This window comes from Pseudomonas sp. NMI760_13, assembly GCF_021283245.1.
Lineage (GTDB): Bacteria > Pseudomonadota > Gammaproteobacteria > Pseudomonadales > Pseudomonadaceae > Aquipseudomonas > Aquipseudomonas peradeniyensis.
Genome location: NZ_JAJSRC010000001.1, coordinates 226,505 through 341,847, shown reverse-complemented (window position 1 = coordinate 341,847; position 115,343 = coordinate 226,505). Strand labels below are relative to the sequence as shown.

Sequence of the window (115,343 nt, the reverse complement as noted above, 5' to 3'; positions counted from 1 at the left end):
GCCGCGTGGCACAGGGTGCCGGCGGTGTCGACCATGTCGTCTACCAGGATGCAGGTGCGTCCTTCGACGTCGCCGATGATGTGCATAACCTCGGAGTGGTTAGCCTTTTCGCGGCGCTTGTCGATGATCCCGAGATCGACGCCCAGGGACTTGGCAACGGCGCGAGCACGCACCACACCACCGATGTCCGGGGAAACGATCATCAGGTTCTCGAAACGCTGGTCTTCGATGTCGTCGACCAGTACGGGCGAGCCGTAGATGTTGTCGACGGGGATATCGAAGAAACCCTGGATCTGGTCAGCGTGCAGGTCGACGGTGAGTACACGGTCGATACCCACGACAGTGAGCATGTCAGCGACGACTTTGGCGCTGATGGCTACACGTGCCGAACGCGGACGGCGGTCCTGGCGGGCGTATCCGAAGTAGGGAATCACGGCGGTGATTCGCGACGCTGAGGAGCGGCGGAAGGCATCTGCCATCACGACCAGTTCCATCAGATTGTCGTTGGTTGGAGCACAGGTGGGCTGAATGATGAAGACGTCCTTACCGCGGACATTTTCATTGATTTCAGCACTGATTTCGCCGTCGGAGAATTTACCGACAGAAACATCACCCAGTGGAATATGCAGCTGACGTACGACACGCCGAGCCAGATCGGGGTTGGCATTCCCCGTGAAGACCATCATCTTGGACACGCGCAGTACCTGAAGGCTGAGGGTAACCTGGATGAGTATAAGAAATGGCAGGGGCGGCTGGATTCGAACCAACGCATGGCAGGATCAAAACCTGCTGCCTTACCGCTTGGCGACGCCCCTGTATCTGTTGCTGCGAATTCTTATGAACTCGACTTCTTGATCAGAACTTGCAGCTTGCGATGCAACATCGAAACATTGCTTCCTTTCGCCACAAACCCTGTTTGGGTCTCTGAAAGAAGGGCCAGAACTCTATCAGCTTCGGCTTTGCTTGGGAAGGCCCCAAACACACAACTTCCAGTTCCGGTCATTCGGGCTTCGGTGAATTTACCTAGTGAAATCAGCGCATTGCGAACTTCAGGATACCGTTGCTCTACTACCGGTTGGCAGTCATTTCGACTGTTTCCCTCGGGAACGGGGCGCATCTTAAGGGGGAGGGAATCACGTGTCAACTCCGGATGCGAAAAAATTTCCGCTGTGCTGACAGACACTTGCGGCACCAGCACGACATACCAGGGTTCCTCGGGGTCGACCGGGGTCAGCTGCTCGCCGACACCCTGGGCGAAGGCCGCGTGGCCGCGGACGAACACCGGCACATCGGCGCCGAGCGACAGGCCCAGGCTTGCCAGGCGGTCTTGGTCCCAGTCCAGCTGCCACAGGTGAGCGAGCGCCAGCAGGGTGGTGGCCGCGTCCGAGCTGCCGCCGCCGATGCCGCCGCCCATGGGCAGCACCTTGTGCAGCCAGATGTCGGCGCCGAGCGGGGTGGCGGATTGTGCCTGCAGCAGGCGCGCGGCGCGGACGATCAGGTTGCTGTCGTGGGGCACGCCTTCAATTTCGGTCTGCAGGCGGATCTGGCCGTCCTCGCGCAGGGCGAAGCTCAGTTCGTCGCCGTGCTCGAGGAACTGGAACACGGTTTCCAGCTCGTGGTAGCCGTCGGCGCGGCGGCCGGTGATGTGCAGCCAGAGGTTGAGCTTGGCCGGGGCGGGCAGGGTCAGCTTGTGCATTGTCTCAGTGCCCCAGCTGGCGTGGCTGCCAGTCCTTGACCACCAGGGTCACGTCGATGTTCTCGCCGTGCAGCTTGAGGCGCTCGGGCAGCCAGTAGCCGTTCTGCTCCACGTAGCTCAGGTACTCGACCTGCCAGCCATCCTGGTGAAGGCTGGCCAGGCGGCTGTCGCCGTCGAGGGTCAGCTGGCTCTTGCTGTCCGGGGCGGGCAGGCCGCGCACCCACCAGACCAGGTGCGACACCGGCAGGCGCCAGCCCAGTTGTTCTTCCAGCAGTGCCTCGGGGTTGGCGGCCTCGTAGCGGCCCTGGTTGGCCACTTCCAGCACCACGCCGCCGGGGCGTCCGGTCAGGCGCGCCGCGCCACGACCCAGGGGGCCGGCCAGGCGGATGTCGTAGTAGTCCTGGCGTTGCAGCCAGAACAGGGTGCCGCTGCCGGAGTCGCGCGGGGCGCGGATGCCGACCTTGCCGTTGATCTGCCAGCCGTCGAGGCTGCCCAGCTGCTGTTTGTGCTCGCGCCACAGCTGCGGGTTACCTTGGCCTTGTACGGCTTCCTTGCTGCCGAAGCCGGCGCAGCCGGCGAGCAGGGCGATGAGGGTGAAGGTGATGCAATGACGCAGGAACATGGTTTACAGGCTCTCGGATCCGGTCAGGCGCAGCAGGGTCTTGCGCAGGATGGGGCTGTCGGCCTGGGCTTCGAAGCCCTTGGCCCAGACTTGGCGGGCTTCGCGGCGCTTGCCGTTGGCCCAGAGGACTTCGCCCAGGTGGGCGGCGACTTCATGGTCGGGGAAGCGTTCGAAGGCCAGGCGCAGCTGGCGCTCGGCTTCCTCGAGGTTGCCCATGCGATAGGCCACCCAGCCCAGGCTGTCGAGCACCGCCGGGTCGTCCGGAGTGAGCTGGTGGGCCTTGTCGATCAACGTCTTGGCTTCGCTGTAGCGGGTGGTGCGGTCGGCCAGGGTGTAGCCCAGGGCGTTGAGGGCCATGGCGTTTTCCGGCTCGCGGGCAAGGATCGCGCGCAGGTCTTTCTCCATCTGCGCCAGGTCGTTGCGCTTCTCGGCGAGCATGGCGCGGGTATAGAGCAGGTTGAGGTCGTCCGGGTAGCGCTTGATCGCCTGCGCCAGCACCTGACCGGCCTGGGCCTCCTTGCCGTTGTTGCCCAGGCTTTCGGCTTCGATCAGGTACAGCTGGATGGCGTAGTCCGGCTGCGCCTCGCGGGCTTCGGCGAGTATCCGCGAGGCTTCGGCGCTGCGGCCGTTGGCGATGAGGATATCGGCCTGGCGCAGTTGCGCCGGCAGGTAGTCCGGGCCGGGGCCGACCAGGGCGTATTCGCGCAGGGCGGCGGCCGGCTGGCTGCGCTCCTCGCGGATGCGGCCCAGGTTGAGGTGGGCGGCGTCGACGTTGGCGTCACGCTCGACCAGCTCCTGCAGGTAGCCTTCGGCTTCGTCCCAGTGTTTGGTTTCCAGGCACACCAGGGCCAGCGAGTAGCGGATCTCGTCGTCTTCGGGGTATTGCTGCAGCAGGCTTTCGAACTCGGCCTTGGCGTCGTCGATGCGGTCCTGCTCGACCAGGGTGCGGGCGTAGGTCAGGCGCAGGCGCTTGTCCTCGGGGTTGTCGCGGATCGCCCCACGCAGCAGTGGCAGGGCCTCCGGGCCACGGTCCATGGCTTGCAGCAGACGGGCGCGCAGCAGCACCGGGGCGATTTCGCCGTTCTTCGGCGGATGGGCCTCGAGCAGGTCGAGGGCCTGTTGCGGCTTGTCGTCCTGGTTCAGCAGCAGGGCCTTGCCGAACACCAGTTGGCCGTTGTCGGGGTATTTCACCAGCAGGCGGTCGAAGCTCTGCATCAGGCCGTCACGGGTGCTCTGGTCGGTCTCGGCGGCCGCCAGGGCGAGGAAATCGAAGTGGGTGTCGCCCTGGCCCTGCAGCACCTTTTCCATATAGGTCATGGAGTCGTCGTAGCGTCCAGCGCGGGCCAGCTGGATGGCCGCGGCGCGCTGGGCGTCGAGGTTCTGTGGGTCGTTGCGTGCCCAGATCAGCGCGGTGTCCAGGGCAGGCTCGTCGGCGCCGAGGTATTCGGCGATGCGATAGGCGCGCTCGGAGACGGCCGGATCCTGGGTCTTTTCGGCCTGGTCGACGTAGTTGGCCAGGGCGATGTCGAAGCGGTTGCGCTGGCCGGCCAGCTCAGCCACCAGCAGGCTGTACAGGGTGTCCTGCTTGAACGATCCGTACACCACGGGCTTTTCCGCGCTCTTGCCGGCGTCGACGGTGGGCGACTGGGCGTCCGTCTTCGGGGCCAGGCTCTGGCAGCCTTGAAGCAGGGCGAGGGCAAGCAGCAATGCGTAGGATTTGTTCATAGAGGCTTATTAAAGAGGCTAAACCGGCGGTCGGAGCATGATGACACAAGCGTGAGGGCAAACCCACCTGCGAAGGTCGTGGTGTGAAGCGGTGCTTCGGAGTATAGGGACAATGAGCCGGGGCGGTGGTTCGCAACCACTCACGGCATCCTGCCCTTGCCCTTGCCCTTGCCCTTGCCCTTGCCCTTGCCCTTGCCCTTGCCCTTGCCCTTGCCCTTGCCGTTGCCGTTGTTTTTGCTTTTGCTTCTAAGCGCGCGGTAGTTCAGGCAACACCAATTGCGACTTCAGGAGGCCGAACGCAGGTCTTGCGGAGGGAGGTGACGGGCATGGATGCCCGTCAAGCGCTGCGCCCCAGGATGGGGCGTTCAGCGCGGTCCTCCCGGGAGCAAGACCGGAGTGAGGGGACCCCGGAGCGAAGCGTAGGGGCCGGATGAACGGAGCGGGGCGGTTTTGCCTACTTTTGCCAAGACAAAAGTAGGCCGCCGTAAGGGCGGAAAGGTGACTATGCGTCGCCATCGCCAATGAATGAGCGTATAACTTTCAAAACCCACGCTCTGAAAGTCAAAGTCAAAGTCAAAATCGGTCGGCGCGGGTTTCTACAAGTGCAAGCGCATTCATTTACGATGTCGACGCATAGTCACCTTTTCGCCCTTACGGCGAGTCACTTTTTGTCAAACGCGACAAAAAGTAACCAAAAAACGCTGCGCTCCATTCATCCGGCCCTCCGCTGCGCTCCGGGTCCCCTCACTCCGGCCTTGCTCCCGGGAGGACCGCGCTGCAGGGCCCATCCTGGGCCCCAGCGCTTGACGGGCATCCATGCCCGTCACCTCCCTTCGCAAGACCTGCGTTCGGCCTCCTGAAGTCGCGAAGGTACGGGCGGCGCCTGGGCTGGCGCAGCTGTCGCTAGCTGGGTATGGCGCTAGACTCTCGATCGGCAACGGCAACGGCAACGGCAACGGCAACGGCAGGGAAGGGTGATGGTGCGGGGCGATAGGCACGCACCATCGCCACAATAGCGAACGGTGGTTGTTCTAAAACCTGCGAAGTAGGACAATTATCGGCTTCACGTCCCAACCAGCGACCTTGCATGGCCTTTCTTGCACTTGGTATCAACCATAAGACTGCCTCGGTAGACGTACGCGAGCGCGTGGCGTTTACGCCCGAGCAGCTGGTCGATGCCCTGCAGCAGCTCTGCCGACTGACCGCCAGCCGCGAGGCGGCGATCCTGTCCACCTGCAACCGCAGCGAGCTTTATATAGAGCAGGACCACCTTGCCGCCGACGCCGTGCTGCAATGGCTGGCCGACTACCACCAGCTGAGCCTCGACGAGCTGCGCGCCAGCGCCTATGTCCACGAGGAACACGACGCGGTCCGGCACATGATGCGCGTGGCCTCCGGCCTCGACTCGCTGGTGCTTGGCGAGCCGCAGATCCTCGGCCAGATGAAGTCGGCCTACGCCGTGGCCCGCGAGGCCGGCACCGTCGGGCCGTTGCTCGGGCGCCTGTTCCAGGCCACCTTCAGCGCCGCCAAGCAGGTGCGCACCGACACCGCCATCGGCGAGAACCCGGTGTCGGTGGCGTTCGCCGCGGTCAGCCTGGCCAGGCAGATCTTCTCCGACCTGGGCCGCAGCCAGGCGCTGCTGATCGGTGCCGGCGAGACCATCACCCTGGTCGCCCGCCACCTGCACGAGCAGGGCGTGCGCCGCATCGTCGTGGCCAACCGCACCCTCGAGCGTGCCAGCATCCTCGCCGAACAGTTCGGCGCCCATGCCGTGCTGCTCTCTGACATCCCGCAGGAACTGGCCAACAGCGACATCGTCATCAGCTCCACCGCCAGCCAACTGCCGATCCTCGGCAAGGGCGCGGTGGAGAGCGCGCTGAAGCAGCGCCGGCACAAGCCGATCTTCATGGTCGACATCGCCGTGCCGCGTGACATCGAGCCGCAGGTGGGCGAGCTGGACGACGTTTACCTCTATACCGTCGACGACCTGCATGACGTGGTCGCGGAAAACCTCAAGAGCCGCCAGGGCGCGGCCCAGGCCGCCGAAGAGCTGGTCTCGGCCGGCGCCGACGACTTCATGGTGCGCCTGCGCGAACTGGCGGCGGTGGATGTGCTCAAGGCCTACCGCCAGCAGAGCGAGCGCCTGCGCGACGAAGAACTGCAAAAGGCCCTGCGCCTGCTCGGCAACGGCGGCAACCCCGAGGATGTGCTCATGCAGCTGGCCCGGGGCCTGACCAACAAACTCTTGCACGCGCCCAGCGTGCAGCTGAAAAAGCTCTCCGCCGAAGGCCGCCTCGATGCGCTGGCCATGGCCCAGGAACTCTTCGCCCTCCACGAGGGCTCGACGGACAAATCCCCGCAATGAAAGCGTCGCTGCTGAACAAACTGGACACGCTCCAGGATCGCTTCGAGGAACTCACCGCGCTGCTTGGTGACGCCGAAGTCATTTCCGACCAGACGCGCTTTCGCGCCTACTCCCGCGAGTACGCCGAAGTCGAGCCGGTGATCGGCGCCTATAAAGACTGGCGCAAGGTCCAGGACGATCTCGAGGGCGCCCAGGCGCTGCTCAAGGATGCCGACCCCGACCTGCGCGAGATGGCCGTGGAGGAGGTGCGCGAGGCCAAGGAGCAGTTGGTGGGCCTGGAGTCGCAGCTGCAGCGCATGCTGTTGCCCAAGGATCCCAACGACGGGCGCAACGTGTTCCTGGAAATCCGCGCCGGCACCGGCGGTGACGAGGCGGCGATCTTCTCCGGCGACCTGTTCCGCATGTACTCGCGCTACGCCGAGAAACGCGGCTGGCGCCTGGAGATCCTCTCCGAGAACGAAGGCGAGCACGGCGGCTACAAGGAAATCATCGCCCGGGTCGAAGGCGACAGCGTGTACGGCAAGCTGAAGTTCGAGTCCGGCGCGCACCGTGTGCAGCGGGTCCCGGAAACCGAATCGCAAGGCCGTATCCACACCTCGGCCTGCACCGTGGCGGTATTGCCCGAGCCCGACGAGCAGGTGGCGATCGAGATCAACCCGGCCGACCTGCGCGTGGACACCTACCGCGCCTCCGGCGCCGGCGGCCAGCACGTCAACAAGACCGACTCGGCGATCCGCATCACCCACTTGCCCACCGGCATCGTGGTCGAGTGCCAGGAAGAGCGCTCGCAGCACAAGAACCGTGCCCGCGCCATGTCCTGGCTGTCGGCCAAGCTCAACGACATGCAGACCAGCGCCGCGCAGAACGCCATCGCCAGCGAGCGCAAACTGCTGGTGGGTTCAGGCGATCGCTCCGAGCGCATCCGCACCTACAACTATCCACAGGGCCGGGTCACCGACCACCGTATCAACCTCACCCTCTACTCCCTCGACGATATCCTCGCCGGCGGTGTGGACGCGGTGATCGAGCCGTTGCTGGCCGAATACCAGGCCGATCAGCTGGCCGCCCTGGGGGATTGAATGACCATCATCGCCAGCCTGCTGCGCAACGCGCAGTTGCCGGACTCGCCGACCGAACGGCTGGACGCCGAGCTGCTCCTGGCCGCGGCCCTGGGCAAGTCGCGCAGCTTCCTGCACACCTGGCCCGAGCGCATCGTCAGCAGCGAGGCGGCGCAGGTGTTCGCCAGCTACCTCGAACGGCGTCGCGCCGGTGAGCCGGTGGCCTATATCCTCGGCCAGCAGGGGTTCTGGAAGCTGGACCTGGAAGTCGCGCCACACACGCTGATTCCGCGTCCGGACACCGAGCTGCTGGTGGAAACCGCCCTTGAGCTCGTGCCACCCATGCCTGCCCGAGTACTCGATCTGGGCACCGGCACCGGGGCTATCGCCCTGGCCCTGGCCAGTGAGCGTCCGGGGTGGCAGGTCACGGCGGTGGACCGTATCGACGAGGCCGTGGCCTTGGCCGAGCGCAACCGCCAGCGCCTGGGCCTGGGCAATGTCCAGGTGCGCGCCAGCCATTGGTTCGACGCTCTCTCGGGTGACCAATTTGACCTGATCCTCAGCAACCCGCCCTATATTCGCGCCGCTGATCCGCACCTGGTGGCCGGTGACGTGCGCTTCGAACCCAGCAGTGCCCTGGTGGCCGGCGAAGACGGGCTGGACGACCTGCGGGTGATCGTCGCCCAGGCCCCGGCGCACCTGCTGCCCGGAGGTTGGCTGCTGCTCGAGCACGGCTATGACCAGGCGCCCGCCGTACGCGACCTGCTGGCGGCGGCCGGCTTCATCGACGTCGCCAGCCGCGTCGACCTGGGCGGCCACGAACGCATCAGCCTGGGGCGCCTGCCATGCTGAGCGACCAGGAGCTGTTGCGCTACAGCCGGCAGATCCTCCTGTCGCAGGTGGATATCGACGGCCAGTTGCGCCTGAAACACGGCAAGGCCCTGGTGATAGGCCTGGGCGGGCTGGGCTCGCCGGTGGCGCTGTACCTCGCCGCGGCGGGTGTCGGTGAGCTGCACCTGGCCGATTTCGACACCGTCGACCTGACCAACCTGCAACGCCAGGTGATCCACGACAGCGACAGCGTCGGCATGAGCAAGGTCGATTCGGCCATCAAGCGTCTGCGGGCGATCAACCCGGAAATCAGCCTGGTCGCCCATCGCCGGGCGCTGGATGAGGATTCGCTGGCCGCCGCGGTGGCGGCGGTCGATGTAGTGCTCGACTGCTCCGACAACTTCGGCACCCGCGAGGCGGTCAATGCCGCCTGTGTGGCTGCGGGCAAGCCGTTGGTCAGCGGTGCGGCGATCCGCCTCGAGGGCCAGTTGTCGGTGTTCGACACCCGCCGCGATACCAGCCCCTGCTACCACTGCCTGTATGGCCATGGCAGCGAGGCCGAGCTGACCTGCAGCGAGGCCGGTGTGATCGGTCCGCTGGTGGGGCTGGTCGGCAGCCTGCAGGCACTGGAAGCGCTGAAGTTGCTGGTCGGTTTCGGCGAGCCGCTGGTCGGCCGCCTGCTGCTGATCGACGCCCTGAGTACCCGCATGCGCGAGCTGCGGGTCAAGCGCGACCCCGCCTGCGCGGTGTGCGCGACTCGCCATGGCTGAGCGCTCGGCGCCGGTGGGCGTGATGGATTCCGGGGTCGGCGGGTTGTCGGTGCTGGCCGAGATCCAGCGCCTGCTGCCCAACGAGTCGCTGCTCTACCTGGCCGACAGTGGCCACGTGCCCTATGGCGAGAAGTCCCCGGACTACATTCGCCAGCGTCTGCGGCTGATCGCCAGGTTCTACCATGAGCAGGGCGCCAAGGCCTTGGTCCTGGCCTGTAACACGGCCACGGTGGCGGCGGTGGCCGACCTGCGCGAGCTCTATCCGGACTGGCCGCTGGTGGGCATGGAGCCTGCGGTCAAGCCGGCGGCCGCGGCAACCCGCTCCGGCGTGGTCGGTGTGCTGGCCACCACCGGTACCCTGCAGAGCGCCAAGTTCGCTGCCTTGCTTGACCGCTTCGCCAACGATGTGCGGGTGATTACTCAGCCGTGCCCTGGGCTGGTGGAGCGTATCGAGGCAGGGGATCTGGTCAGCGAGCAACTGCGCCAGTTGCTGTCGGGCTATGTAAAACCTTTGCTGGCGGCCGGTTGCGACACCCTGATCCTGGGCTGCACCCACTACCCGTTCCTGCGGCCCATGCTGGCCGAGATGGTGCCGGCGGATGTGGCGATCATCGACACCGGCGCTGCCGTGGCGCGCCAACTGCAACGCCTGCTGGACGCTCGCGGGCTGCTCAGTGACGGACCGGCGCGGGCGACGGCGTTCTGGAGCAGCGGCGAGCCGGACAACTTGCAGAATGTCCTGCCGCTATTGTGGAACCAGTCCGGCAGCGTGCAGCGCTTCCTGCCATGAAACGCAGGTTCAACTGCTTTTCGGCAGCGGCCACAGTTCGCCTGGGTTGAGCACCTCCAGTACCAGCTCGGGTTGGCGCTCATCCAGGCCCGCCAGCAACTCCTGCGCTGCGCTTTGCGCCGTCCAGGGCTCCGGAATGGCCTGTACCGAGGTCACCGGGGTCTTCAGCGACTGAGGCGCCACCACGGTCAGGTCGATGCCTAGTGTGCTCAGGGTGTTGCGTTGTTCGCTCAGCCATGTCGGCAGGCTGTTGCCGCCATTGAGCGGCTGGTTCGGTTCGAACAGCTGCAATGCCGAGTAGCGACTGAGAATGGCCATGACCTGCGGCCTCTGGCCCTTGGCCAACAACGGCAGCGCGGCGTTCAGGCACTGGTGCGTGGCCTGCAGGTTGCTGCTGACGATCTGCTCGAACAGGTCTGCATGCGCCATATTGTCCGGCAGATAGTCGCAGCTCCCGGCATTTACCAGCAGACAATCCAGCGCGCCCCAAGTGGCCTTAAGCCGCTGACCGGCATCCTGCAAGGGGCCGAAAAGCCGCAGCAAGCGTGTGCCGTGACGCTCCCCCAAGGTGTCGAGTTCCTGGCTATCCCTGCCACTGGCGGCCACCGTGTGCCCTTGTGCGAGCAACTGTTCCACCAAGGCCAGGCCGAGTCCGTGGCTGGCTCCTGTAATCCAGAAACGACGTGTCATGCTCTATGCCCCCTGATCCTGCCAGCTGGTCAAGCTTTTGAAGGCTTCCAATGCGCGTTGGCGACTACTATCGAGATCGACTATCGGGCCCGAGTAATTATTAGTAGCAAATAGGTCGGCGGATTTCACGGGGTAGTGAATTGATTTATCGTCCTTTCCTTCCAGTTCAGGCAACCACCGGCGGATGAACAATCCGTTCGGATCGAAGCGCTGCGACTGTGTGATGGGGTTGAAGATCCGAAAATAGGGCACGGCGTCGGTGCCGGTCGAGGCGCTCCATTGCCAGCCACCGTTGTTGGCGGCCAGATCACCGTCTATCAGGTGACGCATGAAATGCCGTTCGCCGTGCCGCCAGTCGATCAGCAGGTTCTTGCTGAGGAACATGGCGACGATCATGCGCAGGCGGTTGTGCATCCAGCCGGTGTGCAGCAACTGGCGCATGGCGGCATCGATGATGGGGAAGCCGGTGCGGCCGTCCTTCCAGGCCTGCAGGTCGGCGGGCGCGTCGCGCCAGGGCAGTGCTTCTGTATGCAGGCGGAAGGCGCGGTGCCGGGAGACCCGGGGGTAGCCCACCAGTGTGTGCTTGTAGAACTCGCGCCACAGCAGTTCGTTGACCCAGGTCTGCACGCCGACGCTGCCACTGTCGAACTCGCCCCGGTTGCTGGCCAGTGCCGCGTGCAGGCACTGGCGCGGCGAGACCACGCCAGCGGCGAGGTAGGGGGACAACTGGCTGGTGCCGGCCCTGGCAGGCAGGTCGCGCAGTTGTGCGTAGTCATCGATGGTTTCGTCGACGAAGCGCTGTAACCGCCGCCTGCCTTCATCCTCGCCTGCCGGCCAATGCTGGCGTAGGGCTTCGCCAGGGGGCTCGAAGCCTTCGATCTGCAGGGGGATGGCGTCGCTGCGGATCCCGAGGGCTTGCTGGCGTTTCACCGAATGGGCAAGGGGGGGCAGGCTGCGGTGCAGGTGCTCCAGGCAGACCCGCTTGAACTGGCCGAACACCTGGAAGTACTGGCCGGTGCGGGTCAGCACGCTGCCGGGCCTGAACAGCAGCTGGTCGAGGTGGCCGGTGGCGGTGATTCCGGCTTGCTGCAATGCGTCATGGGTTGCCTGGTCCCGCCGGGCCTCGTTGATGCCGTATTCGTCGTTCCAGTGCACGGCCTCGATGCCGTGCTGGCGACAGACCTCGAGCACGCACTCCGGGACACCCGCCCAGCTGTCTGTCGTGCGAACCAGCAACGGAATGTTCAGCGCCGCCAGCGACTGTTGCAGCAATCGCAGGTTGCGCAGCCAGAAATCGACCTTGCACGGCGCATCGTCGTGGGCCTGCCACTGGCCGGGGCTGGCGATCCAGAGGGCCACGGTCGGGCCACGCTGGCAGGCGGCCGCGAGGGCGGTATTGTCATCGATGCGCAGGTCGCTGCGCAGCCAGATCAATTGCATGGGTTGCAGGCTCAAGGTCGAGGTTGTTGAAGGCAGCGCAAGGCGGTAAGCGGGCTGTCGAACAAGTGCAGGTCAGGCAGCGACAGTGCATGCAGTTCCGTCTCATGCAGGCTGACGGTGCTACCACCCAGCAGTTTCAGTGTGTTGACGTCCTTCAATGCGCGGCCCAGCGCGGCGAGGTCGGGGCGACGGCCGAGGTGCAGCAGCAGCGCTCGTGGTTGCAGGTGCTCCACGGCCAGGCGCAGTTGACGGGGCTCGACCGACCACTCGAGGATCTCCAGTGGGTAGCCGTTGCTGCTCAGCAGCCAGGCGCAAAGCCAGAACTCGGCATCGAAGGGGGAATCATCGGAGCGGGCGAGCAGCACGCAGGGGCCGCCAAGCGAGTGGCTGTCGTGATAAACCCGCGCCCCCAGCTTGCTGCGCAGCCAGCCCTGAAGGAACACCTGTTCCAGTCGCGCGTCGAAATGCGTTTGCCAGCGTTGTTCGAGGGCTTCGAGCAGCGGCAGCAGCAGGCGTTCGCACACGGTTACGGCGGGGTAGAGGGCCATGACCTGGTTGATCAACTGGTCCAGCGGACGCTGGGCAAGGCGGGCGATGGCCGCGATCAACTGCTCGATCCGTGCGCCCCATTCGCCCTGGATCGGCGCCGTGGCGTGCGCGGCATTGTCCAGCAGCTCGCGCACCTGGCTCACCGCGGCGCCACGCTCCAGCCAGCGCAGCACGGCCTGGACCCGCTGCACCTGGTCCTGTGGATAAAGGCGATGGCCCTTGGGCGTGCGCTGTGGCTTGATCAGGCCGTACCGGCGCTCCCAGGCGCGCAGGGTGACCGGATTGACGCCGGTCAGGCGGGCCACTTCGCCGATGGGCAGCAATGGGTCAGATGGCATTGCGCAGTCCGAGGTCTTCCGGATGGGGTTGCAGGTAGGCCTGTTGCAGCAGATAAGGATCGGGATGGTGGCGCAGGTGGTGCTTGAGCAGGGTCAAGGGTACGACCAGGGGCACCACGCCTTGCTGGTATTGGCCGATGACCTGCTGCAGCTCGGCCTTGTCCGCCTGGCCCAGATCGTTGCGCAGATAGCCGCTCAGGTGCTGCAGTACGTTGCCATGGGTGCCGCGACTGGCGCAGCGGCGCAGTGCCTGCATCAACTGGCTGAAGTAGCGCGGGCCGAGCTGCGCCGGGTCGTCGTCGCGGCTCATGTTGCCGAGCAGGCGGCCAAGGCTGCGGTACGCCTGGGGATTGTGCGCCATCAGCAGGTACTTGTAGCGGGCATGGAAGCGGATCAGCGCACCGCGGCTCAGGCCCTGGCGCAGCAGTTGCCGCCAGTCGGCGTAGGCGTAGACGCGGGTAATGAAGTTTTCCCGCAGCACCGGGTCGTGCAGGCGGCCTTCCTCCTCGACCGGCAGGTCCGGGCGCCGCTCGCAGAATGCCGCGGCGTAGGCGCCCCGGCCACCCTGGCGGGCCGGGCGGCCGTCTTCCTGGTAGACCTTGACCCGTTCAAGGCCGCAGGACGGTGACTTCTGCATGAAGATGTAGCCGCAGATATCGTCGAGTTCGTCGGCCATTTGTTCGCCGTAGGCACGCAGCGGGCCGGCAAAATCAGTGGCGCTGTTGCGCGTGCCGGTGACGGCGGGGTGGTCCGGGTCCCCCACCAGGCGGATGGGTTCACGGGGCGTGCCCAAGCCGATGGCGACCTCGGGGCACAGCGGTACCCAGTCGAAATGCTTTTCGAGCAGTTCCAGACAGAGGCTGGAAGCTTTGTGGCCGGCGTTGTAGCGCACGTTGAGGCCGGTCAGGCAGGCGCTGATGGCCAAGCGTGGCTTGCCGCTGGGCGGTGAAGCGTTCATCGCGGTCTCCGGAATGACTTGTACAGGCTGCACGGTTTGTACAAGTCTATTCCAGCACAGATAAAAACTTATACAAGTAGAATTTTTTGTATAAGTTTTCCGTCGATTATTCCAGATGCTCCAGCAGCCGTCGGGCGGCTTCCTGGCCACTGAGCCAGGCCCCTTCGACCCGGCCGGACAGGCACCAGTCGCCACAGGCGTACAGGCCCAGGTCGGCATCGGCCAGCGTGCCCCATTCATGATTGACTGCAGGACGGGCGTAAAGCCAGCGGTGGGCCAGGGCGAAGGTCGGCGCGGGGACTATGCAGCCGACCAGTTCGGCAAACTCACCCCACAGCTGCTCGATCACTTGCTCCTTGGGCAGGTCGATATGCTGCTTGCTCCAGCTGGAGGTGGCATGCAGCACCCAGGTGTCGAGATGCTCGTCGCGGCCTGGTTTGCTCCGATTGCGGGCCAGCCAGTCGAGCGGATTGTCCTGCACGAAGCAGCCCTGCATGGGAGTGTCGAGCGGTGTCTGGAAGCCCAGGGCGATGGCCCAGGTCGGTTCCATCTGCACCCCGGCGGCGACCGCCGCGAGTTTGGGGGCGGCCGTCAACAGCGCGGTGGCCTGAGGCGCCGGCACGGCGATCACCACCTGGCTGAACGGTCCGTGGCTGCAGCCCTCGGTGTCCTGCAGGTGCCAGTACTGTTTGCCGCGAAACACCTCGGCGATGCGGCAGCCGAAGTTCACCGTGACATCCTTGAGCAGGCCGCGGGTGATGGCGCTCATGCGTGGTACGCCGACCCAGCGGATCTGTTCATCAGGGGAGGGGGTCAGTTCACCATCGCGGTAGTTGTACAGCTGCGGCTTCCACTGCTGCGCCCAGCCGTTCGCCACCCAGTGCTGGACCTGCTCGACGAAGCGCCGGTCGCGGGCGGTGAAGTACTGGGCACCGAGGTCCAGGGCGCCGGCGTCGCTGCGCTTGCTGGCCATGCGGCCACCGCTGCCGTGGCCCTTGTCGAACAGGTGGACGGTCTGCCCGGCTTTCTGCAGGGCCTGGGCGGCGGACAGGCCGGCGATTCCGGCACCGATGATGGCAATAGGTACTGTCATGATGGCCTCTTCGAACCTAGCTATACGCAGCCTACGCTGCCAGGCAAACCTGTACAATGCACAATGTTTGTATAAGGTTATTCCGCTCGATAGGCAGGTTGGCCTATGTTTATCCGAGAGCGTTCGGTCAAAAAAGTGCCTTGATCTTAAAAATAGACCACGGCCGCCAAGTGCGAGGACACAACCATGCATATATTGCTGACCGGCGGTACCGGTTTGATTGGCCAACACCTGTGCCAGTTGTGGCGCCAGCAAGGGCATCGCCTGACGGTCTGGAGCCGGCGCCCCGAACAGGTGGCGAAAATCTGCGGCAGCGGCGTTCGCGGTGTGGCCCGGCTGGAAGACATTGCCGATGACGACGACGTGGATGCGGTGGTCAACCTGGCCGGCGCACCGATCGCCGACCGGCCCTGGACCGCGGCGCGACGCAACCTGCTCTGGGCCAGCCGGGTGACCCTCACCGAGCAGTTGCTGGCCTGGCTGGAGCGCCGCGAGCGCCGCCCGCAGGTGTTGATTTCCGGCTCGGCGGTGGGTTGGTACGGCGATGGCGGCGAGCGAGAACTCACCGAGGCTTCGCCGCCGGTGAAGGAGGACTTCGCCAGCCAGTTGTGCATCGCCTGGGAGGAGACCGCCCAGCGCGCCCAGGTCCTGGGGATCCGCGTGGTGCTGGTGCGCACTGGCCTGGTGCTGGCTGCCGATGGCGGCTTTTTGTCGCGCCTGCGCCTGCCGTACAAGCTGGGCCTGGGCGGGCCGTTGGGCGATGGTCGGCAGTGGATGCCCTGGGTGCATATCGACGACCAAATCGGCCTGATTGATTTTCTCTTGCAGCACAACGAAGCCAGCGGTCCCTATAATGCCTGCGCGCCGGAGCCGGTGCGCAACCGCGAGTTCGCCAAGCGCCTGGGCCGCATCCTGCATCGTCCGGCGTTCATGCCGATGCCGGCGCTGTTGCTCAAGGCCGGGCTCGGCGAGTTGTCGACGCTGCTGCTCGGTGGCCAGCGCGCGCGCCCGGTGCGCCTGCTGGCGGCGGGCTACACGTTCCGTTTCAACGATCTGCAATCGGCCCTGGACAACCTGTCCAGCCGCCTCTGACATAGGACGCTGCATGACCGATCACGCCCTGCTGCTGGTCAACCTGGGTTCGCCGGCCTCCACCTCGGTGGCCGACGTGCGCCGTTACCTCAACCAGTTCCTCATGGACCCGTACGTGATCGATCTGCCCTGGCCGGTGCGGCGGTTGCTGGTGTCGCTGATCCTGATCAAGCGCCCCGAGCAGTCGGCCCATGCCTACGCCTCGATCTGGTGGGACGAGGGCTCGCCGCTGGTGGTGCTGACCCGCCGTCTGCAGCAGGCGATGACCGCCCATTGGCCCCATGGGCCGGTGGAGATCGCCATGCGCTACGGACAACCGGCGCTGCCGGAGGTCCTGGAGCGCCTGGCCGCGCAAGGTGTGCGCAAGGTAACGCTGGCGCCGCTTTATCCACAATTCGCCGACAGCACCGTGACCACGGTCGTGGAGTTGGCGAAGCAGACCATTGCCGAGCGCAAGCTGCCCTTGCAGACTCGCATTCTGCAGCCGTTCTACGACCACCCTGAGTACATCGATGCCCTGGTGGCCAGCGCCCGCCCGTACCTGGAACAGGATTACGATCACCTGCTGCTGAGCTTCCATGGTTTGCCCGAGCGGCACCTGAAAAAGCTCGACCCCACCGGCAACCACGACTTCCAGGCCGCCGACTGTTGCAAGGACGCCAGCGCCGAGATGCGTGCGGTGTGCTATCGCGGCCAGTGCCTGGCCACGGCCAGGGCATTCGCCGAGAAGATGGGCATCCCGGACGGCAAGTGGTCGGTGTCGTTCCAGTCGCGCCTGGGCCGGGCCAAGTGGATCGAGCCCTACACCGAGACGCGCCTGGACGAGCTGGGCAAGGCGGGGGTGAAGAAGCTGCTGGTGATGTGCCCGGCGTTCGTCGCCGATTGCATCGAGACGCTGGAGGAGATCGGCGATCGGGGCAAGGAGCAGTTCATCGAGGCGGGCGGGAAGGAGCTGGTGCTGGTGCCGTGCCTGAATGATCACCCGGAGTGGGTGAGGGTGTTGGCGGGGATGTGCGAGAAGGCTTGAGCGTGGGTTCGTGGTGCTTCGTGGGAGCGGGCTTGCCCCGCGATGGCGATGGCCTGGGCTGGCGCCATCGCGGGACAAGCCCGCTCCCACAAAGGTGCTTCTACCTAGTCATTCAAGGCAACTGATCATCCAGCTTCTTGTTCTTCCAGCCATCGTTGCCCGGCAGGATCAGGTTCAGGGCAATCGCCACCACGGCGCACAGGGCGATGCCCTTCAGGCCCCAGTCGTCCGGGCCGTCGCCGCTGCCGATCAGCACGCCGCCGATACCGAACACCAGGGTCACCGAAACGATCACCAGGTTGCGCGCCTCGGCCAGGTCGATCTTGTGGCGGATCATGGTGTTCATGCCCACCGCCGCGATCGAACCGAACAGCAGGCAGAGAATGCCGCCCATCACCGGTACCGGAATGCTCTGCAGCAGCGCGCCGAACTTGCCGATGAAGGCCAGGGTGATGGCGAATACCGCCGCCCAGGTCATGATCTTCGGGTTGTAGTTCTTGGTCAGCATCACCGCGCCGGTCACTTCGGCATAGGTGGTGTTGGGCGGGCCGCCGAACAGACCGGCTGCCGTGGTAGCCAGGCCGTCACCCAGCAGCGTGCGGTGCAGGCCGGGCTTTTTCAGGTAGTCGCGGCCGGTCACGCTGCCCACCGCAATCACCCCGCCGATGTGTTCGATCGCCGGGGCCAGGGCCACGGGCACGATGAACAGGATGGCCTGCCAGTTGAAGGCCGGTGCGGTGAAGTTCGGCAGTTCCAGCCAAGGGGCTGCGGCGATCTTGGCGGTGTCGACCACGCCAAAGGCGAACGACAGGGCGAAACCCACCAGCACGCCGGCGATGATCGGCACCAGGCGGAAGATGCCCTTGCCGAACACGGCGACGATCAGCGTAGTCAGCAGTGCCGGCATGGAGATCAGCATGGCGGTCTTGTACGGCATCAGCGCAGCGCCGTCACCACCCTTGCCCATGGCCATGTTGGCGGCGATCGGCGCCATGGCCAGGCCGATGGAGATGATCACAGGGCCGATTACCACCGGCGGCAGCATGCGGTCGATGAAGCCGGTGCCCTTGATCTTCACCATCAGGCCCATGAAGGTGTACACGAAGCCTGCGGCCATCACGCCGCCCATGGTCTCGGCCAGGCCGAACTGGCCCTTGGCGAGGATGATCGGGGTGATGAAGGCGAAGCTCGAAGCCAGGAATACCGGGACCTGACGGCCCGTGACCAGCTGGAACAGCAGGGTGCCGATGCCGGCGGTGAACAGCGCCACGTTCGGATCGAGGCCGGTGATCAGCGGCATCAGCACCAGCGCGCCAAATGCCACGAAGAGCATCTGCGCGCCCGAGACGACCTGGCGCCAGAGCGGGTCGTTGAAGCCGTCCTGCATGGTCAGGCGTCCTTCTGCTTGGTGCCGAAGATCTTGTCGCCGGCATCACCCAGGCCTGGGACGATGTAGCCGTGCTCGTTCAGGCGCTGGTCGATCGAGGCGGTGTAGATCTGCACGTCGGGGTGGGCTTTCTCCACCACGGCGATGCCTTCGGGCGCCGCGACCAGGACCATGGCGCGGATTTCCTTGCAGCCGGCCTTTTTCAGCAGGTCGATGGTGGCGACCATCGAGCCGCCGGTGGCCAGCATCGGGTCGATGATCAGGGCCAGGCGCTGGTTGATGTCCGGCGCGAGTTTCTCGAGGTAGGTGTGGGCCTCGAGGGTTTCCTCGTTGCGGGCCACGCCCACGGCACTCACCTTGGCCCCGGGGACCAGGCTGAGCACGCCGTCGAGCATGCCGATGCCGGCGCGCAGGATCGGCACGACGGTGATCTTCTTGCCGGCGATCTTCTCGACTTGCACCTTGCCGCACCAGCCGTCGATCTCGTAGGTTTCGAGCGGCAGATCCTGGGTGGCTTCATAGGTCAGCAGTGCACCGACTTCCTGGGCGAGTTCGCGAAAATTCTTGGTGCTGATATCGGCACGGCGCATCAGGCCGAGCTTGTGGCGGATCAGCGGATGGCGGATCTCACGAGTAGGCATAGGGGGAGGGCTCCGGGAGGCGGGCAAAAAAACCGCGCTAGATTAATCTATTCAGTCCTTGATGTCGTGCAGTCATTGTGCACGTTAGTCCATAAAGGCTTGATCTGGGACGAGCGGATGCGTACCTTTGCCCGCTTTTCCAAAACGCACCCCCTGGAGAGCGCCATGTCCGCCGATCTCGAGCATATCCGTCAAGTGATGCACGAGGCTGATTGCCTGTACAACGAAGCCGAGGTCGAGGCCGCCATCGCCGAGGTCGGCAAGCAGATCTGCCAGGACCTGCACGACAAGAACCCGGTGGTCTTCTGCGTGATGAACGGCGGCCTGATCTTCTCCGGCAAGCTGCTCACCCACCTGCAGTTCCCGCTGGAAGCCTCGTACCTGCATGCCACCCGCTACCGCAACACCACCAGCGGCGGCGAGCTGTTCTGGAAGGCCAAGCCGGAAGTGTCGTTCATCGACCGCGACGTGCTGATCGTCGACGACATCCTCGACGAGGGCCACACCCTCAGCGCGATCATCGAGTTCTGCAAGCACGCCGGCGCCCGCGCGGTGCACACCGCGGTGCTGATCGACAAGGACCACGACCGCAAGGCCAGCCCGGACCTGAAGGCCACCTACACCGGCCTGCCATGCATTGACCGCTACATCTTCGGCTACGGCATGGACTACAAGGGCTACTGGCGCAACGCCAACGGCATCTTCGCGGTCAAGGGGCTGTGATCATGCGCCAGCCCGGATTCCTCGATCAGTCGTTGTTCGCCGGGCTGGCAGAGCGGGCCACCGCCAGCCCGCGCGGTCGGCAGAACCACAACTTCCACGAGATGGAGGAGCCGTGTCATCGCATGGCCGTGGGGCTGCAGCCGCGGACCTACATCCAGCCACACCGTCATCTGAGCGACGACAAGGCCGAGACGCTGATCGTGCTCAAGGGGCGCCTGGGCCTGCTGATTTTCGACGACCAGGGCACGCTGACTGACAAGCGTGTGCTCGAGGCCGGTGGCGACTGCCTGGGGGTCGACCTGGTGCCGGGGGTCTTCCATGGCCTGGTGGTGCTGGAAGACGACAGCATCATGTTCGAGTGCAAGGCTGGGCCGTACCGTCCGGTGGGCGAGGGTGAGCTGGCCGAGTGGGCGCCACGCGACGGTGAAGCGGGCGTTGCCGAGTATCACGCCTGGATGCGCGCGCAGTTCGATTGAGCCTGCGCCCCCTTGTCGTGGGGGTGGTGGTTCGCCGCTGCGACTTGCCCCGCGACAGGGCCTGTGCGTAGAGTGCCTGCTCATGCCTAGGAGCCCCACATGCGTGCGATCGTCCCCCTCCTGCTGGCGGTGAGCCTGCCGCTTTCCGCTGCGCCGCTGCACAGCCAGTTCCTCCCGCCCGACGACCTGTCCCTGCGCCAGGAGGCTCCGGCCAGCCAGCAACTGCTGCAGGTCACCGACTACAGCGTAGTGGTGGGCACCCAGCGCCAGTCCGACCAGCAACCGATTCCGATCACCTCGTCCCTGCAGATGCGCCTGAAGGGCAAGCCGTTGAGCAAGGGCTCGACCATCACGCAGGTGCTGCTCAACTTCGACGGTGAGGGTGGCAAGAGCCTGAAAAAGCCGGCCTATGACGACAAGAGCCGGACCCTGACCCTCAACTACCCGATGGCCGACTACCGGGTGATCATGGACTTGCTGCGCAACGAAACCCTGTACGTGCAGTTCCTTACCTACGCCAATGGCCACATCTGGGCCGACCTGCACACCGGTACCGTACGTACGCGTTGAGGGCCGCAGGTTTCGAGGGGTAAACTGCCGGCCTTCGAAAATGTCCGTGATGGCCCAGTTGGAGTCGGCGATGCGTAAAGACAAGAAACAAGTGATTGGTGACGAGATCAGCGACGAGTACATCAAGACGTTCCTGCAGTTCGAGCCGGCCGATGGCCTGACCTCGCCGTCTCATCACAAGCTGATCAAGGGCTACCGCGGCCTGCGCGTCGATGATTTCGAGCGTTATGTGGGCTTCTTCGTCGCCGCCGGTTACGACCTCGATGGCAAGGATGAGCACGGCAAGACCTTCGTCGAGGCGATCGCCGACCAGCGCAATGCGCCGGAGTACATCGAGATCATCGATAACGCCCGGGGCTGATTTCGCGCGTTCGGCTTCCCCTGTAGGAGCGGCCTTGCCGAGGCGTCGGACCGGCCGGAAAGGGCTGCGAAGCAGCCCCAGATTTATGCCATACCTCAATATCGCCGGGGCCGCTTTGCGGCCCTTTCGCGGCCCAAGGCCGCTCCTACAGAGGAGAGGTGGGGGCAGTGAGGCAGGCACAAAAAAACGCCCCGAGGGGCGTTTTTTCGTTTCAGCCGGATCAGGCGTAGTGCTTGGCCGGGCTGCTTTCCGCCAGTTCCAGTGCCTCGTCGTTGTCGGCGCTGATCTTGTGGTACAGCGCGGCATCGGTGGCCAGGACCTTTTCGCGGGCCGGGAAGATCTCCTTGAGCTTGGCGGCCCAGGCGCCCTTGGCCTGCTCGGGGAAGCAGCGCTCGATCAGCTCGAGCATGATCGACACGGTCACCGAGGCGCCCGGCGAGGCGCCGAGCAGCGCGGCCAGGCTGCCGTCCTGGGCCGAGACCAGCTCGGTGCCGAACTGCAGGATGCCGCCTTTCTTCGGATCCTTCTTGATGATCTGCACGCGCTGACCGGCCACTTCCAGGCGCCAGTCCTCGGCTTTCGCCTCGGGGTAGAAGCGGCGCAGCGATTCCAGACGCTGTTCCATCGACTGCATCACTTCGCTGACCAGGTACTTGGTCAGGTCCATGTTGTCGCGGGCCACGGCAAACATCGGGCCGAGGTTGCCCGCGCGCACCGACAGCGGCAGGTCCAGGAGCGAGCCGTGCTTGAGGAACTTGGTGGTGAAGCCGGCGTAAGGGCCGAACAGCAGCGACGTCTTGCCATCGACCACGCGGGTGTCCAGGTGCGGTACCGACATCGGTGGGGCGCCGACCGCGGCCTGGCTGTAGACCTTGGCCTGGTGCTGCTTGACGATTTCCGGGTTGTCGCAGTGCAGCCACTGGCCGCTGACCGGGAAGCCGCCGAAGCCCTTGCTCTCCGGGATGCCGGACATCTGCAGCAACGGCAGGGCCGCGCCGCCGGCGCCGAGGAAGACGAAGCGGGCGTCGACCTCACGGCTGCCGCCGCTGTTGACGTCCTTGATGCTCACGGTCCAGCCGCTGCCTTTGCGACGCAGGCCGACGACCTTCTTGCTGTACTTGACCTGGGCGTCCGGGCTGTTGCCCAGTTGCTTGAGCAGCTTGTTGGTCAGGGCGCCGAAGTTGACATCGGTGCCCTTCATCACGCGGGTGGCGGCGATGCGCTGGTCGGCCGGACGGCCTGGCATCATCAGTGGCATCCACTCCTTCATCACCGCCTGGTCTTCGGTGTATTCCATCTCGGCGAAGGCGTGGTGCTGCTTGAGCAGCTCGAAACGCTTCTTGAGGAAGGCAATACCCTTGTCACCCTCGACGTAGCTCAGGTGCGGTACCGGGTTGATGAAGGCGCGCGGCGAGCCGAAGCCGCTCTTGCGGCTCAGGTAGGCCCAGAACTGGCGCGAGACCTCGAACTGGGTGTTGATGTGCACGGCCTTCTTGATGTCGATGCTGCCATCGGCGGCCTGCGGGGTGTAATTGAGCTCGCACAGGCCGGCATGGCCGGTACCGGCGTTGTTCCAGGGGTTGGAGCTCTCCGCGGCCCCGGAGTCCATCGCCTCGACGACCTCAAGCTTCAGGGTCGGGTCGAGCTCCTTGAGCAGTACGGCCAGGGTGGCACTCATGATGCCCGCGCCTACCAGTACCACATCAACCGATTCGTTCTGCGCCATTAACGCGTCTCCACAATCTACAGCACCTAATTGACAGCATAGGATCCGTGGGGTGGCCAGGATCGCCATGTCCGACTCTTCGCAGTTCTTGCAACTTCCGCGGATACCGCCAGTCAGTCTTGGGTGTTCGGCTATTGAACGCCCATTGCCACGGGTGCGGCAATTCGACTTATGGTCAAGTGCTCCGTCGTGCGTTATGGACCGGCCTCAGAGGCTCATCGGGGATGAGCGCTTTTGCCGTCTGTTCAGGGCTGTTCGGGACACATCTGCCGCTCTTGCACATGCCAGACTGTTCATTTGCTCGCCACACTCTCGTGAAGTTGTGAAAAACCGTTTTTTCACGCTCTTTTGGAGTCGTGAACCTCAAAAGTGGACTGCGCGATGGCAACCCGCAGGTTCATGCGAAGCAGAAGGCCGGAAACAGCAGGCACGACAGCCAATGCAAGACCTGAGTGGAAGGCTCTCTGTGGGCGAAGCGTCGAGGGTGCCGGGGTCAAGCGGCGAATGCGGGGCCCGATCAGGAGACGTCCTTATAATCGGGGGGAGATTATAACGATGTCGCGGGCGGAAAGGGCGTACTTGTTGGGTTTTTATTGCAGCGTTTGTCAGGCCGACAGGGTGCGTTGCTGCCAACGCTGCGTTGCACGGGCGCAAATCCGGGCGCTGGCCGGCAGCGGGCGGCCGAGCCAGGCCAGTTGCGCCTCGTTCACCTGCACCCAGGCGCCGTTGCCCGGTGGCGTGGCGCAGTGCTTGAAACCGAGGCAGATGCCGTCGCTGTCGAGACGGGCGTAGGTGGCGTGGCGCGGGCGGTGCAAGAGCAGGGTCCAGAGCGAGGCCATGGTGGTCAGTCCTGTGTGTGAGGGCTGGCGCCAGAGTAACCGGGGGGCATGAAACGATTGTGACAGAAGGGCAGTTGCAAGCTTCCAGCGGCAAGCTGCAAGGAAAAGCGTAGGTGCTTTTGCTTGCAGCTTGCCGCTGGAAGCTTGCCGCTAGGTATACTGTGGGCCTTTGCCGCTTTTTCTGGAGAAACGCGCATGTTGCAACGTCTGTTGGTCGGTTTGTTCGCGGTGGCCAGCCTGAGCCTGGCCGGTTGTGCCCACAGCCCGCAGCAACTCAGCCCGCAACCCAAGCTTACCCAGCAACTGGCCCCGGTCGGCCATGGCCAGCCGGTGGTGGTCAAGGTCGTCGACGGGCGCGCCTCGCAATCGCTCGGCACCCGTGGTGGCATGTACCCCGAGACCAGCACCATCACCGTCAATGGCAACGATGTCGTGCCCAAGCTGCAGGCCCAGGCCGAGGCGGCGGTGCGCCTGCTTGGTTTTACCCCGACGCCAAACGCCTACAACGCGCCGCAGCTGACCGTGACCCTGGCCGAGCTCAAGTACCAGTCGCCCAAGGACAAGATGTACGTGACCGAGGCGACCATCGGCGCCACCTTCCGTGCCGACGTGTCCAACGCCAACCGCCGCTACAGCGGCCGTTACGGTGCTTCGCTGGACCAGCGCTTCGGCATGGCGCCGAACCAGGAAACCAACACCAAGCTGGTGAGTGATGTGCTCAGCGATGCCCTGACCCGTCTGTTCAAGGACCCGACCGTCGGTCAGGTTCTGGGCGAGTAAGGTTTTTGCAGTGAAGAAAACCCGCAGCCTGTGATCAGGCTGCGGGTTTTTTGTTGTCTGTACTGGCCTGTCGCGGGGCAAGCCCGCTCCCACGCGTGCTGTGGGGCTTCAGTGGGAGAGCAGGCAGCGCGGTTCAGGCAGCCAGCACATTGAAGTCCAGCAGGCTGATCCCGGTGTACGGGTCGACCTCAGGCAGGTCCTGGTGGGCATGCCCACCCAGCGCGCAGTAAACCAGCCACTGGCGGTCCTGGACATTGATCGCGAAGCCATCGATCAGCGCCTGCTGCTCGTCGCTCTGGGCGACAAGGTAGAGGCGGTCCTGGTTTTCGGCGTGCAGCATGACAAGCTCCGGTTCGGTTGAAGGCCGACAGGGTGGCCTGCCTTGATGACGAGCGTGTGACAGATGAAATTAAATGACAGCTGGTCGCAAAGTGGCGGCAGTGAACCTGGGCTTGGGTAGAATGCCGGGCTTTGCCGCACGTGATACCGAGGTCGCGCAATGTCGTTGCAAGTGTTCTGGGGCTTCCTGGCCGCCCATCCGGCCAAGCTGATCAACCTGCTGGCCCTGCTCATTACCTGCCCTGGCGGGCTGCTGCTGCACAGCGCCCGGCGTCGCGAGGCGCTGAGCCGGGAAAGCCTGGCGGTGGATGAAGGCGTGGTGGATGCGCTGGAGCAGCGGATACCGCGCTATTACTACATCCTGGGCTTCTGCTGCCTGGCGATGGCCTTGCTGCTGTCCTGGTTCAGTACCTGGATCTGAAGGCGATACCTGCTCTGTGTAGGAGCGGGCTTGCCCCGCGAAGGCGTCATATCAGATCACATCATTGCTTGATCTGACGCCTTCGCGGGACAAGCCCGCTCCTACAGTTGCGTTGTCAGGCCGACGCGGGCTGACGCTTCACCTGATACTGATTACGCACCGGCGTCGCATACTGCTGCACCAGGTACGGCTGATGCTCGACCGGGCAGGCGTCCAGCCGGCGCTGCCATTCTTCCTTCGCCTTGGCCAACTCGTCGGCCGGGAACAGTTTCTCCGCGCTCGGCACCTCGAGCGTCGCGTCCTTCTCCGCCCACATCGCATAGGCCAGGTAGTGCACCGGGAATAGCCGGTAGCCGCCGAGGATCTGCCGGTCGATGGCCTGCGCCAGTTGTTTGGTGTCCTCGTGGTAATCGGTCACCGGTGGGGCGAAGTTGATGTGCACCCGCCCTTTGTAGCCGGTGATGCCCTGGGCGATGCTGTTGTCGTCCTCGCCCGGCGCCTTGGTGTAGCTGCCGGTGGTGGCGCGGATGTACAGCTCGCGGGCCTTGGCCTGGTCGCAGGGGTCGTACTCGTAGCTGATCGACACCGGGGTCAGGTTCAGGCTCTGGACCACCGCGCCGAACGGCTCGTCCTTGCGGCTCATGTGGAACATCTTGAGGATCGCCGAATCGGTACGGTCGTCACCGTCCTTGGCGCGGCCTTCGGCCTGGGCGATCCAGATCGACACGCAATCGTTGCGGATCGAGTGGTTGATGTAGGCCGAGAGCAACTGGTAGGCGGCCAGCTTCTCGCGGCGGCCGCTGATCGAGCGGTGCACGATGAAGCTCTTGTTCAGGCGCATCATGTCGCTGACGAACGGTTTTTGCAGCAGGTTGTCGCCGATGGCGATGCGCGGCGTCGGCAGGCCGGCGTGGTACACCGCGTAGTTGACGAAGGCCGGGTCCATCACGATATCGCGGTGGTTGGCCAGGAACAGGTAGGCGGTCCCCGACTTGAGCTGTTCGACGCCGGTATAGGTGACGCCGTCGGTGGCGCGGTCGATGGTGCGGTCGACGTAGTACTCGACCTTGTCCTGCAGCGTGGAGACGCAGCTCACGCCGGCGAATTCCTTGCGCAGGCGCCGGGCGATCAGCGGTTTGAGCAGCCAGCCGAAGGCGCCGGCCGCGCGCGGGAAGCGGAAGTGGGTGAGGATATCGAGGAATGCCGGGTCGCTGAGCAGGCGTGCCAGAACGGCAGGGACCTCAGCGTCGTCGTACGGTCGGATGGCATCGAATTCGCCCATCATGCTCTCTTGTTGGAAACGGCTAGGGTAATTAGGTAGGGGCGGGCTCCGAAAAACGGCTCGGACGCACACAGGCCCTGTAAACAGACCGGCAATTATACGCACAAGTCACTTCGGAGGCCGCGATGCTGGAAACTGCGATCTATGATTGCCCTTATTGTGGCGAAGAAGTCGAAACCACGGTGGACCTGTCCGGCGGCGACCAGGAGTACATCGAGGATTGCCAGGTGTGCTGCAAGCCGATCCGCTTCGTGCTGCAGGTGCATGGCGAGGAGTGGATGCTCGATGTCTACGGCGAGAACGACTGATGCAACGGATCTATGAGCCGGAAAGCCTGCTGGAGGCGCAGGTGCTGGTGGGCATGCTGGCCAGCGAGGGCATCGAGGTGCACCTGGTCGGGCGCGACCTGATGGGCGCCGCAGGCGAGTTACCGATGCACGGACTGCTGGGGCTGGCGGTGCCGGATGAGCAGGCAGGCTACGCACGGCAGTTGATCGATGCGTACAATGCCGCCCAGCCGCTTGCCGGCGACGAACCGGAGAGTTATCCCGGAACCCTGATCTGCTAGGTTTTGATTTCGCCCATGTGTGGACGCTACGCCCTGTTTCGCTGGTCCCAGAGCTTCGCCGGCCTGCCGGGCTTCCCCGCGGGCCAGCAGGCCCAATGGAACATCTCGCCCGGTGCCACGGTGCTGATCCAACGCCAGCTCGACGGCCAGCTGCAGCTGGCCGGTGCGCGCTGGGGGCTGACCCCGGCCTGGCTCACCGACCTGTCCCGCACCCCGGCCCAGGCCCGTGCCGAGACCCTCGCCGAGCAGCCGATGTTTCGCGAACCCTTGCGCCAGCGGCGCTGCCTGATGCCGGCCAACGGTTTCTACGAATGGCGAGGCACGGCGCGCAAGCGCCCGTACTGGGTGACGCCGGGGGAGGGCGCGTCGCTGTTCTTCGCCGCGCTGTGGGAGGTCTACCCGGTGCAGGAGCAGGCATGGCTGAGTTGCGCGGTAGTGACGCAAGCGGCGATGAACCAGCGTCGGCCGCTGATCCTGGACGAGGCCGAGCAGGCGCTGTGGCTGGATCCTGAAACACCGATGGCCAGATTGCACGAGTTGTTGGCCAAACCGCCGACGGCACTGCGTGAGCGGGCGTTGGCGAATTTCGTCAACGATCCGAAGCTCAATGGGCCGGAGTGCCTGACTCCCGCCTAGGTGGCGTGCGCTAACTCCCTGTAGGAGCGGCCTTGTGCCGCGAAAGGGCTGCAAAGCAGCCCCGGCGATCTTTGCGTCAACGCTGAAGCCCTGGGGCCGCTTCGCGGCCCTTTCGCGGCACAAGGCCGCTCCTACAAGGGCGCGCGTGCAGGCCTACACCCTGAACTGATTGATCAACCGCCGCTGCTGCTCGGCCAGCTTGGTCAGCTCGGCGCTGGCCTGGCTCGACTCGTCGGCGCCGCCGGCCACCTCGCCGGCTACCTGGCCGATGTTGATCACGTTGCGGTTGATGTCCTCGGCCACGGCGCTCTGCTCCTCGGCGGCGCTGGCGATCTGCGTGTTCATGTCGTTGATCACCGACACCGCCTGGGTGATGCTCGCCAGCGACTCGGCCGCGCGGCTGGCCTGCTGCACGCTGATGTCGGTCTTGCCCTGGCTGTCTTCCATCACCTTGACCACCTCGCGGGTGCCCAGCTGCAGTTGCTGGATCATCTGCTGGATTTCCTGGGTGGCCTGCTGGGTCTTCTGCGCCAGGTTGCGCACCTCGTCGGCGACCACCGCGAAACCGCGGCCCTGTTCGCCGGCCCGGGCCGCCTCGATGGCGGCGTTGAGCGCCAGCAGGTTGGTCTGTTCGGCAATGGCGCGGATGGTCACCAGGATGGCGTTGATGTTCTCGCTGTCGCGGGCCAGGTCCTGGACCACGGTCACGGCGCGACCGATCTCGGCGGCCAGCTCGCTGATCGAGTGCGACGTATCGCGGACGATGTCCAGGCCCTGGTTGGCGGCGCGGTCGGCTTCACTGGCGGCCTGGGCCGCTTGCGTGGCGTTGCGCGCCACATCCTGGGCGGTGGCGGTCATTTCGTGCACGGCGGTGGCCACCTGGTCGATCTCGGCCATCTGCTTGTGCACGCCCTGGTTGGTGCGGATGGCGATGTCGGCGGTGTGTTCCGAGGAGTCGCTGACTTTCTGCACCGAGCTGACCACCTGGCTGATCATCGCCTGCAACTTGGCCAGGAAGGTGTTGAAGCCCTTGGCGATGGCGCCCAGTTCGTCGGCCCGGTCGCTCTGCAGGCGCCGGGTCAGGTCGCCTTCGCCCTGGGCGATGTCGTCGAGCATGCTCACCATCTGCTTGAGCGGGCGGGCGATGCCCAGGGCCAGCAACCAGATCACCAGCAGGCCGAGAGCGGCGATGCCCAGGCCGACCACGGTCATGCCGGCGATATCGGTGCGGCGCTGTTCGGCCAGGTCCTGCTGCAGGCGGTTGACGTCGGCCATGACCGTGCTCAGCGGCAGCTCCAGCAGCAGGGTCCAGCGTGCGTCGGTGCCGGCGATCTTGAACGGCAGGTACAGCTCGATGCGGTCCTTGGCGGCGTCCACTTCATAGTGCAGCGCCTCGCCGCTCAGGTTCTTGAGGGTGTTGGCTTCGTCGCTGTCCAGCACGTCGCCGGCCTTTTCGCCGAACTTGGCCGGATCGCGGGTGTAGGCCACCAGGCGGCCGTTGCTGGAGACCAGCGCCAGTTCGCCGGCGCCGTCGTAGAGCTGGCGGTCGGCGGCATTGAGCAAGTCCTGGATGAAGTTCACCGACAGGTCGGCGCCGGCCATGCCCTGGAACTGGCCGTCGATCATGATCGGTTCGACGAACGAGGCGAGCATGACCATCTTGTCGCCCACCTTATAAGGCGCGGGATCGATCACGCAGGCCTTCTTCGACTCCTTGGGGCACAGGTAGTACTCGCTGGCGCGCACGCCGGTGGCGAGCACCGTGCGGTCGTCGACATCGGCCAGCTTGTCCTGGCCGAGGCTGCCGTCGCCATTGCGGAACCACCAGGGCAGGAAGCGCCCGCTGGCGCTGTCGATGCCCACCAGGTGGCTGCCGACGTAACGGCCATCGGCATGGTCGAGGGCGTTCGGCTCCCAGCCCAGGTAAGCGCCCAGCACGCTCGGGTTGACCTCCACGGTGCGCTTGAGCTGGTTGATCAGGTGTTCACGATCAATGCGCATCAGCGGCTGGCCATCGGCGCCCTGCATGCCGAGCATGGCGTTGCCGGTGGCCAGGCCGCGGGCGATCGCCAGGGGCGCTTCCAGGCCGCGCTGGATCTCGCTGACCTGGGTGCGGGCCAGGGCCGAGAGACGCTGTTCGATGACGGTCTCGAACTGCTGTTGCGTGCGCTGTTGCACCAGTGTTTGGGTCCGCTGCCCGGAATACACGGCGTACAGCACCAGGGCCGCGACAATGCTCAGCACGATGGCACCGGCCAGGGCGGCCACGGAAAACTGGATCGACTTGAACTTCATGGCAAAGCTCCGCGCGCAAGGAGGTCGTTACCGAGGGTTATCGGCGGGCTAATACCAAAGCATGAGGGGCTTGTCAGAAATCTTACCTGTGGCTCTGGCAGGCACGGGCGTCAGGGCCTAGGATACGCGGCACGTAAATAGGGAGTGTTTTCATGCGTAAGTCATTCGTTGTCAGCATGCTGACGGCCAGCGTCCTGCTCGGCGGCTGCCAGGCGGTCAATACCACCAGTGGCGGTGCCGTGGGCGTCCAGCGCCAGCAGTACATGTTCAGCATGCTCTCGACCGATGAGGTCAACCAGATGTACGCCCAGTCCTACCAGCAGACCCTCGGCGAGGCGTCGAGCAAGGGCGTGCTGGACAAGAGCAGCAATGATGCCAAGCGCGTACAGGCCATCGCCAAGCGCCTGATTGCCCAGGCACCACAGTTCCGGCCGGATGCCGCGCAGTGGAATTGGGAAGTCAACGTGATCAAGAGCGACGAGCTCAACGCCAACTGCGGTCCGGGCGGCAAGATCATCGTCTACACCGGCCTGATCGATCAGCTCAAGCTGACCGACGCCGAGATCGCCGCGGTGGTGGGCCACGAGATCGCCCACGCCCTGCGCGAGCACAGCCGTGAAGCGATGTCCAAGGCCTATGGCGTGGAAATGGCCCGCCAGGGTGCCGGCGCGATCTTCGGCCTGGGCCAGGACAGCATGGCCATGGCCGACACCGTGGTGAACTACGCCATGACCCTGCCCAACAGCCGGGCCAACGAGAACGAAGCCGACCTGATCGGCCTCGAGCTGTCGGCCCGCGCCGGCTACGACCCGAACGCCGCGATCACCTTGTGGAACAAGATGAGCAAGGCGTCCGAAGGCGCGCCGCCTGAGTTCATGAGCACCCACCCGGCGTCGAGCAGCCGGATCGCCTCGCTGCAGGCAGCGATTCCGAAGGTGATGCCGTTGTATCAAGCGGCCAAGAAGTAAAAGCAGCTTCAAGCGGCAAGTAAGGACGCATCTGCTCTTTCTTGCCGCTTGTAGCTTGCCACTTGTCGCTGCTTCACCCTATCCAGCCGCTGGTCTTCATCGCCGAATACACCGCGACGATGGCCAGCACGATGAACGCGGTCGCCGCCAGGCGACGGATCAGCGTCAGCGGCAGTTTCTCCGCCGCGAAGTTGCCCGCCAGGACCACCGGCACGTTGGCGATCAGCATGCCCAAGGTGGTGCCGATGATGACCATGATCAGGTGCGGATACTGGGCGGCCAGCATCACCGTGGCCACCTGGGTCTTGTCGCCGATCTCGGCGAGGAAGAACGCGATCAGCGTGGTGACGAACGGCCCGAAGCGGCGCGCGTTGCTGGTTTCGTCATCGTCCATCTTGTCCGGTACCAGGGTCCACAGCGCGGTGGCGGTGAAGCTTGCGGCAAGAATCCAGTGCAGCACCGACTCGCTGAAGAAACCGCTGACCCAGGCGCCCACGGCACCGGCGGCGGCATGGTTGGCCAGGGTCGCGGCGACGATCCCGGCAATGATCGGCCAAGGCTTGCGAAAGCGTGCGGCAAGGATGAGCGCAAGCAATTGCGTCTTGTCGCCGATTTCGGCGAGGGCAACGATGGCGGTGGGGACGAGTAACGATTCCAGCATCAGGATTCCTACGGGGGCGGGTCGACACGGCTATGACACGTACAGCCTTCCCGCCCCGGGTAAGGTGTGCGTGTCATAGGTCTTGTCAAACCCTGGACCTGTCTGCGCAGATCGTGGGTCGCACGCGCCATGGCCTGTGGGCCAAGTGTGTTGACGCGTGCCGGGCGAGCAGGGCGCTCGCGGGAGACTACTCCCCTAGGACGGAGCGGATTCTGCCTAGGCGAAACGCTTTCGGCAAGCCCTGTTTTTAGCCGCGGGTCGCTCGGTAGATGCGAAAGCCTTGTGCCTCGGCACGGATTTCACAGTTGCCCAGGGCGCCTTCGATCAACGGCTGGTAGCGCAGGAAGCTGTTGGCGACCAGCCGCATTTCGCCGCCTTTTCGCAGATGTTCGCCTGATTTTTTCAGCAGGTTTTCCGATGCCTGGTAGTCGGTGTGCACGCCGGTGTGGAATGGCGGATTGCTCAGGATCAGGTCAAGATCGGCCGGCGCGGCATCGATGCCGTCGCCGCTGATCACCTGGCCTTCCAGACCGTTGGCCGCCAGGGTCAGGCGGCTGGCCGCGACCGCGAAGGCATCGACATCGAGCAAGGTGACCCGGCTCTGCGGATAACGGCGCTTGATCGTGGCGCCGAGCACGCCGGCGCCGCAGCCGAAGTCCAGGACATGGCCGCCGGGCAGGCCGTCAAGGTGCTCCAGCAGTAGCGCGGTGCCCTTGTCCAGGCGCCCATGGCTGAACACCCCGGGCAGGCTGATGACTTGCAGCGGACCATCTTCCAGCGGCAGTTCGAAGCGTTCGGCCAGGCTTTCCAGCGGCTTGGCCTCAGGGGCGCTGTCCACGGTTACTTGCCACAACTGGCAGTGCCTGGCGCTGTCGAGCTTGCGCGGTTTGCCGAATGCCTGCAGAAGCTTGGCCGCGCCTTCGATGCCGCCGCGCTTTTCCCCCACCAGGTACAGCTCGCGACCGCCCAGGCGCGAGGCCAGGGCGTTGAGCAGGTAGGCGGCCAGCTCGCGGGACTTGGGCAGGAACAGCACGGCGGCGTCGAAGGCCACCTCGGGCACCTCGACGCCGTAGTGGCTGCGCCCGGCGAAACGGCTCTCGAGCAGCGCCTGGTCGCCGGCATGCCAGGTCCAGCCATGGGCGCCGGGCAGCTGGCCGAGCAGGCCATCGGCCTGGGCGCCGGCGATCAGCAGCGGGCCTTGGAACAGCTCTGCCTGGCGGAGCAACACTTCACTGCGCGGGTCCATGGACGACGCCTCCTGAAAAAGTGGCGCAGTGTACCAGAGGCGTCGGCGGATCAGCCGACCACTCGCCGCGGCTGGCTGGCGAAGTAGGCCTGGGCGTTCTCGGCCAGCTGCCCGACGATGCGCTGGCGTGACTCCACTGCGCCCCAGGCGCTGTGCGGGGTGATGATCAGGCGCGGGATGTCCGCCGCCAGCAGCGGATTGCCCTCGACCGGCGGTTCAACGCTCAGCACATCGGTGGCGGCGCCGCCCAGGTGACCGCGGCGCAGGGCGTCGGCCAGGGCCTGTTCGTCGATCAGCCCACCGCGGGCGGTGTTGACCACCAGCGCGCCCGGCTTGAGCAGGGCCAGTTCGTTGGCACCAATCATGTGCCGGGTCTGCTCGTTGAGCGGGCAGTGCAGGGTCAGGGCATCGACCTGCGGCAGCAGTTCGTCCAGCGGCAGGCGATCGGCCCGGGGTGGGCGGCCGGGAATCTGCCCGCTCAGCACGCGCATGCCGAACGCCTCGGCCAGGTGCGCCACCGCGCCACCCAACTCGCCTTGGCCGAGCAGGCCGAGGGTCTTGCCTTCCAGCTCGACGATGGGGAAGTCCAGCAGGCAGAACTGGCTGGCCTTGGCCCATTGTCCGGCCTTCACCGCCTGGTTGTAGTCGCACAGGCGCGTGGCCAGGGCCAGTAGCAGGGCCAGGGTGTGCTGGGCCACCGACGGCGTGCCGTAGCCCTGGCAGTTGCACACGGTGATGCCCTGGGCACGGGCGGCGGCCAGGTCGACATTGTTGGTGCCGGTGGCGGCTACCAGGATCAGCTTGAGGTCAGGGGCGGCGGCCAGTGTGGCGGCATCGAGCATCACCTTGTTGCTGATCACCGCCGTGGCGCCTTGCAGGCGTTCGGCGACCTGCCCTGGCGCGGTGGCGGCGTGCAGTTGCAGTTCATCGAACTGCGACTGCAGTGGCGAAAGGTCGAGGTCACCCAGGTCCAGTGACTGGTGATCGAGAAACACGGCGCGACGTGGGCTGGGCATGGAGGCTCCGGTGCAGGGCTGGATACATTCTTGGTGTTGGTTCGAAGCTGTGGGAGCGGGTTTACCCGCGAATGCGCAGGCGAGTCCACTAGCGCATTCGCAGGTAAAGCCGCTCCCACAGGGCACGCGATCCGTTCGGGGCAGTGTCTGGCCCGGCGTTGCTGTTCGTCAACGCCGACATCGCCACTCATACCTTGGCGCGGCAAATCATTCCTTCGGCTGATTTGACCGGTGCGTCACCGAACTACAGTGGATTCCTGAACCGTTCTGCCCGTATTGAAGAAAAGGGATACCCATGTTGCAGACACGCATCATCAAGCCCGCCGAGGGCGCCTACCAATACCCGTTGCTGATCAAGCGCCTGCTGATGTCCGGCAGCCGCTACGAGAAGACCCGCGAGATCGTCTACCGCGACCAGATCCGCCTCACTTACCCGCAGTTGAACGAGCGCATCGCCCGCCTGGCCAATGTGTTGACCGCGGCCGGTGTGAAGGCCGGTGACACCGTGGCGGTGATGGACTGGGACAGCCACCGTTACCTGGAGTGCATGTTCGCCATCCCGATGATCGGCGCCGTGGTACACACCATCAACGTGCGCCTGTCGCCCGAGCAGATCCTCTACACCATGAATCACGCCGAAGACCGCTTCGTGCTGGTCAACAGTGATTTCATCGGCCTCTACCAGGGCATCGCCGGGCAGCTGACCACGGTCGACAAGACCCTGCTGCTGACCGACGGCCCGGACAAGACCGCCGACCTGCCGAACCTGGTGGGCGAGTACGAGCAACTGCTGGCTGCCGCCAGCCCGCAGTACGACTTCCCCGACTTCGACGAGAACTCGGTGGCCACCACCTTCTACACCACCGGCACCACCGGCAATCCCAAGGGGGTGTATTTCACCCATCGCCAGCTGGTGCTGCACACCCTGGCCGAAACTTCGGTGCTGGGCAGCCTGGACAGCGTGAGGCTGCTGAGCAGCAACGACGTCTACATGCCGATCACGCCGATGTTCCATGTGCACGCCTGGGGCATCCCCTACGCGGCGACCATGATGGGTATCAAGCAGGTCTACCCGGGGCGCTACGAGCCGGACATGCTGATCAGGCTGTGGCGCGAGGAGAAGGTCACCTTTTCCCACTGCGTGCCGACCATCCTGCAGATGCTGCTCAACTGCCCGTCGGCGGCCGGCCAGGATTTCGGCGGCTGGAAGATCATCATCGGCGGCAGCGCGCTCAACCGCGCCTTGTACCAGGCGGCGCTGGCCCGGGGCATCCAGCTCACCGCCGCCTACGGCATGTCCGAGACCTGCCCGCTGATCAGTGCCGCGCACCTGAACGACGAGTTGCAGGCCGGCAGCGAGGATGAGCGCACCAGCTACCGGATCAAGGCCGGCGTGCCGGTGCCCCTGGTCGAGGCCGCCATCGTCGATGGCAATGGCAACTTCCTGCCCGCCGATGGCGAGACCCAGGGCGAACTGGTGCTGCGCGCGCCCTGGCTGACCATGGGCTACTTCCGCGAACCGGAAAAGGGCGAGGAGCTCTGGCAGGGCGGCTGGCTGCACACCGGCGATGTCGCGACGCTGGACGGCATGGGCTTCATCGACATCCGCGACCGCATCAAGGATGTGATCAAGACCGGTGGTGAATGGATCTCGTCGCTCGACCTCGAAGACCTGGTCAGCCGTCACCCGGCGGTGCGCGAGGTCGCGGTGGTCGGGGTGCCCGATCCGCAGTGGGGCGAGCGCCCGTTCGCATTGCTGGTGGTGCGCGAGGGGCAGAGCATCGATGCGCGCGCGCTCAAGGAACACCTCAAGCCTTTCGTCGAGCAGGGGCACATCAACAAGTGGGCGATTCCCAGCCAGATCGCCCTTGTTACTGAAATTCCCAAGACCAGCGTCGGCAAGCTCGACAAGAAGCGTATCCGCGTGGATATCAGCCAGTGGCAGGCCAGTAACAGCGCTTTCCTCTCCACCCTGTAACCCGGGCGCGGGTCGCGCTTTTTCCAGCGCGACCCCGCAGGCTAGACAGGATGGCGCCTTGTCAAACGGTAGAATTGAGCCATGCTTGAGCACTGCCAGCGCGCAGGCCGGCCGATCGGGGTGGGCCGCAAGCGGGACGCGCAAATCACACTTTAGAGGGATCAAGCACCTGTGACCGCTGGCTATAGTCGGGTCAGGGGATTTTCAGGAATGGGGGAGGGCGCCACGCGGCAACGCGCGGCGCCACGGGCAGGAGCCTGCTTCACCGGGCGCTCGAGCCGTTTCTGAAAGGACTCACTGCCATAACAAAAAAGTACATGGAGTAGCGTCGATGACATCTGCAAACCTGTTCTGGCGCCGGGCGAAACTGCCCCTGGCCGTCAGCCTCGCTTCCACGCTCGCAAGTCCTGCTTTCGCTGTCAGCTTCAACATCGGTGAAATCGAAGGCCAGTTCGACTCCTCGCTCTCCGTTGGCGCCAGCTGGTCGACTGCCAACCCCAACAAGAACCTCATCGGGGCCAACAACGGCGGCAGGGGGCTGTCGCAGACCTCCGACGATGGCCACCTGAACTTCAAGAAGGGCGAGACCTTCTCGAAGATCTTCAAGGGTATCCACGACCTGGAGCTCAAGTACGGCGACACCGGCGTGTTCGTCCGCGGCAAGTACTGGTATGACTTCGAGCTCAAGGATGAAAACCGCGAGTTCAAGGACATCAGCGACTCCAACCGCAAGGAGGGCGCCAAGTCCTCGGGCGCGGAGCTGCTCGACGCTTTCGTCTACCACAACTACAGCATCGCCGACCTGCCGGGCACCGTGCGCCTGGGCAAGCAGGTGGTGAGCTGGGGTGAAAGTACCTTCATCGGGGGGGGCATCAACGCCATCAACCCCATCGACGTCTCGGCGTTCCGCCGCCCGGGTGCGGAGATCAAGGAAGGCCTGATCCCGGTCAACATGTTCTACCTGTCGCAGAGCGTGACCGACAACCTGACCGCCGAAGGCTTCTACCAGATCGAGTGGGACCAGACCGTCGTCGACAACTGCGGCACCTTCTTCTCCCAGCCCGACGTAATCGCCGATGGTTGCAACAACAACCTGGCGGTGCTGGCCAAGCAATCGGCCGTGGCGGGACGCCTGGGGGCGCTCTCGGGGCCGACCATGCGTGCGCTGGCGGCACAGGGCGTTTCCTGGGGCTCGCCTGACGAAGGTGTGATCGTGCGTCGTGGTCCTGACCGTGATGCGCGGGACAGTGGCCAGTTCGGTGTTGCGCTGCGCTACATGTACGAGCCGCTGAATACCGAGTTCGGTGGCTACTTCATGAACTATCACAGCCGTGCGCCGATCTTCAGTGGTCGAGGCGCCGCTGCGCGCTTCTACAACCCGGCCAACCTGGCTGGCGCACTGATCGGCGCTGGGGTTCCAGCGGGCGCGGCGACCAACCCGGCGTTGCTCCAACAACTGATGCCGTTGTATGTCGCCGGTAACTCCAGCTACTACGTCGAATACCCCGAGGATATTCGCCTGTACGGCCTGAGCTTCTCCACCACCTTGCCTACCGGCACGGCCTGGAGCGGCGAGATCAGCTATCGCCCGAATGCGCCGGTGCAACTGAACACCACCGACATCCTGTATTCGGGCCTGACGCCACTCGATCCGAACGCATCGGTCCTGAAAGGCACGCCGAACACCGACCAGCCTGGCTATCGTCGCAAGGAAATCACCCAGCTGCAGACCACGTTCACCCACTTCTTCGACCAGGTCATGGGCGCCGAGCGTCTGACCATGGTCGGCGAGGTAGGCTGGACGCACGTCGGTGGCCTGGAAAGCACCTCGAAGATGCGCTACGGCCGCGACCCGGTCTACGGGCCAGGCCCGCTGCCCAGTGGCCGCTGCCAGAGCCTCAACGCCACCACGCTGGCAGGCGTCGAGCAGAACAACCTGTCGCGCTACTGCGAAAACGACGGCTTCACCACCTCCGACTCCTGGGGTTATCGCGTCCGCGCCATCTGGGACTACAACAACGTCTTCGCCGGTGTGAACCTGCGCCCGAGCGTGGCCTGGTCGCATGACGTCGACGGTTACTCCCCGGGCCCAGGCGGCAACTTCGAGGAAGGCCGCAAGGCGGTCAGCCTTGGCCTGGACGCCGAGTACCAGAACACCTACACGGCGAGCCTGTCGTACACCAACTTCTTCGATGGCAAGTACACCACCGTGGATGATCGCGACTTCGTCGCCCTCAGCTTCGGCGTGAACTTCTAAGAAACCTGATCCAGGACGACACACAATGAAAATGACCACACGTCTGCTGCAAGCCGGTGTACTGGGCATGTCCCTGCTGGCAACCAGCGTCATGGCTGCGGTTTCCGCCACCGAAGCGGCCAAGCTGGGTTCCACGCTGACCCCGATGGGCGCGGAGAAGGCCGGTAACGCCGATGGCTCGATCGGCCCGTGGGAACCGCTGTCCAAGAGCGCTGGCAGCGCCGACGCCAAGGGCTTCCTGTCCGACCCTTACGCCAGCGAAAAACCGCTGTTTACCATCACCGCGCAGAACGTCGACCAGTACAAGGACAAGCTCTCGCCTGGTCAGGTTGCCATGTTCAAGCGCTATCCGGACACTTACAAGATCCCAGTGTACAAGACCCACCGTGGTTCCACGGTACCGGACGATGTGTTCGCCGCGATCAAGGAAAACGCCACCAAGACCACCTTGGTCACGGGCGGCAACGGCCTGGAGAACTTCCGCACCGCCGTGCCGTTCCCTATTCCCAAGGACGGCCTGGAGGTGATCTGGAACCACATCACCCGCTACCGTGGCGGCAGCGTGACCCGCCTGGTCACCCAGGCCACCCCGCAGCAGAACGGCTCGTACAGCCTGGTGTACTTCCAGGACCAGTTCGTGTTCCGCGACAAGATGAATGACTACGATCCGGCCAACCCGGGCAACATCCTGTTCTACTTCAAGCAGAAAGTAACCGCGCCGTCGCGTCTGGCCGGGACCGTGCTGCTGGTCCACGAGACCCTCGACCAGGTCAAGGAACCGCGCAAGGCGTGGATCTACAACGCCGGCCAGCGCCGCGTGCGCCAGGCGCCGCAAGTGTCGTACGACGGCCCGGGTACCGCCGCCGACGGCCTGCGCACCTCCGACAACCTGGACATGTACAACGGCGCGCCGGACCGTTACGACTGGAAACTCGAAGGCAAGAAGGAGATGTACATCGCCTCCAACGCCTACAAGCTGGATGATCCGAAGCTCAAGTACAGCGACATCATCAAGGCCGGGCACATCAACCAGGACCTGTCGCGCTACGAGCTGCGCCGCGTCTGGCACGTGGTTGCGACCCTCAAGCCAGGCCAGCGTCACATCTATGCCAAGCGTGACTTCTACATCGACGAGGACACCTGGCAGGCCGCGGTGATCGACCAGTACGACGGTCGCAACCAGCTGTGGCGCATTTCCGAGGCCCACGCCCAGCCGTACTACAACGTGCAGGTGCCGTGGTACACCCTGGAGGCCATCTACGACCTGCAGTCGGGTCGCTACCTGGCCCTGGGCATGAAGAACGAAGAGAAGAGCGCCTACAACTTCGGCTTCAGCGCCAGCAAGGCCGAGTTCCAGCCGGCAGCCCTGCGTCAGGACGGTGTGCGTTGAGCTGACAGGCATCGCAACTCCGTTTGATCTCCCAGAACGCCCCGGCTTGCCGGGGCGTTTCTGTTCATGTGGGTGTGAGATCGGGCTACCTGTTTCTTTTTGTCGTAGTCTTTTTGCGGCAAAGCGGCTGCATCATCTTCAAATGCGCCGCGTTTGCCGCTAGTCTCGCAACAAGCCGTAACGCCCATCCCTTTCAAGGTTTTTGCGATTTTTGGGATATGGCCGCTCAGGTTCAAGAGTGCCGGGGCCGCTTTGCGACCCTTTCGCGGCACAAGGCCGCTCCTACAGACGACCGCGCTTCCCTGTAGGAGCGGCCTTGTGCCGCGAAGGACTGCAAAGCAGCCCCGGCAACTCCAAGCCGCGCGCCTATTACCAACACCTTGAAAGGGCTGAATCTAACGCCGCCCTAATTCCAATCAGAACGAGCCGGCCATGACAGACCTGTCCCGTACCCACGGAGTCGCCAGCCAGGCCCTGGGCCTGCTGGATGGGCGTTTCTTCCGGCCGCCGCTGCCGGAAACACACGTCCCCAGAGCACGCCTGTGCCAGCGCCTGCAAAGTGGCCTGGCGGGGCGCCTGTTGCTGGTGAACGCGCCGGCGGGTTTCGGCAAGAGTTCGCTGGCCGTCGAGTTCTGCCAGGCATTGCCCAGCCACTGGCGCAGCCTCTGGCTCGGGTTGAGCCAGCGCGATGCCGATCCGGGGCGCTTCCTCGAACGCTTGCTCGAAGGCTTGCAGCAATTCTGCCCGGCACTCGGCGGCCAGGCTCTGGGGCTTTTGAAGATGCGCCAGCGGCATCAACCCTTCGCCTTCGAAGAGTGGCTCGACGGCCTGCTTGATGAACTCGCGCTCTACCTGCAGCCGGACACGCCCTTGCTGCTGGTGCTGGACGACTACCACCTGGCCCAGGGGCCGGTGCTCGATCGTTGCCTGCAGTTCTTCCTCAACCATCTGCCGGCCGGGTTGGTCCTGCTGGTCACCAGCCGCCAGCGGCCCGATTGGCACTTGGCGCGCCTGCGCCTGTCACGGCAACTGGTCGAACTCAACGAGCAGGACCTGCGCCTGACCCCCGATGAAGCGTTGGCCGTGATCGGCCGCCAGCCCACCGGTTTGCGCGGCCAGGCCCTGGATAACCTGATCCAGCGCAGCGACGGTTGGGTGGCGGGGCTGCGTTTCTGGCAACTGGCGGCCAGCGAGTCCGGCGAGGACCACGCCTTGCCCCAGGCGCTGCATGGCGGCGAAGGACTGATCCGCGACTACCTGCTGGAGGAAGTCATCGACATCCTGCCGGCCCCCGTGCAGGCGTTTCTCTACGAGACTGCCTGCCAGGAGCGTTTCTGCGCCGAATTGTGCGACGCCCTGCGCGAGCGCCATGACAGCGGCGAGATCCTGAGCTACCTGCAGGCCCACCAGGTGTTCCTGGTGCCGCTCGACGAGCATGGGCTGTGGTTCCGCTATCACCACCTGTTCTCCGACCTGCTGCGCAGCCGGCAGGCCAGCGAGCCGCTGGCGGGGCTGCACCTGCGCGCCTGCCGCTGGTTCGAAGGGCAGGGTCTGCTGGACGAGGCGGTGGAGCAGGCCCTGCGCGCGGGCCATCTGGACGTGGCGGCGGACCTGGTACAGAGCCTGTCCGAGGAGCAACTGCTGGCGGAGCAGAATGTCGGCATGCTGCTGCGCTGGAAGATGGACCTGCCCGACAGCCTGTTGATCAGCACGCCCAGGCTGATCGTCCTGTACAGCTGGGCCCTGGGGTTGGCCTGCCAACTGGACGCCGCCGAGGAGCTGGCGGCCTACCTGAGCCGCTTCCTGCCCGCGCCGTCGGCCACCGCGCAGAAGTCGATGCTGGCCCAATGGTTGGCCCTGAGCGGGGTCATTGCCCGTGGCCGCGGCGATCGGGAGCGGACACTCGCTTACTGTGGCGAAGCGCTGCAGAGCCTGCCGAACAAACGCTACGGCCAGCGCCTGGTGTGCCTGTCGACCTTGTCGAACCTGGCCATCGCCGATGGCGATTTCTGGCGGGCGCGGGGCTGGAACCGCGAAGCACTCGAATTGGCGCAACGGGTCGGCAACCCGCTGTTCGAAGCCCTGGCCCATTACGATCGGGCGCGGGTACTGCACGCCCGCGGCGAGGTGCTGCGCGCCCTGGACGAAGTGCGCCAGGGATTGCAGCGGTTGCAGGGCCTTTCGGGGCAACGCCTGTATGCCGTGCGCGCGCGCCTGACCCTGTACGAGGGCTACTTGCTGGCGGCCCGCCTGCACTGTGCCCAGGGCCGTGCGCGCTTGCGCGCCGGGCTCAGCGAGGCGCGCAGCTGCCGCGACATCAGCGTCCTGATCGGGCATTGCGTGATCGCCTCGCTGGACGGTCGCGAAGGGCGTTTTGCCGAGGCGTTCTCGGAACTGGCCGAGGCGGAGCGGCTGATGCATATCTGGGACGTGCCGCCGATCTTCTACCTGGCCATGATTACCCTGGTGAAGTGCGAGCTCTGGTTGGCCCAGGGCCGAACGGACCTGGCCGAGTCCTGGCTGCTGCGCCTGGGGCAGACCTACGGTGGCGAGCAGCCTGCGGCCGCGCCGGAGTTCCACCCGCTGTTGCCGCTGCACATCGAATTGCAGCAGGCCTTGCTGGAACGGGTGCTGGCCCGCCCCGGTGATGCCGAAGCGCGGTTGCGCACGCTGGTCGAGCGGGGCCAGGCCAGCGGTGGCATGACGCTGGTGGTCAGCGCGCAGTGCCAATTGATCGCTCTGCTGCTGGCCGAGGGGCGTGACGCCGAAGCGGCCAGGTTGCTCGCACCTGCCCTGGAAGCGGCCCAGGGCGGTGCCCTGCAGGCCTTCCAACGCTTGATCGAAGAGCAGCCACACTGGCTGCGCGAGCAGTTGACGGGGCGTGTGGCCTGCCCGGCGCAGAGCGATCTGCTGGCCCATCTGCCGCAGGCCCTGGCTACCGGCGGCGGTGCCACCGAGGCCCTGAGCGGCCGCGAGTTTGCGGTCCTGGAACTGATCGCCCAGGGCTGCTCCAACCAGCAGATCAGCGAGCGCCTGTTCATCTCCCTGCACACGGTCAAGACCCACGCCAGCCATATCAACAGCAAGCTCGGTGTCGAGCGCCGCACCCAGGCGGTGGCCAGGGCCAAGTCCCTTGGCTTGCTGGTCTAGTGGCTTGGGGCGAGGTCGGCCGTTAAGATAATGGCTTTAGGCCATCATTCGGCGTTACCTTTCCGGGCTCATCTTTCCCGAACCGCTGCCGATACAGACCTCGGCGGTATGCATCGCCACGCGCCACTTCCCCACTTTTTTCAATACAGGTCGTGTTGATGCTGCAGTATGGGCAAAAAAGCTTTCTGATCGTCGACGACTTCACCGACTTCCGCACCTCGACCCGCTCGATGCTTCGCGAGCTGGGCGTGCGCGACGTCGACACCGCCGACAGTGGCGAACAGGCGCTGCGCATGTGCGGGCAGAAGCGCTATGACTTCATTCTCCAGGACTTTCACCTGGGGGACGGCAAGAAGAACGGCCAGCAGGTGCTCGAGGACATGATCCTCGACAAGCTGATCAGCCATGAATGCGTGTTCATCATGGTTACCGCCGAAAGCAGCCAGTCCATCGTGCTCAGTGCCATCGAACACGAGCCCGACGCTTACCTGACCAAACCCTTCAACCGGGTCGGCCTGGCCCAGCGCCTGGAGAAGCTGACCCAGCGCAAGACGCTGCTCAAGCCCATTCTCCAAGCCCTTGATCGCGGGCGCCCGGCCGAAGTGCTCGCCGCTTGCGCCGAGCTGTGCAAGAAGGACCCGCGCTTCGCCCCGCTGTGCCTGCGCTATCGCGCCGACGCCCTGCGCGACCTCAATCGCTTCGAGGAGCTGGAGAAGTTCCTCAAGAACATCCTCGCCAGCCGCCCACAGCCCTGGGTCTACGCCGCGCTCGGCAGCCTGTTGCACAAGCGCGGGCAGAATGCCCAGGCCCAGGGTGTCTACGAGCAGGCCCTCAAGGCCTTCCCGATCATGCCCAACCTTTACGATGGCATGGCCGAGGTGCTGGTGGCCCAGGGCGAGACCCGGCGTGCCCAGCACATGCTCGAGGAGGCGGTGCGTCTGTCGCCGCTCGCCGTGCGCCGCCAGGCCGCGCTGGGCAAGCTGGCGCTGGACAACGCCGACTTCGAGAGTGCCTCCAAGGCCTTTCGCCATGCGGTGAACCAGGGGCAGAGTTCGCGCTACAAGGACGCCGAGAGTAATCTGGGGCTGGTCCAGGCGTTGATGAACAAGAACAGCGGCAACGGTCTCGATGCCCGTACCCGGGTCGAGATCAACACCGTGCTCAGCGAGGTGGCCAAGGAAAACGTCGAGGACCAGGGCCTGCAGGTGCGCGCGCGCCTGATGAAGGCCGCCAGCCTGCAGCAGGCCGGCGACCCGGAAACCGCCGCCAAGCTCACCGAGCAGGCCATGCAGCGCCTGGAGAAGATGGATCAGTTCTTCTCCGTGGAGGCGGCGCTGACGGTGGCCAAGCAGTTGCAGCAACTTGGCCAGGATGCGGCGGGTACCTCGATTCTCAAGGGTTGCGTGGAAACCTACGGCGACGACCCCAAGGTCATGCAGAGCGTCGCCAAGCTCACCGACGACCCGCTGGTGCTGGGGGCGGTGACCGAAGCCGTGGACCTCAACCGCCAGGGCGTGCGCAGCTACCAGGGCGGCCAGCTCAACGAAGCGCTGGGCATGTTCCGCAAGGCGTTGTCGTTGCAGCCGAAGAACATCAGCATCGCCCTGAACACCGCCCAGGCACTGCTGCGCATCGGCGGCGAGACGCCACCGCCGGCGCTGATGCAGGAGTGTCGCGACTGCCTCACCAGCGTGGCCGGCATTCCCGCCAGCGACAGTCGCTATGACCGTTACCGCAAACTGCACATCCGGGTCTTCGGCGCATGAACCAGGACAACCAGGGGCTGGACTTCTCCACGGTGATCGCCTCCACCGTGCACGACCTGAAAAACTCTCTTTCGGCGCTCACCCACGCCCACAGCCAGTGGCTGGCGCGCCTGCCCGAAGAGTTGCGCGGCGGTATCGAGCAGGGCGTGGTGGAGCATGAACTCAGCCACCTGAACGGCATGCTCGTGCAGTTGCTGGGGCTGTACAAGCTGGGCGTCAACCAGTTGCCCATCTGCCCCGACTACCACGAACTGGACGACTTCATCGAGGCCCAGCTGGCGGCCCAGGAAGACGTGATCAAGCACCGCGACATCCTCGCCACCTGGCGTATCGAGACCGAAAGCCCGTTGGGTTTCTTCGACCGTGAGCTGGTCGCCTCGGTGGTGGCCAACGTGCTTACCAACGCCATCCGCTATGCTGGGCACGCCCTGCTGATCAGCATCGAGGAAGAGGGCGAGCAGTTGGTGATCAGTGTCAACGACGATGGCGCCGGTTATCCACAGCGCATGCTCGAGCGCCAGCACGACTACGTGCAGGGCATCGATTCGCAGAGCGGCAGTACCGGACTGGGGTTGTACTTCGCCGCGCGAATTGCCGCGCTGCATGAGCGCAACGGCGTGCGCGGGCGGATCGAGATCGCCAATGGCGGTACGCTGGGGGGCGGCTTGTTCCGCTTGTACCTGCCTTGAACCGCAGCACGGCGTTGGCCGCCGTGCCGCCTCAGGCGCGAAGGGGCCGCGAAATGGCCGGTGCAGCCATCACTCGGCTGCTGCGCCTTCGAGCAGTTCGGCCAGCGCATCCGGCTGGCTCTTGAACGCCCGGGCGAACACGTCGCGGTTCTTGGCCATGTAGATACCGGCTTCCTCGACTTGCTGTTCGCTCAGCGACGGTACGGCTTTGTGCAGTACCTCGGCCAGGCGTTCGGCCAGTTCGAGCATCTTGTCGTGACGGTCTGCTTCGGCCTTATCCATGAACAAGCGCTCCGGGTCGCGGCTGCTGCGGTACACCACTTCGACGGCCATTCATCACCTCTGTGCCTTTTTGCTGATGGGGTTACGGATAACTGTATTTTTATACAGTACATCGCCAGGCCATCGCCCTGCAACCGCAATGATGGCCCGGCAAACTGAAAATCAGCGTAGCCCACAGGTGCCCTGCGGCAATCGGCCGCCTTCCAAGACAGTGGCCGTGGCCCTTTAACTGCATGGCACAAGACCTTCAGCCGTATCTAGGAATCGAACATCGTGAACATCAAATGGGCAGAAAGACTGCGCAAGGGCCTGCACGGCTCCGCCGACTCGCTGGGCAACCTGTGCGTGGAAGCCTTCCACTACCTGGCGCTGTTCGGCATCGGCGCGATCACCGCCTATGCGGCGGTGGTGACCTTCCTGGACATGCTGGGCAAGGGCGGGGTCAGCGTCGATGACATCCTGCTGCTGTTCATCTACCTGGAGCTGGGGGCGATGGTGGGGATCTACTTCAAGACCAACCACATGCCGATTCGCTTCCTGCTCTACGTGGCGATCACTGCATTGACCCGCCTGCTGATCGGCGACGTCTCGCACCACAAGGCACCGGATGTCGGGCTGCTGTACGTGTGTGGCGGCATCCTGCTGCTGGCCTTCGCCATCCTGGTGGTGCGCTACGCCTCCTACCGCTACCCGTCGACCAAGGCGCTGGATGCCAGCGGCAAGGAAGTGGACGAGAGCAAGTAGCCCTCAGTTGGCAATGCCGGCGGCGGGAAAGCGCTGTTCGCCATGCCAGGTGCGGGTCAGGGCCGCCAGCACCTCAAGTGGGTTCTGCCCCAGCTCGATGGCCAGGCCCAGGCGGATGCTGTCGATGACCCGCTGCAGGCGCACCGGATCGTTGCGCTGGGCCTGGCTGATCAGGCGCCTGGCGACCACGCCGCTGTCGTCGGACAGGGTCAGCATGATGCTGCCGTCCAGGCGCTCGATGCTCAGGTTGACCCGGTATTCGGGGGCGAAGGCGGCGCTGATCTGGTCGAAAGGGTTGTTCATGGTCGGTCCTGCACTGAATGACTGCAGGGGTTGACCGGGGCAAGGGTGGGTTGGTTCAGGCCCGCTGATCGGCACGCAATGAAAACGCCCGGCGCAAGGCCGGGCGTTTTCATTGGACACATTCGAGTGTCAGGCGTCTGGATCGCTCTGTTCCAGGATAGCGCGCTTGCTGCGCAGCTTACCGTAGAAGTGCTCCAGGGCGTGGTTCAGCTTGCTGGCGGCGCCATCGACGGCATGTTCCAGCGAAGTGGCGGTGTGGGTCACGGAAATCGGCTGGTGGCCTTTGGGGCGAGCCTCCATCTGGCAGCGTTTGTCGTGCGGTCCGGGCTTGGCGCCGTTGTCGTCGCGCAAGTGGACTTCGATACGGGTGAGGTCGTCCTCGTAACGTTCGAGGCTGCTCTGCAGTGTGCTGCGGACCCACTCGTTCAAGCGGACGTTGCCTTGGATCTGGTTGCTGCTGTTGACCTGGATTTGCATGATTCAATCCTTATTCAGCTTGCTCGCGAGAGGCGTGCCTAGGCCACTGAGGGCGTTGGGTTTTCTGCGCCTCTTGACTCTAAAGTCAGGCAACCGCCGGACGAATTCAAGCCCTTTTGCAAAATAAATTTCCTGTTGCAAATCGGCCCGCTCGCAGCGATACCTGCCGATCACTGCAATCAATGATGCTGTGACACGCACCTGGTGGCCCCTAAGCTCGGGCGCATCCATCTCATCCCTCGGGAGCGCCGCATGTCCAGCAACCCTCTGTTCCAGCCTTTCACCCTCGGCTCCCTCGACTTGCCGACCCGCGTGGTCATGGCGCCGATGACCCGTACCTTCTGCCCCGGCGGCGTGCCCCACGACGGCGTGGTCGAGTACTACCGCCGCCGTGCCGCCGCCGGTGTCGGCCTGATCATCACCGAGGGCACCACGGTCGGGCACAAGGCCGCCAACGGCTACCCCAACGTGCCGCGTTTCCACGGTGAGGATGCCCTGGCCGGCTGGAAGCGCGTGGTCGAGGCCGTGCATGCCGAGGGCGGGCGCATCGTGCCGCAGCTGTGGCACGTGGGCAGTGTGCGCCGCCTGGGTACCGAGCCGGACGCCGCGGTTCCGGGCTATGGCCCGAGCGGCAAGGAAAAGGACGGCCAGGTGCTGGTCCACGGCATGAGCCGGGAGGATATCCGCGAGGTGATCGCCGCCTTCGCCCAGGCGGCGCACGATGCCCAGGCCATCGGCATGGACGGCGTGGAGATCCATGGCGCTCACGGCTACCTGATCGACCAGTTCTTCTGGGACGCCAGCAATCGTCGCGATGACGAGTACGGCGGTGACCTGGCCGGGCGCTCGCGTTTCGCCATCGAACTGATCCAGGCCGTGCGCGCGGCCGTCGGCCCGGACTTTCCGATCATCCTGCGTTTCTCGCAATGGAAGCAGCAGGACTACAGCGCGCGCCTGGTGCAAACCCCCGAGGCCCTGGCAGCGTTCCTCAAGCCCTTGTCCGAGGCCGGCGTGGATATCTTCCACTGCTCCACCCGGCGCTTCTGGGAGCCGGAATTCGAGGGCAGCGAGCTGAACCTCGCCGGCTGGACCCGCCAGCTCACCGGCAAGCCGACCATCACCGTGGGCAGTGTCGGCCTGGACGGCGAGTTCCTGCAGTTCATGGTGGCCACCGACAAGGTGGCCAAGCCCGCCAGCCTCGAAGGGCTGTTGCGCCGCTTGCAGGACCAGGAGTTCGACCTGGTGGCCGTGGGCCGCGCCCTGCTGGTGGATGCCGAGTGGGCGCGCAAAGTGCGGGACGGGCGTGAGGACGATGTGCTGCCGTTCAGCCGTGAGGCGCTGACGACCCTGGCTTGATCACCAGCGGCAGGGCCTGTTCGCGGGCAGCATGCGGCTCGCGGCAGGCGCCGTACAAGTAGCCCTCGAACTGCTCGACGATCGCCAGCCAGCCCTGGCGGCTGGCGTGTTGGCGGGCATTGAGGCGCACCCGGCGCAGGGTTTCGCCTTCCTCCAGCAACCAGCAGGCGGCGTCGATGAACGCCGCCTGGTCCCCCGGCATGGCCAGGGCGCCGCTGTGGCCGTGGCGGATATGCTGGGCGGCGGCGGCCTCGTCGTAGGCGACCACGGCCAGGCCCGAGGCGAGCGCCTCGAGCACGACGTTGCCGAAGGTTTCGGTCAGGCTCGGGAACAGGAACAGGTCGCCGCTCGCGTAGTGCTCGGCCAGCACCTCGCCGCGCTGTGCGCCACAGAACATGGCATTGGGCAGTTGCTGTTCGAGCTGGCCACGCATCGGGCCATCGCCGACGATCACCAGGCGCAGCCGCCGCTGCGGATAGGCCTTGCCCAGGGCCTCCATGCAAGGGCGCAGCAGGGCCAGGTTCTTCTCTGCGGCCAGGCGCCCGACATGCAGCACGGCAATGTCATCCACACCCAGCCCCCACTGCTCGCGCAGGGCCTGATTGCGCCGTGCCGGGTTGAACAGGCTGGCGTCGACCCCGCGGGCCATCAGGCCGAGCCGTTCGAAGCCGCGGCGCTCCAGCTCCAGGCGCTGGCTGGCGCTGGGCACCAGGGTGATGGCGGTGCGCCGGTGGAACCAGCGCAGGTAGTGGGTGAGCAGTCGTGACAGCAGGCCCAGGCCATATTGTCCCGAATACTGCGGGAAGTTGGTGTGAAAGCCGCTGACCACCGCCACGCCCAGTCGCCGGGCGGCGCGCAGGGCGCTCAGGCCCAACGGGCCTTCGGTGGCGATGTACAGCACATCCGGGCGTTGCCGGCGCCAGCGGCGCCACAGCTTGTGCATCGACACCTCGCCCCATTGCAGGCCAGGGTAGCCCGGCAATGGCCAACCCCGGCACAGCAGCAGGGTTTCGTCGTTGCCGGTCCCGTTGTCGGTGGCCTGGCGCGGGCGGATCAGCTCCACCTGGTGGCCGCGCAGGCGCAGCCCTTCGCTGAGGCGGCCAAGGGTGTTGGCCACGCCATTGATCTCGGGTGGGAAGGTTTCGCTGACCAGGGTGATACGCAGGGACGGTGTGCTCATGGGGAAAAGTCTGGGCCGCCCCCGTTGCGCCCATGTGACGTCTTTGTGACGTGCGTATGACGCCTGATTTCCGGCACTTGCACCCGTTTGAATATTTCCTTGCAACGCACTCAAGAACTCTTGTCACGCAGCCGATGCAGAGGCATTCGACTACAGGAATTCGCTCCGGGAGAGCGGCCATGTTCAACAGCAAACTGAAGAAAGAAATCCAGCAACTGCGCGAAGAGCTGATGTCCATCGAGCAGGTCAAGAACAGCCTCGACAGCGAGATGCTGGTGCTCCAGCTCGACCCCCAGGGGCGCATCGAGTCGGTAAACAACAACTTCGAGGCCGAGATGGGCTATCGCGCCGAGCAACTGATCGGGCGCAACATCGAAGAGATCGTGCCGGCGCATGTGAAGAAGCTCGATTTCTACCAGCGCATGAAGCACGCCATCACCCGTGGCGAGCACCTCAACGGCGCCTTCCGTCTGCTGCGCGGCAACGGTGACGAGGCCTGGCTGCGTTCGATCCTGCAACCGGTCAAGGACAGCCAGGGGCGTATCAAGTACTTCTCCCTGCACTCCAGCGACCTGACCCGCACCATCGAGACTTCCCGCGAGCACGAGAGCCTGATCAAGGCGCTGATGCGCTCCACCGCGGTGATCGAGTTCAACCTCGAAGGCCAGGTGCTGACCGCCAACGACCGTTTCCTGCAGACCATGGGCTACAGCCTGGAGCAGATCCGTGGCAAGTATCACCGGATTTTCTGCGAGCCGGAGGAGGCCAACTCGGCGGCCTACCAGGAGTTCTGGAACCGGCTGCGTCGCGGTGAGTTCGTCGCCGAGCGTTTCAAGCGCATCGATGCCCATGGCCGCGTGGTCTGGCTGGAGGCTTCGTACAACCCGATCATCGACGCCCATGACGTGCTGTACAAGGTGGTCAAGTTCGCCACCGTGATCACCGATCAGGTCAACCAGGAGCTGGCCGTGGCCCAGGCCGCCGACATCGCCTACACCACCTCGCTGGAGACCGACGACAGCGCGCGCAAGGCCACCGACGTGGTGACCCAGACCGTCGAGGTGATGCGCGGCCTGGAAGGTTCGATGCAGGACGCCGCCGATGGCATCCAGGCGCTGGACAAGCAGTCGAAGGTGATCGGCGCGATCATCAAGACCATCAGCGACATCGCCGGGCAGACCAACCTGCTGGCGCTCAACGCCGCCATCGAGGCCGCCCGCGCCGGCGAGCAGGGGCGTGGCTTTGCCGTGGTCGCCGACGAAGTGCGCCAGCTGGCCTCGCGCACCAGCAGCGCCACCGAGGAGATCGCCAAGGTGGTGCAGCAGAACGAACAGCTGGCCCAGGCCGCGGTGGACATCATCGACACCAGCAAGCGTCAGGCCGAGCAGGGCCTGGCCCTGGCCGCCGATACTGGCGGGGTGATCGTCGAGATCCAGGAAGGGGCGAAGAAGGTGGTGGATGCGGTGGGGCAGTTTTCCAGCCAGTTGAGCCACTGATTGGCTTCACACCGCCTGTGTAGGAGCGGCCTTGTGCCGCGAAAGGGCCGCAAAGCGGCCCCGGCGATCTCAGCTTGACGCATGAACCCTGGGGCGCTTCGCACCCTTTCGCGGCACAAGGCCGCTCCTACAGGATTGTGGGCGCTCAGGTGCGCTCACGCACCCAGAACAGCGTCGCCCCGGCCACCGCCGCCGGCATCATCAGCACGTTGACCCCCGGAATCATCAACGCGAGATAAGTGATCCCGCCAAAGCCCATCGACTGCCAGCGCTTCTGCCGCAGCCAGGCGAGCATGTCCTGCCAGCTCATCTTGTTGTTGTCCGCCGGGTAGTCGATGTACTGGATGGCCATCATCCAGATGCCGAACACCAACCACAGCGGCGCGGCGATCACGTTCGCCACCGGGATGAACGAGAGGATGAACAGGCCGATGGCCCGCGGCAGGAAATAGCCCAGCTTGCGCATCTCGCGGCTGAGGGTGCGTGGCACCATGGCTACCAGCTCGGCCCAGCTGAAGGGCGGGAAGTTGTCCTGGCCACGCACCACCACCTCGACCTTTTCCGCCAGGAAACCGTTGAACGGCGCGGCGATGATGTTGGCCAGCAGGGTGAAGGTGAAGAACACCATCAACAGCACCAGGGCGACGAACAGCGGCCACAGGATGTAGGTGAGGAAACTCAGCCAGTCGGGCAGGGTGGGCATCAGCGTATCGACCCACAGGCTGAACTGATGGCCGGCGAAGTAGATCAGGCCGCCGAACAGCAGCAGGTTGACCGCCAGGGGCAGCAGCACGAACAGGCGCAGGTTCGGGCTCAGGACCAGTTTCAGGCCCTCGCGCAGGTACTGGGGGCCGGACAGGACGGGGGCTTGCATCGGAATGCTCCGCTTGAGGAAAACGCGCTGACCTTACCGAGTTTGGCGCGCCGACGGAAGGAGCCGCACCTCTGGGAAACGGCGTGTAACAAAGCACTGGGACAATGGTTGTCGGATAGAGACTGTCTATAAGGTGGATTGTCGAAGGATATTTCCTTAATCTCTGCGGCCTCGCTACAGTGCGCTCAACTTTTTCGGTTTTGGACCAACGCGTTGTAGCCTTCCCCAAGTGCTGCGTGGGTCCCTTTTAATTCCAGCTGGCGCAACCGGCACCTAGATGCTGGACCCGTGCGGCCCGCTCGACAGGAGTTCGACATGTCTGAAGTACGTCATTCGCGCGTCATCATTCTCGGTTCCGGCCCTGCCGGTTACAGCGCCGCGGTATATGCCGCCCGCGCCAACCTCAAGCCGCTGCTGATCACCGGCATGCAGGCCGGCGGCCAGTTGACCACCACCACCGAAGTCGACAACTGGCCGGGCGACCCCCACGGCCTGACCGGCCCGGCCCTGATGCAGCGCATGCAGGAGCACGCCGAGCGCTTCGAGACCGAGATCGTCTTCGACCACATCAACGCCGTCGACCTGGCCAACAAGCCGTTCACCCTGCAGGGTGACAGCGGCACCTACACCTGCGACGCGCTGATCGTCGCCACCGGTGCCAGCGCCCGCTACCTGGGCCTGCCGTCGGAAGAGACCTTCATGGGCAAGGGCGTGTCGGCCTGCGCCACCTGCGACGGTTTCTTCTACCGCAACAAGCCGGTCGCCGTGGTCGGTGGCGGCAACACCGCAGTGGAAGAAGCACTGTATCTGGCCAACATCGCCAGCAAGGTGACCCTGGTCCACCGCCGCGACACCTTCCGCGCCGAGAAGATCCTGATCGACAAGCTGCACGCCCGTGTCGCCGAAGGCAAGATCGAGCTCAAGCTCAACGCCACCCTGGACGAAGTGCTGGGTGACAACATGGGCGTGACCGGTGCGCGCCTGAAGAACAACGACGGCAGCTTCGACGAAGTCAAGGTCGACGGCGTGTTCATCGCCATCGGTCACACCCCGAACACCTCGCTGTTCGAAGGCCAGCTGACCTTGAAGGACGGCTACCTGGTGGTCCACGGCGGCCGTGAAGGCAATGCCACCGCCACCAACGTCGAGGGCGTGTTCGCCGCCGGCGACGTGGCCGACCACGTCTACCGCCAGGCCATCACCTCGGCCGGCGCCGGCTGCATGGCGGCCCTGGACGTCGAGCGCTACCTGGACGGCCTGGCCAACGCCTGAGTCGGTACCACAGCATGAAAAAACCGGCCCTCTGGCCGGTTTTTTCATGTCTTGAATCTGCTGTGCCTTGACTGGCCTCTTCGCGGGTAAACCCGCTCCCACAGGGGGCACCGCATTTCTGTGGGCGCGGGTTTACCCGCGAAGAGGCCAGTCGATGCGCCAAGTCTCTTAAAGGCTCAGGCGCATCGACAGGTCCACCGCCTTCACATCCTTGGTCATCGCGCCGATGGAGATGTAGTCCACCCCCGTCTCGGCGATCACCCGCAGGGTGGTCTCGTTGACGCCGCCGCTGGCCTCCAGCTTGGCCTTGCCGGCGGTGATGCGCACCGCTTCGCGCATCTCGTCCAGGGTCAGCTCGTCGAGCATGACGATATCGGCCCCGGCCGCCAGCGCCTGGCGCAGTTCGTCCAGGCTTTCCACCTCGATCTCCACCGGCTTGCCCGGAGCGATGCGGTGCGCCGCCGCCACGGCCTCGGCCACGCCACCGCTGGCGGCGATATGGTTTTCCTTGATCAGGAAGGCGTCGTACAGGCCGATGCGATGGTTGTGGCAGCCGCCGCAGGTGACCGCGTACTTCTGCGCCAGGCGCAGGCCGGGCAGGGTCTTGCGGGTGTCGAGCAGACGCACCTGGGTGCCTTCCACCAGGTCGGCCAGGAAGCGCGCGCGGGTTGCCACACCCGAGAGCAATTGCAGGAAGTTCAATGCCGAGCGTTCGCCGCTGAGCAGCGAGCGCGCCGGGCCTTCGAGGTGGAACAGCACCTGGTTGGCCGTGGCCCGCTCACCGTCGGCCACCTGCCAGTGCACCGCCACCCGTGGGTCGAGCTGGCGGAATACCGTATCGACCCAGGCGGTGCCGGCGATCACGCAGTCCTCGCGGGTGATGATGGTCGCCTTGGCCAGGCGCTCGGCCGGGATCAGCTGGGCGGTGATGTCGCCGCTGCCGATGTCCTCGAGCAGCGCGCGGCGCACGTTGGCTTCGATTTCGGCAGTCAGGTCGGCGAGGCGTAGGTTCGGCATGGTCGGCTCCACAAGCTAGGTGCCGGCGATTATAGGGCAGGGGGGCTGCGTGTACAGCTGCCGGGCCGATGACCTTTGGTCAGGCGGTTTGAGCATTCTTGCGAACGCACTGTCAGTTGAGGCGTGCGAAAGGCGTGCTGGCAGCTATCAGTGTTTTCACTGATAATAGCGCCCAGTATTTGGCGTCATAGCTTTGACGATTCCCTTCCAGTCGAACAACGTAACATCCAGCAAGGAGTCCGGGATGCATGATGAAGGCAAGGTGGTGCCCCTGGCGGCTGCCATCGACCGGGGTGCGCGCGCGCCCTCGCCATGCCTTCCCGTGCTGCTCCTGCAGGTGCGCGACAAGGCTGCCCTGCAATTGCGCCAGGGCTTGCAGGCGCTGTTCGACAATGCCGACGACACCCTGTTCGAAATGGCCGACAAGGCCAGTGGTCGCCTCGATCAGAACCTCTACTTCGAAGCCATGCGCGACCTGCGCCTCAAGCGCAAGAGTATTGAACGAGGTTTCCTCGACACTTTCTACGAGGCCTTCGCCCGCATCGGCCAGGGCGACGGGCTCGAGTCCCTGATCAGGGCGCAGACGCAGGACAAGCCGTCGCTGGAGCGCTCGGTGGCCGTGCAGGCCATGGTCGATCGGGTGCTGTCCCGCGACGGCTTCCTGTTGGAGCAGTTGAACCTGCGCTTCTCCACGCTGCTGGAGTTGCCGCTGGCCAGCGCAGGCAATCCCCTGGGCCCCGGCAACCTGTGTGGCTATTTCCTGGACGCCGGGCGCAACCTGGGAGTCGGCGCCCGCGTCAAGATGGTGCTGCTCAAGCTGTTCGAGCGCTACGTGCTGCGTGACCTCGACCTGCTCTACGGCGAGGCCAGCCAGTTGCTCGCCAGCGCCGGTGTACTGCCGCAGCTGATGCCCGCCCCGCGGCGCCGCGCCGAGGACCGGCGCAGCATCGCCCGGCGCGTCCCGGCCAGCCCGGCGCTGGGCGGCTTGTCCGACTCCGCCGGCCAGGCTTTCTTCGCCTCGGTGCAGACGCTGCTGGCGCCGGTGCGCGGGCGTGTCGCGCCGCGGTTGCAGGCGGCCGGATCCGCGCAGCCGACCAGCACCGGCGACCTGCTGCGCCTGCTCACCCACCTGCAGCACTATGTGCCGGCCCCCGGCGAGCCGGATGACTTCAACCTCGGCCAGCAGCTGGAGCAGTTGTTGCTGCGGGTCAGCGTGCGCAGCGGTACGCGGCGGCGGATCGCCACCGACGACGAGGACACGATCAACCTGGTCGACCTGCTGTTCGCCTACATCCAGGGCGACGACAACCTGCCGGCCAGCCTGCGGGCGCTGATCGTCCGCCTGCATATCCCGGTGCTCAAGGTCGCGCTGATCGACAAGGGCATGTTCAGCCGCGCCAGCCACCCGGCGCGCCGCCTGCTCAACGAGATCGCCGCCGTGGCCATCGGCTGGGAGAGCGATGCCGAGGGGCTGCGCGACAGCTTGCACCTGCGGGTCGAGCGCATCGTCCAGCGCCTGCTCAATGACTTTTCCGACGACTGTGCAGTGTTCAACGAACTGCTCGATGAGTTTCTCGCCTTCAGCCAGGACGAGCGCCGGCGCAACGAACTCCTCGAACAGCGCACCCGCGACGCCGAGGAGGGGCGTGCCCGTGCCTTGCAGGCCCGCCAGCGGGTACAGCAGGAGTTGAACGACCGCCTGCATGGCCGGGTACTGCCGCAGGTGGTGGTGCAGATGCTGGTGCAGTCCTGGAGCCAGGTGCTGCTGCTGGCCTGGTTGAAGCAGGGCGAGGCCTCGCCGGCCTGGGCCGACGCCCTGGCGACGGTGGACGACCTGCTGGTCAGCATTGCCCCGTACCGTGAGCCGCAGCGCCTGCTGGAGCAGGTGCCGGGCCTGCTCAAGGCCTTGCGCGACGGCCTGGCGGGGGTGGCGCTGGACTCTGCTGCCACTCGTGATTTCTTCCTGCAACTGGAAAAACTGCACCTGCGTGCCTGCGGTGGCACGCCGGAGCCGGACGCCGCATTGGATGAAGTGTGGCTGGAGGAGGCTATCGTGCTGGCGGTCAGCGACGAGTCCGCCCTTGCCCCTGGCCTGCCGCTCGATGACCAGGAGCCGGCATTGCGCCAGGTGCAGCGCCTGCAGGTCGGCACCTGGGTCGAAGTGATGGACGACGACGAGCCGCTGCGTTGCAAGCTGGTGGCGCGCATCGACAGCAATGATCGCCTGGTCTTCACCAACCGCACCGGCATGAAGGTGCGCGAATGGAACCGCATGGGCCTGGCCCTGGCGCTGCGCCGTGGCGAGGTGCGCCTGCTGGACGACGGCCTGCTGTTCGAGCGGGCGCTGGAAGCAGTGCTGGAGCAGTTGCGCGGGCAGCAGGCCCAACAGAGCTGAATTTCCCTACACAATCATTTACATGCAAGCACCGGCCGGCCACGGCATACTGGGCACCTGTCTCGGGCGTCATTTCAGGATCTGCACCATGCAATTGGACCGTGCGACCGGCTGGTTCAGCGGCGTCAGCCACTGCCCCTCGCCGAACTTCAACGCCCGCCCCGAGGGCGAGGCCATCGCGCTGCTGGTCATCCACAACATCAGCCTGCCACCGGCCTGCTTCGGCACCGGCAAGGTGCAGCAGTTCTTCCAGAATCGCCTGGATCCGAATGAGCACCCCTATTTTGCCAGCATCAACCACCTGACCGTCTCGGCGCACCTGTTCGTCGAGCGCGATGGCGCGGCGACCCAGTTCGTTTCGTTGCTCGACCGCGCCTGGCATGCCGGCGTGTCGCGCTTCGGCGAGCGCGAGGGCTGCAACGATTTTTCCATCGGCATCGAACTGGAGGGCACCGACGAACTGCCCTACACCGATGCCCAGTACGCCACCCTGGAGCGCCTGACTCGCGAGATCCGCGCGGCATGGCCTGTGATCGACGCCCAGCGCATCTGTGGCCACAGCGACATCGCCCCGCAGCGCAAGACCGATCCGGGCCCGGCCTTCGACTGGCCGCGCTACCGGGCCGCGCTGCAACGCAACGAGGACAAGGCATGAGTTTTCTGGTGTTGGTGCTGGCGCTGTGGGTCGAGAAGTTCTCGGCCCTGCGTCAGCGGTTGCAGCGCGACGGCTTCTACCTGGGCGAGCTGGTGCGCCTGGAGCGCAGCGGCAAGGTCCACCCGTGGTGGACGCTGGGCATCCTGGTCCTGGCGCCGGTGGCGCTGCTCGCGCTCTTGCTGCATGTGCTGGAGCCGGTGGCCTACGGTCTGCTGGCGTTGCCGGTGCACCTGCTGGTGCTGGTCTACAGCCTCGGCCGAGGCGATGTGAAGGCGGCGCTCGGGCCGTTTCGCGACGCCTGGCGCCGCGGTGACGACCAGGCTGCGCTGCATGTGGCCGAACGCGACCTGGGGCTGGCTGCCGACGATGCCCAGAGCCTGATCAAGCGGGTCCAGGGCCACCTGCTGTGGCAGGCCTACCAGAGCTTCTTCGCGGTGATCTTCTGGTACTTCCTGCTCGGCCCGGGGGCGGCGCTGGCCTACCGCCTGCTGGCGCTGACCATGGACCACAGCCGCCAGCCGGCGCTGCAAACCCTGGCCGGGCAATTGCGTCATGCCATGGACTGGCTGCCGGTGCGGGTGATGACGGTGAGCTTCGCGCTGGTCGGCAACTTCGTCGCGGTGACCCGGGTGATGTTGCACGAGCTGCTCGATTGGCACGTCAGCGCCGGGCACCTGGTGGCTAAGGTCGGTCGGGTGGCCGACGATATTCCCGAGGAGGAAGACCGCCAGCATGGCCTGGAGCGCCTGGACAGCCTGTGGGAGCTGCTGCTGCGCTGCGCGGTGTTGTGGTATGCCTGCTTCGCCCTGTGGACCGTGCTGGTCTGAAAACTTTAATCACCTCCTTGTAGGAGCGGCTTCAGCCGCGATCACCCGCGAAGCGGGTGCCAGACTCCGCGGTGCCCGCATCGCGGCTAAAGCCGCTCCTACCGAACCGCGCTTAACCATAAGTTACAAACCTTGATTCCAATCTGCGCTATACAAAGCCACTGGCCCTAGATGGCCTTGTGCTACCCCGCAGAACAACAAGAATTCAAGGAGGTGACCTGTGAAGCGTCTGCTCTATCCGGCCATCGCACTGATGAACCGGCTGAGCTTCGGCATGAAGTTCAGCCTGATCAGCGTCCTGTTCTTCCTGCCCATGCTGGTCACCAGTTTTTACCTGGTCCGCGACGCCTATAACCAGCTGCAGGCCACCCGCGGCGAACTGCAGGGGCTAGCGCCGCTGTCCGAAAGCCTGGCCTTGCGCGGCGATCTGGAGACCCTGGGCAACCTGCTGCAGATCAACGCTGTGCTGGGCCAGTCGGGCCAGGCTGGCGATGTGGAAAGCCGCATCGGTGCCCTGCAGGACAAGGTCCAGGCCCGGCTCGACGGCCTCAAGGGCAGCGACCCGGCGCTCGAGGCCAAGCGTGCCGAGCTGGCCGAGGCCTTTGCCCGCGCCCGTGAGGAAAGCTCGCTGCAGAACAAGGCGGCGCTGTTCGACAAGTTGCTGGCCCAGGCCCAGGTGCTGGGCAAGCTGGTCGCCAGCCAGTCGGGCTTGAACCAGGACAGCCAGGCTTCGGTGCGCCAGCTGAGCGAACTGGTCGGCAACGCCACGGCGCAGGTCACCCAGGCCCTGGGCGAAGGCCGGGCGATGGGCGCGGTGGCCCTCGGCCGCGGTTTCATGGATTCCTCGGGCAGCGCGCGCTTCGAAGACCTGCTGCAGCGCCTGGAGCGGCTGTCCGCCGACTATGCCATCCGTCTCGACGATGTCCTGGCCAGCGATGCCGGGCTCAGGGCCGCGCTGGCCAGCGATGCCCAGGCCAGCCAGGCCACGGTCAAGCAGGCCGCGACCCTGTTCGAGGACCAGGTGGTGGTGGCCGAGACCCTGGATGCGCCCTGGGCCGGCTTCTACCAGCAGACCAGCGACCTGATGGCGCAGACCTACCGCTTCAACGACGCCGTCCTTGCCCACCTGCACGGCCAGCTGGAGGAGCGCCTGGGCGAGCATCGCCTGCGCACGGTCGCGCTGGTCGCGGCCCTGGCCACGGTGTTCGCGCTGATCATCTACCTGTACGGCGGCTTCTACGTCTCCACCCGGGAAACCCTCGGCAACCTGGGCAACGCCATGGACAAGGTGGCCGCCGGCGACATGACCATCAGCTTCAAGGCCAACAGCCAGGACGAACTGGGCGAGTTGGGGCGTGGCTTCAACGAGACGGTACGGCGCATTCGCGGGCTGATCGAGCAGGTCGGCAAGACCGTGACCACGGTGGAGGAGCAGGCCGGGCAGGTGCTGTCGGTGTCGAGCCGCAGCAACCAGGCGGTCAGCGGCCAGCGCGAGCAGATCGAGCAGGTGGCCACGGCGATGAACCAGATGAGCGCCACCGCGCAGGAGGTTGCCCGCAGCGCCGCCCTGGCCGCCGAAGGCGCGCAGCGGGTCAACCACGAGAGCGCCTCGGGCCGCGACCTGGTGGAAAGCCAGCAGGGCAGCATCGCCCGCCTGGCCGGCGAGATCGACCAGAGCGTGGCGGCGGTGAACCAGCTGGCGGGCGACAGCCAGGCCATCGGCCGGGTGCTGGAAGTGATCCGCAGCATCGCCGAGCAGACCAACCTGCTGGCCCTCAACGCCGCCATCGAGGCGGCCCGGGCCGGCGAGCAGGGCAGGGGCTTCGCCGTGGTCGCCGACGAAGTGCGGACCCTGGCCCGGCGCACCCAGGACTCCACCGAAGAGATCGCGCAGATGATCCAGCGCCTGCAGGATGGCGTGGGCGCGGCGGTGCGGGTGATGGGCAGCAGCCACCAGATGGCCGCCGGTACCGTGGACGAGGCGCGCCAGGTGCAACAGGCGCTGGGCAATATCCTTGGCGCGGTGGGCGGGATCGTCGAGCAGAACCAGCAGATCGCCGCCGCCGTCGAGCAGCAGACCGCCGTGGCCCACGACATCGACCAGAACATCGTGGCGATCAACCGCGCGGCGCAGGACACCACCGAGGGCGCCTGCCAGACCGAGGACGCCAGCCGGGCGTTGTCGGCGCAGGTGGTGGAGCTCAAGCGGTTGATCGGGGCGTTCAGGGTCTGATCGAGGGCAGCGTGAATCCCGTGTAGGAGCGGCCTTGCGCCGCGAAAGGGCCGCAACGCGGCCCCAGCGATCTTTGTGTCAACACCGAAATCCTGGGGCTGCTACGCAGCCCTTTCCGGCCGGTCCGACGCCTCGGCAAGGCCGCTCCTACAGGGACCGCGTCGGTCTACCAGCCAAACACCTCGCAGGCATTGCGACTGCTGGCCTCGGCCAGCAGCCCCGGCTCGATCCCCATGACTTCGGCCAGCGCCCCGGCAATCTCGGGTAGATGCTCCGGGCTGTTGCGCTGCCCCGGGAACATCGCCGGCGCCATGTCCGGCGCGTCGGTCTCCAGCACCACGCTGTCCAGCGGTAGCCTTGGCAGGGTCTTGCGCAGGCGTAACGCCTGGGGCCAGGTGCCGGCACCGCCGAGTCCCAGCTTGAAGCCGAGCTTGATGTATTCCCGCGCCTCTTCGTAGCTGCCGGCAAAGGCATGGATGATCCCCGCCCGCGCCGGCTTGTAGCGCTTGAGCGTGGCGATTACCTGGGCGTGGCTGCGGCGCACGTGCAGCAGTGACGGCAGTTCGAAGTCGCAGGCCAGTTGCAGCTGGGCTTCGAACAATGCCTGCTGGCGCGTCGGGTCCAGTTCGGGCAGGTAGAAGTCCAGGCCGAACTCACCCACCGCGCACAGCCGCGGATCGCCGCGCAGGCGTTCCAGCCAGTCGCGTAGCTGCGCCAGGTGTTCGGGGCGGTGCTGCTCAAGGTAGATCGGGTGCAGCCCCAGCGCCGCGTACACGCCTTGGTTGGCGCAAGCCAGGTCCCAGACCCGCTGGAAATTGTCCTGGTACACCCCCAGCACCACCACGCGCTCCACCCCGCGCGCCGCCGCGTTGGCCAGCAGGCGCGGGCGGTCGGCGTCGAAGTCGGGGAAGTCGAGGTGGGTGTGGGTGTCGATCAGGCGCATGTTCAGGCCTTGGCGATCCGTTGCTTGAAGGTGCGGCCGATGGCGTGCACACCGGGCTCGTAGCGCTTGTCCTCGATGGCGGCCAGGGCCAGTTCCAGCGCGGTGGCGGCGATCAGGCCGTGCTGCTGGGCCATGGCGTTGACCGGCAGCGGCAGGAAATCGAGCAACTGGTTGTCGCCGAAGGTGCCCAGTTGCAGCTCGCGGGATCCCTCAGGGCGCGCCTGGAGCGTGTCGAACACGCCTTGCAGCAGCACGTAGGAGGTGGTCACCAGGGCATCCGGCAGGCCGCCCAGCTCGTCGATCAGTTGCTGCATCAGGCGCTGGCCGCATTCGCGGCTGAAGGCCTCGCCCTGGTAGCGGCGCACGTCGCCGTCGAAGCCTTGCAGGGCCTCGTCGAAGCCACCGGCGCGGGCCTGGCTCACCGACAGCTCGGGGCGCGCGCCAATCAGGGCGATGCTGCGCGGGCGGGTTTTCAAAAGGCTCTGTGCCAGCTGACGGCTGGCGTCGCGGTCGTCGCTGATCACCGAGCAGAAATGCGCCGGGTCCAGGCGTCGGTCGATGGCGATCACCGGCAGGCCCTTGGCCTGCAGCTCGCGATAGCTGTCGTCTTCCGGCGGCAGGCAGCTGGCGACGAACAGCGCGTCGCAGCGGCGGGCGCGGAACAGCTGCTGCAACTGGCGTTCGCTGTCGGGCTGGTCGTCGCTGCTGGCGATCAGCAGTTGGTAGCCACGGGCACGGGCGCCTTGTTCCAGTTGCTTGGCGATGCGGGCGTAGCTGGGGTTCTCCAGATCCGGGAGAATGAAGCCCAGGGTGCGCGTGTGGCGGCTGCGCAGGCCGGCGGCCTGGGGGTTGGGCGTGAAGCCATGGGCCTCGACCACCGCACGCACGCGCTCGACGGTGCTGTTGCTGATGCGCTGTTGTTCGGCCTTGCCATTGATGACGTAGCTGGCGGTGGTCACGGACACACCGGCCAGACGGGCGATATCGCTGAGTTTCACCGAATTTTCCTTGTTGTTTCCGGGACTGGCCACGGGGCTGGACCGGCTAGTTTCACCCATCTACGGTCCCGCGCGCAGACGACCATTGTCGCAATTGTCCGACAGGATGGGGCTTTTTCGTTGGCAGATTATCGAGTAACGTGGCCACTTGGTCAGATTAAACGTTTCAGCAAAACGAAATTTCCTGCCTGGAAATGAGTATTCGCCCGTTGCGCTGATCGTTTTGGCGGCTTTTGCCGTCGAATTCCACAACAATACCTCGGTAGCCGACGGGGCTGCCGCAAAAGGAGAGGGTCATGCTCGAGCTTGCCGTGGAGCAGATTGCCATGGGCCAGCGTGCCGCCGACAAGGGCGAGGCACTGGCGTTGCTGGCTGATCGACTGGTTGCCGATGGCCTGGTCGCCGAGGGCTACCTGGCGGGGCTGCAGGCCCGGGAGGCGCAGGGCTCGACCTTCCTCGGCCAGGGTATCGCCATTCCCCACGGCACGCCGCAGACCCGCGAGCTGGTGTTCGCCACCGGTGTGCGCCTGCTGCAGTTCCCCGATGGCGTGGACTGGGGCGACGGCCAGATCGTCTACCTGGCCATTGGCATCGCCGCCCGCTCCGATGAACACCTGCGTCTTCTACAACTGCTGACCCGCGCCCTGGGCGAAACCGACCTGGCCGAGGCTCTGCGCCGGGCCGGCAGCGCCGAGGCGCTGCTCAAGCTGCTGCAGGGCGCGCCACGTGAGCTGGCGCTGGATGCCCAGCTGGTCGGCCTTAACCTGGCGGCGGACGACTTCGACGAACTGGCCTGGCGCGGCGCCCGCCTGCTGCAACGCGGCGGCTGTGCCGACAGCGGCTTTGCCGCCGTGCTGCAGCAGACCGAGCCGCTGCCGCTGGGCGAAGGCCTGTGGTGGCTGCACAGTGAGCGCGAGGTGCGCCAGCCGGGCTTGGCCTTCGTCACCCCACAGCAGCCACTGCGCTACCGCGACCAGCCGCTCAATGGCCTGTTCTGCCTGGCCAGCCTCGGCGCCGCCCACCAGGCCTTGCTTGAGCGCCTGTGCGAGGTGCTGATCGAGGGCCGTGGGCAGATGCTCTACCAGGCCACCAGCAGCCGCGCCGTGCTCGAAGTGCTCGGTGGCGAGGCGCCCGCCGACTGGCCCAGCGCCCGGGTGGTGCTGGCCAACGCCCATGGCCTGCATGCGCGTCCGGCCAAGGTGCTGGCGCAACTGGCCAAGGGCTTCGAGGGTGAGATCCGCATCCGCCTGCAAGACGGCGCCCAGCCCGCCGTCTCGGTGAAGAGCCTGAGCAAGCTGCTGAGCCTTGGCGCTCGCCGTGGCCAGGTGCTGGAGTTGATCGCCGAACCGGGCGTTGCCGCCGATGCCTTGCCGGTGCTGCTGGCCGCCATCGAGCAGGGGTTGGGCGAGGAGGTCGAGCCCTTGCCGCAAACGGCAGCAATGGAGCCGCCACCCATCGAAACCCTCCAGGCACCGGCGCCCGGCAGCACCCTGCAGGGTGTCGCAGCCGCGCCGGGCATCGCCAGTGGCCCGGCCCATGTGTGCGTCGAGCGCGAGATCGACTACCCGCTGCGCGGTGAGTCGCCCGGCCAGGAGCGGGCCAGGTTGCGAGCGGCCATCGACAAGGTGCACGCCGACCTGCAGGCCCTGGTGCAACGCAGCGACAAGGCCATCGGCGAAATTTTCATCACCCACCAGGAAATGCTGGCCGATCCGGCCCTGACCGATGACGTCGAGCTGCGCCTGGCCCAGGGCGAGAGCGCCGCCGCCGCGTGGATGGCAGTGATCGAGAACGCCGCCCGCCAGCAGGAGGCGCTGCACGATGCGCTGCTGGCCGAGCGCGCCGCCGACCTGCGCGATATCGGTCGCCGTGTGCTGGCCCAGTTGTGTGGCGTGCAGGCGGTGGTCGAGCCCGAGCAGCCCTACGTGCTGGTGATGGCCGAGGTGGGCCCATCCGATGTGGCGCGCCTGGACCCGGCGCGGGTCGCCGGCATCATCACCGCCCAGGGCGGCGCCACGGCCCACAGCGCCATCGTCGCCCGGGCCCTGGGCATCCCGGCGGTGGTCGGTGCCGGCGCGGCAGTGCTGCTGCTGGAGAGCGGCACGCCGCTGCTGCTCGATGGCCAGCGCGGGCAGGTCGAGGTCGCGCCGCCCGAGGCCCGCTTGCAACGGGCGCTGGCCGAGCGCGATGCCCGCGAGCGGCGCTTGCAGATCGCCTGGGCCAACCGCCATGAGCCGACCCTGACCCGCGACGGCCACGCGGTCGAAGTGTTCGCCAACATCGGCGAAAGCAGTGGCATCGACAAGGTAGTGGAGCAGGGTGCCGAAGGCGTCGGCCTGCTGCGCACCGAGCTGATTTTCATGGCCCACCCGCAACTGCCCGATGTGGCCACCCAGGAGGCCGAGTACCGCCGGGTGCTCGACGACCTGTGCGGACGCCCGCTGGTGGTGCGTACCCTCGATGTGGGCGGCGACAAGCCCTTGCCGTACTGGCCGATCGCGGCGGAAGAGAACCCGTTCCTCGGCGTGCGCGGCGTGCGTCTGACCCTGCAACGCCCGCAGGTGATGGAAGAGCAACTGCGGGCCCTGCTGCGCGCAGCGGACAATCGCCCGCTGCGCATCATGTTCCCCATGGTCGGCCAGCTCCATGAATGGCGCGCCGCCAAGGCCATGGTCGAGCGCCTGCGCCAGGAAATTCCGGTGGCCGACCTGCAAGTGGGCATCATGGTCGAGGTACCGTCGGCCGCCTTGCTGGCGCCGCAGTTGGCCCGCGAGGTGGACTTCTTCAGCATCGGCACCAACGACCTGACCCAGTACACCCTGGCCATCGACCGTGGCCACCCAAGCCTCTCGGCCCAGGCCGACGGCCTGCACCCGGCGGTGCTCAATCTGATCGACATGACCGTGCGCGCCGCCCATGCCCAGGGCAAGTGGGTGGGCGTGTGCGGCGAGCTGGCGGCCGATCCGCAGGCCGTGGCCGTGCTGCTGGGCCTGGACGTGGACGAACTGAGCGTCGCCGCCCGCAGCATCCCTGAAGTCAAGGCACTGGTGCGCCAGGCCGACCTTTCGACGGCCCGCGCCCTGGCGCGCGAGGCCCTGCAACAAGACAGCGCCGAGGCAGTCCGGGCGCTGGTGGAGCGTTACTGATGGCCAAGATTCTCACCCTCACCCTCAACCCGGCGCTGGATATCACCATCAGCCTCGATCGCCTGCGCCCCGGCGCGGTCAACCGTAGCCAGGCCCAGCACAGCCATGCCGCCGGCAAGGGGCTGAACGTCGCCCAGGTGCTGGCCGACCTGGGCCACAGCGTGACCGTCGGCGGTTTTCTCGGGCTCGACAACCTGGCGCCGTTCGAGGCGCTGATTGCCTGGCGTGGGTTCGCCGACTGCTTCGTCCGTGTGCCCGGCGAGTCCCGCAGCAACATCAAGCTGGTCGAGGCCGATGGCCAGGTCACCGATATCAACGGCCCCGGGCCTGAAGTCGACGAGGCCGCCCGCGACGCTTTGCTGCAACGCCTGGCCGAGGTGGCCCCGGGGCATGACGCCGTGGTGGTGGCCGGTAGCCTGCCGCGGGGGATCAGCCCCGAATGGCTGCGCGAGCTACTGCTGATGCTCAAGTCGCAGGGGTTGAAGGTGGCCCTGGACAGCAGCGGCGAGGCCTTGCGCGCCGGCCTCGAGGCCGCGCCCTGGCTGGTCAAGCCCAATACCGAGGAACTCGGCGAGGTGCTCGGGCAGCCTGTGCTTGACGCGGCCGGCCAGCGCGGCGCCGCGCAGCGCTTGCTGGCCAGCGGCGTCGAGCATGTGGTGGTGTCCCAGGGCGAGCAGGGCGTGACCTGGTTCGCCGCCGGCCTGGCGCTGCATGCGCAACCGTCGAAGGTGCGCATCGCCAGCACCGTCGGCGCCGGTGATTCCCTGGTCGCCGGCATGGTCCATGGCCTGCTCCAGGCCGAAGCGCCCGCCGCCACCTTGCGCCGCGCCACCGCCATCGCCGCCCAGGCGGTCACCCAGGTCGGCTTCGGCATCCACGATCGCGAGCAACTGGCCCTGCTGGAGGCCGCCGTGCACCTGGCAGAACAACAAGAAGAGGGCTGCTGATGAACATTGCCATTGTCACCGCCTGCCCCAACGGGCAGGTGTCCAGCGTGCTCAGCGCCCGCCTGTTGGCCGCCGCGGCCCAGCGTCGGGGCTGGAGCACCAGTGTCGAGGTGCAGGATGCCGAGCACCCCGAGCGTCGCCTGACCGCGGCACAGATCCTTGATGCCGACTGGGTGCTGGTGGTCAGCACCGGGCCGATGGACCTGGCGCGCTTCGCGGGCAAGCGCCTGTACCAGAGCACGCCGGCCCAGGCACTGGCGGACCGCGAGGGGTTTCTTGACCAGGCCGCCGCCGAGGCGCGGGTACACGAGTCGGCGCCGCCCCCGCAGGGCAGCGCGCCGAAAATCGTCGCGGTGACTGCCTGCCCGACCGGCGTGGCCCACACCTTCATGGCCGCCGAAGCGCTGCAACAGGCGGCGCAGGCCATGGGCTACCGGCTCACCGTGGAGACCCAGGGCTCGGTCGGCGCGCGCAACCCGCTGCCGGCCGAAGCCATCGCCGAGGCCGACGTGGTGCTGCTGGCCGCCGATATCGAAGTGCCGGCTGCGCGTTTCGCCGGCAAGCGCATCTATCGTTGCGGTACCGGCATCGCCCTCAAGCAGGCCCGCGCCACGCTGGACAAGGCACTGGCCGAGGGCAAGGTGGAGGCTGCGGGGGATGCGCCTGGCGCGGTGCAGCAGGCCGAGAAGACGGGCGTCTACAAGCACCTGCTGACCGGGGTGTCGTTCATGCTGCCGATGGTGGTGGCCGGCGGCCTGCTGATCGCCTTGTCGTTCGTGTTCGGCATCGAGGCCTACAAGGAGGCCGGCACGCTGCCCGCCGCGCTGATGCAGATTGGTGGTGAGGCGGCGTTCAAGCTGATGGTGCCGCTGCTCGCCGGCTACATCGCCTGGTCCATCGCCGACCGTCCGGGGCTGGCGCCCGGGATGATCGGCGGCTTGCTGGCGAGTACGCTGGGGGCGGGGTTCATTGGCGGCATCGTCGCCGGCTTCCTGGCCGGCTACAGCGCCAAGGCCATCGCCCGTTGGGTGCGCCTGCCCAGTAGCCTCGACGCGCTCAAGCCGATCCTTATCATCCCACTGCTGGCCAGCCTGTTCACCGGCCTGGTGATGATCTATGTGGTCGGCCAGCCCGTGGCCGCCATGCTCGAAGGGCTGACCCACTTCCTCGACAGCATGGGCACTACCAACGCCATCCTGCTCGGGCTGCTGCTCGGCGGCATGATGTGTGTGGACCTGGGCGGCCCGATCAACAAGGCCGCCTATGCGTTCTCGGTAGGGCTGCTGGCGTCGTCGAGCTACGCGCCGATGGCCGCGACCATGGCCGCCGGCATGGTGCCGCCGATCGGCCTGGGCATCGCCACCTTCCTGGCCCGACGCAAGTTCGCCCAGAGCGAGCGCGAGGCCGGCAAGGCCGCGCTGGCGCTGGGGCTGTGCTTCATCTCTGAAGGGGCGATCCCGTTCGCCGCCAAGGACCCGTTGCGGGTGATCCCGGCGAGCATCGCCGGTGGCGCGCTGACCGGGGCCTTGTCGATGTACTTCGGCTGTAAGCTGATGGCGCCCCATGGCGGCCTGTTCGTGCTGCTGATCCCCAACGCGATCAACCATGCGCTGCTGTACCTGCTGGCGATCGTGGCCGGCAGCCTGCTGACGGCGGTGGTGTATGCCGTGATCAAGAAGAGCGAACAGGTGGAGATGGTGGTGGCGCCGGCCAAGGCGTAGCCAGGCCCGGCGCAATCCCTGTAGGAGCGGCCTCGTGCCGCGAAAGGGGCGCGGAGCGGCCCCAGGATTTCAGCGTCATACACAGTGAATGGGGCTGCTTTGCAGCCCTTTCGCGGCACAAGGCCGCTCCTACAGAGAGGGCCGTCACCCCCGGGGCTTGCCCCGCAATGGCTTCAACAGATCACCCAGCCCGTTGTGGTCGATCTCATGCATCAACGCCAGCAACGCGCCCAGCTCCCCGGGCGGGAAGCCCTTGCGGGCGAACCACGCCAGGTAATCGCCGGGCAGGTCGGCAATGATCCGCCCCTGGTACTTGCCGAAGGGCATGGTGCGGGTGACCAGCAGTTGCAGGGATTCGGGTTTCATCGGGCATCGGCCTGTGGCAGGTGAAGCGCGGACCATACTGCAAACTGCACGACGACCCAAGCGGCGATCATGCAGAACGCCGTTTTCAGGTTTTTTGTTTTTCATTTCAAGCTATTGATTTTAATGAATAATTTAATATTCATTAGCCTGGCACGAAGCCTGCTCCGGTAAAGGTGACTATCACCTGCCAAGGAGTTTGTTGCCATGAGCAATCCCAACAAAGACACGATCGATGTACTCAACGACCTGATCGAGTACAGCAAGGACGGTGAGAAAGGCTTCAAGACCTCCGCCGAGGATGTGAAGAACCCACAACTCAAAGCCTTCTTCGTGCAGCGCGCCAGCGAGTGCGCCAGTGCCGCGGCCGAGCTGCAGGGCGAGGTGCGCCGGCTGGGTGGTGACCCGGAGACCAGCACCAGCATCAGCGGCGACCTGCACCGCGGCTGGGTCAACCTCAAGTCGATGGTCACCGGCAAGGATGAAGAGGCGGTGCTCAACGAGGTGGAGCGTGGTGAAGACCATGCGCTCAAGGCCTACAAAGAGGCCCGCGAGAAGCTGGTCAAGCTGGGGCGCTCGGCCAATGACCAGAGCTATACGCTGGTGGAGAAGCAGCTGCAGGGCGTGCAGCGCAATCATGACCAGGTGAAGGCGCTGCGTAACGCGGCACGTGCTCGGTCTTGAGATCTTTGGGGCCGCTTTGCGGCCCTTTCGCGGCACAAGGCCGCTCCTACAAGGGGAACGCATTCCTCTCTGTAGGAGCGGCCTTGTGCCGCGAAAGGGGCGCGAAGCGGCCCCTTAGGCCATCGGCCCTTCAACCCGATTCCGGCCATTGGCCTTAGCCCGGTAAAGCGCCTCGTCCGCATCGGCCAGCAGCGTCGACAAATCCTGCGCGGTGCCCGGCACATGCAGGCCGATCCCCACGCTGACCGTCACCGACCGCTCGTCATCGCCAAACGGCGGCATCGCCTCGACGCTGGCGCGAATGCGTTCGGCCAGCAACCGGGCGCCAGCCAGCTCGGTTTCCGGCAGCACCACCTGGAACTCCTCCCCGCCATAACGCGCCGCCAGGTCCGCCGGGCGCCGAATGCACAGCTCAAGGGTCGTGGCCACCTCGCGCAGCACGTGGTCGCCGCCGGCATGGCCATGGCGCTGGTTGAACGCCTTGAAGTGATCCACATCCACCATCAGCACCGCCAGCGGCTTGCGGTTGCGCTGGGCGCGCGCCCATTCCTGGCGCAACACCTGGTCCAGGCGACGACGGTTGGCAAGGCCCGTGAGGCTGTCGGTGGCGGCAAGCGTGGCCAGGCCTTGCTCGGCATCGTGGCGGCGGCGCAATTCACGGCCCAGCAGCAGGGTCAGCCAGAGGATGCCGATGCACAGCACGCCGGTGGCCACGCTGACCACGATCGCGGTGCGGCGCCACGACTGGAACACCTCGTCGGCCGAGTGCGCCACCAGCACGATCAGCGGCAGGTCGGCAACTCGGGCGAAGGTGTAGAGGCGCTGGCCTTCATAGGTAGTCGAGCGGGCGGTGAAGCTGCCGCTGCGCTCCTCGAGGATGCGCTTGAAGTTGGGGCGTTCGCTGAAACTGGTGCCGATCAACGGGTCCTGCGGGCGGGTTGGCTGGCGTGCCAGCAGTTGGCCGTCGGTGTTGAGCAGGTTGATGCTGCTGTCCACGCCGATGTCCAGGCGCTGGAACAGCTCGTTGAAGTAGGACAGGCGCAGGGCCCCGGCGGCCAGGCCCTGGAATTCGCCGTTGGCGCCGGAGATGCGCCGGCTGAAGCTGATGCACCAGTCCAGCTCGCCCAGCCGCGCCTTGAACGGCGGGCTGATCAGCAGGCCCAGGCCCGGGCGGTCGCGGTGGGCCTGGAAGGCCACGGTGTCGGCGAAGTTGGCCTGGCGCGGCACCGCGCTGGTGGAGTCGCCGAGCACATCGCCCTTGGCGTCGAGCCAAAGGATGTCACCGCGCACCGGCGCGGAGAAGGCCTGGTTGAAGAGGATCTGCTGGCGCAGCTTGGCCGGCACGTTGAGCAGCTCGGGGTGCTGCACGGCCCAGATCAGGCCCTTGAGCGACTGGTCGTAGAGTTCGACGTTGCGCAGGATGTCGCTTTCGATCAACTGCACGATGTTGCTCGAGGAGCGCATTTCCGATTGCTCGACGCTGTCGCGCTCGCGGGCCAGCAGGTAGCTGACGATGGCCACGATGGCGAGCACGGCAAGGCAGCTGCCCAGGTTGAGGACCAGCTCGGGGTGTGACTTGTACAGGGCGGATCGTGGTGATCGGGTGGGCAACGTCATGCTCGCAACTGCATAAGCCCCGGGATCCATGGGGAGTGGGCCGGAAAGCGGCGGCGGTATTTTAGGCAAGGCGGGATTGTCGGACAAGATCAAAGCTGATTTGGCCGACGGAAATGATTCAGTAGGTCCATCGCGGGGCAAGCCCGCTCCCACCATTCGCCAGGGCCAGGTCATGGTCGTGGGAGCGGGCTTGCCCCGCGATGGGATGTACGACATTTCCGAATCTGAAACCAAATGCTTCAGTTGGGCCGAGCTTGGGACCTATCCTACGCGTCTGCCGGAAGGGTCTGGATAGGCGGGGAAATGCATCAGGGCTAACGTCTTCGGGTCGCCGAATTTGGTGATCGGGTGTGAGAAACCCGAACGATGTTGGTCCCGCATTCTGTTACGGCAGCTGTGCATGGGCAGACCTAGGTCTGGCCGGGTTCCGATGTCCTCGGTTTTCTCACCCCATGTACGGCTGCCACCCTTATCTGGTGAGAAAGGATGAGCTGGCGGTTTCCTTTATTGACATTGGAAAACGCACATGAAGAAGCTGGTACCTGATCCCCCCATCCCCTACATCTCCATCATCGACCACCTGCCGCTGGCCGAAGTCTGGGAGCATGCCGCCGTCCTGATGACCATGATGACCCGCACTTGCGACGTCTACATGGCCTTTCCCGTGGATGAGCGTCCCGAGATCCTGGTGGATAACATTTCCATCCTCAGCCGGCTGCTGAGCTGCCTGATGGCCCACGCCAGGTCGCTGGAGGTGCAGCCATGAGCGAGCAGCCGAGCCTTGTGCCACTGCCGGCGTTTCGACGTTCCTGGAGTGTTTTCGAAGGGGATTTGAAAGCGGGGAGTGCGGCGCGGATCCTCAGCGCCATGGCCAAGGCGTTGATCAATGACCTGGAGATCGGCTTGAACCGTAACCGTTGAAGCCCATCGCGGGGCAAGCCCGCTCCCACGCCTGATAAGCCACCTGGCGTGGGAGCGGGCTTGCCCCGCGATCGGTTTCGGATCAGAACACGTTCAGCGGATAATCCACGATCACGCGGAATTCGTTGTTGTCCTGGATGTTCGAGTACGCCGCGTTGGCCCGGTGCGTGGCATAGCGCAGCAGCACCGACAGGTCCTTCAGCTGGCCTTGCTGGAACACGTACTTCACGTCGAAGTCGCGCTCCCAGTGCCGGGCATTCTCGCCGTCGGCGTTATAGAAGGCGTAGTACTGGGTGTCCTGGCTGGCCTTGGTCAGGTCGGCCTTGCCGCGCGAGTACGACAGCGAGGTGCTCAGGCCCGGCATGCCGAGGCCGGCGAAGTCGTAGTCGTACTGCAGCTTCCAGGAACGCTCGTTCGGCGCGTTGAAGTCCGAGTACATGCGCGAGTTGTCGAGGAAGATGCTGTCGCCCAGGTTGATGTAGTCGAACGGCGTGTCGCCGTTGACTCGCTGGTAGGCGGCGGTGACGCTGTGGTACCCGGCGGCCACGGTGAAGTGCACGCTCCAGGTGTTGTTGTCGATGTCGCCCAGCTTCGACTGGCCGGTGTCCTGGGTGTGGTAGAAGTGTACGCCCGGGTTCAGGCTGACCAGATCGTTGACCTGGTAGGTGTAGTCGAAGTCGGCGTAGTACTGGTTCCAGATGTCCTTCAGCTCGGCGGCGTAGACGTTGGCGGTAACGCCTTCGGTGCCGCTCCAGGAGGCGCCGGCCCAGCTCAGGTTCTGGCTGTCCTGCTCGCGCGTCTGGTTGCTGTAGTAGGTGTTGATGCGGCGGTGGCCGCTCTGGTTGTACGGCTTGGTGAAGCTGACCTTGCCGCCTTCGAGCATCAGCCCGTCGATGCTGCGGTTGGTCACGGCGACGCCGCGGAAGGTCTGCGGCAGCATGCGGCTTTCGCCACCGGCGATCACCGGGTTGGTGAGGAACAGGTCACCGGCCTTGAACTCGGTGTCGAAGCCCTTGAGCTTGATCGCGCCGCCGGCGGTGGAGAAGGCGTGGCGTGCCTTGTCTTCCGGCGCGCTTGGCAGGATCGAGGTGCCGGCGCGGCCACCGCCGCCGTCCAGCTTCAGGCCGACCATGGCGTGGGCGTCGAGGCCGAAGCCGATCACGCCCGGCGTGTAGCCGGACTCGAAGCGGGCGACGGCGCCTTGGCCCCACTCGCGCTTGTCCTTGATCGAGGCATTCTTCTCGTTGCGGTTGAAGTAGGCATTTCTGAAATGCAGGTTCAGCGTGGAACCCTCGATGAAGCCTTCAGCCTTGTCTTCATCGGCCTGTGCGGCCACGGGCATCGTTGCGGCCAATGCAACGAACAACGGGGTGAAACGAAACGCAAAAGACACCGGTACAAACTCCTTTGGTCAAGCGATGGGGCAGTTTTTTATTGTCGTGTCTGCAAGTTCTTATTAGAGACGTAACAGCCAGGCTGATATTTTCGACGCATAAAAAAAGCCGCTGAAAGGCAGCGGCTTTGAAAGGCTAACATATCGTCACGGGCACTGCCCATGGTGTAGCCAAGGGAAAACTGGAAACTGGAGTCAGGCCAATCAGCTGTCGGCATCGGTGTCGACAGAGACTTTGGAAGCAGTCTGCCGTGCGTCTTTTACCGCATCGGCCTGTTGCGCGGCGTAGGCTTCGCGAGCCTCTTGGTGAACGGCGGCAAACTCAGCGTTACGGGCGACAAAGGCCGGGGATTCTTCCGCCATGGCCAGGGGCGACAACAACAGGGAAGACAGGACGAACACGCTGGCAATACCCATACTGTTGGACATGTGATGCAACCTTCTTGCGCGGCAAGTGCTAATGGAGACAGGGCTAAAGTTAGTCCTGTAAACAGCGGGGAAACAGAGGCTGTTCAGATAAGCACTGTTGCGCAAAAAGTAATGATCACGGCAAAAACACTCAGACTTTTACCGCAAACCCGCGTAGTTGAGCGTTTGGCAAGTTGATACCGAAGGTATTGGCGCCCGCTTCGCTGTGCACGAAAACACTGCCGCCGTGCATCAGGGCGATCGCCTTGACGATGGCCAGGCCCAGTCCGTGGTTGCCGCCGCCGCTGTTGGCGCGTGCCGCATCCACCCGGTAGAAGCGCTCGAACAGCATCGGCAGGTGCTCGTCGGCAATCGCCGGCCCCGGGTTGCTCACGGCGATGCTGACCTGTTCCTCGCCCGCCTCGATGCGCACCTGGATCACCTGGTGCGGCGCGGTGTGCTGCACGGCGTTGTTCAGCAGGTTGATCAGCGCCCGGCGCAGCTGGGCCTTCTCGAAACAGGCCTGGGCGTCGCCGCTGACGCTGACGCTGACCTGGGCGTCCTCGAGGATGAAATCGAGGTAGTCGAGGGTGGTGGCCACTTCCTCGGCCAGTGAGGCGCTGGTCAGCGAGGTGGCCTTGCTGCCCTGGTCGGCGCTGGCCAGGAACAGCATGTCGTTGATGATGCTGCGCAGGCGCTCCAGCTCTTCGAGGTTCGATTGCAGCACCTCGAAGTAGTGCTCGGCGCTGCGCCCGCGGGTCAGGGCGACCTGGGTCTGGCCGATCAGGTTGGTCAGCGGCGAGCGCAGTTCGTGGGCGACATCGGCGTTGAACGCCTCGAGTTGCGAATAGGCCTGGCTGACCCGGTCGAGGGCGGCGTTGAAGGCACCGGCGAACTGCGCCAGTTCCGGCGGCAGGTCGCGGGTCTGCAGGCGCCCGTCCAGGCGTGGCGGGGCCAGGGCCTGGGCTTCGTCCGACAGCGCCAGCAGAGGCTTGAGGCCGATGCGCGCGACCCAGTAGCCGAGTAGCGAGGCCAGCAGCACGCCGAAGGCGGCCAGGCCGACGATGGCCACCAGCAGGCTGTGCTGGGCCTGCCAGAAGGTCTCGGTGTCGATGCCGATCAGAAAGCGCAGCGATGGGCGCTCACCCAGTGCCGGCAGTTCGCTGACCAACACCTTGTACGGGTAGGGGCTGTCGCTCAGGCGCAGGTCGCGCATGCCCGGCGCGCCCTCGGCGAAGCCGCGCACCTGCTCGGTGGGATGGCCGTATTCGAAGGCCGGGTTGCTGCTCACCACCCAGAAGCGGATGCGTCGGTCTTCCTCGCTGAGCAGGTTGAGCTTGTTGTTGATCTTGGCCCAGTGCTCGGGAGTGCCGTAGCGGTTGAGGGTGGATTCGAGCACGCTGAAGCGCGCGTCCAGTTCGGCGGCCGGCAGCAGGTCGAGGCTGCGGTCGACCTGGCGGTACAGGGCGCTGCCGATCAGCACGAACACGGCCAGGGCCACCAGGGTGAACAGGGCCGAGAGGCGCAGGGCGATGGAGTTGCCGGGTTTGGCACGCAAGAGGTTCATGTCCGATTGCCCGTCGGAGGTTCGTGGGAGCGGGCTTGCCCCGCGAACACCGGCCAAGCCGGTGCCATCCACGGCGCCGCCTGCATCGCGGGGCAAGCCCGCTCCCACGCTATCAACGAAATGCGTGCAGCGCCCCTGAGGCTACCCACGGTTCTCCAGGACATAACCCATGCCTCGAATGGTATGCAGCAGCTTGTTGTCGAACGGCCCGTCGAGCTTGGCGCGCAGGCGCTTGATGGCCACCTCGACGACATTGGCGTCGCTGTCAAAGTTGATGTCCCAGACCAGCTCGGCGATGGCGGTCTTGGACAGGATCTCGCCCTGGCGCCGGGCCAGCACGCTGAGCAGCGAGAACTCCTTGGCGGTCAGGTCCAGGCGCGATCCCGCGCGGGTGGCCTTGCGCGCCATCAGGTCGATCCACAGGTCGGCGACCTGAATCTGCAAGGGCTCGTGGATGGCACTGCGCCGGGTCAGCGCCTGCAGGCGGGCGACCAGTTCGAGGAACGAGAACGGCTTGCCCAGGTAGTCGTCGGCGCCTTCGCGCAGGCCGTGGATACGGTCCTCGACCCGCTCGCGGGCGGTGAGCATGATCACCGGCGTCTGCTTGCGCGCCCGCAGTGCGCGCAACACGCCATAGCCATCCAGGCCCGGCAGCATCACGTCGAGCACGATCACCGCGTAGTCGCCTTCCAGGGCCAGGTGCAGACCGTCGATGCCGTCGCGGGCCAGGTCGACGGTGAAGCCCTGCTCGGTGAGGCCGCGATGCAGGTAGTCGGCGGTTTTCTCTTCGTCTTCGATGATCAGCACACGCATGGTCTTGTCTCAACTGGCGGTCGGCGCGGGGGCGGCAGCGGCCCGGCGGCGGTGGAACAGACGCTCCAGGGCCAAGTATATGACCGGGGTGGTGAACAGCGTCAGGGCCTGGCTCACCAGCAGGCCGCCGACCACGGCGATGCCCAGCGGCTGGCGCAGCTCGGCGCCGGTGCCGAAGCCGAACATCAGCGGCACCGCGCCAAGCAGCGCGGCCAGGGTGGTCATGATGATCGGACGGAAGCGCACCAGGCATGCCTGGCGGATCGCCTGCTCTGGCGTCATGCCATGGTGACGCTGGGCGTCGAGGGCGAAGTCGATGAGCAGGATGCCGTTCTTCTTGACGATGCCGATCAGCAGCACCACGCCGATCAGGCCCATGATGGTGAAGTCCTGGCCCATCAGCCACAGCAGGATCAGCGCGCCCAGGCCCGCCGAGGGCAAGGTGGAGATGATGGTCAGCGGGTGCACGAAGCTCTCGTAGAGCACGCCGAGGATGATGTACACCGCCACCAGCGCGGCGAGGATCAGGTACGGCTGGCTCGACAGCGAGCTCTGGAACGCCTGGGCCGCGCCCTGGAAGTTGCCGGCGATGGAATCGGGCATGCCCAGCTCGCGCTGGGTGCGTTCGAGGATCTGCACCGCATCGCCCAAGGCCACGCCGGGGGCCAGGTTGAACGACAGGTTGGCCGCCGGGAATAGGCCGTCGTGGCTGATCGACAGCGGCCCGGTGCTGGGCGGCGCGACATGGGCCAGGGCCGACAGCGGCACCATCTCGCCGGACAGCGGCGAGCGCAGGTAGAAGTAGTTGAGGCTCTCGGCCTTGCCCCGCTGGCGGGCGTCCAGCTCGAGGATCACCTTGTACTGGTTGGTCTCGGTCTGGAACTCGCTGATCTGTCTCTGGCCGAAGGCGTCATACAGTGCCTGGTCGACGTCGGTGGTGGTCAGGCCGAAGCGCGCCGCGGCCTGGCGGTCGATGTCGATGCGGGTGACGCTGGCGCCCAACTGCAGGTCGTTGGACAGGTCGCGAAACGCCGGATTTTCGCGCAAGCGCTCGGTCAGGCGCTGGGTCCACAGGTTCAGCGCCACGCCGTCGTTGCTCTTGAGCACGTACTGGTACTGGGTGCGCGAGGGGCCGGAGCTGAGGTTGATGTCCTGCCCGGCGCGCAGGTACAGGACGATGCCGGGGATCTGCATCAGTTTCGGGCGCATGCGGTCGATCCATTCACTGGCCGACACATCGCGTTCGCCACGGGGCTTGAGGGAAATCCAGAAGCGGCCGTTGGCGATGGTCTGGTTGCTGCCGGTGACGCCGACCGAGTGGGAGAAGGCGCGCACCGCAGGGTCGGCCTCGATGATCTTCGCCAGGGCCTGGTGTTTCTCGATCATCGCCGGGTAGGAGACATCCGCCGCCGCTTCGGTGGTGCCGAGGATGAAACCGGTGTCCTGCAACGGGAAGAAGCCCTTGGGGATGGCCACGTAACCGGCCACCGCCAGCGCCAGGGTCAGGCCGAACACGCCGAGGGTGATGCGCCGATGCACCAGGGCCCGGTCCAGGCCCTTTTCGTACCAGCGCACCAGGCGCTGGCCGAGGCCGCCGTGCTGCTCCTCGGGCGGGCGGCGCATGCACAGCGCGGCCAGGGTCGGCGCCAGGGTCAGCGAGACCACCACCGAAATCAGGATGGTCGCGGTGGCGGTCAGGGCGAACTCCTTGAACAGCCGGCCGACCACGCCGCCCATGAACAGCAGCGGGATGAACGCGGCGATCAGCGAGAAGCTGATCGACACCACGGTGAAGCCGATCTCGCCGGCGCCCTTGAGCGCGGCGGTGCGGCTGTCGTCGCCGGCCTCCAGGTGGCGGTGGATGTTCTCCACCACGACGATGGCGTCATCCACCACGAAGCCCACGGCGATGACGATGGCCACCAGGGTCAGGTTGTTGAGGCTGAAACCGAACACGTACATCAGCGCGCAACTGGCGATCAGCGACACGCCGAGCACGCTGGAGACGATGAAGGTCGCCGACCACTGGCGCAGGAACAGCGCCATCACCCCGATCACCAGGGCCACGGCGATCATCAAGGTCAGCTCGACCTCGTGCAGCGAGGCGCGGATGGTCTGGGTGCGGTCCTGCAGCACCGAGACATCGACCGCCGCCGGCAGCATCTCCTGCAGGCGCGGCAGGGCGTCGAGCACCCGGTCCACGGTGTCGACGATGTTGGCGCCGGGCTGGCGGAAGATCACCAGGTTCAGCCCCGGCCGGTCGCCGGACCAGGCCTTCACATAGGCGTTCTCGGCGCCATCGATCACCTTGGCCACGTCAGCCAGGTGCACCGGCGCGCCGTTGCGGTAGCTGACGATCAGCCTGGCGTAGTCCTCGGGGTGGAACAGCTGGTCGTTGGCGGCAAGGGTCGACACGCTGTGCTCGCCATATAGCGCGCCCTTGGCCAGGTTGAGGCTGGTCTGCTGGATGGCCAGGCGGATATCGGCCAGGGTCAGGCCGATGGCGGCGAGCTTCTCGGGCTGGGCCTGCACGCGGATGGCCGGGCGCAGCTGGCCGGTGATGTTGATCAGGCCGACCCCGTCGATCTGGCTGAGCTGGCGGGCCAGCAGGGTCTCGGCGTAATCGCTGAGCTCATTGCCGGGCATCTGCGTCGAGCTGACGGTGAGGATCAGCACCGGGCTGTCGGCCGGGTTGACCTTGCGCCAGGTGGGCGGGCTGGGCATGTCCTGGGGCAGGCGCGCGGTGGCGGTGTTGATCGCCGCCTGGACTTCCTGGGCGGCGGTGTCGATGTTCTTGTCGAGGGTGAACTGCAGGATCAGGTTGGTCGAGCCCAGGGCGCTGCTGCTGGTCATCTGGGTCATGCCGGGGATGGCGCTGAACTGCACCTCCAGGGGCGTCGCCACCGACGAGGCCATGGTTTCCGGGCTGGCGCCGGGCAATTGGGCGGTGACCTGGATGGTCGGGAAGTCGGCCTCGGGCAGGGGCGCCACCGGCAGGCGCGGGAAGGCGATGGCGCCCAGCAGCACCAGGGCGAAGGTCAGCAGCAGGGTGGCGATGGGGTGGTCGATGCACCAGGCCGAGACGCCGTTGCGGGTGTTCATGGCTGGCTCGCCTCGGCTTTGGCGTTGTCGGTAAGGGCCTCATCGCGGGGCAAGCCCGCTCCCACGTCCTGGTGCTGCCTGGGTGGGAGCGGGCTTGTCCCGCGATTGCCATCCGCCAGGCGCTGCGACTGCTTGCACTGTGACTCGCCACTGAGCTCCACGTGGCTCCCCGGCTTGAGCCGCGACTGTCCATCGAGCAGCAGGCAATCGCCGGCCTTGACCCCGGCGATGACGTTCAGCGTGCTGTCCTGGTACACCACCTTGACCGGCACGGCGCTGACCTTGTCGCCGTCCATGCGGTAGACGAAGTGGCCGTCGATGCTGCGTTGCACCACCGGCGGCGGCACCACCAGGGCGTCCTCGTCCACCGCCGTGCGCAGGCGCACGGTGACCAGCTGGCCGGGCCACAGGCGGCCGTCCTGGTTGTCGAACTCGGCCTTGATCCGCACCGTGCCGGTGGTGGTCGAGACCTGGTTGTCGATCAGCATCAGGTGACCCTTGGCGAGCAGGCTGCGTTCACCGTCGGCGTCCATGTACGCTTCGACCTCGGCGGGGGTAGGCGATTTCAGCAAGCCCTGCAGGACCGGGAGCTGCTGCTGAGGCAGGGCGAACTCCACGGCGATCGGGTCGATCTGGGTGACGCTGAACAGGCTCTGGGTGTCGCTGGTACGCACCAGATTGCCGGGGTCGACGTTGCGGATGCCGACGCGGCCAGTGACCGGCGAGCGGATCTGTGTGTAGCTGAGTTGTACCGCGGTGTTGTCGATGGCCGCCTGGTTGCCTTTGATGGTTGCCTGCAACTGGTTCACCAGGGCCTGCTGCTGGTCGAGGGTCTGCTTCGACACGCCGTCGTCGGTGCTCAGCAACTGGTAGCGCTTGAGGTTGACGTTGGCCACCTGCAACTGCGCCTGGGTCTGGCCGAGCTGGGCGCGGGCCTGGTCAAGGTTCGCGCGGATCGCCCGGTCGTCGAGGGTGGCCAGCAGGTCGCCCTGGCTGACCCACTGGCCTTCCTTGACCAGCACCTGGGTCAGCACGCCCTCGACCTGGGGGCGGACCTCGACGCTGTGCAGCGACAGCACCGAGCCGATGGCGTCGAGGTAGCGCGGCACGTCCTGTTGGGCCACCGCGACCACCCGCACGGGGATCGCGCTGGCGGCGCGGCTGGCCGGGGCTTCGTGGCGCAATCCCTGCCAGGTGCCGACGACGGCCAGCAGGACAAGGGCCAGGGCGGCGATAACGAGGGAGCGGGACGGACGTCGCATCGGGGCGGGCACCTTGGCCAAGGGGCTAAGAAAAGGATTCGGCTATTGCAGGGTTATAGCGCGCCGACCGGGTCGGCAGCGTGACGCCTGGCTGTCACGGCTGTCAGTTTCGGCGGCTTGATGGCCAAGTGCCAATACCCTGCCATGGATCAATGTTGCGCCGGCGTTTGCCCCTAGAGTCGTACGCCCTGCCGATTTCACGTACAACAACGAGAGCCTCCGATGAAGTGCAATATGCCTGTTACCGGTCGCGAAGTGGATTACCCCGGCGACGCCAATATCCTGTCCACCACCGACCTGGACAGCCGCATCACCTATGCCAATGACGATTTCCTGCGGGTCAGCGGATTCTCCCGCGAGGAGCTGCTGGGCAACGCCCATCACATCGTCCGCCACCCCGACATGCCGCCCCAGGCATTTGCCCAGATGTGGCAGGCGCTCAAGGCCGGGCGCTCGTGGATGGGGCTGGTGAAGAACCGCTGCAAGAACGGCGACCACTACTGGGTGAGCGCCTTCGTCTCGCCGATCAGCAGCGGCGGGCAGGCGCTGGAGTACCAGTCGGTGCGGACCAAGCCCGGGGCCGAGCAGGTCGCCGCGGCTGAACGGTGTTATGCGCGTCTGCGCGAAGGTCGACGTGGCTGGCGCGAGCGCTTGCCGGTGCTGGGGCTGGGTTCGCGTCTGTCGCTGGCGGTCGGCGTCGTGCTGGCGTTGGTGCTGGGGGCCGGGCAGTGGTGGCTGGGGGCGCCGCTGCTGGAATCGCTGGTAGAAGTGGTGGCGGCGGCAGGTTTTAGCAGCCTGGCGATCCTGTTACTGCTGCGCCCCTACGAGCGGCTGCGCCAGCAGGCCCAGGCGATCGCCGACAACCCACTGAGCCAGCAGTTGTACACCGGCCGGCGTGATGGCCTGGGGCAGATCGAGTTCGCCATGCGCATGCTCAAGGCGCAGCTGGGGGCGGTGGTCGGGCGTATCGGCGATACCTCGTCACGCCTGGCCGGACATTCCGGCTCGCTGGTCGAGGCCTTGCACAGCAGTCATGCCAACAGCCTTGAGCAGCAGAGCGAAGCCGACCAGGTGGCCACCGCGATCCACCAGATGAGCGCCAGCGTCGCCCAGGTGGCCAGCAGCGCGCAGATGGCGGCGATGGCCGCCGACCAGGCCGAGGACGAGACCCAGTCCGGCCACCAGCTGGTCGACCGCAACCGCTGCGCGATCCAGGACCTGGCAGGTTCACTGGTCGAGGCCAGCGAGGTGATCCACCAGCTGGAGAGTCACAGCAGCGAGATCTCCGGGGTGCTCGATGTGATCCGCGGCATTGCCGAGCAGACCAACCTGCTGGCGCTCAACGCCGCCATCGAGGCGGCCCGGGCCGGTGACCAGGGGCGTGGCTTCGCGGTGGTCGCCGACGAGGTGCGCGGTCTGGCCCAGCGCACCGCGCAGTCCACCCACGATATCCAGCGCATGATCGCCGCCCTGCAGGACGGCGCCCGCGCGGCGGTGCAGGTGATGCAGCAGAGCAGCGCCCATGCCGGGCACAGTGTCGAGCAGGCGCAGCTGGCCAGCGACGCGCTGGACAGCATCAGCGTGCGGGTCAACCAGATCAACGAGATGAGCCTGCAGATCGCCGCGGCAGTGGAGCAGCAGAGCCAGGTCAGCGAGAACATCAACCGCAACATCACCAGCATCCGCCAGGCCAGCGAGGCGACGGTCAGCGTCGGGCAGCGCAGTCATAGCAGTGCCAGTGACGTGGCGGACCTGGCCAAGGACCTGCGGCGGCTGGCGGATGAGTTCTGGCGGCGGTGTCAGTGATTGATTGAGTTGTCAGGGCCGGCCCTATCGCGGGGCAAGTCCGCTCCCACAATGTTGGCATCGAAGCATCGAAGCATCGAAGCATCGAAGCATCGAAGCATCGAAGCATCGAAGCATCGGAGGGGGAGGGCGTGGGAGCGGGCTTGCCCCGCGATTGGATCTATCTAGAATCCGATGAACGCATAGTAGACCGGCGCCTCGCCCGTCACCTGCAAGCGATGAGCTTGTAGTTCGGCCGCAAGCGCCTCGTCCTGCACATGCACCCCCCACGGCCCATCGACCGCCTGTGGCGCTTGTTCCAGCACCGCCGCGAACGCCGCCATGTCCGGCAACCACGCAGTAAACCCGTTGCCCTTCAGCGCACTGGTGGTCATCCCCAGCGCCTGGCATATCGCCACCTTGGCGGCGATATCGTCGCGGTCCGCCTGGCGCGAGGCCTCGATCAAGGCGCGCAGTGCCTCATCCACCGGCAGGCTGCCATGAATCAGCTCAGGCCCCTGCTCCCAGGCCTCGGGCGGGCAGTCCTTGTTTTCCGGCCGCAGCGGCAGGTGCGGGTTGATTTCCGCCGGGTAGATGCGGCAGACCAGCGGCCGGCTTTCATAGATGCCGCACAGGTCGTTGTCATCGAGGTTGCGACAACGTCCCGGGTTGAACGCGGCGAAGGTGACCGACACCTGCAGTTGCCCGGCGCCACAGGGCACCGGGAACGAGCGGCGCAGCACATGCTCGCGCTGCTCTGCCGGCATGCCAGGACCATCGGCAATGAACCCTTCGATCAGCACCACCACCTGGCCGCCGGAGGCCGCCCACTGATGGGCCTCGGCAAGCGTCAGGGGCACATGATGGCCCGTGCAGCATTTGCCGCAGCCGGTGCAGGCGAAGCGAATGCTGTCGCTCATCGCTTGCCGGCTTCCCATTCGCTGGTAAAGGCTTGCTGGCGTTGGCGGTCGTAGAGGCACAGCTCGGTGCCGGTGCGGTTCTGCATGTGCTTCTGGGGGTAGGTGCCTTCGATCAGCAGCGCGCTGTAACCGACCTGGTCGTCGAACTCGGCGGGTTTGCCCAGGGCGTGGGCATCCTTGAACTGGCTGGCGGCCAGGCAGGCCTTGAGCATGTGCTGGCGCTGGTCGCTCCAGGCTTGTGGCGTCGAAGCTTGGGCGGAAACGGTTAGTAACGAAAGGCTAAGCAGTATCGAACGTAGCATGGGGCATGACCTCAACAAGAGAGGGAATTATGCCTTTCCATTGGCGCAACGCAAATTGCGAATTTTCCTACGTTTTTAGCGGAAGGCTGAAACTTTATTAGCAAGCATTGCTCGCGCTGGAAAGAGGATGATTCGTGGCTATACCTGTAGGGATTCAAAAGCCAACGGGCAACGGTGAGGTCATGGAATGCGTTTCGAGGGATCATTCGCGCAACTGAAGGAGCGCCTGGAAATATTGGCGCAGGTTGGAACATGGAAAGAACTTAACCCGAACCAGTTTGAGTTTCGCACCCATAGCGGTGGTGTGATGTCTTGGTACCCGGGCACGGGTGAACTGAGTTTTCAGGGGAAGCCGGAGTCCTCCCTGGAACTGGAGCAGTTGGTAAGAGGGATACTGTCACAGGACGGTGAGGCCATGCCCGATGCCCGGCCACTCATGGAAAATCTTGCGCACGCTCCTGAATTCATGAATATGTCCTTCCTAGATGATTCCTATGCGGATTCCGAGTTGGTTCTGGGATTCGTCGGGGCACTGGGAACTGACCTGAAAGTGGTTTGCCAAATTGTCGAAGATCGGCTCAAGGCGTTTCGCTATACCTCTAACTCCATTCGTATATCCAGTGAGGTTATTTCAAAAATCGGGAACGTTCCGGACACAGAAAACCGCGTTGAGCGTATAGACAGGTACATGCGTGAAGGTAATCGGTTAAGAGAGGTGTCAGGGGATAATTCGATACTGGCGTTGGGTGCTGCTGTCGCCATCAGCCAATTGAGGTACCAGAAAAATCAGGGAGCGCCTGGTAGAAATGCCTATCTGATCAACTCACTGAAAACACCGTTTGAGGTGCAGCGACTGCGGAAGATTTACGCTGGAGGGTTCTTCTTGATCGGCGTGCATGCGGACCATGAGCGCAGAAGTCGCTATCTTCTCAAGGACTTGCAGTTGACTAAGGAGCAGGCGGCGGATCTGATTTCACGGGATGAGAACGAAAAAGAGCCACATGGGCAGCACACCCGAGATACTTACCATTTGTCTGATTTCTTTGTCAGTTATGACGGGAATCTTGATGCCCTCAAGAATCAGGTCTGGCGAATTCTGGATCTGTTGTTCGGAAAGCCCTACGTCACCCCCACTTTCGATGAGTATGCGATGTTCATGGCATTTTCTGCCTCACTGAGGTCCGCTGACCTATCACGGCAGGTCGGTGCTGTACTGACCAAGCACGATTGCATCATCGCAACGGGGGCTAACGATGTACCCAAGGCAGGAGGCGGCCTGTACTGGCCAACCAGGAGTGAAGCACATGAAATTGTGGATGAGGAGGATGGAAGGGACTACAAACGAGGCGAGGACTCCAACGCCATGCAAAAAAAGGAGATTGTAGACAACATCATTCGCTCATTACCCGAGCACTGTCGGGATGAGGTGGCGCCGTTGATAAGAAATAGCGGAATAAAAGATATCACTGAATACGGGCGGGTCGTCCATGCGGAAATGGAAGCGCTGCTGTCATCTTCAAGAATGGGGGTAAGTGCAGTTGATAGCACGCTGTATTGCACCACTTACCCTTGTCACAACTGTGCAAAACACATTATTGCCGCAGGTGTCGACCGTGTGGTTTATGTCGAGCCTTACCCCAAGAGTAAGGCTCAGAAATTTCATTCGGATTCGATTTCCCAGGACCGTTCGCACAAAGGGGTATTTTTTGACGCCTTCATCGGCGTGGGCCCAAGAAGCTTCTTTGATCTGTTTTCCATGAGTCTGGGTAGCGGCTACGCTGTCATACGTAAGACCGAGGATGGGCAAACGGTTGACTGGACTGAAGCAGATGCTAGATTGCGCACCCAGATGCTGCCTTGTTCATACATCGATCATGAGGATGAGGCTGGGTATACTTTGTCAATGTACTTGAAGGATGATTCCGATGAACGGAAGTAAAGAGGAATTTCTTCGTTACCTCGATGAATGTCGAGAAAAGGTCGAGCAGTGGCCGACCTGGAAGCGGGGGGCCGTGAAAGCGCCGAACCGAGAGCCAGTCGTTTCCAGGGCGGCCTCGCAGCCCCGCCCTCAGTCGACGAATAGCCGCTGAGGCCTCAAGAGCCATGCACTCGCATGGCTCTTCACGCTCTGGCTTTCAGCGCTCCTCGAACACCACCGCCCGCGCCGCCGTCACCAGGCAGTTGGTCAGCTCCGGCGAGGAGAACTTGGTCAGGATCGCATTGGCCCCCGCCAGCTTGGCCTTGTCGCCGCTCATCGCGCTGTCCAGCGAGGTGTGCAGCAGGATGTACAGGTGCTGGAAGTCGGGGGTTTCGCGCAAGGTGCGGGTGAAGGCGAAGCCATCCATCTCGGACATCTCGATGTCGGAGACAATGATGTTGATCTCCCTGTCGGTGCCTTGCAGTTCCAACAGCACGTTGATCGCATCCTTGGCGCTGCGCGCGGTATGGCACTCGATGCCGAGGTTGCGCAGGGTGTGCACCGACTGCTGCAGCGCGACCTGGCTGTCGTCCACCACCAGGATATTGGCGGCGGCCAGCAGGCTGGCGTCTTCCTCGCTGACTTCGCCCGGGTGCGGCTCGTGGGGCGGCGGGGCGATGCCATGGATGACCTTCTCGATGTCCAGCACCTGCACCAGGGCGTTGTCGACCCGGGTCACGCCGGTGATGAACGAGCGGTTGCCCGAACCGTAGGGCGGCGGCTTGATGTCGGTGCTCAGGCAATGGACGATGCGGCTCACCGCCTGTACGTGCAGGCCCTGGCGCGAGCGGCTGATCTCGGTGACGATCAGACAGCCGCCGTCGGGGTCGGCCAGGGGCATTTCGCCGATGGCCCGGGACAGGTCGATCACCGACAGCGAGTTGCCGCGCAGGGTGGCGACGCCTTTGACGTGCGGGTGGGCCTCCGGCAGCTTGGTCAGCGGCGGGCAGGGGATGATCTCGCTGACCTTGAGCAGGTTGATTGCCATCAGCTTGCCGCTGCGCAGGGTGAACAGCAGCAGGGACAACGAGTCCGCGCGGGCTTTTTGCGTGGCCATGGGCAACCTTCGGTTCGAAATGGGGGAGGATGCCGGGTTATCGGCTTTTTGGCGTCAGGCTTTAGCTTAGTTTGCTATTTGCAGTCCATCGCGGGGCTGTAACTGTAGGAGCGGCCTTGTGCCGCGAAAGGGCCGCGAAGCGGCCCCGGCAGTTTCAGCGTTTCATCGATATGAGGGGCTGCTGCGCAGCCCTTTCGCGGCACAAGGCCGCTCCTGCAGGGGCTGCACATGGCCTGAAGCTAGCGCAGTCCCAGTCGCTTGGCCAACCGGCTCAGGTTGGCCCGGTCCAGCCCCAGTTCCCGCGCGGCGGCGGCCCAGTTGTCCCCGTGGCGATTCAGGCACGCTTCGACGATCTGCCGCTGATAATCATCCACTGCCTCGCGCAGCCCACCCTCGGGCAATGGCGCGTCGGCCGGCGGCACCTCGGTTTCTAACTGCGGGGTCGGCGCCACGTTGCGCAGGTCGAGGTCGGCCGCCTCCAGGGTGAGGATCTTCGGCCGCTGTCCGTGTTGCCCCAGCGCCTTGAGCGCCGAACGGCCGATCAGATGCTCCAGTTCGCGCACATTGCCCGGCCAGCCGTAGGCCAGCAGTGCGGCCTGGGCGTCTGCGGACAACCGCAGGCTGCCCAGCCCCAGGCGCGAGCGGTTCTGTTCGAGGAAGTAGCCGGCCAGCAGCAGCACGTCGCGACCCCGGTCCCGCAGCGGTGGCACGTGCAACGGGTAGACGCTCAGGCGGTGATAGAAGTCGGCGCGGAAGTGGCCGCTGCGCACTTCCTCGGCCAGGTCGCGGTTGGTCGCGGCGATCAGGCGCACATCCACGCGGTGCTCGCGATCCGAGCCAAGCCGCTGCAGCTGCCCGCTCTGCAGCACCCGCAGCAGCTTGGCCTGCACCGCCAGTGGCAGCTCGCCGACCTCATCGAGGAACAGCGTGCCGCCGTTGGCCAGCTCGAACTTGCCCCGGCGTTCGCCGTGGGCGCCGGTGAAGGCGCCGCGCACATGGCCGAACAATTCGCTTTCCACCAGGGTGTCGGGCAGGGCGGCGCAGTTGAGGCTGACCAGCGGTTTGTCGGCACGCTGGCTGGCGTGGTGCAGGGCCTGGGCCACCAGTTCCTTGCCGACGCCGGTCTCGCCGGTGATCAGCACGGTCAGGTCGCTGCCGCCGACCAGGCGGATCTCCTCGACCAGACGTTTGTGCGCCTTGCTCTGGCCGATCAGTTCCCGGTCCTGGCCGCTGGCCTGGCGGTACACCTCGGCGCGCTGGTGTTCGTCCTCGGCGCGCAGGGCCAGGTGCTCGATGCGCTCGGCCACGGTCACCGTGGCGGCGGCCAGGCTGGCGAAGGCCTGCAGGGCATCGAGCTCCAGGCTCTGGAACTGTCCGGGGGTGAGGGCGTCGAGGGTCAGCAGGCCCCACGGGCGCTCGTCGACCATCAACGGGCAGCCCATGCAGTCGTGGACTTCGAGGTCGACATGCTCGGCATTGACCAGACCGTCATAAGGGTCGGGCAACGGGCTGTCGCTGGCGAAGCGGGTCGGCTCCGGGCGCCCGAGGAGAATCTGAAAGCGCGGGTGTTCGCTGACCTTGAAGCGCCGCCCCAGGGTGTCTGGCGACAGGCCGTCCACCGCCAGCGGCACCAGCCATTCGCCGTCCAGGCGCAACAGCGCTGCAGCATCGCAGGGCAGCAGGCCACGCATGGCACCGAGCAGGCGGCGGTAGCGCTCCTGGTCGGGCAGGTCGCAGGAGAGGTCGCTGACCAGGGGGAGGAGGGCGGTGAGCAGGGGCTTTGCAGTCATATGGACTCCTGTTGGTCGTAATGACTATACGCCTGGGTGTGTCTTTATGACACTGATGTGCTCAAAAGCCTGATTTTATTGGTGTTTAAAGTTGGCACGATTGCTGAAAAGCCTTACGCAACCATTCGAAGCCAAAGGCTCAGGAGTTGTCGCAATGCTCAATGCCGAACAACGTGCAATCATCAAGGCCACTGTCCCCCTGCTGGAAAGCGGTGGCGAGGCCCTGACCACCCACTTCTACAAACTGATGCTCAGCGAGTACCCCGAGGTACGTCCGCTGTTCAACCAGGCCCACCAGGCCAGCGGCGACCAGCCGCGCGCCCTGGCCAATGGCGTGCTGATGTACGCCCGCCACATCGACCGGCTCGAGCAGTTGGGCGGCCTGGTCGGGCAGATCATCAACAAACATGTGGCCCTGCAAATCCTCCCCGAACACTATCCGATCGTCGGCAGTTGCCTGCTGCGCGCCATCGAGGAAGTGCTGGGCAAGGACATCGCCACCCCTGAAGTGATCGCCGCCTGGGCCGCCGCCTATGGCCAGCTGGCCGATATCCTCATCGGCGCGGAAGAAAGCCTCTATAAAGAGAAGGAGCAGGCTGCCGGCGGCTGGCGCGGTACCCGTGAATTCCGCCTGGTGCGCCGCGAGCAGGAAAGCCGCGAGATCGTCTCGTTCTACTTCGCCCCGGTCGATGGCCAGCCGGTGCTCAAGGCCGAGCCGGGCCAGTATATCGGCCTGCAGCTGTTCATCGATGGCCAGGAACAGCGTCGCAACTACTCGCTGTCGGCCCTGTGCGACGGCGAGCAGTACCGCATCAGCGTCAAGCGCGAGGCGGGTGGCAAGGTCTCGAACTACCTGCATGACGGGTTGATGGTCGGCGACACCCTGCAACTGTTCCCGCCGTCCGGTGACTTCACCCTGGCCGCCAGTGACAAGCCGCTGGTGCTGATCAGTGGCGGCGTGGGTATCACCCCGACCCTGGCGATGCTCGAGGCGGCGCTCAAGACCGAGCGTTCGGTGCACTTCATCCATTGCGCGCGCAATGGCGCGGTGCATGCGTTCCGCGACTGGGTCGACGGCCTGGCGGCGCGTCACCCGCAGCTCAAGCGCTTCTATTGCTACGCCGAGGAGGATGGCAGCCAGGTCGCCGACGCCGTGGGCCTGCTGGACCAGGCGCTGCTGGGCGAGTGGCTGCCGCGTGAGCGTGACATCGATGCCTACTTCCTCGGGCCGAAGGGCTTCATGGCCGCGATCAAGCGCCAGCTCAAGGGCTTGGGCGTGCCGGAAGGGCAGAGTCGTTACGAGTTCTTCGGGCCGGCGGCGGCGTTGGAGTAGCAATCGCCGGGGGCTGCTGCGCAGCCCGTTCGCGGCACAAGGCCGCTCCTACAGGGATCGCGCACTCCTGTAGGAGCGGCCTTGTGCCGCGAACGGGGCGCAAAGCGCCCCCGGGGATGCCCACCATCCCAATTGCTCGCAAGCCAGCTCCCGTACCGGATGCTCCCAACCGTGGGTAATCGAGAACGAAGCGGACCATTGCATTCTCCGTGCGGGGGCTGGCTTGCCAGCCATTGGGCCTACCACCCCTTCTCTATATAGAAAGTGATGAACGCCTCTACACCCGCGTTCATCTTTAATCCTCCTTTAATCACTGTATCCTTCACTCCCGGGTGTCGAGGGGCCTGCCCCTGTCCGGCGCTCGGGCTGGCGTATTTTTCATGTGCGCCAGTGAACCGAAACCGACCCGCTCGGTCCTAGTGTCCTGTCTCGGAAATAAGCTGTTCACTTTTGGCGGCGTCTTGGGCGCCCGGCCGGCGTTGCCACTCCTCGCCATAGCCCTGCTATGACTCGTCGCGGCGCCTTGGCCGAACACCCAAGCCACTCGCCAAAAGAGAACGTATTTCCGAGACAGGACACTAGGTCATCAATGGATAGCCGCGCACGCCCCTCCTCGATGCATTCAAAGGTCATCTCCAGCGTGTAGACTGGGCGCCCCTCGGGCAGCCCGCGCTGCCACTCTCCATCGAAGGAATCGGCAATGAACGAACTCTCATCGCGCCTGAATCGGGAACGGCGCTTTCTGGTGCTCCTCGGCGTGATCTGCCTGGCGCTGATCGGCGGCGCCCTGTACATGCAGGTGGTGCTGGGCGAGGCGCCTTGCCCGCTGTGCATCCTGCAGCGCTATGCCCTGCTGTTCATCGCGCTCTTCGCCTTCATCGCCGCGGCCATGCCCGGGCGTCGCAGCCTGACCTTCTTCGAGGCGCTGGTGGTGCTCAGCGCCATCGGTGGGATCATTGCGGCGGGTAACCATGTGTATATACTCGCCAACCCGATGGTCAGCTGCGGCATCGACACCCTGCAGCCCATCGTCGACGACCTGCCGCTGGCCAAGCTCTGGCCGCTGGCCTTCCAGGTCGACGGTTTCTGCTCCACCCCGTACCCGCCGATCCTCGGCCTGTCGCTGGCGCAATGGGCGCTGGTGGCCTTCGTCCTGACGGCGGTGCTGGTGCCCCTGGGGATCTACCGAAACCGACGTCGCGCTTAGACCAAAGTCCCGAATTGACCTGGGTCTATTGCGCGGCGAGATAAGCCGCAGTGCGCACCGCACGATTGATCCAGGTCAGCCACCAGCCCTTGCGCGGCAAGGCTTTCAGGGCTACTGGAAGGGGTGCGACAAACTGTCGCGAAGTTGATTTTTTGACCAGCATTGTTACGCATTCTGTAAAAGACTGTTGCTCAATAAGTCATAGTCATCGTTGAACGACCTATCTACAATCGCCCCCAATTTCCGTTCGGCACTGCTTGCAAGTCGCAGGATTGATGGAAGCCGCAGCGCTTTCCATTTGCTGACTTCGTCAAGTTTCGCCCAACGGCGATACCGGGCGGACCCCCCTCCGCGTTTTCCGCACCAAATGGACTTGGTCTGAAGTACAGGCCTGTTGCCTACGAAACCATAAGCACCGCACACCCGCTTGACGCCAAGATCCTGCAGTCGGATCCCTGGCAGGGGCGAGTACGGGCGCCAATTGCCGCACTTGGCAGGACGAAGTGTTGGCTACCAAAACACAAATTGCATTGAAGCAAGCTGATCTAGAGGTCGTGAGATGAGTAAAAAGCGTTACCCCAGACTGTTTGGCATATTGCCCTTTTTAGGCATGCTTTTACTCAGTGGGTGCAACTGGACCCTGCTCGACCCGAAGGGCCAGGTCGGCATTGAGCAGAAGAACCTGATCCTGATCGCCACCGGCCTGATGCTGCTGGTGGTCGTGCCCGTGATCATCATGACCCTGGCATTCGCCTGGAAGTACCGTGCTTCCAACAAGGCCGCCACCTACACCCCCGACTGGTCGCACTCGACCAAGATCGAGGCTGCGGTGTGGATCATCCCGATCCTGATCATCATCGCCCTGGGTTACTTCACCTACCACTCCACCCACAAGCTGGACCCGTACCGTCCACTGGATTCCGATGTGAAGCCGGTGCAGATCGACGTGGTCGCGCTGGACTGGAAGTGGCTGTTCATCTACCCGGAGCAGGGCATCGCCACGGTCAACAAGATCGTCTTCCCGGCCAACACCCCGGTCAACTTCCGTGTCACCTCCGACGCCGTGATGAACTCCTTCTTCATCCCGGGTCTGGGCGGCCAGATCTACGCCATGGCCGGCATGACCACCAAACTGCACCTGATCGCCAACGAGAACGGTGTGTTTGACGGTATCTCCGCCAACTACAGCGGCGCCGGCTTCACCGGTATGAAATTCAAGGCTGTTGCCACCTCGCAAGCTGACTTCGATGCATGGGTCGCTGAAGTGAAGGCATCGCCGAAGAAACTGGACCAGGCCGAATATGACGCCTTGGCCAAAGCTAGCGAAAACAACCCAGTCGCGCTGTACAGCGAGGCTCCGGCTGACCAGTTCCAGCGCATCGTCGACAAGTACGAAGGCATGAACCGCGGTCGTCCGAACCACGAAGAAGCAGGCAGCAAAGACCTGGCCACTACCAAGGGTGTGGAATCGAGTATGCAACCAGCTGCCGGTGCAGAGGAGTAAGAGATGTTCGGTAAATTAACTCTGGAGGCGATACCGTATCACGAGCCGATAGTCATGGTGACGCTTGCCATGATCGCGCTCGGTGGTATCGCTGTCGTTGGTGCCATCACCTATTTCCGCAAGTGGACCTACTTGTGGACCGAGTGGTTGACCACGGTCGACCACAAGAAAATCGGCGTGATGTACATCATCGTCGCTATGGTCATGCTGCTGCGCGGCTTCGCCGACGCCATCATGATGCGTACCCAGCTTGCCGCCGCCACCGGTGGCTCCGAAGGCTACCTGCCGCCTGAACACTATGACCAGATCTTCACCGCCCACGGTGTGATCATGATCATCTTCATGGCGATGCCGTTCTTCACCGGCCTGATGAACCTCGCGGTTCCGCTGCAGATCGGTGCACGTGACGTTGCCTTCCCGTTCCTGAACTCCCTGAGCTTCTACCTGCTGCTGGCAGGCGTGCTGCTGGTCAACATCTCGCTGGGCGTTGGTGAATTCGCCAAGACCGGCTGGGTTGCCTATCCGCCGCTCGCGGGTATCCAGTACAGCCCTGGGGTGGGTGTCGACTACTACATCTGGGCGCTACAGCTATCCGGATTGGGTACGACGCTTACCGGCGTGAACTTCCTCGTCACCGTGATGAAGATGCGCGCCCCTGGCATGAAGCTGATGGACATGCCGATCTTCACCTGGACCTGCACCTGGGCCAACGTGCTGATCGTCGCTTCCTTCCCGATCCTGACCGCCGCGCTCGCCCTGCTGACCGTTGACCGTTATCTGGACTTCCATATCTTCACCAACGAGCTTGGTGGGAACCCGATGATGTACGTCAACCTGTTCTGGGCATGGGGTCACCCTGAGGTCTACATCCTGATCCTGCCGGCCTTCGGCGTGTTCTCGGAAGTCACCTCGACCTTCGCAGGCAAGCGCCTGTTCGGTCACCACTCGATGATCTACGCCTCGGGCGCGATCGCCATCCTCGGCTTCGCGGTCTGGCTGCACCACTTCTTCACCATGGGTGCCGGCGCCAGCGTCAACACCTTCTTCGGCCTGGCGACGATGCTGATCTCCATTCCGACCGGTGTGAAGCTGTTCAACTGGCTGTTCACCATCTACCAGGGCCGTCTGCGCTTCACCGCGCCGATCATGTGGACCCTGGGCTTCATGGTCACCTTCTCCATCGGTGGCATGACCGGCGTCCTGCTGGCTGTTCCAGGTGCCGACTTCGTTCTGCACAACAGCCTGTTCGTGATCGCCCACTTCCACAACGTGATCATCGGTGGCGCGGTATTCGGCTACATCGCCGGCTTCGCCTTCTGGTTCCCGAAAGCCTTCGGTTTCACCCTGAACGAGAAGTGGGGCAAGGCTGCCTTCTGGTTCTGGATCTCCGGCTTCTACGTAGCGTTCATGCCGCTGTACGCCCTGGGCTTCATGGGCATGACCCGTCGTCTGAACCACTCCGACAACCCGCTGTGGGAACCCTACCTATGGGTTGCCGTGGTCGGTGCGGTGCTGATCCTGTTCGGTATCGCCTGCCAGCTGATCCAGATCTACGTCTCGGTTCGCGACCGCAAGGACAACATGGACGTCACCGGCGACCCATGGGGCGGCCGTACCCTGGAATGGTCGACTTCGTCGCCACCTCCGTTCTACAACTTCGCTCACATGCCACAGCATGTTGGCCTGGACGCCTGGCACGAAGCCAAGGAAGCCGGCGCTGCGTACAAGGCACCTGCCAAGTACGAAGCGATCCACATGCCGAGCAACACCTCCACCGGTCTGTTCATGGGTCTGCTGCTGACCGTGTTCGGCTTCGCCTTCATCTGGCACATCTGGTGGCTGGTGGGCGCGAGCCTGGTGGCAACCATCGCTGTCTTCGTTCGCCACGCCGCGCGTGACGACCAGGGCTACATGGTTCCGGCCGAAGAAGTGGCGCGCATCGAAGGCGAGCGCATGAAAGCGCTGGCCAAAGCAGGTGCTCTGCCTGCCGGCGCACGTGTCGAATCGTTTGAACGGGTGTAATCAATGTCCAGTCAAGTAATCCACGGTGGCGCGCATGGTCATGACCATGCGCACGACGACCACCACCACGACTCGGGCCAGATGACCGTACTCGGTTTCTGGCTCTACCTGATGACCGACTGCATCCTGTTTGCGTCGCTCTTCGCCACCTACGCGGTGCTGTCCGGCGGTTTCGCCGGCGGCCCGTCGGGTCACGACATCTTCCAGCTCGACTTCGTGCTGGTTGAAACCGCGTTCCTGCTGCTGTCCTCGATCACCTTCGGCTTCGCCATGCTGAAGATGTTCGCCGGCAACAAGGCAGGCGTGCTGGGCTGGTTGGCCGTGACCTTCCTGTTCGGTGCCGGCTTCATCGCGATGGAAATCTATGAGTTCCATCACCTGATCGCCGAGGGCTACGGCCCGCAGCGCAGTGGCTTCCTGTCGGCGTTCTTCGCGCTGGTCGGTACCCACGGCCTGCACGTGACTGCCGGTCTGATCTGGATGGCAATCATGATGTACCAGATCAACAAGCACGGCATCACGCCGACCGCCAAGACCCGCATGAGCTGCCTGAGCCTGTTCTGGCACTTCCTGGACGTGGTCTGGATCTGCGTATTCACCGTCGTCTACCTGCTGGGGGTTCTGTAATGGCTAACGCACACGACACTCACCACGAAGGTAATCACGGCAGCGTGAAGTCGTACATGATCGGTTTCGTACTGTCGATCATCCTGACCGCGATCCCGTTCGGCCTGGTGATGTACCCGAGCCTGCCGAAGAACCTGACCGTCCTGATCGTGGTGGCCATGGCCATCATCCAGGTTGTCGTGCACCTCGTGTACTTCCTGCACATGGACCGCTCGAAAGAGCAGCGTTCCAACGTGTCGACGTTCCTGTTCACCGTCCTGGTAATTGCACTGCTGGTCGGCCTGTCGCTGTGGATCATGTTCAGCATCCACTTCGAAATGTTGGCCAAGTGAGGTAAGACTGCATGTCCGTGAAGCACTTTATCCAAATCACCAAACCGGGGATCATTTTCGGTAACGTGCTTTCCGTGGCAGGCGGTTTCTTCCTTGCCGCTAAGGGGCATGTGGATTTCGCCCTGTTCCTGGCGGTGGTGATCGGTACTTCCCTGGTGGTCGCGTCCGGATGCGTGTTCAACAACTGCATCGACCGTGACATCGACCACAAGATGGAACGTACCAAGAACCGCGTCATGGTCCAGGGCGGCATGTCGCTGCCCCTGGCGCTGATCTACGCCACCCTGCTCGGGGTGGCGGGTTTCAGCCTGCTGTATGTGCAAGCCAACCCGCTGGCGGCGTTCTGCGCCCTGGTCGGCTTCGTCGTCTACGTCGGTTTCTACAGCCTGTGGCTCAAGCGCAAATCGGTGCACGGCACCCTGGTCGGCAGCCTGTCCGGTGCCATGCCTCCGGTGATCGGCTACTGCGCCGTGAGCAACAGCTTCGACCTGGCTGCGGTGACCCTGCTGGTGATGTTCAGCCTGTGGCAGATGCCGCACAGCTTCGCCATCGCCATCTTCCGCTTCAAGGACTACAGCGCCGCCAACATTCCGGTCCTGCCGGTGGCACGCGGTATCCTCGCGGCGAAGAAGCAGATCGTGCTGTACGTGCTGGCCTTCGTGCTCGCCACCCTGATGCTGACCCTCGGCGGCTATGCCGGCCTGGGTTACCTCGCCGTGGCGGCCGCCATGGGCCTGTACTGGCTGTACATGGCCTGGGGCGGCTACAAGGCCGAGGACGACAGCAAGTGGGCCCGCAAGGTGTTCGGCTTCTCCATCCTCACCGTCACCGCCCTGAGCGTGATGATGGGCGTGGACAGCCAGACCGCGGCCGATGTGCTGATGACCTACGCGCGCTGATACAGCAGCCTGTTACACCAGGAACCCCGGCCATGTGCCGGGGTTTTTTGTGGCTGCTAATTGTGTTTGTATCAGTCAGGTAGAAAAAGGTTGCTGTACGATCTTTTGCCTAATCGCCTCGGCAGTGCCCGCTAAGTATCCGATGGTTCTATCATCTATCCCAGGGTACGCTTCTTGTAAGATAAGAGTTGGGTCGTGTGAAATTCCCAATGCCGTGATGTACCTGATTAGCGCATTCTTGACATCGGTTGAGGTTTTGGTTGTTGTGTTGTTGTTTACTAGGGTTCGCGCAAAATCTATTCTTTTGTTATCCTTTATATCTAGTTTGTTATTAATATCTGCCCAGCTGTCATTGGCGTTAAGAGTTTTATGCTGCATGGTTGGTGTAGCGCTTTCTTTCTGTTGAGATGTGGGGCCGAAGAGCTCTTGATTGTTTTCCGTTCTCGGAGCATTGGCGTTTGTAGGATCGTAGGTGGCTGGTGGCTGATCAGTCACCAATCCGGGGAGGGCGCGACGTTGTTGAGGGGACGCGATGCGATTATTTACATGGCCAGTCGGATCATGTCGGTTCACAGGATCCCCCGAGCAATACATGTAGGGATTGATACCACCCTGGAGGAAGGGACTTAGGTTGTCGGGTGAGTTGAAGCGCATGAGCAGTGTGTTGTACATGCGGTAACCATTGCCCAGCAAGTAACCGTCCAGGCAACGCTCTCTTAAATGACCGTTGAATCGCTGTTTTACTGAAGCTGATATATCCCTGCGCGTCATACCATAGGGTGAGTAGGTAATAGTGAGTTTGTCCTCCGGGCGTATCTCAACCACGCTACCACTGCGTTCAGTCGCCAGTAAATGGACAATGCTGGAGTGCGGGTTGCTGCTGAGGTGGCCCTGCTCAGCCTTCTTCTCATGCGTTCCCATTATGCATCCCATGGTCTGTCGGGTGAGGGTGCATCAAGCGTAGGCTGGCTGCTGGAACAGCGCAGCTGGCAAAAATGACAGGTCGGCGTCCGCAAGCTTTTATGCCTGTTTGTCCTGTGCCGGCCTCTTCGCGGGTAAACCCGCTCCCTCAGGGATCGCGCTAACCCTGTGGGAGCGGGTTTACCCGCGAAGAGGCCGGTCCTGAAAACATAAATCTTTGATTTTCAAAAAATACATCTGAAAATGTTAAACAAAACAGGAAATTATCCTTTACAGAAATATTGTTTCGGCACTATCTTCTGAATCAGGCCGCCGCAGCGGCCAACGTCGCTCGGACGGTTCCGGGCGCTTACGTCTGCAGAGGAACACATGGCCAACCCAGGTTCGCCGCGCCGCTTCGCGCGCATCGATCGTCTCCCCCCGTACGTCTTCAACATCACCGCCGAGCTCAAGATGGCCGCCCGCCGCCGTGGCGAGGACATCATCGACCTGAGCATGGGCAACCCCGATGGCGCCACCCCGCCGCATATCGTCGAGAAGCTGGTGCAGGTCGCCCAGCGCGAGGACACCCACGGTTATTCCACCTCCCGCGGCATCCCACGCCTGCGCCGGGCGATCTCCAACTGGTACAAGGATCGCTACGAGGTCGACATCGATCCGGAAAGCGAGGCCATCGTCACCATCGGCTCGAAAGAGGGCCTGGCGCACCTGATGCTGGCCACCCTCGACCAGGGAGACACGGTGCTGGTGCCCAACCCCAGCTACCCGATCCATATCTACGGTGCGGTGATCGCCGGTGCCCAGGTGCGCTCCGTGCCGCTGGTGCCAGGGGTGGACTTCTTCAACGAGCTGGAGCGGGCGATCCGCGAGTCGATCCCCAAGCCGAAGATGATGATCCTCGGCTTCCCGTCCAACCCCACCGCCCAGTGCGTCGAGCTGGACTTCTTCGAGCGCGTGGTGGCCCTGGCCAAGCAGTACGACGTGCTGGTGGTGCACGACCTGGCCTACGCCGACATCGTCTACGACGGCTGGAAGGCGCCGTCGATCATGCAGGTGCCGGGCGCCAAGGACATCGCGGTGGAGTTCTTCACCTTGTCCAAGAGCTACAACATGGCCGGCTGGCGGATCGGCTTCATGGTCGGTAACCCCGAGCTGGTCAGCGCCCTGGCGCGGATCAAGAGCTACCACGACTACGGCACCTTCACCCCGCTGCAGGTGGCCGCCATCGCTGCCCTGGAAGGCGACCAGCAGTGTGTGCGAGACATCGCCGAGCAATATCGCCAGCGCCGCAACCTGCTGGTCAAGGGCCTGCACGAGCTGGGCTGGATGGTCGAGAACCCCAAGGCCTCGATGTATGTCTGGGCCAAGATTCCCGAGGCCTATGCGCACCTGGGCTCGCTGGAGTTTGCCAAGAAGCTGCTGGCCGAGGCCAAGGTCTGCGTGTCGCCGGGGATCGGCTTCGGTGACTACGGCGACGATCATGTGCGCTTTGCCCTGATCGAGAACCAGGACCGGATTCGCCAGGCCATTCGCGGCATTCGCCAGATGTTCCGGGCCGATGGTCTGACCAGCAAGTAAGCCGCCAGGGCGCTATCGCGGGTGTAGGAGCGGCCTTGTGCCGCGAAAGGGCCGCGAAGCGGCCCCAGGATGTATGCAGCATTGCCAAGAACCCGGGGCTGCTTTGCAGCCCTTTCGCGGCACGAGGCCGCTCCTACACAGACCTGCGCATATCGCTTACCTCGGAACGCCGATCAGCGGCGATCTTTTTTTGCTTCCCCCTCTTCTCAGCCGTCCGCGCCTGGATTACAAATAGCGCCGCGGGCGCTCGCCCCGATAACAACAACCTCCTTCCCTGGCCATCATGTCCGATCAGAACCCTTGCCTGACCTGCGGCGCCTGCTGCGGCTACTTTCGTGTGTCTTTCTTCTGGGGTGAATGCCAGTCCGCCGGCGGCGTGGTGCCCGACGATCTGGTGGTGCAGATCAACCCGACCCGGGTCGCCATGATCGGCACCGATGCCAAGCCTTGCCGCTGCGTCAGCCTGGGTGGCGAGATCGGCACGCAAGTGGCGTGCTCCATCTACGAGAACCGCTCCAGCCCCTGCCGCGAGTTCGATGCCTCGTGGGAAAACGGCGTGCACAACCCCAGCTGTGACGACGCCCGGGCAGCCTATGGCTTGCCACCGCTGACACCACCGGGCGCCAATGAGCCGCATTGGCCGGATGAGGGGGCGGAGGTCGCCTGAAGGGATTACTTGGCCTTGCAGACTGCGAACTGCGTGGGAGCGGGCTTGTCCCGCGATTGCGGTGCCGGCGTCATCTCGTGGCAAGCCCGCTCCCACAAACCGTTTCACATTCTGGCCATTCGCCATGACCGTTCGTCGGTTGGATCCAATGGCCGCAAGTCTGAAACCCGCGAAACACGTGCCGCCTAAACAAAGTATTAACACCATTTGACCGTCCCCTGCGCCGTACCGCCCGCGCCTGAGCGGCTACACATTCCCTCAAAGGAAATTCGTAGCCATTAGATCAGGCGTTTCGGCCGTCGCGTGTTCCACTGCTCTTTCCTGCCCCGCTGTGCACGCATTCAAGGACTGAATCGCCTGATCCACGAAGGAGCTCTCCGTGGACAGACGTGCCGCCCCCCGTTCACCCGCCCGTTTCTCGCAACTGTCGCTGGCTGTCAGCCTGGCTGTAGGTGCGATGGCATTTGGTCTGTCCAGCGAACAGGCCCTGGCTGCCTGTAGCGCGGCCGGGGCCACGATCACCTGCAACGGCGCTGCCAACCCGCTGGCGCCGAGCTATACCAACGGCGGCAGCGGCCTCACCGTGAACGTCAACCCGGGCGCGACCCTGGGCACCTTGCTGGGCGTGGGCGGCACCTCGCTATCGCTGGCCGGCAACAACAACACCTTGAACAACTCCGGCACCATCGACCCGACGTTGCTCGGGCTGTTGAGCATCCAGTCCTCCGCCGTGCTGATCGGCAACACCGGCACCGGCAGCACCCTCACCATCAACAACAACGCCACGGGCGTGATCAAGGGCACCGGCGCCCTGCTCGGCGCCAACCTGCTGAACCTCACCGGCATGGCGCTGGACGCACGCAACGGCGCCGCCGGCACTACCACCATCAGCAACGCCGGCAGCATCGGCTCCTCGGCCTTGGCCAGCCTCACGCTGGTGAGCGAGGACACGCCGGTCATCGCCGTGACCGGCGGCAGTACGGTGAACTTCACCAACACCGGCACCATCCTCGGCCGCGCCGCGTTCGAGGCTTCTGCGGCGGGTAACACCTTCACCAACGCCGGGACCCTGACCGGCAGCCTGTCGATGGGCGCCAACAGCACCAACCGCTTCAACGCCATCACCGGCTCCAGCGTCGGGGCAGGGCTTGGGGTCGGCGTGGCGTTGCTGGTCACCAGCAACCCCAACCTCGCCTTTGCCGCAGCCGGGAAGATCGACGGCGGCGCCGGCGGCACCAACACCCTGGCGCTGCAGAACGCCATTGGCGGCGGCAGCGGCACCGCGGGCAGCGGTACGATCAACGCCACCAACTACATCAACTTCAGCCGCCTGATTGTCGACGCCGGCACCTGGAGCCTGATCGGCCAGGTGCTCAACGGCACCACCCAGACCACCCTCAACGGAGGCCAGCTCAACTTCGACAATTCCAGTGTCTTCGGCAGTGGCGCCATTACCGTCAATGGCGGTGGGCTGGCGGCCAGCGTCGGTGGCCTGAGCCTGGCCAACAACTTCACCCTCAATGCCGGCCTGAGCGTCGGCGGCGCCACCGACATGGCTCTCAATGGCGTGATCTCGGGTGTCGGCGGCCTGACCAAGACCGGTACCGGGCTGCTCACCCTCGGCGCCACCAACACCTACAGCGGCGGCACCAACCTGGCCGCCGGCGGCCTCAACCTGGCCAGCGCCGCGGCACTGGGCAGCGGCGGCCTCACCGTCAGCGGCGCCAGCAGCCTGCAGGGCAGCGTGCCACTGGTGCTGAACAGCAACGTGGCGTTGAACGCGGCGCTGACCCTGCCCGGCAGCAATGCCCTGACCCTTGGCGGCGTGCTCAGTGGCACCGGCTCGCTGGTCAAGAGCGGCAGCGGCACCGTGACGCTCAACGGCGTCAATACCTTCAGTGGCGGTACCACACTGGCCAGCGGCACGCTGACCATCGGTAACGACAGTGCCCTCGGTTCCGGCGCGCTGACCCTTACTGGCAACGGCACCCTGAACCACACCGCCGCGCTCACCCTGGGCAACGCCATCAACCTGGGCGGCAACACCCTCACGCTGCCGGGCAGCAATGCCGCCATCCTCAACGGCGTGATCAGCGGTACCGGCGGCCTGACCAAGACCGGCACTGCCGACCTCACCCTGAACGGCGTCAACACCTACAGCGGCACCACCACCCTGGGGGGTGGCAAGCTCACTGTCGGCAACAGCGCCGCGCTGGGCACCAGCGGCCTGACCCTGGGCGGCAATGCCAGCCTGGATGCCAGCAGCGCGGTCAGCCTGGGCAACGCGATCAACCTGGGGGCCAACACCCTCGACCTGCTGGGCACCAGCGCCACCACCCTGGGTGGTGTCATCAGCGGCACCGGCGCGCTGGTCAAGAATGGCGCCGGCGACCTGACCCTCAATGGCAACAACACCTTCAGCGGCGGCCTGACGCTCAACACCGGCAAGCTCACCGTCGGGCACAGCAATGCGCTGGGCAGCGGTGCGCTGACCCTGGGCGGCAACGTCAGCCTCGACGCCGGCACCGCGGTCAACCTGGGCAACGCGGTCAACCTCGGCGCCAACACCCTCAACCTGCTGGGCACCAGTGCCACCACCCTGGGCGGTGTCATCAGCGGCACCGGCGCGCTGGTCAAGAACGGCAGCGCCGGCCTGACCCTCAACGCCAGCAATACCTTCAGCGGCGGCACCACCCTCAATGGCGGCGTGCTGACCGTGGGCAACAACAATGCCCTGGGCACCGGCGCGCTGTCTCTGGGCGGCAATGCCAGCCTCGATGCGGGCGTGGCGGTCAACCTGGGCAACGCCATCAACCTGGCCGGTAACACCCTCACTCTGCCGGGCACCAGCGCCACCACACTGGGTGGCGTGATCAGCGGCACCGGGGCACTGGTCAAGAACGGCGGCAGCAACCTGACCCTGGGTGGCACCAACACGTTCAGTGGCGGGCTGACCCTCAATGCCGGCACCCTGACCCTGGCCAGCGCGGCGGCCCTGGGCACGGGCGGCCTGACTGTTGGCGGGGCCTCGACCCTGGCCAACGCCGTGGCGATGACCCTGAACAATGGCGTCAACCTCGGCGCCAACCTGACCCTGGCCGGCGCCAACAATCTCAATCTGGCCGGCAACCTCAGCGGCACCGGCGGGCTGATCAAGAACGGCAGCGCCAGCCTGACCCTGGGCGGCAACAACACCCAGAACGGCGCCACGGCGCTGAACGCCGGCACCCTGGTGCTGGGCAGCAACACCGCGCTGGGCACCGGCGCGCTCAACGCCGCGACCAACACCACCCTCGACACCAGTGTCGCCGGGCTGAACATCGGTAACGCCCTTAACCTGGCCGGCAACCTGAACCTGCCCGGCAGCAATGACCTGACCCTGAGCGGCGTCATCGCCGGCGCCGGCGGTATCACCAAGGGCGGCAACACCACCTTGACCCTGACCGGTACCAACACCAACAGCGGTTCCACCTTTGTCAACGCCGGTACCCTGGTGGTCGGCAGCAACACCGCGCTGGGCACCGGCACCCTCAACACCGCCGCCGGCACCCACCTGGACGCCAGCACGGCCGTGAGCCTGGCCAACGACGCCATCATCGCCGGCCCCCTGACCATCGACGGCACTGCCAACCTGGGCCTGAGCGGCGTGCTCAGCGGCATCGGCTCGCTGGTCAAGAACGGCAACGCCAGTCTGACCCTGAGCGGCAACAACGTCTTCACCAACGGCACCCAGCTCAACGCCGGCACGCTGATCCTGGGCAGCAACACCGCACTGGGCATCGGCGGCCTGGCCCTGGGTGGCAACGCCAACCTCGACACCAGCACCGCGGTAGCCGCCACCAACACCATCAGCCTCGGCGCCAACACCCTGACCGTGCTGGGCAGCAACGCCACCACCCTGACCGGACAGATCAGCGGCACCGGCGCGCTGGTCAAGAACGGCAGCGCCGGCCTGACCCTCAACGGCAACAACACCTACAGCGGCGGTACCACCCTCAACGGCGGGTTGCTGACCCTGGGCAACAACAATGCCCTGGGCAGCGGCGCCTTGACCCTGGGTGGCAACGCCAGCCTCGACGGCAGCGGCACCCTCAACCTGGGCAATGCCATCAACCTCGCCGGCAATACCCTGACCCTGGCGGGCAGCAATGCAACCACCCTCGGCGGCGTGATCAGCGGCACTGGCGCGCTGACCAAGAACGGCAGCACCAACCTGACCCTGTCAGGTGCCAACACCTTCAGCGGTGGTCTCAACCTCAATGCCGGCACCTTGACCCTGGCCAGCGCCGCGGCGCTGGGGACCGGAGCTTTGAACGTCGGCGGTGCTGCCACCTTGGCCAACTCCACGGCCATGACCCTGAACAACGCCATCAACCTCGCCGCCGACCTGTCGCTGCCCACCACCAGCAATCTCACCCTGGCCGGCAACCTCAGTGGCACCGGCGGCCTGGTCAAGAGCGGCAGCGCCACCCTGACCCTGAGCGGCAACAATACCCACAGCGGCGCCACCGCGCTCAACGCCGGCACCCTGGTACTGGGCAGCAACACCGCCCTGGGCACTGGCGCGCTGAATGCCGCCAACAACACCACGCTGGATACCAGCGTCGCCGGGCTGAACATCGGCAACGCGCTGAACCTGGCCGGCAACTTCATCCTGCCCGGCAGCAACGACCTGACCCTGAGCGGCACCATCGCCGGCGCCGGCGGCATCACCAAGAACGGCGCCACCAGCCTGACCCTGAGCGGCAACAACAGCAACAGCGGCATCACCCGTCTGAACGCCGGTACCCTGGTGCTCGGCAGCAACACCGCGCTGGGCACCGGTACCCTCAACACCTTGGCCGGCACCCACCTGGATGCCAGCACGGCAGTCAGCCTGGCCAACGACGTTACCATCGCCGGCCCCCTGACCATCGACGGCAGCGCCGACCTGGGCCTGAGCGGCGTGGTCAGCGGCATCGGCTCGCTGGTCAAGAACGGCAACGCCAACCTGACCCTGAGCGGCAACAACCTCTACACCAACGGCACCCAGCTCAATGCCGGCACGCTCACCCTCGGCAGCAACACCGCGCTGGGCATCGGTGCCCTGACCCTGGGCGGCAACGCCAATCTCGACGCCAGCACCGCGGTGGCGGTGACCAACGGCATCAGCCTGGGCGGCAACACCCTGACCGTGCTGGGCAGCAACGCCACCACCCTCGGCGGCCTGATCAGCGGCAGCGGTGCGCTGGTCAAGAATGGCAGCGCCGGACTGACCCTCAACGGCAACAACACCTACAGCGGCGGCACCACCCTCAATGCCGGGCTGCTGACCCTGGGCAACAACAACGCCATCGGCAGCGGCGCGCTGAGCGTGGGCGGCAATGCCAGCCTCGACGGCAGCGCCGCGCTCAACCTGGGCAACGCCATCAACCTGGGGGCTGGCGCCACCCTGACCTTGCCAGGCAGCAACGCCACCACCCTTGGCGGCGTGATCAGCGGCACTGGCGCGCTGACCAAGAACGGCAGCACCAACCTGACCCTGTCGGGCGCCAACACCTTCAGCGGCGGCCTCAACCTCAATGCCGGCACCCTGACCCTGGCCAATGCCGCGGCGCTGGGAACCGGCGCGCTGAACGTCGGGGGCGCCGCGACCCTGGCCAACAGCGTGGCGATGACCCTGGGCAACGACGTCAACCTCGGCGCCAACCTGACCCTTGGCGGCAGCAACAACCTGACCCTGGGCGGCGTGCTCGCCGGTACCGGCGGGTTGATCAAGAACGGCGTGTCCGACCTGACGTTGACGGGCAACAACACCTTCAGCGGTGCCATCGACCTGCTCGGCGGCAGCATCACCACCGTCGGTACCACCGCTCTGGGCAATACCTCGGCGGTCAGCGTCGGCGCCGGCACCAGCCTCAACCTCGGCGCCAGCGCCACCATCGGTGGCCTGAGCGGCGCCGGTACGGTGAATATCGCGGGCGGTGCTGCCCTGACCCTGGGCGGCAACAACCTCAACAGCGTGTTCAGCGGCGTCTTGGCCGGCAGCGGCGGGCTGATCAAGAACGGCAGTGGCAGCTTCGAGCTGTCCGGGGTCAACGTGCTCGCTGGCAATACCACGGTCAATGCCGGCTTGCTCAATGTCACCGGCTCGCTGGCCAGCGCCAGCGTGCAGGTCAACAGCGGCGCCAGTCTCGGCGGCACCGGCAGCTTGCTGGGGGCGGTCGACATCGCCAACGGCGCGCACCTGCTGGCCAACAGCGGTGCGACCCTCGGCACCGGCGCATTGACCCTGCACAGTGGCTCGGTCCTCGACTTCGGCCTGGGCTCGCCCGCTACTGGCGGCACCGCGCAGGTCAACGTCAACGGCAACCTGACCCTGGACGGCACCCTCAACGTCACCGACGTCGGCGGCTTCGGCACCGGTATCTACCGGCTGTTCGACTACACCGGCGCGTTGGTCGACAACGGCCTGCTGGTCGGCAACGTGCCGGGTGCCATGTTGCCCGGCGACCTGCAGGTGCAGACCTCCATCGGCAGCCAGGTCAACCTGCTGGTCGGCGGCGCCACCGGCACCGTGCAGTTCTGGGACGGCGCCCAGAGCGTGCCCAATGGCGTGATCGACGGCGGCACCGGCACCTGGAATGGCAGCAACACCAACTGGACCGATGTCAACGGCGTGCTCAACGGCAGCTGGGCCAGTGACTTCGCGGTGTTCCAGGGCACTGCGGGGGATGTCACCGTGGTCGGCACCCAGGCCGCCACCGGGCTGCAGTTCGTCACCAACGGCTATCGCCTGATCGGCGCCGGTGGGCTGGACCTGGTCAACGGCAGCAACGGCGCCTTCGCCGTGCGAGTCGACCCCGGCGTCACCGCGACCCTCAACGTCGGCCTCTCGGGCAGCGGCCAGTTGGCCAAGCTCGACAGCGGCACCCTGGTGCTCAATGGTGCCAACAGCTACACCGGCGGCACCCTGTTCAACGGCGGCACGGTCGTGGTCGGTAACAACACCGCTTTTGGCAGCGGCGCTGTCAGCACCGCCAACGGCACCACCCTGGACAGCAACACCGCCGTGACCCTTGGCAACGCCTTCAATCTAAGCGGTGCCCTGACCGTCGCCGGTTCCGCCGACCTGGGGCTGTCCAACGTGGTCTCCGGCCTTGGCAGCCTGGTCAAGGCTGGCGGCGCCAACCTGACCCTGGGCAGCGCCAACACCTACAGCGGCGGCACCAGCCTGGGTGCCGGCACCCTGACCCTCGGCAACGCCCAGGCGCTGGGCACGGGCGGCCTGAGCGTCACCGGTGCCGCCAGCCTGGACACCACCAGCAACCTGGCACTGGGCAATACCGTCGCCCTGAACGCCAACCTCACCCTACCGGGAACAAACGACCTCACCCTCAACGGAGCGCTCAGTGGCACCGGGGGCCTGGTCAAGACAGGTTCCGGCACGCTCACCCTCAACGGCAGCAACAGCCAGCAGGGCAGCACCAGCCTGAACGGCGGCACTCTCGTGGTAGGCAGCAACACCGCGCTGGGCACCGGCGCCCTGAACGCAGTCGGCGGCACCACCCTGAGCAGCAATGCCAACGTCACCCTGGCCAACCAGCTCAACCTGGCCGGCAACCTGACGATCACCGGGGCGCAGAACCTGACCCTGGGCGGCAACGTCAACGGCGTCGGCGGCCTGACCAAGACCGGCAGCGGCACCCTGACCCTGAACGGCACCAATGGCAACCTGGGCAACACCAACCTCAATGCCGGCACCCTGGTGCTCGGCAGCGCCAGCGCCCTTGGCCTCGGTCAGCTCAACGCGGCGGCCGGCACCACGCTGGACAGCTCCGCGGCGATCAACATCGGCAACACGGTCAACCTGGGAGGCAACCTCACCATCACCGGCAGCAACGACCTGGGCCTGGGCGGCCTGGTCACGGGGGCCGGCAGCCTGACCAAGAACGGTGCCAGCAACCTCACCCTCAGTGGCGCCAACACCCTGACCGGAGGCGTGACCCTCAATGCCGGCACGCTGACCCTGGGCAACAACCAGGCACTGGGCACCGGCACCCTGACCGTCGGCGGCGCCAGCAACCTGGCCACCACCGGTGCCCTGACCCTGGCCAACCAGGTGACACTCAACAACACCCTGAGCCTGACCGGCAACAACAACCTGGCCCTCAATGGTGTGATCAGCGGTACCGGCGGCCTGACCAAGACCGGCAGCGGCAACCTGAGCCTCGGCGCCGCCAACACCTACCAGGGCACCACCACCCTGGGTGGCGGCACCCTGACCCTGGGCAACAACACCGCCCTGGGCACGGGCAACCTGGCGGTGACCGGCAGCAGCACCCTGGCCACCACCGGCGTGCTGCAGGTGGCCAATGCCATCGGCCTTGGCGTCGGGACCACTCTCGGCGTCAACAACACCCAGGCCCTGACCCTCGACGGTGTCATCAGCGGTGCCGGGGCGCTGAACAAACTGGGTGCCGGGCAACTGGTGCTCAATGGCAGCAACACCTACGCCGGCGGCACCTCGCTGCAGGCCGGCAGCCTGCTGCTGGGCAATGCCGGCGCCCTGGGCAGCGGTGCCCTGAGCGTCAACGGCGCCGCCAGCCTCGATGCCAGCCAGGCGCTGGCGCTGGTGAACGCCGTCAACCTCGCCGGTGGCAACCTGACCCTCGGCGGCAGCCAGGCACTGACCCTCAACGGTGTGGTCTCCGGCAGCAACGGCATGGTCAAGAACGGCGCCGCCACCCTGACCCTCAATGGCAACAACACCTACAGCGGCGGCACCACCCTCAACGCCGGCACCCTGGTGGTCGGCAGCAACACCGCGCTGGGCAGCGGCGCGCTGAGCACCGGTGCCAACACCAGCCTCGATGCCGGTGGCGCAGGCGCCACCCTGGCCAACAATGTACACCTGGGCGGTACCCTCAACCTGCCGGGCAGCGCCGACCTTACCCTCAACGGCGTGGTGGATGGCGTCGGCGGCCTGAACAAGTCCGGCGCCAGCACCCTGACCCTCAACGGCGCCAACAACTACCTGGGCGGCACCACCCTGAATGCCGGCCGACTGGTGGTCGGCAACGACAACGCGCTGGGGCAGGGCGCCCTGACCGTCGCCGGGGCTTCGACCTTGAGCGGCGGCGCCGGCACCACCCTGGCCAACAATGTCACCCTCAATGCCGGCCTGAGCGTCGATGGCGGCAACGACCTGACCCTCAACGGCGTGATCAACGGCACCGCCGGCCTGACCAAGAACGGCAGCGGCAACCTGACCCTCAATGGCAACAACGGCTTCCAGGGCGGCACTCAGCTCAACGCCGGGCGCCTGACCCTGGGCAGCAGCGGTGCGCTGGGCACCGGTACCCTTTCGGTCACCGCCGACGCCACCCTGGCCAACAGCGCGCCCATGGCCCTGGGCAACACCATTGCCCTGAGCAATGGTGCCAACCTGACCGTTGAAGCCGCCAACGCGCTGATCCTCAGCGGCGACCTCGGCGGCAGCGGCAACCTGGTCAAGACCGGCGTCGACGACCTGACCCTGGTCGGCGTCAAGACCTTCACCGGCAACGTCGACATCCAGGCCGGGTCCCTGACCACCCTCGGCGGCGGTGTGCTGGCCAACGTCGACACCCTCAACGTCGGTGCCAGCGGCCAGCTCAACCTCAACGGCAACGCCAGCCTCGGCAGCCTGACCGGCAGCGGCCAGGTCGATGTCGGCATCGGCAGTGTCCTGAGCCTGGGCGGCAACAACCTCAGCAGCACCTTCGCCGGTGGTCTCAACGGCCTGGGCGGCCTGACCAAGATCGGCAGCGGCACCCTGACCCTGACCGGCACCAGCAACCTGGCCGACAACACCCAGGTCAACGCCGGCACCTTGAAAGTCGACGGTACCCTGGGCAGCAACCTGCTGACCGTGGCCAGTGGCGCCACCCTGGCGGGTAGCGGCACCGCCAACGCCACGGTGGTGATCAGCAACGGCGGCCACCTGGCCGGGCAGAGCGGCGCCACCCTGGGCCTCGGCAGCCTGGTGCTCAACAGCGGCTCGATCGTCGATGTCGGCCTGGGCGCCCCGTCCACCGGCGGCACCGCGCTGTTCAACGTCGGCGGCAACCTGACCCTCGACGGCACGCTCAATGTCGGCAGCATCGGCGGCTTCGGCAACGGTGTGTACCGCATCTTCGACTACACCGGCGCGCTCACCGACAACGGCCTGGACTTCGGCAGCCTGCCAGTGGGCGTAGGCCTGGGTGACGTGACCCTGCAGACCGCCCTGGCCAACCAGGTCAACCTGCTGGTAAGCGCCGCCGGCCTGAACATCCAGTTCTGGGACGGCAGCCAGAGCGTGCCTAACGGTCAGGTCGATGGCGGCACCGGCGTGTGGAACGCCGGCAACACCAACTGGACCGACCTCAACGGCGTGCTCAATACCACCTGGGGCAGCACCTTCGCGGTGTTCCAGGGTACAGCGGGCGACGTCACCGTTGACGGCAGCCAGACCGTCAACGGCCTGCAGTTCGTCACCGATGGCTATCGCCTGCTGGCGGGCACCGGCGGCGCGCTCGACCTGATCAACGGCAGCGGTGGCGACACCAGCGTGCGGGTCGATCCGGGTGCCACGGCCACCCTCGATGTCGGCCTGACCGGCGTCGGCAAGCTCAACAAGCTCGACAGCGGCACCCTGGTGCTCAACGGCAGCAACAGCTACAGCGGTGGCACCCTGCTCAGCGGCGGTACCTTGATTGTCGGCAACAACGCGGCCCTGGGCAGCGGCGCGCTCGACACCGCGGCGGGCACCACCCTCGACAGCAACGCCTCGGTCGTCCTGGGCAATGCCGTCACCCTGGCGGGCCCATTGAACATTGCCGGTAGCAATGACCTGGCCCTCAACGGCAACATCGGCGGCGCCGGTGGCCTGGTCAAGGCCGGCAGCGCGCGGCTGGCGCTGGCCGGCAACAACACCTATGCCGGTAATACCGCGCTCAATGGCGGCACCCTGGTGCTGGGCTCCAATACCGCGCTCGGCACCGGCAGCCTGACCACGGCGCCCGGCACCAGCCTGGACAGCAGCCAGGCGGTCACCCTCGCCAACAACGTCACCACCACGGGCGATCTCACCGTGCTGGGCAGCAACGACCTGACCCTGGGCGGCACCGTCGGCGGCACCGGCCGCCTGCTCAAGGCTGGCCTCGCGCGCTTCGCGCTGATGGGCGCCAACACCTACAGCGGCGGCACCGACCTGCAGGCCGGCACACTGGTGGTCGGCAACAACGCGGCGCTGGGCAGCGGCGGCCTGGAGGTCAGCGGCAACGCCAACCTCGACAGCGCCAGTGCCGTCACCCTGGCCAACCCGGTCAATGTCAGTGGCGTGCTCAACGTGCTGGGCAGCAACGACCTGCAACTGGCTGGCGTGCTCAGCGGCGGGGGCGAGCTGAACAAGAGCGGCCTGGCCGACCTGACCCTGTCAGGCAACAACACCTTCAGCGGCATCCTCAACATCCTCTCCGGCAGCCTGAGCACCATCGGCACCACTGCCCTCGGTACCCAGAGCCAGCTGAACGTCAGCAGCGGCGCCAGCCTCAACCTTGACGGCAACACCAGCCTCGGCGACATCGGCGGCACCGGCGCGATCCAGATCGCCGCCGGCAACAGCCTGGCAGTGGAGGGTGGGGTGTTCGACGGCAATATCAGCGGCACCGGCACCCTGAACAAACTCGGCAACGGCACCCTGGCGTTGAGCAGCACCAACAGCCACACCGGCACCACCAACGTCCAGGCCGGGGGGCTGCAGGTGAATGGCTCCCTGGCCAGTGGCGCGGTCAACGTCGCCAGCGGCGCCAGCCTCAGCGGCGCCGGCAGCCTCGGCGGCGCGGTGACGGTGGCCAACGGCGGCAACCTCGCGGCCACCAGCGGCAGCACGTTGAACGCCGGCAACCTGGTGCTCGACAGCGGCGCCAATTTCAACGCCTCGCTGGGCACGCCGTCGTCTGGTGGTACGCCGCTGGTCAACGTGGCCAACAACCTGACCCTGGGCGGTACCCTCAACGTCACCGATATCGGCGGCTTTGGCGCTGGCGTGTACCGGTTGTTCGCCTACGGCGGCAGCCTCACCAACAACGGCATGAGCTTCGGCACCACGCCGGTGCCGATCACCGACCTGACCGTGCAGACTGCCGTGGCCAACCAGGTCAACCTGGTGGTCGGCGGTGCCAGCAACGTACTGTTCTGGGATGGCAGCCAGAGCGTCGCCAACGGCCAGATCGACGGCGGCAGCGGCACCTGGGACGCCACCAACACCAACTGGACCGACGTCAACGGTGTGTTGAACAGCACCTGGAACGACACCTTCGCGGTGTTCCAGGGCGCCCCCGGCACTGTCACCGTCAACGGCAGCCACAGCATCACCGGCCTGCAGTTCGTCACCGATGGCTATGTGCTCAACGCCGGTACCGCCGGTGAACTGCTGGGCAACGGCACCACCAACCTGCGGGTCGACAACGGTGTCACCGCGACCCTCAACGTCGCCCTCAACGGCACCGGCAGCGTCGCCAAGCAGGACGGCGGCACCCTGGTGCTCAACGCCGCCAACGGCTACAGCGGCGGCACTGCCCTCAATGGCGGCACCCTGGTGCTTGGCAACAACAGCGCGCTGGGCAGCGGCACGCTGACGGCCGCAGGCGGCACCACGCTGGACAGCAACACCGCCGTCACCCTGGCCAACACCACCGTGCTCAACGGTGCCCTGGCCATCGCCGGCAGCAACGCCCTGACTCTCAATGGCGTAGTCAGCGGCACGGGTGGGCTGATCAAGAACGGCGCCGGCCTGCTGACCCTGAACGGGGCCAACACCTACAGCGGCGGCACCCAGATCAACGCCGGCGGCGTGGTGGGCAACAGCACCAGCCTGCAAGGCGCGATACTCAACAACGGCGCCCTGACCTTCGAACAGAACGCCAACGGCAGCTACACCGGCAACCTCAGCGGCAACGGCACCCTGGCCAAGAACGGTACCGGCGAGCTGCTGCTGACCGGGGTCAACACCTTCACCGGCGCCACCAGCGTCAATGCCGGCACCCTGCTGGTCAACGGCCGTCTCGACAGCACCAGCGTGCAGGTCGCCACCGGCGCCCGCCTGGGCGGCAGCGGCACCTACGGCGGCGGCGTGCAGATCGCCAACGGCGCTACCCTGGCCGCCGGCCAGAGCGCCACGCCGCTCACAGTAGGCAGCCTCGACCTGGCGTCGGGCAGCGCCCTGGACTTCAGCCTTGGCGCTCCGGCTGCCTCCACCACCGTGGTCAGGGTCAACGGCAACCTGGTGCTTGACGGCACGCTGAACATCACCGATGCCGGCGGCTTCGGCACCGGTGTCTACCAACTGTTCAGCTACGGCGGCACGCTCACCGACAATGGCCTGGTGTTCGGCGCCATCCCCGGCAGCGTGGTCCTGGGCGACCTCAGCCTGCAGACCGCCATCGCCAACCAGATCAACCTGGTGGTGCAGAACTACGGCGAGGAGCTGCAGTTCTGGAACGGCGGCAAGACCAACCCCGACGGCAGCGTCGGCGGCGGCAGTGGCACCTGGGGCTCGAACACTGGCTGGACCAATGCCGGCGGTACCAGCAGCGAAGGCTGGAGTGGCGGCTACGCGGTCTTTGGCGGCACGTCGGGCACCGTTACCGTGGTTGGCAACCAGTCGTTCGAGGGCCTGCAGTTCCTCAGTGATGGCTACCAGGTCGTCCCGGGCTCTGGCGGCAGCCTGACCCCGGTCAACGATGCCGACGGCAGCCTGGCGGCAGTGCGTGTCAACGCCGGCGCGACGGCCACCGTCAGCGCACCGCTGGTCGGCACTGGCGGTATCGAGAAACTCGATGCCGGCACCCTGATCCTCGCGGGCGCCAACACCTACAGCGGCGGCACCACCGTCAGCGGCGGTACCCTGGTCGGTAACACCACCAGCCTGCAGGGCAACATCCTCAACAACGCCAACCTGGTGTTCGCCCAGGGCAGCAACGGCACCTTCAACGGCACCCTCAGCGGTACCGGCATCACCACCAAGCAGGGTGGCGGTACCTTGCTGCTGACCGGCAACCAGCCGTTCAGCGGCGCCTTCAATGTCAACCAGGGCGTGCTCCAGGTGGGCGACGCGGCCAACCCGGGCAGCAACCTCGGCGCCCAGGTCACGGTGGCCAACGGCGCCGCCCTGACCGGCAACGGCACCGTCGCCGGGCTGATCAACAACGGCACCGTGCTGCCGGGGCCGGCCGGCAACCTGAACGTGTCGGGCAACTTCACCAATGGCGCCACCGGCACCCTGGTGATCGACCTCGCCAGTTCACCGGTGAACTACCTGAACGTGGGCGGCACCGCGAACCTCGGCGGCAGCCTGATGGTGGCCAACCTTGCCAGCGGCAACGGCCAGTACACCGTGGTCAGCGCCGCGGGTGGCGTCACCGGTACTTTCGCCACCACCAACCTGGCCAACTCGGCGTTCCTCAACAGCTCGCTGGACTATGGCGCCAACCAGGTGACCCTGTCGGTCAGCCGCAACGGCAACTCCTTCGCCGATGTCGCCGCCACCGGCAACCAGCGTGGCGTGGCCACGGCCCTGGGCAGCGCCGGGGCGCCGGCCGAGCTGGTCAACAACCTGCTGCCGCTGGACCGCCAGGGCGCCCAGGCGGCGTTCGACAGCCTGTCTGGCGAGATCCACGCCAGCACCGCGACCGTGCTGATCGAGGACTCGCGCTACGTCCGCGAAGCGGTCAACGACCGTCTGCGCCAGGCCGACTGCAGCAACCAGGACGATCCGCGTCGCACCCTGGCGCCGACCGCCAACCAGCAGCTGACCAGCGAAGGCTGCCAGGGCCAGGCTGTGGGCTGGATCCGCGCCATCGGCGGCTGGGGTACCTACGACGGCAGCAGCAGCCATGCCAGCGTCGACCGCGACCTGTCGGGCTTCATGCTCGGCGTCGACCGTGCCCTGGATGACCAGTGGAAAGTCGGCGCCGCCGCCGGCTACACCCGCTCGAGCATCGATGCGCACCGCCGTCGCTCCGACGCCACGGTAGACAGCTACCACCTGACCACCTACCTCGGCTACCAGCTGGACGCTTTCGCCGCCCGTATGGGCGTGGCCTACAGCTGGCACGACATCGACACCAAGCGCGATGTCACCGTCGGCAGCTACGACGACCGGCTCAAGGCCAAGTACAAGGCGCGCAGCGCCCAGGTGTTCGGCGAGGTGGGCTACGCCATCGATGCCGGCGGCATCGCCCTGGAGCCGTTCGCCGGGCTGGCCTACGTCAACTACGACAGCGACACCGCCCACGAGAAGGGCGGGGCAGGGCGGCTGGAAGGCAAGGTCGACCAGGACGTGACCTTCTCCACCCTGGGCGTGCGGGCCGGCAAGCGCATCCTGCTCGACAATGGCAGCAGCGTCACGCCGCGGCTGTCGGTGGGTTGGCGCCATGCGTTCGGTGACGACAAGCCCGATGCGGATCTGCGCTTTATCGACGGTGGCGCCGGGTTCAGCACCGAGGGCGTGCCGATCGCCAAGGACGCGGCAGTGGTCGAGGCAGGGGTGGACCTGTCGGTGGGCGCGAGCGGCAAGCTGGGGGTCGGGTATTCCGGGCAGCTGTCGAGCGAGAACCGTGACCATGGTGTGGTGGTGAGCTTCAGCATGGGGTTCTGAGGTAGATCGCCGGGGCTGCGTTGCAGCCCTTTCGCGGCACGAGGCCGCTCCTACAGGAGGAGACCGTGTTCCTCTCTGTAGGAGCGGCCTTGTGCCGCGAAAGGGGCGCAAAGCGCCCCCGGCCTTTTCTTGGTCTTCGAGCGCGAGGGCTGTTGACCGCATCAGGGCCACCAGGCGTTCGCCGCAAATTTTGCAGCGCCAAGCACCTGGTGGCCATGACGCGATCAAAACCCTCGCCCCAAACCCCGTAAGACATTTCTGAACTTGAAACCAAATCCTTCAGCCATCCAGCACTTCGGACCTATCCTACGCGCCAGCCGGAAGGCTCTGAATTGGCCGGGAAACTCATCAGGGGTACCGTCACTGGGTCGTCACATTTGGCGACCGGGTGTGAGAAGCCCGTTGTGTGAACCATGTCGATACCGTCAATGGCGGTCGTGCGCGTGCAGGCTTTGGCCTGACCGTGGATTCATGGTTACACACGGGCTTCTCACCATGCGTACGACTGCCACCCTAATCTGTGAGAAGGATCGAGGTGGTTGTTCCTGAAAT

The 115,343-nt window shown here is 65.3% G+C and carries 87 protein-coding genes, 1 tRNA gene, 7 pseudogenes and 1 riboswitch (1 of these 96 cut by a window edge); of the genes and pseudogenes, 52 read left to right on the top strand and 43 right to left on the bottom strand.

Annotated elements, in window-relative coordinates:
- The 5 genes from LU671_RS01495 to LU671_RS01475 form a co-directional block, all read right to left on the bottom strand.
- Positions 1–695: the 5' portion of a ribose-phosphate pyrophosphokinase gene (locus tag LU671_RS01495; protein ID WP_016391678.1), read on the bottom strand. 247 nt of this gene lie to the left of the window's left edge; the window shows 695 of its 942 coding nt (coding positions 1–695); its start codon is at positions 693–695; the stop codon falls past the left edge of the window.
- Positions 696–740: 45 nt separating this feature from the next.
- Positions 741–815 (bottom strand) — tRNA-Gln (locus LU671_RS01490).
- A gap of 20 nt (positions 816–835) precedes the next feature.
- Entirely contained in the window at positions 836–1,696 is an 861-nt protein-coding gene (gene ispE, locus LU671_RS01485) for a 4-(cytidine 5'-diphospho)-2-C-methyl-D-erythritol kinase (RefSeq protein WP_203647998.1), read from the bottom strand.
- A gap of 4 nt (positions 1,697–1,700) precedes the next feature.
- A complete protein-coding gene (gene lolB, locus LU671_RS01480; RefSeq protein WP_028691147.1) occupies positions 1,701–2,318 on the bottom strand; it encodes a lipoprotein insertase outer membrane protein LolB in 618 nt (205 codons plus the stop codon).
- 3 nt (positions 2,319–2,321) lie between these two features.
- Positions 2,322–4,043 carry a tetratricopeptide repeat protein gene (locus LU671_RS01475; RefSeq protein WP_232854729.1) on the bottom strand — a complete coding sequence of 574 codons (1,722 nt, stop codon included), beginning with the start codon at positions 4,041–4,043 and terminating at the stop codon, positions 2,322–2,324.
- A 1,087-nt stretch (positions 4,044–5,130) separates the two neighbouring features.
- Between LU671_RS01475 and hemA the strand changes: the two genes are divergently transcribed.
- The 5 genes from hemA to murI are packed head-to-tail and all read left to right on the top strand — an operon-like array spanning position 5,131 to position 9,857.
- Positions 5,131–6,408: a glutamyl-tRNA reductase gene (hemA, locus tag LU671_RS01470; RefSeq protein ID WP_203647995.1), complete on the top strand. Its 1,278-nt coding sequence runs from the start codon at positions 5,131–5,133 to the stop codon at positions 6,406–6,408.
- The gene (gene prfA, locus LU671_RS01465; protein WP_203647994.1) at positions 6,405–7,487 is read left to right on the top strand and encodes a peptide chain release factor 1; all 1,083 of its coding nucleotides are present in this window, start codon (positions 6,405–6,407) and stop codon (positions 7,485–7,487) included. Before hemA ends, prfA begins: the two co-directional genes overlap by 4 nt.
- Positions 7,488–8,318 (top strand): peptide chain release factor N(5)-glutamine methyltransferase, encoded by an 831-nt coding sequence (prmC, locus tag LU671_RS01460; protein WP_232854728.1) that lies wholly within the window; start codon positions 7,488–7,490, stop codon positions 8,316–8,318.
- Positions 8,312–9,067, top strand: a complete 756-nt coding sequence (locus LU671_RS01455) for a molybdopterin-synthase adenylyltransferase MoeB (protein ID WP_203647992.1) — start codon at positions 8,312–8,314, stop codon at positions 9,065–9,067. Before prmC ends, LU671_RS01455 begins: the two co-directional genes overlap by 7 nt.
- Entirely contained in the window at positions 9,060–9,857 is a 798-nt protein-coding gene (gene murI, locus LU671_RS01450) for a glutamate racemase (RefSeq protein WP_203647991.1), read from the top strand. The genes LU671_RS01455 and murI overlap by 8 nt, the downstream gene beginning before the upstream one ends.
- 9 nt (positions 9,858–9,866) lie before the next feature.
- On the opposite strand, the gene LU671_RS01445 is transcribed toward murI, so the two are convergent.
- The 5 genes from LU671_RS01445 to LU671_RS01425 form a co-directional block, all read right to left on the bottom strand.
- Positions 9,867–10,547, bottom strand: a complete 681-nt coding sequence (locus tag LU671_RS01445; RefSeq protein ID WP_232854727.1) for an SDR family NAD(P)-dependent oxidoreductase — start codon at positions 10,545–10,547, stop codon at positions 9,867–9,869.
- A 3-nt stretch (positions 10,548–10,550) separates the two neighbouring features.
- Positions 10,551–11,987 carry a deoxyribodipyrimidine photo-lyase gene (phrB, locus tag LU671_RS01440; protein ID WP_232854726.1) on the bottom strand — a complete coding sequence of 479 codons (1,437 nt, stop codon included), beginning with the start codon at positions 11,985–11,987 and terminating at the stop codon, positions 10,551–10,553.
- Positions 11,988–11,998: 11 nt separating this feature from the next.
- Positions 11,999–12,874, bottom strand: coding sequence for a MerR family transcriptional regulator (locus tag LU671_RS01435; RefSeq protein WP_232854725.1), 876 nt, complete (start codon positions 12,872–12,874; stop codon positions 11,999–12,001).
- Positions 12,864–13,832, bottom strand: a complete 969-nt coding sequence (locus LU671_RS01430; protein ID WP_232854724.1) for a DUF523 and DUF1722 domain-containing protein — start codon at positions 13,830–13,832, stop codon at positions 12,864–12,866. The genes LU671_RS01435 and LU671_RS01430 overlap by 11 nt, the downstream gene beginning before the upstream one ends.
- Before the next feature lie 106 nt (positions 13,833–13,938).
- Positions 13,939–14,925 (bottom strand): NAD(P)/FAD-dependent oxidoreductase, encoded by a 987-nt coding sequence (locus LU671_RS01425; RefSeq protein WP_232854723.1) that lies wholly within the window; start codon positions 14,923–14,925, stop codon positions 13,939–13,941.
- 186 nt (positions 14,926–15,111) lie between these two features.
- On the opposite strand from LU671_RS01425, the gene LU671_RS01420 reads away from it, so the two are divergent.
- The gene (locus LU671_RS01420; protein WP_203647988.1) at positions 15,112–16,017 is read left to right on the top strand and encodes a TIGR01777 family oxidoreductase; all 906 of its coding nucleotides are present in this window, start codon (positions 15,112–15,114) and stop codon (positions 16,015–16,017) included.
- A gap of 13 nt (positions 16,018–16,030) precedes the next feature.
- Positions 16,031–17,044, top strand: a complete 1,014-nt coding sequence (hemH, locus tag LU671_RS01415) for a ferrochelatase (RefSeq protein ID WP_203647987.1) — start codon at positions 16,031–16,033, stop codon at positions 17,042–17,044.
- 112 nt (positions 17,045–17,156) lie between these two features.
- On the opposite strand, the gene LU671_RS01410 is transcribed toward hemH, so the two are convergent.
- Positions 17,157–18,431, bottom strand: coding sequence for a uracil-xanthine permease family protein (locus LU671_RS01410; RefSeq protein ID WP_186713173.1), 1,275 nt, complete (start codon positions 18,429–18,431; stop codon positions 17,157–17,159).
- Positions 18,432–18,433: 2 nt separating this feature from the next.
- Entirely contained in the window at positions 18,434–19,072 is a 639-nt protein-coding gene (upp, locus tag LU671_RS01405) for a uracil phosphoribosyltransferase (RefSeq protein ID WP_028691132.1), read from the bottom strand.
- Positions 19,073–19,237: 165 nt separating this feature from the next.
- Here upp and LU671_RS01400 point away from each other — a divergent pair, with 165 nt between their 5' ends.
- The 4 genes from LU671_RS01400 (at position 19,238) to LU671_RS01385 (ending at position 21,202) form a co-directional block, all read left to right on the top strand.
- Complete coding sequence (locus LU671_RS01400; RefSeq protein ID WP_050703742.1) at positions 19,238–19,795, top strand: hypoxanthine-guanine phosphoribosyltransferase; 558 nt, start codon at positions 19,238–19,240, stop codon at positions 19,793–19,795.
- Positions 19,796–19,797: 2 nt separating this feature from the next.
- On the top strand, positions 19,798–20,271 hold the full coding sequence (locus LU671_RS01395) for a WbuC family cupin fold metalloprotein (protein WP_232854722.1): 474 nt from the start codon (positions 19,798–19,800) through the stop codon (positions 20,269–20,271).
- A gap of 99 nt (positions 20,272–20,370) precedes the next feature.
- The gene (locus LU671_RS01390) at positions 20,371–20,841 is read left to right on the top strand and encodes a hypothetical protein (RefSeq protein ID WP_203647984.1); all 471 of its coding nucleotides are present in this window, start codon (positions 20,371–20,373) and stop codon (positions 20,839–20,841) included.
- Positions 20,842–20,911: 70 nt separating this feature from the next.
- On the top strand, positions 20,912–21,202 hold the full coding sequence (locus LU671_RS01385) for a PA4642 family protein (RefSeq protein ID WP_102685300.1): 291 nt from the start codon (positions 20,912–20,914) through the stop codon (positions 21,200–21,202).
- Positions 21,203–21,422: 220 nt separating this feature from the next.
- Here the strand turns inward: LU671_RS01385 and mqo are convergent, their stop codons facing one another.
- Together mqo and LU671_RS01375 are read right to left on the bottom strand one after the other, a co-directional pair.
- Positions 21,423–22,928 carry a malate dehydrogenase (quinone) gene (gene mqo, locus LU671_RS01380; RefSeq protein ID WP_232854721.1) on the bottom strand — a complete coding sequence of 502 codons (1,506 nt, stop codon included), beginning with the start codon at positions 22,926–22,928 and terminating at the stop codon, positions 21,423–21,425.
- A 605-nt stretch (positions 22,929–23,533) separates the two neighbouring features.
- On the bottom strand, positions 23,534–23,767 hold the full coding sequence (locus LU671_RS01375) for a hypothetical protein (protein ID WP_203647982.1): 234 nt from the start codon (positions 23,765–23,767) through the stop codon (positions 23,534–23,536).
- A gap of 195 nt (positions 23,768–23,962) precedes the next feature.
- Between LU671_RS01375 and LU671_RS01370 the strand changes: the two genes are divergently transcribed.
- Positions 23,963–24,547, top strand: coding sequence for a YajG family lipoprotein (locus LU671_RS01370; RefSeq protein ID WP_011532230.1), 585 nt, complete (start codon positions 23,963–23,965; stop codon positions 24,545–24,547).
- Positions 24,548–24,680: 133 nt separating this feature from the next.
- On the opposite strand, the gene LU671_RS01365 is transcribed toward LU671_RS01370, so the two are convergent.
- A complete protein-coding gene (locus LU671_RS01365) occupies positions 24,681–24,887 on the bottom strand; it encodes a hypothetical protein (RefSeq protein ID WP_203647981.1) in 207 nt (68 codons plus the stop codon).
- 159 nt (positions 24,888–25,046) lie between these two features.
- On the opposite strand from LU671_RS01365, the gene LU671_RS01360 reads away from it, so the two are divergent.
- Complete coding sequence (locus tag LU671_RS01360) at positions 25,047–25,307, top strand: hypothetical protein (protein ID WP_186733875.1); 261 nt, start codon at positions 25,047–25,049, stop codon at positions 25,305–25,307.
- A 115-nt stretch (positions 25,308–25,422) separates the two neighbouring features.
- Here LU671_RS01360 and LU671_RS01355 read toward each other — a convergent pair whose 3' ends face one another.
- On the bottom strand, positions 25,423–26,589 hold the full coding sequence (locus tag LU671_RS01355; protein ID WP_232854720.1) for a 1-acyl-sn-glycerol-3-phosphate acyltransferase: 1,167 nt from the start codon (positions 26,587–26,589) through the stop codon (positions 25,423–25,425).
- Positions 26,590–26,714: 125 nt separating this feature from the next.
- Here LU671_RS01355 and LU671_RS01350 point away from each other — a divergent pair, with 125 nt between their 5' ends.
- The 3 genes from LU671_RS01350 to LU671_RS01340 are packed head-to-tail and all read left to right on the top strand — an operon-like array spanning position 26,715 to position 27,793.
- Positions 26,715–26,897 (top strand): CPXCG motif-containing cysteine-rich protein, encoded by a 183-nt coding sequence (locus LU671_RS01350; RefSeq protein WP_010225771.1) that lies wholly within the window; start codon positions 26,715–26,717, stop codon positions 26,895–26,897.
- Positions 26,897–27,157 (top strand): putative signal transducing protein, encoded by a 261-nt coding sequence (locus tag LU671_RS01345; protein WP_203647979.1) that lies wholly within the window; start codon positions 26,897–26,899, stop codon positions 27,155–27,157. Before LU671_RS01350 ends, LU671_RS01345 begins: the two co-directional genes overlap by 1 nt.
- A gap of 15 nt (positions 27,158–27,172) precedes the next feature.
- A complete protein-coding gene (locus LU671_RS01340) occupies positions 27,173–27,793 on the top strand; it encodes an SOS response-associated peptidase (protein ID WP_232854719.1) in 621 nt (206 codons plus the stop codon).
- Positions 27,794–27,946: 153 nt separating this feature from the next.
- On the opposite strand, the gene LU671_RS29620 is transcribed toward LU671_RS01340, so the two are convergent.
- Together LU671_RS29620 and LU671_RS29615 are read right to left on the bottom strand one after the other, a co-directional pair.
- Positions 27,947–28,690: a methyl-accepting chemotaxis protein gene (locus tag LU671_RS29620; RefSeq protein ID WP_442964115.1), complete on the bottom strand. Its 744-nt coding sequence runs from the start codon at positions 28,688–28,690 to the stop codon at positions 27,947–27,949.
- A 111-nt stretch (positions 28,691–28,801) separates the two neighbouring features.
- Positions 28,802–29,005, bottom strand: a pseudogene (locus LU671_RS29615) (HAMP domain-containing protein); the annotation flags it as partial.
- A 1,235-nt stretch (positions 29,006–30,240) separates the two neighbouring features.
- Here LU671_RS29615 and LU671_RS01330 point away from each other — a divergent pair.
- Positions 30,241–31,056, top strand: coding sequence for a M48 family metallopeptidase (locus LU671_RS01330; RefSeq protein ID WP_110735860.1), 816 nt, complete (start codon positions 30,241–30,243; stop codon positions 31,054–31,056).
- Positions 31,057–31,129: 73 nt separating this feature from the next.
- Here LU671_RS01330 and LU671_RS01325 read toward each other — a convergent pair whose 3' ends face one another.
- The 3 genes from LU671_RS01325 to LU671_RS01315 form a co-directional block, all read right to left on the bottom strand.
- Positions 31,130–31,714: a TMEM165/GDT1 family protein gene (locus LU671_RS01325; protein WP_177330817.1), complete on the bottom strand. Its 585-nt coding sequence runs from the start codon at positions 31,712–31,714 to the stop codon at positions 31,130–31,132.
- Between the two features lie 90 nt (positions 31,715–31,804).
- A riboswitch (yybP-ykoY riboswitch) is annotated at positions 31,805–31,926 on the bottom strand.
- Between the two features lie 38 nt (positions 31,927–31,964).
- Positions 31,965–32,963, bottom strand: coding sequence for a class I SAM-dependent methyltransferase (locus tag LU671_RS01320; protein ID WP_203647976.1), 999 nt, complete (start codon positions 32,961–32,963; stop codon positions 31,965–31,967).
- Between the two features lie 50 nt (positions 32,964–33,013).
- Positions 33,014–33,979: a 2-hydroxyacid dehydrogenase gene (locus LU671_RS01315; protein ID WP_232854718.1), complete on the bottom strand. Its 966-nt coding sequence runs from the start codon at positions 33,977–33,979 to the stop codon at positions 33,014–33,016.
- 295 nt (positions 33,980–34,274) lie between these two features.
- Here LU671_RS01315 and LU671_RS01310 point away from each other — a divergent pair, with 295 nt between their 5' ends.
- From LU671_RS01310 to LU671_RS01285, 6 genes are all read left to right on the top strand, one after another.
- The gene (locus LU671_RS01310) at positions 34,275–35,957 is read left to right on the top strand and encodes a fatty acid--CoA ligase (protein ID WP_232854717.1); all 1,683 of its coding nucleotides are present in this window, start codon (positions 34,275–34,277) and stop codon (positions 35,955–35,957) included.
- 331 nt (positions 35,958–36,288) lie between these two features.
- Positions 36,289–38,214: a DUF1302 domain-containing protein gene (locus LU671_RS01305; protein WP_232854716.1), complete on the top strand. Its 1,926-nt coding sequence runs from the start codon at positions 36,289–36,291 to the stop codon at positions 38,212–38,214.
- A 25-nt stretch (positions 38,215–38,239) separates the two neighbouring features.
- Positions 38,240–39,604 carry a DUF1329 domain-containing protein gene (locus tag LU671_RS01300; RefSeq protein WP_203647972.1) on the top strand — a complete coding sequence of 455 codons (1,365 nt, stop codon included), beginning with the start codon at positions 38,240–38,242 and terminating at the stop codon, positions 39,602–39,604.
- 432 nt (positions 39,605–40,036) lie between these two features.
- Positions 40,037–42,754, top strand: coding sequence for a LuxR C-terminal-related transcriptional regulator (locus tag LU671_RS01295; RefSeq protein WP_203647971.1), 2,718 nt, complete (start codon positions 40,037–40,039; stop codon positions 42,752–42,754).
- Between the two features lie 158 nt (positions 42,755–42,912).
- Positions 42,913–44,520 carry a tetratricopeptide repeat protein gene (locus tag LU671_RS01290; RefSeq protein ID WP_232854715.1) on the top strand — a complete coding sequence of 536 codons (1,608 nt, stop codon included), beginning with the start codon at positions 42,913–42,915 and terminating at the stop codon, positions 44,518–44,520.
- Positions 44,517–45,209, top strand: coding sequence for a sensor histidine kinase (locus LU671_RS01285; protein WP_186713188.1), 693 nt, complete (start codon positions 44,517–44,519; stop codon positions 45,207–45,209). Before LU671_RS01290 ends, LU671_RS01285 begins: the two co-directional genes overlap by 4 nt.
- Before the next feature lie 69 nt (positions 45,210–45,278).
- Here the strand turns inward: LU671_RS01285 and LU671_RS01280 are convergent, their stop codons facing one another.
- On the bottom strand, positions 45,279–45,542 hold the full coding sequence (locus LU671_RS01280; RefSeq protein WP_186713189.1) for a YebG family protein: 264 nt from the start codon (positions 45,540–45,542) through the stop codon (positions 45,279–45,281).
- A 222-nt stretch (positions 45,543–45,764) separates the two neighbouring features.
- Here LU671_RS01280 and LU671_RS01275 point away from each other — a divergent pair, with 222 nt between their 5' ends.
- On the top strand, positions 45,765–46,235 hold the full coding sequence (locus tag LU671_RS01275) for a phosphate-starvation-inducible protein PsiE (protein WP_050703765.1): 471 nt from the start codon (positions 45,765–45,767) through the stop codon (positions 46,233–46,235).
- A 3-nt stretch (positions 46,236–46,238) separates the two neighbouring features.
- On the opposite strand, the gene LU671_RS01270 is transcribed toward LU671_RS01275, so the two are convergent.
- Together LU671_RS01270 and LU671_RS01265 are read right to left on the bottom strand one after the other, a co-directional pair.
- On the bottom strand, positions 46,239–46,538 hold the full coding sequence (locus tag LU671_RS01270; protein ID WP_198743699.1) for a DUF3509 domain-containing protein: 300 nt from the start codon (positions 46,536–46,538) through the stop codon (positions 46,239–46,241).
- Positions 46,539–46,667: 129 nt separating this feature from the next.
- Positions 46,668–47,015 (bottom strand): HPF/RaiA family ribosome-associated protein, encoded by a 348-nt coding sequence (locus LU671_RS01265; protein WP_203647969.1) that lies wholly within the window; start codon positions 47,013–47,015, stop codon positions 46,668–46,670.
- Positions 47,016–47,267: 252 nt separating this feature from the next.
- Here LU671_RS01265 and LU671_RS01260 point away from each other — a divergent pair, with 252 nt between their 5' ends.
- Positions 47,268–48,371, top strand: coding sequence for an NADH:flavin oxidoreductase (locus LU671_RS01260; RefSeq protein WP_232854714.1), 1,104 nt, complete (start codon positions 47,268–47,270; stop codon positions 48,369–48,371).
- On the opposite strand, the gene LU671_RS01255 is transcribed toward LU671_RS01260, so the two are convergent.
- Positions 48,340–49,551: a glycosyltransferase family 4 protein gene (locus LU671_RS01255; RefSeq protein WP_232854713.1), complete on the bottom strand. Its 1,212-nt coding sequence runs from the start codon at positions 49,549–49,551 to the stop codon at positions 48,340–48,342. The genes LU671_RS01260 and LU671_RS01255 overlap by 32 nt on opposite strands.
- A 56-nt stretch (positions 49,552–49,607) precedes the next feature.
- On the opposite strand from LU671_RS01255, the pseudogene LU671_RS29610 reads away from it, so the two are divergent.
- Together LU671_RS29610 and LU671_RS29605 are read left to right on the top strand one after the other, a co-directional pair.
- Positions 49,608–50,453: pseudogene (locus tag LU671_RS29610) on the top strand (PAS domain-containing protein); the annotation flags it as partial.
- Positions 50,454–50,615: 162 nt separating this feature from the next.
- Positions 50,616–51,047 carry a methyl-accepting chemotaxis protein gene (locus LU671_RS29605; protein WP_371923703.1) on the top strand — a complete coding sequence of 144 codons (432 nt, stop codon included), beginning with the start codon at positions 50,616–50,618 and terminating at the stop codon, positions 51,045–51,047.
- A 145-nt stretch (positions 51,048–51,192) separates the two neighbouring features.
- Here LU671_RS29605 and cysZ read toward each other — a convergent pair whose 3' ends face one another.
- The gene (gene cysZ / locus LU671_RS01245; RefSeq protein ID WP_232854711.1) at positions 51,193–51,921 is read right to left on the bottom strand and encodes a sulfate transporter CysZ; all 729 of its coding nucleotides are present in this window, start codon (positions 51,919–51,921) and stop codon (positions 51,193–51,195) included.
- 315 nt (positions 51,922–52,236) lie between these two features.
- On the opposite strand from cysZ, the gene trxB reads away from it, so the two are divergent.
- On the top strand, positions 52,237–53,193 hold the full coding sequence (trxB, locus tag LU671_RS01240; protein ID WP_232854710.1) for a thioredoxin-disulfide reductase: 957 nt from the start codon (positions 52,237–52,239) through the stop codon (positions 53,191–53,193).
- Between the two features lie 168 nt (positions 53,194–53,361).
- On the opposite strand, the gene nadC is transcribed toward trxB, so the two are convergent.
- Positions 53,362–54,210 (bottom strand): carboxylating nicotinate-nucleotide diphosphorylase, encoded by an 849-nt coding sequence (gene nadC / locus LU671_RS01235; RefSeq protein ID WP_232854709.1) that lies wholly within the window; start codon positions 54,208–54,210, stop codon positions 53,362–53,364.
- Between the two features lie 244 nt (positions 54,211–54,454).
- Between nadC and LU671_RS01230 the strand changes: the two genes are divergently transcribed.
- From LU671_RS01230 to LU671_RS29595, 5 genes and pseudogenes are all read left to right on the top strand, one after another.
- Positions 54,455–56,605, top strand: a complete 2,151-nt coding sequence (locus tag LU671_RS01230; protein WP_232854708.1) for a DUF1631 domain-containing protein — start codon at positions 54,455–54,457, stop codon at positions 56,603–56,605.
- 88 nt (positions 56,606–56,693) lie between these two features.
- A complete protein-coding gene (gene ampD / locus LU671_RS01225; protein ID WP_232854707.1) occupies positions 56,694–57,260 on the top strand; it encodes a 1,6-anhydro-N-acetylmuramyl-L-alanine amidase AmpD in 567 nt (188 codons plus the stop codon).
- Positions 57,257–58,087 (top strand): regulatory signaling modulator protein AmpE, encoded by an 831-nt coding sequence (gene ampE, locus LU671_RS01220; RefSeq protein WP_232854706.1) that lies wholly within the window; start codon positions 57,257–57,259, stop codon positions 58,085–58,087. Before ampD ends, ampE begins: the two co-directional genes overlap by 4 nt.
- A 253-nt stretch (positions 58,088–58,340) precedes the next feature.
- Positions 58,341–59,462: pseudogene (locus LU671_RS29600) on the top strand (HAMP domain-containing protein); the annotation flags it as partial.
- A gap of 144 nt (positions 59,463–59,606) precedes the next feature.
- Complete coding sequence (locus LU671_RS29595; protein WP_408005701.1) at positions 59,607–60,320, top strand: methyl-accepting chemotaxis protein; 714 nt, start codon at positions 59,607–59,609, stop codon at positions 60,318–60,320.
- Positions 60,321–60,486: 166 nt separating this feature from the next.
- On the opposite strand, the gene LU671_RS01210 is transcribed toward LU671_RS29595, so the two are convergent.
- On the bottom strand, positions 60,487–61,263 hold the full coding sequence (locus LU671_RS01210; protein ID WP_203647959.1) for a TatD family hydrolase: 777 nt from the start codon (positions 61,261–61,263) through the stop codon (positions 60,487–60,489).
- A 2-nt stretch (positions 61,264–61,265) separates the two neighbouring features.
- Positions 61,266–62,261 carry a catabolite repressor/activator gene (gene cra, locus LU671_RS01205; RefSeq protein ID WP_186713203.1) on the bottom strand — a complete coding sequence of 332 codons (996 nt, stop codon included), beginning with the start codon at positions 62,259–62,261 and terminating at the stop codon, positions 61,266–61,268.
- 296 nt (positions 62,262–62,557) lie between these two features.
- Here cra and ptsP point away from each other — a divergent pair, with 296 nt between their 5' ends.
- From ptsP to LU671_RS01190, 3 genes are read left to right on the top strand one after another with little or no spacing between them, the layout of a single operon-like run.
- Positions 62,558–65,407 (top strand): phosphoenolpyruvate--protein phosphotransferase, encoded by a 2,850-nt coding sequence (gene ptsP / locus LU671_RS01200; protein ID WP_232854704.1) that lies wholly within the window; start codon positions 62,558–62,560, stop codon positions 65,405–65,407.
- Positions 65,407–66,354: a 1-phosphofructokinase gene (pfkB, locus tag LU671_RS01195; protein ID WP_232854703.1), complete on the top strand. Its 948-nt coding sequence runs from the start codon at positions 65,407–65,409 to the stop codon at positions 66,352–66,354. The genes ptsP and pfkB overlap by 1 nt, the downstream gene beginning before the upstream one ends.
- Positions 66,354–68,075 (top strand): PTS fructose-like transporter subunit IIB, encoded by a 1,722-nt coding sequence (locus LU671_RS01190; RefSeq protein ID WP_232854702.1) that lies wholly within the window; start codon positions 66,354–66,356, stop codon positions 68,073–68,075. Before pfkB ends, LU671_RS01190 begins: the two co-directional genes overlap by 1 nt.
- A 144-nt stretch (positions 68,076–68,219) precedes the next feature.
- Here the strand turns inward: LU671_RS01190 and LU671_RS01185 are convergent, their stop codons facing one another.
- On the bottom strand, positions 68,220–68,441 hold the full coding sequence (locus LU671_RS01185) for a DUF3820 family protein (RefSeq protein ID WP_203647955.1): 222 nt from the start codon (positions 68,439–68,441) through the stop codon (positions 68,220–68,222).
- Between the two features lie 204 nt (positions 68,442–68,645).
- On the opposite strand from LU671_RS01185, the gene LU671_RS01180 reads away from it, so the two are divergent.
- Positions 68,646–69,122 carry a ferritin-like domain-containing protein gene (locus LU671_RS01180; RefSeq protein WP_203647954.1) on the top strand — a complete coding sequence of 159 codons (477 nt, stop codon included), beginning with the start codon at positions 68,646–68,648 and terminating at the stop codon, positions 69,120–69,122.
- 114 nt (positions 69,123–69,236) lie between these two features.
- Here LU671_RS01180 and LU671_RS01175 read toward each other — a convergent pair whose 3' ends face one another.
- Complete coding sequence (locus LU671_RS01175; protein WP_203652705.1) at positions 69,237–70,733, bottom strand: GGDEF domain-containing protein; 1,497 nt, start codon at positions 70,731–70,733, stop codon at positions 69,237–69,239.
- A 532-nt stretch (positions 70,734–71,265) separates the two neighbouring features.
- Here LU671_RS01175 and LU671_RS01170 point away from each other — a divergent pair.
- Both LU671_RS01170 and LU671_RS29590 read left to right on the top strand, forming a co-directional pair.
- A complete protein-coding gene (locus LU671_RS01170) occupies positions 71,266–71,505 on the top strand; it encodes a hypothetical protein (protein ID WP_062575113.1) in 240 nt (79 codons plus the stop codon).
- Between the two features lie 56 nt (positions 71,506–71,561).
- Positions 71,562–71,660 (top strand): annotated as a pseudogene (locus tag LU671_RS29590) (DUF3077 domain-containing protein); the annotation flags it as partial.
- An 82-nt stretch (positions 71,661–71,742) separates the two neighbouring features.
- Here the strand turns inward: LU671_RS29590 and LU671_RS01160 are convergent.
- The 6 genes and pseudogenes from LU671_RS01160 to LU671_RS01135 all read right to left on the bottom strand — a co-directional run.
- A complete protein-coding gene (locus LU671_RS01160; RefSeq protein ID WP_203647953.1) occupies positions 71,743–73,053 on the bottom strand; it encodes an OprD family porin in 1,311 nt (436 codons plus the stop codon).
- A 204-nt stretch (positions 73,054–73,257) separates the two neighbouring features.
- On the bottom strand, positions 73,258–73,482 hold the full coding sequence (locus LU671_RS01155; RefSeq protein ID WP_050703787.1) for a hypothetical protein: 225 nt from the start codon (positions 73,480–73,482) through the stop codon (positions 73,258–73,260).
- Positions 73,483–73,612: 130 nt separating this feature from the next.
- Positions 73,613–75,028 carry a heavy metal sensor histidine kinase gene (locus LU671_RS01150; protein WP_203647952.1) on the bottom strand — a complete coding sequence of 472 codons (1,416 nt, stop codon included), beginning with the start codon at positions 75,026–75,028 and terminating at the stop codon, positions 73,613–73,615.
- 141 nt (positions 75,029–75,169) lie between these two features.
- Positions 75,170–75,841, bottom strand: a complete 672-nt coding sequence (locus tag LU671_RS01145) for a heavy metal response regulator transcription factor (RefSeq protein ID WP_110736828.1) — start codon at positions 75,839–75,841, stop codon at positions 75,170–75,172.
- 9 nt (positions 75,842–75,850) lie between these two features.
- On the bottom strand, positions 75,851–78,943 hold the full coding sequence (locus LU671_RS01140; protein WP_232854701.1) for a multidrug efflux RND transporter permease subunit: 3,093 nt from the start codon (positions 78,941–78,943) through the stop codon (positions 75,851–75,853).
- Positions 78,944–79,083: 140 nt separating this feature from the next.
- Positions 79,084–80,205: pseudogene (locus LU671_RS01135) on the bottom strand (efflux RND transporter periplasmic adaptor subunit); the annotation flags it as partial.
- Between the two features lie 222 nt (positions 80,206–80,427).
- On the opposite strand from LU671_RS01135, the pseudogene LU671_RS29585 reads away from it, so the two are divergent.
- Positions 80,428–80,709, top strand: a pseudogene (locus LU671_RS29585) (PAS domain-containing protein); the annotation flags it as partial.
- A 309-nt stretch (positions 80,710–81,018) separates the two neighbouring features.
- A pseudogene (locus LU671_RS29580) lies at positions 81,019–82,011 on the top strand (methyl-accepting chemotaxis protein); the annotation flags it as partial.
- A 164-nt stretch (positions 82,012–82,175) separates the two neighbouring features.
- Here LU671_RS29580 and LU671_RS01125 read toward each other — a convergent pair.
- Positions 82,176–82,910, bottom strand: a complete 735-nt coding sequence (locus LU671_RS01125) for a YkgJ family cysteine cluster protein (RefSeq protein WP_232854699.1) — start codon at positions 82,908–82,910, stop codon at positions 82,176–82,178.
- Positions 82,907–83,212 (bottom strand): hypothetical protein, encoded by a 306-nt coding sequence (locus LU671_RS01120; RefSeq protein WP_050703793.1) that lies wholly within the window; start codon positions 83,210–83,212, stop codon positions 82,907–82,909. Before LU671_RS01120 ends, LU671_RS01125 begins: the two co-directional genes overlap by 4 nt.
- A 187-nt stretch (positions 83,213–83,399) precedes the next feature.
- Between LU671_RS01120 and LU671_RS01115 the strand changes: the two genes are divergently transcribed.
- Positions 83,400–85,151 (top strand): anti-phage dCTP deaminase, encoded by a 1,752-nt coding sequence (locus LU671_RS01115; RefSeq protein ID WP_232854698.1) that lies wholly within the window; start codon positions 83,400–83,402, stop codon positions 85,149–85,151.
- Between the two features lie 196 nt (positions 85,152–85,347).
- On the opposite strand, the gene LU671_RS01110 is transcribed toward LU671_RS01115, so the two are convergent.
- Positions 85,348–86,247, bottom strand: coding sequence for a chemotaxis protein (locus LU671_RS01110; RefSeq protein WP_203647948.1), 900 nt, complete (start codon positions 86,245–86,247; stop codon positions 85,348–85,350).
- Positions 86,248–86,486: 239 nt separating this feature from the next.
- Entirely contained in the window at positions 86,487–88,037 is a 1,551-nt protein-coding gene (gene norR, locus LU671_RS01105; protein WP_203647947.1) for a nitric oxide reductase transcriptional regulator NorR, read from the bottom strand.
- Positions 88,038–88,191: 154 nt separating this feature from the next.
- Between norR and hmpA the strand changes: the two genes are divergently transcribed.
- Both hmpA and LU671_RS01095 read left to right on the top strand, forming a co-directional pair.
- The gene (gene hmpA / locus LU671_RS01100) at positions 88,192–89,370 is read left to right on the top strand and encodes an NO-inducible flavohemoprotein (RefSeq protein ID WP_232854697.1); all 1,179 of its coding nucleotides are present in this window, start codon (positions 88,192–88,194) and stop codon (positions 89,368–89,370) included.
- 700 nt (positions 89,371–90,070) lie between these two features.
- Positions 90,071–90,577, top strand: coding sequence for a disulfide bond formation protein B (locus LU671_RS01095; protein WP_203647945.1), 507 nt, complete (start codon positions 90,071–90,073; stop codon positions 90,575–90,577).
- 25 nt (positions 90,578–90,602) lie between these two features.
- On the opposite strand, the gene LU671_RS01090 is transcribed toward LU671_RS01095, so the two are convergent.
- The gene (locus LU671_RS01090; protein ID WP_232854696.1) at positions 90,603–90,740 is read right to left on the bottom strand and encodes a hypothetical protein; all 138 of its coding nucleotides are present in this window, start codon (positions 90,738–90,740) and stop codon (positions 90,603–90,605) included.
- 396 nt (positions 90,741–91,136) lie between these two features.
- On the opposite strand from LU671_RS01090, the gene cyoA reads away from it, so the two are divergent.
- Genes cyoA through cyoE form a run of 5 tightly spaced genes read left to right on the top strand, consistent with a single transcriptional unit; the run spans position 91,137 to position 95,961 of the window.
- Complete coding sequence (gene cyoA, locus LU671_RS01085; protein ID WP_028689802.1) at positions 91,137–92,081, top strand: ubiquinol oxidase subunit II; 945 nt, start codon at positions 91,137–91,139, stop codon at positions 92,079–92,081.
- Between the two features lie 3 nt (positions 92,082–92,084).
- Complete coding sequence (gene cyoB / locus LU671_RS01080) at positions 92,085–94,103, top strand: cytochrome o ubiquinol oxidase subunit I (RefSeq protein ID WP_232854695.1); 2,019 nt, start codon at positions 92,085–92,087, stop codon at positions 94,101–94,103.
- Between the two features lie 3 nt (positions 94,104–94,106).
- Positions 94,107–94,730 carry a cytochrome o ubiquinol oxidase subunit III gene (locus LU671_RS01075; RefSeq protein WP_023629875.1) on the top strand — a complete coding sequence of 208 codons (624 nt, stop codon included), beginning with the start codon at positions 94,107–94,109 and terminating at the stop codon, positions 94,728–94,730.
- Complete coding sequence (cyoD, locus tag LU671_RS01070; RefSeq protein ID WP_110736808.1) at positions 94,730–95,062, top strand: cytochrome o ubiquinol oxidase subunit IV; 333 nt, start codon at positions 94,730–94,732, stop codon at positions 95,060–95,062. Before LU671_RS01075 ends, cyoD begins: the two co-directional genes overlap by 1 nt.
- 11 nt (positions 95,063–95,073) lie before the next feature.
- Complete coding sequence (gene cyoE, locus LU671_RS01065) at positions 95,074–95,961, top strand: heme o synthase (RefSeq protein WP_028689798.1); 888 nt, start codon at positions 95,074–95,076, stop codon at positions 95,959–95,961.
- Between the two features lie 75 nt (positions 95,962–96,036).
- On the opposite strand, the gene LU671_RS01060 is transcribed toward cyoE, so the two are convergent.
- Positions 96,037–96,882, bottom strand: a complete 846-nt coding sequence (locus LU671_RS01060) for an RHS repeat-associated core domain-containing protein (RefSeq protein ID WP_232854694.1) — start codon at positions 96,880–96,882, stop codon at positions 96,037–96,039.
- A gap of 369 nt (positions 96,883–97,251) precedes the next feature.
- Here LU671_RS01060 and alaC point away from each other — a divergent pair, with 369 nt between their 5' ends.
- From alaC to LU671_RS01045, 3 genes are all read left to right on the top strand, one after another.
- Positions 97,252–98,460 (top strand): alanine transaminase, encoded by a 1,209-nt coding sequence (alaC, locus tag LU671_RS01055; protein ID WP_203647943.1) that lies wholly within the window; start codon positions 97,252–97,254, stop codon positions 98,458–98,460.
- A gap of 283 nt (positions 98,461–98,743) precedes the next feature.
- The gene (locus LU671_RS01050; protein WP_050703800.1) at positions 98,744–99,127 is read left to right on the top strand and encodes a YkgJ family cysteine cluster protein; all 384 of its coding nucleotides are present in this window, start codon (positions 98,744–98,746) and stop codon (positions 99,125–99,127) included.
- Between the two features lie 457 nt (positions 99,128–99,584).
- Positions 99,585–114,791 carry an autotransporter-associated beta strand repeat-containing protein gene (locus LU671_RS01045; protein WP_232854780.1) on the top strand — a complete coding sequence of 5,069 codons (15,207 nt, stop codon included), beginning with the start codon at positions 99,585–99,587 and terminating at the stop codon, positions 114,789–114,791.
- Positions 114,792–115,343 lie beyond the last annotated feature (552 nt).

Bases quoted from the DNA above. Each gene is read 5' to 3' on its own strand.
- cyoE (WP_028689798.1), top strand. From the start codon at position 95,074: ATGTCCGTGAAGCACTTTATCCAAATCACCAAACCGGGGATCATTTTC.
- LU671_RS01305 (WP_232854716.1), top strand. From the start codon at position 36,289: ATGACATCTGCAAACCTGTTCTGGCGCCGGGCGAAACTGCCCCTGGCC.
- LU671_RS01475 (WP_232854729.1), bottom strand. From the start codon at position 4,043: ATGAACAAATCCTACGCATTGCTGCTTGCCCTCGCCCTGCTTCAAGGC.
- LU671_RS01420 (WP_203647988.1), top strand. From the start codon at position 15,112: ATGCATATATTGCTGACCGGCGGTACCGGTTTGATTGGCCAACACCTG.
- LU671_RS01360 (WP_186733875.1), top strand. From the start codon at position 25,047: ATGTCGTTGCAAGTGTTCTGGGGCTTCCTGGCCGCCCATCCGGCCAAG.
- LU671_RS01315 (WP_232854718.1), bottom strand. From the start codon at position 33,979: ATGCCCAGCCCACGTCGCGCCGTGTTTCTCGATCACCAGTCACTGGAC.
- trxB (WP_232854710.1), top strand. From the start codon at position 52,237: ATGTCTGAAGTACGTCATTCGCGCGTCATCATTCTCGGTTCCGGCCCT.
- LU671_RS29605 (WP_371923703.1), top strand. From the start codon at position 50,616: ATGCGCGGCCTGGAAGGTTCGATGCAGGACGCCGCCGATGGCATCCAG.
- LU671_RS01270 (WP_198743699.1), bottom strand. From the start codon at position 46,538: ATGAACAACCCTTTCGACCAGATCAGCGCCGCCTTCGCCCCCGAATAC.
- alaC (WP_203647943.1), top strand. From the start codon at position 97,252: ATGGCCAACCCAGGTTCGCCGCGCCGCTTCGCGCGCATCGATCGTCTC.
- LU671_RS01320 (WP_203647976.1), bottom strand. From the start codon at position 32,963: ATGGACCCGCGCAGTGAAGTGTTGCTCCGCCAGGCAGAGCTGTTCCAA.
- LU671_RS01385 (WP_102685300.1), top strand. From the start codon at position 20,912: ATGCGTAAAGACAAGAAACAAGTGATTGGTGACGAGATCAGCGACGAG.
- cyoB (WP_232854695.1), top strand. From the start codon at position 92,085: ATGTTCGGTAAATTAACTCTGGAGGCGATACCGTATCACGAGCCGATA.
- LU671_RS01060 (WP_232854694.1), bottom strand. From the start codon at position 96,882: ATGGGAACGCATGAGAAGAAGGCTGAGCAGGGCCACCTCAGCAGCAAC.
- phrB (WP_232854726.1), bottom strand. From the start codon at position 11,987: ATGCAATTGATCTGGCTGCGCAGCGACCTGCGCATCGATGACAATACC.
- cyoA (WP_028689802.1), top strand. From the start codon at position 91,137: ATGAGTAAAAAGCGTTACCCCAGACTGTTTGGCATATTGCCCTTTTTA.
- LU671_RS01190 (WP_232854702.1), top strand. From the start codon at position 66,354: ATGAACATTGCCATTGTCACCGCCTGCCCCAACGGGCAGGTGTCCAGC.
- LU671_RS01210 (WP_203647959.1), bottom strand. From the start codon at position 61,263: ATGCGCCTGATCGACACCCACACCCACCTCGACTTCCCCGACTTCGAC.
- LU671_RS01260 (WP_232854714.1), top strand. From the start codon at position 47,268: ATGTCCAGCAACCCTCTGTTCCAGCCTTTCACCCTCGGCTCCCTCGAC.
- hmpA (WP_232854697.1), top strand. From the start codon at position 88,192: ATGCTCAATGCCGAACAACGTGCAATCATCAAGGCCACTGTCCCCCTG.
- LU671_RS01355 (WP_232854720.1), bottom strand. From the start codon at position 26,589: ATGGGCGAATTCGATGCCATCCGACCGTACGACGACGCTGAGGTCCCT.
- lolB (WP_028691147.1), bottom strand. From the start codon at position 2,318: ATGTTCCTGCGTCATTGCATCACCTTCACCCTCATCGCCCTGCTCGCC.
- prmC (WP_232854728.1), top strand. From the start codon at position 7,488: ATGACCATCATCGCCAGCCTGCTGCGCAACGCGCAGTTGCCGGACTCG.
- LU671_RS01400 (WP_050703742.1), top strand. From the start codon at position 19,238: ATGTCCGCCGATCTCGAGCATATCCGTCAAGTGATGCACGAGGCTGAT.
- LU671_RS01075 (WP_023629875.1), top strand. From the start codon at position 94,107: ATGTCCAGTCAAGTAATCCACGGTGGCGCGCATGGTCATGACCATGCG.
- LU671_RS29620 (WP_442964115.1), bottom strand. From the start codon at position 28,690: ATGGCCGAGATCGACCAGGTGGCCACCGCCGTGCACGAAATGACCGCC.
- ptsP (WP_232854704.1), top strand. From the start codon at position 62,558: ATGCTCGAGCTTGCCGTGGAGCAGATTGCCATGGGCCAGCGTGCCGCC.
- LU671_RS01330 (WP_110735860.1), top strand. From the start codon at position 30,241: ATGCGTAAGTCATTCGTTGTCAGCATGCTGACGGCCAGCGTCCTGCTC.
- LU671_RS01345 (WP_203647979.1), top strand. From the start codon at position 26,897: ATGCAACGGATCTATGAGCCGGAAAGCCTGCTGGAGGCGCAGGTGCTG.
- cyoD (WP_110736808.1), top strand. From the start codon at position 94,730: ATGGCTAACGCACACGACACTCACCACGAAGGTAATCACGGCAGCGTG.
- LU671_RS01310 (WP_232854717.1), top strand. From the start codon at position 34,275: ATGTTGCAGACACGCATCATCAAGCCCGCCGAGGGCGCCTACCAATAC.
- LU671_RS29595 (WP_408005701.1), top strand. From the start codon at position 59,607: ATGAACCAGATGAGCGCCACCGCGCAGGAGGTTGCCCGCAGCGCCGCC.
- LU671_RS01155 (WP_050703787.1), bottom strand. From the start codon at position 73,482: ATGTCCAACAGTATGGGTATTGCCAGCGTGTTCGTCCTGTCTTCCCTG.
- LU671_RS01095 (WP_203647945.1), top strand. From the start codon at position 90,071: ATGAACGAACTCTCATCGCGCCTGAATCGGGAACGGCGCTTTCTGGTG.
- LU671_RS01050 (WP_050703800.1), top strand. From the start codon at position 98,744: ATGTCCGATCAGAACCCTTGCCTGACCTGCGGCGCCTGCTGCGGCTAC.
- pfkB (WP_232854703.1), top strand. From the start codon at position 65,407: ATGGCCAAGATTCTCACCCTCACCCTCAACCCGGCGCTGGATATCACC.
- hemH (WP_203647987.1), top strand. From the start codon at position 16,031: ATGACCGATCACGCCCTGCTGCTGGTCAACCTGGGTTCGCCGGCCTCC.
- LU671_RS01255 (WP_232854713.1), bottom strand. From the start codon at position 49,551: ATGAGCACACCGTCCCTGCGTATCACCCTGGTCAGCGAAACCTTCCCA.
- mqo (WP_232854721.1), bottom strand. From the start codon at position 22,928: ATGGCGCAGAACGAATCGGTTGATGTGGTACTGGTAGGCGCGGGCATC.
- LU671_RS01265 (WP_203647969.1), bottom strand. From the start codon at position 47,015: ATGCAAATCCAGGTCAACAGCAGCAACCAGATCCAAGGCAACGTCCGC.
- LU671_RS01185 (WP_203647955.1), bottom strand. From the start codon at position 68,441: ATGAAACCCGAATCCCTGCAACTGCTGGTCACCCGCACCATGCCCTTC.
- LU671_RS01390 (WP_203647984.1), top strand. From the start codon at position 20,371: ATGCGTGCGATCGTCCCCCTCCTGCTGGCGGTGAGCCTGCCGCTTTCC.
- LU671_RS01150 (WP_203647952.1), bottom strand. From the start codon at position 75,028: ATGAACCTCTTGCGTGCCAAACCCGGCAACTCCATCGCCCTGCGCCTC.
- LU671_RS01445 (WP_232854727.1), bottom strand. From the start codon at position 10,547: ATGACACGTCGTTTCTGGATTACAGGAGCCAGCCACGGACTCGGCCTG.
- LU671_RS01395 (WP_232854722.1), top strand. From the start codon at position 19,798: ATGCGCCAGCCCGGATTCCTCGATCAGTCGTTGTTCGCCGGGCTGGCA.
- LU671_RS01170 (WP_062575113.1), top strand. From the start codon at position 71,266: ATGAAGAAGCTGGTACCTGATCCCCCCATCCCCTACATCTCCATCATC.
- LU671_RS01180 (WP_203647954.1), top strand. From the start codon at position 68,646: ATGAGCAATCCCAACAAAGACACGATCGATGTACTCAACGACCTGATC.
- LU671_RS01120 (WP_050703793.1), bottom strand. From the start codon at position 83,212: ATGCTACGTTCGATACTGCTTAGCCTTTCGTTACTAACCGTTTCCGCC.
- LU671_RS01455 (WP_203647992.1), top strand. From the start codon at position 8,312: ATGCTGAGCGACCAGGAGCTGTTGCGCTACAGCCGGCAGATCCTCCTG.
- LU671_RS01140 (WP_232854701.1), bottom strand. From the start codon at position 78,943: ATGAACACCCGCAACGGCGTCTCGGCCTGGTGCATCGACCACCCCATC.
- LU671_RS01295 (WP_203647971.1), top strand. From the start codon at position 40,037: ATGACAGACCTGTCCCGTACCCACGGAGTCGCCAGCCAGGCCCTGGGC.
- hemA (WP_203647995.1), top strand. From the start codon at position 5,131: ATGGCCTTTCTTGCACTTGGTATCAACCATAAGACTGCCTCGGTAGAC.
- LU671_RS01045 (WP_232854780.1), top strand. From the start codon at position 99,585: ATGGCATTTGGTCTGTCCAGCGAACAGGCCCTGGCTGCCTGTAGCGCG.
- ampE (WP_232854706.1), top strand. From the start codon at position 57,257: ATGAGTTTTCTGGTGTTGGTGCTGGCGCTGTGGGTCGAGAAGTTCTCG.
- LU671_RS01280 (WP_186713189.1), bottom strand. From the start codon at position 45,542: ATGGCCGTCGAAGTGGTGTACCGCAGCAGCCGCGACCCGGAGCGCTTG.
- LU671_RS01125 (WP_232854699.1), bottom strand. From the start codon at position 82,910: ATGAGCGACAGCATTCGCTTCGCCTGCACCGGCTGCGGCAAATGCTGC.
- LU671_RS01090 (WP_232854696.1), bottom strand. From the start codon at position 90,740: ATGCTGGTCAAAAAATCAACTTCGCGACAGTTTGTCGCACCCCTTCCA.
- LU671_RS01410 (WP_186713173.1), bottom strand. From the start codon at position 18,431: ATGCAGGACGGCTTCAACGACCCGCTCTGGCGCCAGGTCGTCTCGGGC.
- LU671_RS01425 (WP_232854723.1), bottom strand. From the start codon at position 14,925: ATGACAGTACCTATTGCCATCATCGGTGCCGGAATCGCCGGCCTGTCC.
- LU671_RS01340 (WP_232854719.1), top strand. From the start codon at position 27,173: ATGTGTGGACGCTACGCCCTGTTTCGCTGGTCCCAGAGCTTCGCCGGC.
- LU671_RS01145 (WP_110736828.1), bottom strand. From the start codon at position 75,841: ATGCGTGTGCTGATCATCGAAGACGAAGAGAAAACCGCCGACTACCTG.
- cysZ (WP_232854711.1), bottom strand. From the start codon at position 51,921: ATGCAAGCCCCCGTCCTGTCCGGCCCCCAGTACCTGCGCGAGGGCCTG.
- LU671_RS01430 (WP_232854724.1), bottom strand. From the start codon at position 13,832: ATGAACGCTTCACCGCCCAGCGGCAAGCCACGCTTGGCCATCAGCGCC.
- LU671_RS01230 (WP_232854708.1), top strand. From the start codon at position 54,455: ATGCATGATGAAGGCAAGGTGGTGCCCCTGGCGGCTGCCATCGACCGG.
- LU671_RS01375 (WP_203647982.1), bottom strand. From the start codon at position 23,767: ATGGCCTCGCTCTGGACCCTGCTCTTGCACCGCCCGCGCCACGCCACC.
- ispE (WP_203647998.1), bottom strand. From the start codon at position 1,696: ATGCACAAGCTGACCCTGCCCGCCCCGGCCAAGCTCAACCTCTGGCTG.
- LU671_RS01370 (WP_011532230.1), top strand. From the start codon at position 23,963: ATGTTGCAACGTCTGTTGGTCGGTTTGTTCGCGGTGGCCAGCCTGAGC.
- LU671_RS01290 (WP_232854715.1), top strand. From the start codon at position 42,913: ATGCTGCAGTATGGGCAAAAAAGCTTTCTGATCGTCGACGACTTCACC.
- LU671_RS01300 (WP_203647972.1), top strand. From the start codon at position 38,240: ATGAAAATGACCACACGTCTGCTGCAAGCCGGTGTACTGGGCATGTCC.
- norR (WP_203647947.1), bottom strand. From the start codon at position 88,037: ATGACTGCAAAGCCCCTGCTCACCGCCCTCCTCCCCCTGGTCAGCGAC.
- LU671_RS01110 (WP_203647948.1), bottom strand. From the start codon at position 86,247: ATGGCCACGCAAAAAGCCCGCGCGGACTCGTTGTCCCTGCTGCTGTTC.
- LU671_RS01435 (WP_232854725.1), bottom strand. From the start codon at position 12,874: ATGCCATCTGACCCATTGCTGCCCATCGGCGAAGTGGCCCGCCTGACC.
- LU671_RS01350 (WP_010225771.1), top strand. From the start codon at position 26,715: ATGCTGGAAACTGCGATCTATGATTGCCCTTATTGTGGCGAAGAAGTC.
- nadC (WP_232854709.1), bottom strand. From the start codon at position 54,210: ATGCCGAACCTACGCCTCGCCGACCTGACTGCCGAAATCGAAGCCAAC.
- murI (WP_203647991.1), top strand. From the start codon at position 9,060: ATGGCTGAGCGCTCGGCGCCGGTGGGCGTGATGGATTCCGGGGTCGGC.
- upp (WP_028691132.1), bottom strand. From the start codon at position 19,072: ATGCCTACTCGTGAGATCCGCCATCCGCTGATCCGCCACAAGCTCGGC.
- LU671_RS01285 (WP_186713188.1), top strand. From the start codon at position 44,517: ATGAACCAGGACAACCAGGGGCTGGACTTCTCCACGGTGATCGCCTCC.
- prfA (WP_203647994.1), top strand. From the start codon at position 6,405: ATGAAAGCGTCGCTGCTGAACAAACTGGACACGCTCCAGGATCGCTTC.
- LU671_RS01365 (WP_203647981.1), bottom strand. From the start codon at position 24,887: ATGCTGCACGCCGAAAACCAGGACCGCCTCTACCTTGTCGCCCAGAGC.
- LU671_RS01115 (WP_232854698.1), top strand. From the start codon at position 83,400: ATGCGTTTCGAGGGATCATTCGCGCAACTGAAGGAGCGCCTGGAAATA.
- ampD (WP_232854707.1), top strand. From the start codon at position 56,694: ATGCAATTGGACCGTGCGACCGGCTGGTTCAGCGGCGTCAGCCACTGC.